Consider the following 115343-nt stretch of genomic DNA (forward strand, 5'->3'; position numbering starts at 1 on the left):
CGCTGCGCCGATGGGTGCCGTTGCAGGACGACAATGCGTCGTCGAGCTATATGGGCATCGAGAGCATCGCCCCCGATCCGGTCGATCCCGATGTCGTATACATGGCGGCCGGCATGAATGCCGGACAGCCGGCGGCGATCCTGCGATCGGGCGATCGTGGCGCGACATGGCGGATCGTGCCGGTGCCGTTCGCCATGGGCGGGAACGAGCCGGGAAGAGGTCTGGGTGAACGGCTGACGGTCGATCCAAACGATCCGCGCCGGCTGTTCTTCGGCTCGCGGCACGACGGATTATGGCAAAGCGGCGATGCCGGGGCGACGTGGGCGAAGGTCGCCGCCTTCCCGCACGCGGGTCTGGGTCGCCCGGCGCGCGGGAAAAGCCATGGCGGCGTCGCCTTCGTCGCGATCGATCCGACCAGCGGCAGCGCTGGCAAGGCGTCGCGGCGGATATGGGCGGGGATCGCCGATCCCGGCGTTTCCGCACTCTACCGGTCCGAAGACGGCGGCGCGACATGGACGACGGTGGCGGCGCCCGAACTGTTCGCGGCAAAGGGCGCGATCGATGCGCGCGGGGTGCTGTGGGTCGGCTTTTCGAGCGGTATCGGTCCCAGCGACGCACGGACCGGCGCGGTGTGGCGCTATACCCCCGACGGCCGGGATCGCGACGTCACGCCGCCGTCATGGACGGCATCGGGTGCCGAAGGCGGATTTCTTGGCGTCGCCGCTGCGCGATCCATGCCCGGAACCGTCGCCGTGACCACGATCGATCGCTATCGCGCGGGCGATTCACTGTGGATCACCCGCGACGACGGTCGCACGTGGGACGATGTCGGACCGCGCAGCGCCCGCGACGTATCCGCCACGCCGTTCCTTGCCCATGAAGGCCGCGGGGCCGACTTCGGCCACTGGATATCCGGCCTTGCGATCGATCCGTTCGATCCGGCGCGGGTCGCGTACACGACCGGCGCGACCGTGTATGCGACGACGAAACTGGGTTCGACCGGCCCGGTTCGCTGGACCCCGTGGACCGCCGGTATCGAACAGACCGCGATCATCACGCTGGTTTCCCCGACGAACGGCGCGCCGCTGGTATCGGGTTTCGGCGATCTGGCGGGTTTCGTCCACGACGATCTCGACACGTCGCCGCCGCCGAGCTTCGTCGATCCCTATCTGTCGAACACCAACACGCTGGACTATGCGGGCAAAGCGCCGAACGTGATCGTGCGCAGCGGCAGCATCTATGCCGAACGCTCCAGGGACGCGACGCTGGGCCTGTCGGGGGATGGCGGCCGAAGCTGGACGCCGTTGCGGGTGCCGCCGGTCGGCACGCCGCCGGTTCGGGACGATCTGATCGGTGAAGCCGCCGTCACGGTGTCCGCCGATGGCAAGACCGTGGTGGCGTCGACCATCGTCCCGCAAGTCACGCGGGATCATGGCGCGACGTGGCGCGCGGTGCAGGGTCTGCCCGGACGCGTCCGCGCGGTGGCGGACAAGGTCGATCCGCGCACCTTCTATGCCGTCGACGTCGCGAACGGTCGCCTGCTCGTCTCGCGGGACGCCGCCGCCAGCTTCGCGCCCGTCGCGGGCACCGGCCTGCCGACCGACCTGAAGCCCGCCGGACGACAGGGACGGGAAGCCCAGAGCGCGCTGCTGGCCGCGCCCGACCGCGCCGGCGAACTATGGCTACAGGCGGGAAGCGACCTGTTCCACAGCACGGATCGCGGCCGGTCGTTCGTCCGGGTCAACGGTGGACTGACGGTCGAACTGTTCGGCCTTGGCAAGGGCGCGCTGTTCGCGGTGGGGACGTTGGGCGGAACGCGCGGGATCTGGCGATCGGTCGACGGGGGGCGCGGATGGGCGCGGATCGATGATGATGCGCATCGCTGGGGCGGGCGCTATCGCGTTATTTCGGGCGATCCCCGCCGTGCCGGTCGCGTGTATCTGGGGACGGACGGCCGGGGGCTGTTCTACGGCGACCCGCGATAGCCGGACCGATGATGCGGCCATCGGCGGCCGTAAGTCACGCCATCGAAAGAAAAATCGATGGAACGGTTCGCCGGGGCGGATCGTCGGGCACGGTACAGCAAGCCGAGCCGATGCGGTGCCGCCGTGGATGGCTCCCGACCAACAAGGACCCGACCATGAGCAATGGGGAAACCTCCCGCCGCAGCATCCTCGGCGGCGCCGCCATCGGCCTTGCGGCAGCGGCCGCGCCGGGCGCCGCGCTCGCGCAGTCTGCGCCCGCCGCCGGTACGGGCGCCGCCCCCGGCCTGCGCGATCCACGCACCAAATACACGCGCACCCCCTTCCCCGAACAGCGCCAGCCATGGCCCGCGCTCGCCAGCAAGATGACGCCGCGACCCGATCATGGCGAAACCAGCTATCGCGGTGCCGAAAAGCTGGTCGGCCGCAAGGCGCTGCTGACCGGCGGCGACAGCGGAATCGGTCGCGCCGCCGCCATCGCCTTCGCCCGCGAGGGGGCGGACGTGGCGATCAACTATCACCCGAGCGAAGAACCGGACGCGCGCGAGGTCGCCGACCTGATCCGGCAGGCGGGACGCAAGGCGGTGCTGTTGCCCGCCGATATCCGTACCCAGAAGGCTTGCGAGGATACCGTCCGCAAGGCGATCGCGCAACTCGGCGGCCTCGATATCCTCGTCAACAACGCGGCGTACCAGCAGTCGAAGGCGGATATCATGGAGATCACCGACGAACAGTTCGTCCGTACCTACGAAACCAACGTCTTCCACGTGTTCCGTTTTTGCAAGGCGGCGATCCCGTCGATGCCGCCCGGCTCGGTCATCCTCAACACCATCTCGCAAAACTCCTATGATCCGTCCGACGACCTGATCGACTATGCATCGACCAAGGCGGCGATCCAGAACCTGACGCGCGGCATGGCGAAGCAGCTTGCCAAGAAGGGCATTCGCGTCAACGCGGTCTCGCCCGGACCGATCTGGACGCCGCTTCAGGTCGCGGGCGGTCAGTTGCCGGGCAAGATGCACGAATTCGGACAGGATACCCCACTTGGCCGCGCCGGACAGCCGGCCGAACTCGCCTCGCTGTTCGTGATGCTGGCTTCGGACGAGGCCAGCTATTCGACGGGGACGGCGGTCGGCGCGCATGGGGGGAATGGATTCCCCTGACCGTCCGGTCGCACACGTCGCGGGCGGTCATACGGGTCGGATGCCCCTGCCCCGCCGCCGCCAGTGCAGGATGCCGGTCACGAACAGCAGCGTGGGCACGAAGCCGGTCAGCACCGCAAGTATGCGCGTCGCCATCCCGCCGACGGTGCCGTCGTGCAACGTGCGTATCCAGCTTGCGATGGCGGTTCCGACACCGGCGCGCCGGACGTTGTGTACCGCCAGCACCCGGCCCGAAGACCGGTCGACGAACACATAGCTGCCGGGAAAGCGCGGGTGCGGGTCGCCCGCCACCCGCACCCGGACCCGGATCGCGCCGTCGCAGCGTTCCGGCACGTCGACGAACACGACGTGACCGTCGGGCAACGCCCGCTGCGCCACCGCCAGCGCCCGGACGATCGTGATCTGCCGTCCGCCGCACGCAAGCGATCGCGGGGCCGGTATCGCCGCAGGCGACAACAGCGCCTGCGTGACCGTCGGCAGCGCGAGCAGCACGCCGCTCGCCACCAGCACCAGTAACAGCGCGACGCTCCACAGGCCGGACAGCTTGTGCAGATCATGCAGGCGGCGGATCGACGAGGCGTCGCGCTTGAAGGCCAGCGCCTTGCGCCAGCTCCCGCGCGGCCACCACGCGACGACCCCGCTGAACAGCAGCAACAGCATCGCCACGCCCGACCACCCGACCAGCTGGTTGCCGATGTCGCCCGCCAGCAATTGCATGTGAAGCTGGTAGATCCAGCTCATCAGATAGCCGCCCCATGGCTCGGCGCGAACGATGCGCGTCCCATCGGCCGAGAACCAGATCATCGTTCGATCCGCGTGGTGGCCGGGGGCCGGATAATAGCGGGCGGGAATGGCACCGCCCTTCCCCGTCACCTCGAACGTCCATTTGCCCTGTGGATCGTGCCACTGCGCCCGTCCGGTCGCCAGCGCACGATCCCACACCGGCGAGTCCATCGTCGGAGCCGGACTTTCCTGTCCTGCCCGGATAGCGGGGTGCAGCGCGGCGTCGATGCCGGTGTAGAATATCAGCGCCGACCCGGTGAGGCCGAGCAGCGCGAACAGCAGCCCCACGCTCAACCCCAGCCACAAATGAACCCGGCGCACGAGGATGCGGATGCGCGATCCCGCCGATCGGCCATGCCCCGTCATGGTCAGAACCGCGTCGCCAGCGCGACCTCGAACGATCGCGGCGCGCCGATATAGACGTTGGTGGCCGGATAGCCGGAATATTCGCCATAGAAGGCGTCGGTCAGGTTGCGTCCGCGCAGCGTCAGCGTCGCTTGTGTGGCGACGGGGAACGACAGGCTGGCATCCAGCACGGTATGACCGGCCACCCGGATCGTGTTGGCGGTATCGGTATGGAACGCGCCGGCATGCCGCACGAATCCGCCCAACGTGACCGTGCCGGCGACCGTATAGAGCATCGCGGCGTTCAGCGTGGTCGCGGGGACGTTGACGGGCCGGTTGCCGCTCCGGTCGACCCGCACGCCCCCGATCAGTTCGGACAGTTCGTCATAGCGCGCATCGGTCCAAGAAACGCCGCCCGACAGCCGCAGCGCCGGGACGGGCGCGACGGCCCCGGACAGTTCGACACCCTGCGACGATTGCCGACCGCCCTGTACCGCCAATGCGGGATCGACCGGGTCGCGTGTCAGGATATCGCGCTGTTCAATGCGATAGACCGCGCCGGTGACGCTGGCCCGTCCGCCCCATCCGTCCGCCTTGAACCCGGCTTCATAGGCGACGCCGGTGGTAAGCCGGAAGCGGCTGTTGGCGATCGAGGCCAGCAGGATCGAGGACACCGGCGACACTGCGGTCGTATATTGCGCGTACAGCGTCAGGCCCGGCGTCACGTTCACGGTCGTCCCCGCCCGCCACGATATCGGATCGAAGGTCGGGCGGTTGCGATCGACCGCGCCGGTCGCGTTCTGGATCGTCGTCCGGTCCAGCGCCATATGGTCCCAGCGCACGCCACCGACCAGCAACCACCCTGGCGTCAGGTTCAGCGCATCCTCCGCGAACACCGACGTCTGCCGCAACACGGAATCGAACGTGACGTTGCCCGCGGTGAAGATCGCCGTTCCCATCGGCAAAGGCAGGATGGCCGGGTTGCGGACATCCACCGTCGCAAGCGCGGAGACGGGTGCCGTCCGGCGCAGGCTGACGAAATCGGTGTCGTTATGCTCGATGCCGACGCTGAAGCGATTGCGCATTCCGGCGATGCGGCCGTCATTGCCGATCCCGGCGCGTGCGTTCCAGAATTGGTGATCGTGGCGGAAGTCCTGATAGGTCTGCCGAAAGCCGCCACCGGGAAATGCTGCATCGGGCGCGACGAAGCTCTGATTGTCCGCCAGCAGGAAGGCACGATCGGCGGTGTAGCCGGTCAGGTCGAGCGCAAACGTCCATCCGCCGCCGATCGTCCAGTCGAACCGCGAACGCACCGTCGTTTCGTCCGCGCCGGAATAGGCGCCCTTCGGATTATAGTTGCGCCGACGCAGCGCGCGATCGGCGACCAGACCGTTCGCGCTCGTCACCGCATCGGTCGGGCGCAACGCATACTGGCCGAGGATCAGCGGCAGGCCCTGATAGGTCGTGTCGTAGCGATCCTCGAAATGATCCACCGCGATCAACAACGACACCCGCTCGCTCGGCCGCCACAGCGCGCTTGCGGTCAATCCGGCGGAAAAGGTGTCGTTGTCGTCCACGTCGTACAGGCTGTCCGACCGCTGGTAGCTGGCATCCGCGCGCACCGCGATCGTGGACGACACCGGCAGGTTGACCCCGCCCGCCGCGAACAGCGTGGCGAAGCTTCCGATCGACAACAGGCTGTCGACATGGCGTTCGCCGATGACGGGCCGGCGCGTCACCTTGTTGATGACGCCGGCCAGCGCGCCTTCGCCGTACAGGACGGAGGCCGGTCCCTTCAGCACCTCGACCCGGTCATAATGCCAGTTGCTGCCGTCCCGCTGGACGACGGTCGATGCCGATACGCGGACGCCGTCCTGAAGGATCGATACGGTGTTGCCCGCAAAGCCGCGCAGGCTGACGACCGCCGGGTTGCCCGGCACGTTGCCGGCGATGGCTCCGACGACGCCGTTGAACGTCTCGCGCGCGGTGCGCAGGCCGCGTAGCTGCAGATCGTCCTGCGTCAGCACTTCGACGCTTGCCGGCGTCTCGCGGATCGACAGGGCCAACCGACTGGCTGCCTGTGCCTGATCGTCCAGTTTCAGGGGATCGCGTCGGCCGGTGACGACGATCGTCGCATCGGTGCGGTCGCGGGTGCCGTCGGCGTCGCGCGTCTGTGCGCCGACCGGGGCGGCCGACAGCAGGCACGGCATGGCGACGCCTGCCAAAAATAGTGTTCGGAACATGGGAATACCTTCGACCGGCCCGACGCCGATGGCGCGTGCCGCAGTGCATGGCCGCGTCCGCCGGAGCGACGCAGGAGGACAGGTCAAAGCTGGGCCGGTGGTCCGCGCAGGGGAGGACGGAGATAGGCTGGCGCCAACGGGGCCGGCAGGACGACGGCGATCAGGCCCAGCGCCAGAATGAAGGCGACCAACGCGACGAACTGGACGGGATCGATCGCGCCCAACGACGCGGCCGACAATATCGTGAAGGCGCAGGGCGACGGCGCCGTGTCGTGATCCTTCGATCCGTCGTGGCCCGCCATGTCACCGTGCATTCCCGGCATCGCCATGGTCGTCGTGACCGGAGCCGCCCCCGGACAGAGGGTGATGGAAACGCCGCCGGACGTGCTGGCGATCATATAGCCGGTCGGCACCATCAGCTTCAGCAGCAGCGTCGCCGCGCAGATCAGCACGGCCAGATGGCGTTGCGCCAGAAGATGCCGGATCGCCTGCACGACCGCCGACTATCGCCGGTGGCGGACAGTGTCACTTGGACATTCCGTCCCGGCGGAAAAAAGTCGTTTTCGGTCAAAAGCGTAGGCGCGCGTGGCGGATGGACGAACCTGCCGCGCTGACGGAGCTACTGATCGACGGGCACGGTGCCGATGTACCGCACTATGCCTGCGATCTGCGCGTCCAGTCCTCCGCGAGTTTCGCAAGGTCGACGACGTGTGACTGTTCTTGGCGGTGCGGGCCACGACGTGATCCTGTCCGGTCGACAGAGGACAGTCAGCACGTCGTCGCCAACCGCGCCGTCCTTTCGCCGCCAGACGGGATCACCGCCCCGAACGCTTCCGCGATGCGACGTGTCGCCTCACGACCGCGCGTGGCGTCCATCCCATGGACTTTGAACGAGAAACGCCGCTAGCGTGACCGCGCGTCCATCGACCCGGCAACAGCACCGTCGGCGGCGAGGATGCCAACCGTGAGGACAGGGGTCAGGATGAGATTTCGTATTGCCCGATTTGCCGGATGCGCCGTGGCCCTTCCGCTCCTGCTGGGCGCGGCCGGACCGGGACCGGGGGAAAGGCGCATCGAAGTGGACGTTGCGACCGCCGTCACGCCGGTCGATCGCTTCTACGATCTGTCGATCGGATCGGACTTTCCCGGGACGCTGATCCGCGACGACAGTCAGGCGCAGCTCGGTACGGCGGTGAACGAACTCGGCTTTCGCTACATTCGCTTCCACGACATCTTCCACGACGTGCTGGGCACCGTCCGGGTGGTGGACGGGCGGACGACCTATGACTGGCGCGGGATCGACCGGCTGTACGACGCGATGCTGGCAAAGGGTATCCGGCCGTTCGTGGAGCTGGGCTTCACGCCCGGCGCGCTGAAGACGTCCGAACAGACGATCTTCTACTGGAAGGGCAACACATCGCATCCGCGCTTCGACGGGTGGCGCGATCTGATCGACGCATTCGTCCGGCACTGCCGCGATCGATATGGTGCCGCCGAAGTGCGCCAATGGTATTTCGAGGTCTGGAACGAGCCCAATCTGAAGGACTTCTGGGAAGGCGCGGACCAGAAAGCCTATTTCGATCTCTACGACGCGTCCGCCAGGACGATCAAGGCGATCGACCCCGCGCTGCGGGTCGGCGGACCGGCGACGGCGGGTGCCGACTGGGTTCCGGCGTTCCTCGATCACGCCGCCCGCAATCGGGTGCCGGTCGATTTCGTCACCACGCATACCTACGGCGTAGACGGCGGATTCCTCGACGAGGATGGCAAGCAGGACACGAAGCTCTCGCCGTCCCCCGATGCGATCGTCGGCGACGTGCGCAAGGTGCGCGCGCAGATAAAGGCATCGCCCTTTCCCGACCTGCCGCTCTTTTTCACCGAATGGAGCACCAGCTACACCCCACGCGACTTCGTCCACGACAGCTATATCAGCGCCCCATACATCCTCTCAAAACTAAAACGCAGCGAGGGAATGCTTCAGGGCATGAGCTACTGGACCTATTCCGACCTGTTCGAGGAACCGGGGCCACCCCCGACGCCGTTCCACGGCGGTTTTGGGCTGATGAACCGCGAAGGCATCCGCAAGCCCGCATGGTTTGCCTATAAGTATCTGCATGCATTGCGCGGCAAACGCGTACCTACCGCAGACGATAACGCGATGGTTAGTGTCGATGGCGGCTACGCTGCGGCGCTGGTGTGGGACTGGCATCAACCGGTTCAGTCGGTCAGCAACAAGCCGTTCTATACGCGGCTCGTGCCGGCGACGGTCAGTGCGCCCGTCAGCTTGTCGTTCGCCCGTGTCGCACCGGGTCGCTATCGCATCCGGGTGTATCGCACTGGTTTCCGCCGCAATGATCCGCTGTCCGCCTATATCGACATGAAGCTGCCCGCGCAGCTCGACGCCGGTCAGCTTGCCCGTATGCGCACGCTGACCGCCGATGCGGCCGAGGTCGACCGGGTCGCACGTGTCGGTGCGGACGGCCGGCTGTCGGTACGCGTGGCGATGAAGACCAACGACGTCGCACTGGTCACGCTGGAGCCGGTGATCGCGGCGAAGCGGTAACCCCTCAAAACCGCGGCCTGCTTCCGCATATTATGCGGGCAGGCCACGGCAGTCCGGCAACGTCGCCGCGACCCTCGGCAATCAGTCCGCTGCGTTCGACGTAAAACGTTCCGCCACCACGGCGGTGATGACCGTTTGCAGGACGTGGATCGCCCAACGCTCGGTTGCCTTGCGCGGCCCGGCTTCGATCTCGCCTTCGGTGATGCCGAGGACCGGCGCGATGCCGGCGATGTTCACGGCATACAGGGCAGTGCCGTACAGCACGCCGGCCATGGCGGGGGACAGCGACGGAACCGCCTGCCGGATCACGGGTAGAACCGCGCCGAACACCGCCGAAGCCCCGAGATGGTTGGCGAACTCCACGACGCTGGTGCCTGCATCCCCGATGACCTTGCGCGACCCGGTAAGATCGTCGATCCAGTCGACGGCATCGCGGTCCAAGGTCTTGGTCCGCAGGCCGGTCTTGCGACCCGCCACCATCACCGCCGTCGTGACCAATCCGGCCACCAGTCCGCCCGCGATCGCTGCCTGATACGGTTTCATTTTCATCTGATGCTCCCGAGGATCGGGCGTCAACGACCGCACCGCGCCGAAATGTCCCGAACCGTGCAAAAGTCGAACTGGAATGCGATCGGGAGCGCCGAGCGCGCGGATATTACTACTGCGGCTGGACGCAGGTCGCGGAAATGGACGCACCGCCCGGAGCGTGAAAGCCGCGACGCAGCGGCGATCTTCCGCCCCGCACCACGGGCGGTTCACGGCAGCTTCGCGTCAGCTTGCCGCGCTATCACCGAGCAACGGCCTGCCCGTGGATCGGAGAAGTAATGCTGTTTCCCACGATGCTGATCGCGTTCGCCGTTGCGGGTCCGCAGGCGGCGGCGGTCGAGCCGATCACCCTCGACTCCCAGATGCGTCCGATGATCGCGGTGAGCATCGACGGCAATCCACCCGTCGACATGCTGATGGACACCGCTGCGCAGTCGAGCGTGCTGACCACAGCGCTTGCCGAGACGATGGGATTGCCGCCGACCGATGAGCCGGTCACCGTCAACGGGGTGGCGGGCAGCATGACGGCGCGCGCGCATGGCGTCCGGCGGATGTCGAGCGCGCTGTTCGACGTGCGCGATACCGCGGTCGTCGCGCTGCCGCGAATTGGCGTCACGCGGGCGCGCGGGATATTGGGCATCGACCTGTTCGCCGGGCGCAAGCTGGTGTTCGACCTGACCGGGCGGCGGCTGTCGGTCGACGCATCGGGACCGGCCGCCGCCGATCATGTCGCGCTCCGGGGAAGCATCGATGCCAAGGGATTGCTGCACGTGCCCGTCGCGATCGATGGCGTGGTCATCGACGCGCTGGTCGATACCGGGGCGGAAGGCAGCGTGGCCAACGGCGCGGTGCTGCGCGCGCTGGGATGGCGCGACGACGACCCGCGACTGAAGGCGAACGGCACGATCACCGGCGCGACGATCGGCGGCACGATCGTGCGACGCGGCACGGTCGGCCGGGTCGCGCTGGGACCGGTCGGCTTTCGCGGCGTGCCGCTGACCTTCACGGGGTCGACCGACGGCGCGCCTCGCCTGATCCTCGGGATGGACATGCTCGGGCTGTTGCAGCGTTTCGCGCTCGACCTGCCGCGTGCCGAATTGCAGCTTTACATTCCGCCCGCCGCTACGCCGCCGGCGCCTCCCCCTCCGGCACGAACCGGATCGTGAAGCAGGTGCCGGGCGGCGTGGTATCGACGTCGATCGTCGCATGATGCGCGTCGGCGATCGCCCGGACGATCGCCAGCCCCAGCCCGTGCCCCTTGTGCCGATCGGACAGCCGCACGAACGGTTCGAAGATTTCGGATACCCGGTCCGGCGCGATGCCCGGTCCTTCGTCGCGGACGCGCAACTCGCCCGCATTCGACACCGATACGGTGACAGTTCCCCCCGGCGGCGTGACGGCGATGGCATTGCCGATCAGATTGGCGGCGGCGGTTTCGATCAGGGTGGCGTCGCCTAGTACGACCGCGCCGGTCGCGCCGCGCAGCCGCAACGTCACGCCCTGTCCCATCGCCACCGGGTCCAGCGCATCGATCGCGGCGCGGCAGGTCGCGAACAGCCGCGTCGGGACCAGCACCGGCGGACGCTCGCCGATGCGGGTCAGCGTGAGCAGATCGTTGACCAGCCGTGACAGCCGCCGGACGTCGCCGATCAGCTTCGTCCGGTCCTCGCTCTCGTCCAGCATTTCCAGCCGGGTGCGCAGGATCGTCAACGGCGTGCGCATTTCGTGCGCCGCTGCCGACAGGAAGAAACGGCGGCGGCGTTCCCCGGCGGCGCTGTCGGCGATCACCCGGTTGATCGCACGGATCAGCGGCGACAATTCGGTCGGCAATCCGTGTTCGGAAAGCTCGCGTGCGCGTTCGTCGTCGTCGACCCGCCCGGCAAGCCGTGCGATCCGACGGATGCGCACGCTATGGCACAGCAGGATGCCGATGCAGATCGCGAACACCCCCATGGCCGGAAACACGAACCCGCGGGCGTGTCCCCATGCCCGGGCGGCATAGACCCGCACCGCGCCGGGCCGGGCGATGTCGATCGGCGTCGCGATCCCGCGTACCTCGTAATAGCGCGGCGTGCCGCAATCGTGGAAACCGACATGGTCGATCCCGGCGGATTGGCGGAAGGATCGTTCCCACTCAGCGCACATTCCTGACGCGCCGGCCGAACGCCGCGCGGCGATCATTCCCGCGACCCCGGTTCCGGTCAGGTAGCGCGGCGCGGACGTGCCGACCCGGACATCGCCATGCAGCGCGAAATAGCGGAAACCGGGATTACGCTCCTGCACCTGCTGCATCACCGGATCGCGTTCGATCCGGGCCGACAGGGCGGCAGCGTCCCCGCCCCGCGCCACCGCGTCCGCCATCGTCGCTCGGACCGCCGACAGTGTGGATGCATGCGGATCGATCCGGTCGAGCCGGGGCATGTCGAGCAGCGGCCGGACCGCGAGCAGATAGACCCCGCCGCCGACGAACAGCGCCGACAGCAGGATCATCTGTCCCAGCATCGACCGGCCAAAGCGCAGGAGCCATGCCATCGTCCTATCCCCCGCTACGACGCCGGAACCAGCGGCGGCAGCGCGCCGGGCACGTCGTCCTGCGGCATGATCGCCCGCTCGCGATCGATCCGGGCGGCCAGCGCGGCATGCGCCGCTGCCGCTGCGGACTGGTCCGGCCAGAGCCTCAGCGCCTCCACCACGGTATCGAACGTCGCCAGCCGGGCACCACCGGCCAGTTCGGCGACATCGATGTACAGTATCTGCATCACCGCCGCCTCCAGCCACCGCTGCGCTGCCGCCGTATCGCCGCTGCGCGCGAACAGTTGCGACCACAGGATGCGTTGCCGCGCACTCATCGCGGGAATGCGATCGGTCGCCGTTCGCACCGCCGCGAGTTGCGCGGGCAGCAGCACCCGTCCGCTGCGCACGGCAAGCGTCGCAAGCAGTTGCAGATCATGCGCGCCGATCGTGCCGCCGTCCAGCGCCGCGAGCAGCGCGTCGATCCGCGCATCTGCCGTCCGCTGACGCAACGCGCCCGCCGCGATCAGGTCGTAGAACGGCTGTTGCTGCTGGCGGACCACCGGATCGAGCAGCTTCGCTTCCAACTCCAGTTCGGCGACGATCGCGGGAGTGCCGGTCAGCGCGGCGGTGACCGCGTCGCCATCGGGCTTGCCCGGCGGGGTCGCGGACCCACCGATGTCAGTCATCCGGTCGAGCAGCATCGTGCGATTCACCGCCGCGGTGTCATCGGGGGCTTCGGGATCGGCGGCGCTGCGCCGCCATACGCCGCGCATCGTGGCGGGCACGCCGGCCGGATCGGCCGCCGCGCGCACCATCGGGTCCAGCACGTCGGCGCTCGCCTGCTGCGCTACCGTCCGGTCCTGCTGCCGCCGCGTCTCCACCGCCGCGATGCCGGGCAGCGTCGGCTTTTCCTGGCGTGCCGCGGCATAGACATGGTCGAACAGCGTAAGGAAAGTCGGCGGACCGCCCCCGGCCCCGCTTGCCGCCTGGACCCGCGCCAGCAGTTCGATCAGCGTATCGGGATCGTCGACGTCGATCCGCGTGCGGCCTGCGACAGCGGCGGCGGCATCGGCCTGTCCCGCCAGCGCCTGCGCGAGTTGCAGCGCCGCCGCCGCGTCGCGTTCGTCGGGATGCGCCGCGACGAACGCCGCCAGGCGGGTGACGAAGCCGGCCCGATCATTGTCGCTCCACAATCGGTTGAGCAGCGCGGCGAGATAGACGGCATTGTCGGGATCGAGCGCGGTCAGCCGTTCGAGATAGCGGCGCAGATCCGCGTCGGTGCCGCCGAACGCGGACGGCGTGACACGGACGTAGCGGCGATAGAATTGCGCCAGCGCCTGTGCATCGGGGTTCGCGACGCCAAGGAACGCTGCCCCGGCGCGGCGATAGTCGTCGGCAAGGAAACGGGCGATGATCCCGGGCGCATAATCGTTGCCGCCCGGCGTCTCGCCGATCCGCAGCAACGCTTCGAGTGCGGCCGGACGATCGCCGCGCAGATACGCCGCCAGCGCGTCGGCGACACCGCGATCTTCGGGCGATCGTGCCGCCAGCGCCTGCGCCCCCGCGATCACGATCGGGCGGTTGACCACCGGCACGTCGGTCAGTGCGAACAGCCGCTGCACGCGCGGTGCGACCAGCGCCTCCCTGCCCATCACCTCGCGGAACGCCGCCGTCATCCGCGCCTGCTGTGCCTCCGACAGCGCCTGGTGCAGGATCCGCTGTTCCAGCGGCGCGAGCAGCACCGGGTCGTTGCCAGTCCGCTGCGCATCCTCGGCAAGGCCGGCATACAGCGTGACCTGTTCGTCGAGCGAGAAGCGCGCGATCATATCGGCAAAGACGTCCGGCGGTCGCCCGCTACGCCGCCGCAACGTCACGCGGCGGGGCGTCGGATCGTTGAACCGGGTACGGATCAGCGCGATCAGCCGATCGTTCGACAGCAACGGCGCGCCTGCCGTGCGCTCCATCGATGCCAGCCGGGCCGGTGCGGTACGATACAGGTCGAACAGCGCCGTTTCGCGATTGCCCGCGCGGTCGAGCGGGGCCAGCACCACCGCGCGCTGCCGGTCGGCGGAAAGCTGACCCGCCACCATCGTCAGCATCGCGTTTAGCGCCGATTGGTACACGAAGTCGCTCGGCCCCAGCGCCGCGCGTGTCGCAACTTCGACCCGCGCCGCTGCATCGAACAGCCCCGCCAGTTCGGTATCGTCGCCGCGTTCAAGCGCGAGCGCGAGGCGCAGTTCGGCGTTCGTGCCGTCGCGCGCCTGCGTGCGCAGCGCCGTTTCGATCGGGTCCGCGTCGCTGCCGCCGGGCGTGGGGACAGGCAGCTCGCCGGTCAGGTCGCGGAACATGGCACGGTCGCGCGCATAGTCGGCATCGTCGTTGAAACGGGCGCCGATCAACGGTTCGATCGCAGCGAGCGGCGCACGATCGCGACCGCCCGCGGCCAGCCGCCGCGCGATCATCAGCAGGCGACGCGCGCGATCCGCCCGGTCCCACCTGGACGGCGTCGTAGCCGCGCCCGGCACCGCCAACGCCTCGCGCGTCATCGTTTCGATCGCGGTGGTGATGGCGCCGCGTGTCGTCGGGTCGGTGGGCCATGTGAACAACAGCCCCTCGACCATGCTCTCCTCAAACGGGGAAGGTTCACCGGCTGGACCCGCCACGACGGTGACCGGCACGCGCAGCACCGCGTCGCGCAGCGACTGCCAGTACAGGTCGCGGGCCGACGCCGGATCGCCCACCTGTTCCTGCAGGATCGCGGTCTTCAGGATCAGCCCGTCGTCGCCGCGATCGCGCAACAGCGCGCGGCTGTATCCCGCCAGCGCGCGGGGCAGATAGCCCGACGCCAGATACGCATCGGCGCGCAACGCATCGACGTTCACCAGTCCGGGAATATCCTCGATCAGCCCGAAGGCGCGCTCCGCCCCGGCGAGATCGCGTTGCGTCAGCATCGCCGCCGCCAGTTCGGCGTAGACGTCCGCCGGATATGGTTGGCGCAGCGCGGTCAGCCGACGACCGTACCGCGCCTTCGCATCATTGTCGCCGACCGAGGCACCCGCGCCGCCGTTCGCGCCGCCCGACGACAGCGCGATCAATTGTCGCAGGGTGGCGGCGCGCTGCGTGCCTTCCACCGCCAGCGACGCTTCACGCGCGCGGCGCTGTGTCCGGGTATCGCCGATCTGTTCGGACAGGTCGGCCAACTGGTCGTACAGCGCGGCCGTATCGTCACCCCGCGCCATCCGCCAATAGAGCCAGCGCCGCGCCCATAACAGCCGCACCGCGGCATAATTGGGCGACTGTTCGGCCTCCGCACCGCCCGACGCAGCCGCCAGCACGCCGGCCAGCGCCTCCAGCGCCTGCGCCTGATCGGCAGGGGTCGCGGCGAATTCCGCGCGATATTGCAGCAATGCGATCGCCTGTGCCCGCCCGCCCGCCCCGTTCAACAGGTTGACGAGGCCGAGCGTCGCGTCCCGATCGGTCCGGGACGACGCCGCCGCCTGACGGTACAGCGCGATCGCGCGGTCGGTTTGCCCCGCGGCGGCGTAGACGCCCGCCGCGAAACGCCGCGCTTCCGCCGGATCGGACCGGCGCGCGGCGTTCAGCTTTGCCAGCAACGCGTCCAGTTCGGCCGGCGGCACCGGCACCGCTTCGCCCCGGCGCGGCGGGATCGCGATCTCCCGCACCAACTGTTGCAGATAGTTCGCGGCATTGGCCGGATCGGCGCCGGCAAGACGCATCAGCGTCGCGCGATAGCGTGCCCGGTCGCCCAACTGGCGATACAGTGCGGCCAGTCGCCGCAGCCGCGCCGACGACGCGCCGGCCGTGCCCGCGAACCCATTCACGGCGGTCGCGGCCCCCGCCGGATCGTTGCGCGCGATGCGCAGGACCACCAGCAGTTCGACACCGCGATCGTCCCCGGCGGCGATGCGCGCGCGGACCTGATCGGACACGGCATCGACGCGGTCGAGCCGACGCGCAGTCGCCACGATCTGCGTCTCGACGAAACCGCGCTGCGCGGGCAGATCGGTAACGAACCACAGCGCCAGCAACCGGTCGAGCGCCGCCGCATCGCGTCCCTGTTCCCGTTCCAGCCGCGCGACGTGAAGCTGTTCGTCGAAGCCGAACCGGTGACCCGCCTGTTCCAGCGCGGTCAGGACGCGCATCGCGTCGCCGCCGCGCCCCAGCCGCTCATAGCCATCGGCCACCGCGATCCGTTGCGCGTCGCGCGGGGGCAGACGGCGGTCCAGATCGGCCAGCACGGCGGCGGCGGCTTCGGTACGGCCCTGCGCCGCATCGCTTTCGAACTGGAAGATGCGGATCGCGGTCGTGCGCCCCACACCGCTTTCGCCCAGCAACGTCAGCCCGGCGTCGGTCAGCCCCATCGCGATCATCCGCCGCGCGGCATCGGTCAGCAGCGTCAGATTTGCGGGATTGGCGGCGAACAGGCGACGAAAGACCGCGATCGCCCGGTCGCGATCGCCGGTGCTCAGGTGCAGCACGGCCAGTGCGTCGTACCAGCGCAGCGCGGCGGGATCGCGTGCGATCAACCGCTCATATTCGGCGACCAGCGCCTCGCGCCGTCCCGCCAGATCAAGGACGCCGGGCAATTGCGCGCGCAGCCCCGGGTCCACGCTGTCGCGCAACAGCGCCAGCGCATCGTCCATCCGCCCCAGTTCGACCAGCGTGTCGACGCGCAACTGGGTCACGTCCGAACTGGCGGGCTTGCCCTGAAGGAAGGTCAGCAGCGCGGGCAGGTCGCGCGCGTTGCGGAACGCCTCCGCCAGCAGGGCGAGTGCGTAGCGCCGGTCGGCGGGCGTCGCCGCCGCGCGGAACGCGGCCCATGCGGCGACGGTCGCGGCATCGCGGTCGCCCGCCGCGACGGCCCATTGCGCCATGCGCAGCTGCGCGGAAAACGCGGGCACGCCGGCTGCGACGGGACGATAGGTCGCAAGCGCCCCCGCCGGATCGCCCAATATGCCCAGCAGATCCGCGATGCCGCGCCGGGACTGTCCCTCCGCCTGTCCGGCCAGCGGCGCGATCGCCTTCGGATCGCTATCGTCCCCGGCGGCGATGGCGGCGCGCAACCGCAGACCCGCCGCGTCTTCGGCACCGGCGGATGCGGCAGCGGCATAGAGCGGCGCGGCCAGCGCCGGGCGGCCGGTCGCATCGAACAGCCGCGCGCGCAGCAGTCGCGCATCGACCCCGGCGTCGAGCGCCAGCGCCGCATCGGCCGATGCGGTCGCGGCGTCGATCCGCCCGTCCTGCCACGCCAGCAGCGCGCCGATCAGCAACGTCCGTGCCCGCGCGGCGGGCGGCGTATCGGACCGCCGGGCGGCGGCGGCGACCTGCGCTTCCAGCGCCGGAAGCGCATTCTGAAGCACAGCCTGCCGATAGAGTCCGTCCACGCCGCGCACGTCCAGCCGCGGCGCCGCCAGCAGCCGGGGCAGCGACGGCATCGTCGTCCCCACCGTCGCGCCGCCCTGCGCATGCGCGGTCGGCCCGGTCGCGGCGATCGCTGCCGCCAGTGCCGTGATGGCGATGCCGGTCCGTATCATATCCGTATCTCCCGCGCCGATGCAGCCCGGCGCGACGGCCAGCGACGCCACGCGATTTCCGTCAGGTAGAACAACAATGCGAGCAACGCCGCCCAGCCCCATAATGCGACCGCGATCCGCTCGCCCACGCCGCCCGACGGGGGGGCGGCGCGATCGGCATCCGCATCGGACGCGATCCCGCCGGTGACGCGCGACAATGCGGCCAGCGGCAAGGCGTGCAGCGCAGAGAACGGACGCCCGCCCGCGCCGTCCGACCACGCCCGATCGGCGGCGCGGACCAGCAGGTCGCCGTCGCGCACGCTGACCAGTGCGGCGCGATCCGCCGGCACGGCGACCGTCCCGACGAACAGGCCGGGCGCGCGCTGTGTCAGCGCGATGCGCGGCCCCTGTTCCAGCCGGGCTTCCGGCGTCCGGCCAGCCGCACCGTCAGTGCGCTGGATGGTCAGCGTCACGTCGCCGCCGTCACGGTCCAACGCCACGGTCAGCGGAACGTCCGGCGCGGCGGTACGCGCGACGACCCGCGCCAGCCATTCGCCATAGCGCGGCCAGCCGGCCCAGCCGCGCGTACCCTGCCCCAGCGGTTCGGTCATCATCGCGGTCACCCGCCCCCGGCCATAGAGCCAGCTGGCGAGCAGCGGCGTGCCCGCGGCGACGATCGTGTCCGCTTCCGGCCGCACGTCGACGCGCACCAGCCCCGCGACCGGCGGCGGCACCGGCGATCCGATATCGCGCCACCAGTCCTGCCCCACCGTCGTACGCGGCGGCGCGGCGGCGGGACGATAGTTCGGCAGCGCGGTCGTACCGGGCACCGACAGGTCGAGCTGCACGAGACTGGAATCATCGGGCACGTAATAGAAGCGTCCCAGCCCCCAGCGCGCCCATTGCGCCATATTGTCGATACCGCGCTCTCCCGCGACCGGGACGACGGTCGACACATTGACCCCGTCCGCCGCCATGTGGCGGATCAACTGTTCGAACGCGCCGTTGCTGACGTCCCCGTCGGAGATGACCAATACATGCTTGTACCGGGTGGGCGCGCCCTTCACCCCGTAATAGGCTTCCTGCAACGCCGGGAACAGCACGCTGCTGCCCTGCGCCTGCATCCGGCCGATCGCGCGTTCGATCGCGGGGGCGTCGCGCACCGGCTGCATCGGCACCGCCCATTGTTTCGCGCCATAGAATTCGACCACGCCGAACTGGTCCTGCGGCGTCAGGTTCCGCACCGCCAGCCGGGCGATATATTTGGAAATCTCCAGCGGCTGGCCGGACATCGATCCCGAACTGTCGATCACGACCGCGACCGCGACACTGGGCTTTTCGGCGCGCTCCTCCTGCCGGAACGTGACTGGCAGCGCGGCCGCCAGCGGCGCGCGCTGATACCCGCCGTCGCCGAACGCCGCCTCGCCGCCGGCATGGATCAGTCCCGTGCCGCCCTGCGCCACCGCGCGCAGCAACTGGCGCTGCGCCCCGTCGGACAGGCGCGCGGCGGGCAGGTCGTCGATCATGACCAGCGGCCATGCGCCGAAATCCCGGACCGTCGCCGCATCGGTCGGCGCGTCGATCCGTATGCCGGGGCCCAGAAGCTGTTGCAGCCGCACCGCCGCACCACGTTGTCGTTCGCCCAGATACAGCATGCGCAGCGGCGGCTGGATCGCCGCCACCGCGTCGAACCCCGCCGCGTCGCTCCGCCCGCCGCCGCGCAGCACCGCCCGCAACGGCAGGAACGCGGTATCGCCCGCCGTGAACCGCAACGCCACCCGCGCCACGCCGTCGACGGCGAATGCGGGCGACGTCGCGAGCAGCCGTCCACCGGTATAGAGCGCGACCACGACGTCGTCGCCATTCCCCTCCACCGTCGCCACCGCTTCCATCGCTTCGCCGGTCCGCGCCGGGGCGGCGCGCAGATCGCTGATGAACGGTGCGCGGCGCGCCGGTCGCAGCGCCACCGTATCGACCGCGATCCCCCGGCGGACCAGCGCGGCAACGCTTCGCCCCCAATGACGGTCGTTCGACAGGCCGTCGCTGATGAGCGTGACGCGCGCGCCCGTGCCCGGCGGCACTGCCGCCACCGCCTGCGCCAGCGCGGCGGACAGCGACGCGGGTTCGCCGAGCAGGATATGGCGATCGGCCTGGACGGGCACGGAACGGCCGCCGACCTGCACCACCGTCACCGTATCCCCGGCCGGCAACCGCGCGATCCGCTGGTTCAGGATCGTGCGGGCGCTGGCGCGGGCCGCCTCGGTCAGGGCAGCCTTCTGGTCGAGCACGAATACATGCGACTGCCGACCGGTCGCAACCAGCAGGCTGGGCAGCATCAGCGCGATCACGATGGCTGCGAGCGCCGCCGCCCGCAACGCGATCTGGATGCGGCCGACCCCCGGACGTACCCGCCAGATCAGCAACGGAAGCGCCAGCAGCAGCCATGCCCAGTGCGGATGGACGAATGCGACCGTCATGGCATCCATCCGCGCTGGAACAGTCGCCATTCAAAGGCAAGCAGTGTGAAGGCCACCAGCAGCAGCGCGGGAAACAACAGGTCGATCAGACTACCGCTCGACACGTCCGCCACCGGCGACGCTGCGGCGGGACGTGCCGCCGCCAACCGGCTGGTTTCGCGATCGGCCAGCGCCACGCGCACCTCGCGCCCGGCAATCACCGTCCGGCCCGCTTCCGGCAGGTACACGCCGTCGCCCAGGCCCTGTTCGCGCAGGGCGGGATCGTCGGCAAGGCCGTCGAGCGCCGATTGATCGACCAGCGGTTCGCCCGCCTTCGCATAGGGAACCCACGGGGTCGGCCGTGCAAGCCAGCGCAACGTCTGCGACACGAACAGGGGCAAGGTGGACGACCGGGCGAACGCCGTCCGCCCATCGAACAGCGATCGCCACGCACTGACCGATCGTACCGTCGTCGGCGTGCCTTCGCGCAAGGCGACCGACCGTCCGAGATCGTCGGCCAGCACCCCCGCGTCGATCCCGCGCAACCCCAGCGAGTCCATCCGGTCGGCAAGGGCGACGTCGCCGTCGCCCGCCGGGCTGGTCACGACGAAGGTTGCCGGCTCCGCCACGGGATCGGTCAGGATCAGCGACGGCAACCGGTCGCCGGGCGTCCCGGCAAGGCGGACGACGACCTGCGCCGCGTCGGCCGTGACGATGCGGAAAGCCGGATCGAGCCGCAATACCCGCTCGATCGTCGCAGGCACGCCCGCGCCGATCGCGACGCGTACCGGGCGGAGATCGGGGATCAGGATGCTCGCCCGATCGTCCGCCGTGAAATCGTCGCCCCGTTGCAATGCTACCTCCAGCGCTTTCCCGGTCGCGGGCACGTCACGCACGACGAACCGTCCATCGCCCGCCGCCTCGATCCGCGCGGGCGACAGGGCGGCGTCGCCCAGCCGCAGCCGCAGGTCGTCCGGTCGTGGCGCGCGCGCGGCACTGTCCGTGATGGCGACGAAGACATCGGCGCGGTCCCACGCGCCCGACGCGGCGGGCGACACGCCCAGTTCGACGATGCCGCGATTGGCCGCGACCGGATCGGCAAGGAAGCCGGGGACCAGCCGCACGCGGCCATTGGCGCGCCGCGCCGCGTCGAACACCGCGCGATGGCCGAAATAATGGATCGTCACCGGCGTGGCCGGATCGCGCTGCGCCAGCCAGCGCGCGAAGGCGGAAGGGTAGAGGCCGGGCCGCACGCCATCCAGCCGCGCGGGCAGCAACGCACCGTCCTCGCCTGCCGCCAGCAGCGTGGTCGCGGACGGATCGCCCAGAACGACGCGCCGTGCGCGGGGCGGCACTGCCGAAGCCTGACGGACAAGATCCGTGCGTGCCCGCGCGAACGCGCCGTCGCCCGTCATCAGCGCCGATGCATCGAGATAGAACAGGTGCACACCACCCGCAGGCGGTGCGGTGGATTCGGGACGCGATGCCGCAAGCCACAGCGCCAGCGCGATTGCGAGCGCGAGAACGAAAGACAGCGGCCGTCGAAACCGTCCGCCCAGCACGCGCGGCGGCGCGGCGCGCGCGGCCTGCGACCACAGGGGCGCGGCGGCCAGCGCGACGCGGCGGCGCTGCACGCGCAGCCGCTGCAACACGAACAGCAGCGCGGCGATCACCAGCGCGCCCGACGCGACCACGGCGGCCGACCATGATGCAAAGTTCACCATGGGAGTTGTCCCCGCGCGAAGAACGCCGTCATCTGTTCCAGCACGTCGCCATCACTATCGATCCGCAACAGGCCCACCGATCCGCCGTCGGCGAAATCCGTCAATTGCCGGTTGAAGGCACGCCATTCGCGCAGATACGCCTCCGTCAGCGCCGGCGTGATCGTCAACGGAACGCCCGCCTCTGCCTCGCCATCGTCCAGCGTGACGTCACCGACCAGCGCGGGAGCGATCGTCGGATCGGCGTCATGTGCCTTCGTCATCTGGACCAGCAGCAACCGGTGCCGCAGCCCGCGCATCGCCGCCACCGTCGCCTCGATCCCGTCATCGTCGAAAAAATCCGACATGATTACCAGCAACCCGCGCCGGATCCGCATCGCACCGATCTGTCGGATAGCCGCCGTCAAACCGGTGCGCCCCTCTGCACGCAGCGTCGCGAGCGCCTGCGCCACCCTCGCGATATTGGACTTTCCACTTACCGCTCGCTGCGCAACCGCTGCGCCGTCCGAAAAAGGTAGCAGCGTCACCGCGTCGTGCTGGCGCAACGCCACTGCGGCTAGCCCGAGTGCGACCTGCCGTGCGGCGTGAAGACGCGGCGGCGTTTCGACCACCATGCTGCGCGACACGTCGATCAGCAGATAGACGGGCAAGTCCTGCCGTTCCTCGAACACGCGCACGAACAGCTTGCCCAACCGGCGATACAGGTTCCAGTCGATCGTGCGCAGGTCGTCGCCCGCCGTGTAGGACCGGAAATCGGCAAAGTCCGCACCCTGCCCACGCGCGGGCGTCCGCTGGTCGGCCAGCCGACCACCCTTCTGCGCGTCGGCGATGCGCAGGCTGAAACGCTCCAGTCCGGCAAGGAAAGCGGGATCGAACCAGCTATCGTCCGCGTCCGCGTCGCCGGCTATCGGCATCGGCACAGCCATCGCCACCCCCCGCCGCCGGAACCACCGCGCGATCATCGCCGGCCCTGCCCGGCGTCGCCGCGCGCGAAATAGTCGCGCACCAGCCGCGCGTCATGCGGGTTGGCGGGGCGATGCGTGCCGACCCCGGCGTCGCCGCCCTGGCTGCCGCGTGCGCCCGCAACGACCGCCCCCGCGTCGCGCGATTGCGGCGGCACGCGGCGGATGGTCGAGCGCGACACGCCCGCGCCCGGCGTGCCGGCCAGTCGGTCGACCGTCGGCACCGCCAGCAACAGCGACGACAGCCCGCGCGAACGCTTCAGCGCATCCTGCGCCGATCCGGGGGTGTTGCTGCCCTGTCCCGGCGTGTTGCCCTGCGCCTGTTCCTCGCGTTCGCCATTCTCGCTTGGGCGCGATGGCGCGGGTTTGGCACCGTCGCCCGATTGCGGTCGCGGCGGGGTGGCGGACTGCCGCGCCGCCGCCGGATTGGCACTGCCCGGTGCGTTCGCCGATGCCTGTCCCGCTTCCGTCGCTGCCTGTTGCCGTTCCTGCGCGCGCCGGGCCGCCTCCGGGGAACGCGGCGTCGCACGCGCCGGATCGCCCCCCGGCGAAGACGGCGTGCCGGGGGTCGATCCCGCGCGGTCCCCGCGCGCGTCCGGGTCGCCCCCGGCACCGGCACCGCCAGCCTCGCCGGTTTCGCGTCCCGCCATGCCCTCGCCCGCACCGGCCACGCCGCCACCGCGTCCGGCCGCACCCTGTCCACCGCCGGCCGATGCGATTGCGCCCGCCGTGGCGGTCCCGGCGCCGGCACCCGCGTGCGCTGCCTCCGCCCGCCGCGTCCCGTCGATCGCACCGCCGGTCGGCAGGGCTGCCTCGTCCCGATCCGATTGTCCGCGCGCGGCATCGGTCAGCCCCAACCGCTGGCCGAGCATCGCGACGAACGATGACGCCAGCGTCGCGCGCGGCGCGTCCGGCACCAATGACGCATTGCCACCGGCCGCACCATTCGCAACGCCAGTGGTTGCGGTATCGTCGATCGGGCGATCCGACGCCGCTCCGATCGGTCGCCCGAGCAGCAACGCCAGCGACAGCAGCAGTCCTGCGGCGACCAGATACAGCCGGTGCGACCGGACGACCCGTGCCACCGCCGGGCGCACTGCCGGTCGATCGAGCGGTATTTCGAGCGCGCGGACCAGCCATGGCGCGGCCTCCGCCACCGCCGCGTCGTGGAACCCGCCCCGGACCGGGCCGGCTAGAAATTCATCGCTGACCGCCACGCGATCCTTGAAGCCCGGACGGCGATCGAACAGCGCCAGCGCCGCTTCACGGTCGATCACGGTCCGCCGGCGCAGCGCGTGGGCAATCACTGCCGCCAGCAGCGGCACAAGGATCGATCCGGCCACCAGCAGTACGATCGGTACGGGGCGCACGAACGCAAGTACGAACCCCAGCAACGGCACGATCACGCCGGCACGAACGGCGACGGACGTGGCGCGGACCAGCGAATCGCGCCGGTCACAGGCGTCGAGATGCGACCGTCCCCGCGCTTCCAGCACGTCCAGCCGACCGCGCAATGCCGCACCGGATTCGATGTTCATACGCAGTGGCCGTTCGTCATCATATCTGCCTAAACATGCTGGCTTGCACCAACCTGACGTCGACCGTTCGCAAGGCTGGTGCAAGCTTCCCGTGATTGATCGTCCGGACGCGCCCCAAGCCCCATTGCGCGACGGAGACCGATCGTGCCGCTGTACCGTCATGGCCTTGCCCTGCTGCTCGCCACCGCCGCCCCGTCGCCCGCCATCGCACAGGTCGCCACGTCGGTGCCGGCCCCGATCCGCTTCGACGTCGAACGCTTCACCCTGCCCAACGGGCTGACCGTCCTCGTCCACAGCAACCGCCGCAATCCCGACGTGTTCGTAGGCGTCTATTACAAGGTCGGGTCGAAGGACGAACCGCGCGGGCGCAGCGGCTTCGCGCACCTGTTCGAACATCTGATGTTCCAGCCGACCGCGCATCGCGGCGGCGACTATCTGACCCCGCTGCTGTTGGCCGGCGCGCGCGACGCGAATGCCAGCACGCTGGCAGACTATACCGAGTATCACCAGACGGTGCCGACCAATGCACTCGACCTCGCGTTATGGCTCGAATCGGACCGGATGGCGTATCTGGCGGGCGGGCTGACGCAGGCGTCGCTCGACGAACAGCGCGCCGTGGTCCGCAACGAAGCGCTCCAGTCGCCATCGGGCGCATCGCTGTCGGAACGGCGGTTCCAGCGCGACTTCTATCCGGCCGGGCACCCCTATACCCGCCCGGTCATCGGCACGATGGCGGATATCGACGCCGCCACGCTGGCCGAGGTGAAAGCGTGGTATCGGACGTGGTACGGCGCGGGGAACGCCATCCTCGTGCTGTCGGGCGACATAGACGTCGCCACGGCGCGGGCGAAGGTAGCGCGATATTTCGCCGATGTGCCGCGCGGCCCCGCGCTTCCCCGCCCCGTAGCGTTGCGCCCGGAGATGCCGGGGATCCGGCGCGTCGTCTTCGAGGATGCCGTCCCCGCCCCCGTCATCACCCGCGTCTGGCCGGTCGATCCCGCCGCCGCGCGCGACATGACGCTGTTGCAGATGGTCGAACAGACGATGAAGGTGCCCGGCCCCGCATCGTTGCAGTCAGTCCTCGTCGGCGAAGGACTGCCCGCGTCCAGCCTGACTACCGCGATGGATCAGCAACAGCTTTCCACCACCTTCTCGTTGTCGATCGCGGTGCGGCCGGACGTCCCCGTCGCAAAAGCCGAAGCCGCACTGGACGCCGCGCTCGCGCGCTATATCGCGCTCGGGCCGGATCAGGCGCGGCTCTCCGCCATCGCCGCGATGACCGATCAGATGCTGCTGCGCCAGATGCAGGACAACGCCGCCGTCGGACAGCAGATGGGGCTGGGCGAACTGTATCTGGGCGACCCCGCGTCGCTGCTGCGCCAGCGCGGCTGGACGGCGGGGGCGACCAGCGCGCAGTTGCGACAGGTCGCCGCGCGCTGGCTGTCCCGCCCCTTTTACCAGCAGACCATCCTGCCCGGCACGCCCACGCCGCTACCGCCCGCCGCGGCCTCCACCGCCCCCGACCCGGTCGTCACGGCTCGCCCGCCGGCATCTGCGGCCGTGTCCGCGCCGATGGTCGACCGCAGCCGGTTGCCGCAGCCCGGCCCGTTCAAGGATGCGGTGCAGTTTCCTCCGCTTACGAAGACGACCCTCGCCAACGGGCTGACGCTGATCGTCGCGGAACGGCACGACGTGCCGATCGTCGATGCCTATCTGCAATTTCCTACAGGCACGCTCGCCGATCTGCGCTACGCCCCCGGCACGGTCGGTCAGGCGCTGGCACTGATGACGGCGGGAACGACCGAAACCGGCGAGGCAGCGTTATCGGCGGCGCGCGAACGTGCCGGAATGGTCGTCGGCGGCGGCCGGAGCGCCCGCACGAGCAGCTTCAGCTGGTCGACGCTGACCCGCAACGCGCCGGCCGGGTTCGCATTGGCCGCCGACATGCTGCGCCACCCCGCCTATCCGCAGGCGAGGATCGATGCGTACAATGCTGCGGCGGCGGGCCGCAATGCCGCCTATGCCGCCGCGCCGCAGAACGCGGCGCAGGCGGTCCTCCTGAACGCGCTGTGGGGCGATCACCCCAATGGACGGCTGTTCGGTCGCGACACGACGCAGCCGCTGACCCACGCCATGCTGACCGATTTCCATCGCCGCGAACTGGGCGCGGATGGCGCTACGCTGGTGATGATGGGCGATATCACCCCGGCGGAAGCGCGGCGGCTTGCCGAGCGCCACTTCGCCGACTGGCGGCGCACCGGTCCCGCGCACGCCGTCAACGATGCGCCAATCGCCCCGGCTGGCGCCCGGGTGATCCTGATCGACGTACCGGGGGCGGCGCAAACTCTGGTGACGGTCGGCCAGTTGGTCCCGCCCTATGCTCCCGATCGCCGCGCGGCGGAGGTCGTCGCCGACATGGCACTGGCGGGCGATTTCGATAGCCGCATCAACATGAACCTGCGCGGCGACAAGCGCTGGACCTATGGCTTCCAGGGCGGGATCGCCGACGCGCCCGCAGGACCACGCCTGTTCAGCGCCAGCGGGGCGATCGAAGCGATCCACACCGCCGCCGCGATGCGCGAAATACGGGACGAGGTGGCCGCGATCGTGACGACCCGTCCGATCGATGCCGTCGAACTGGACGGACGCCGCACGGCCGCGATCCGTGCCATCCCCGTCACGCTGGGCAGCGACGCGGCGGTGATGCAGGCGATCGTGCGCGCCAATGATCGCGGGCGCCCACTGGACGACGCGCGTCGGGCCGGCGAGCGGCTGGCGGCGGTCACGCAGGAACAGGTCAACCGCGTCGCGCGCGAAACCTATCGCCCGGCGGAACTGACATGGGTCGTGGTCGGCGATCTGGCAACGATCGAACGCAACGTGCGCGCACTGAACCTCGGCCCGGTCGAGGTCCGCGACGTCTATGGCAAACGGCTGCGCTGAAGCGTTTCCGACCGGCTTGCATCATGGCCATTGCCCGTGGGACGAGACCATATGTTCACCCTGCCGCAGCGTTGCCCGGTAGTCGTCATGCGGTGCAACGTCCGCGACAACCGGGCGATCACCGTCGATCGTGTCAGCCGTCGGTCGGTCGCTCGACGGCGGCCAGCACCTCTTCGACCAGTGTATCTGCGGTGACGCTGCCCGCCTGCGCGTGGAAGTTGGTGACGATGCGGTGACGCAATGCCGGCAGCGCGACCGCCGCAATATCGTCGGTGCTGACCGCGAACCGCCCGTCGAGCAGCGCCTGTACCTTCGCCGCCAGCATCAGCGCCTGCACCCCGCGCGGCGACGCGCCCAGTGCGACGTTGCGCGTGACGATATCGGGCGCATAGTCGCTGCCCGGCTGCGTCGCCATCACCAGCCGGATCGCATAGCTTTTGGCGACCTGTGCCACCGGCACCGCGCGCACCACGGCGCGCATCCGGACCAGCGTGGCCGCGTCGCTGACCGCCGCGATCCGCACCGTCTGGGCACTGGTCGTCCGGTCGATGATCGCGTGATATTCGCTCTCGTCGGGATAGCCGACCAGCAGCTTGAACAGGAACCGGTCGAGTTGTGCCTCGGGCAGCGGATAGGTGCCTTCCTGATCGACCGGATTCTGCGTCGCCATGACGCAGAACGGATCGGGCATGCGAATCGTGCGCCGCCCGACCGTGACCTGCTTTTCCTGCATCGCCTCCAGCAGCGCCGACTGCGTGCGCGGGGTGGCGCGGTTGATCTCGTCGGCAAGGACGAGGTTCGACACGATCGGTCCTTCCTCGAACGTCAGTTCGTGGCGACCGCCTTCTCCCTCGGTCAGCATCGACGTGCCGATGATGTCGGCGGGCATCATATCGGGCGTGAACTGGATACGAGAGAAGGGAACCGACACCGCTTCGCTGACCGCCGATACCAGCGCGGTCTTGCCCAGTCCCGGCACGCCTTCCAACAGGACGTGCCCGCCCGCCATCAGCGCGGTCAGCACGCCGTCGATGACCGCGTGCTGGCCGACGATCATGCGCCCCACCTCGTCCCGTATGCGGCGGAAGGTGGCGGTGAACTCCGCGGCGCTTGCGCGGGCATCGGCAATGTCGTCAGTCGGTTGCATCGGATCTCGATCGAAAGGGGGAACGGGCCACAGGTTCGGGGTCAGCATCGCACCGCTGGCTTGCACCAGGCTGGCATCACGTCTCGCTCAGGCGATAGCCGACGCCGCGCACCGCCTGAATCCGTACCCGGTCGGTCCGCGCCGCGAGCTGTCGACGGAGGCGCGATATCTGCGATTCCAGTGAGTTGGCGTTGACGAACTGGTCATAGCCATAGACGCGGGCTTCCATCGTCTCACGCTGGACCATCGCGCCGGGGCGGGCGATCAGCGCAGCGAGGATCAGCGCCTCGGTCCGCCGCAGGACGAGTGGATCATCGTCGATCGTGAAGCCGTTGGTCTCGACGTCGTAGCTGAGCGGGCCGAAACGTTTCAGCGCCTGCGGTTCGGTCAGTTCGCGCCGCAGGGCGTTGCGGATGCGGGCCAGCAACTCGCGCGGTTCGAACGGCTTGACGACGTAATCGATCGCACCCGCCTCCAGCGCGGCAACGGTGTCCTCCACCCCGCTCATCGCGGTGAGCATCAGAAAACGTTGCGGCCGACCGCGCTCTGCCGCGCCGACGACAAGTTCCATGCCGTCGCCATCGGGCAGCGTGCGATCGACGATGACAAGGTCGAACCGGTTGGACGCCAGCGCCTCGCGCGCCATGTCGAGCGTCCCCGCAGCATCGACGACATACCCCTGACGGCGAAGATAGGTGGCCAGCGTCTCCGTGACCCCCGCGTCGTCCTCGACCATCAGCAAGCGCATGCACGTCTCCTGCCAGCGCCGCCCGGGCGGCGCAACGCCCTTCGTCCCGCTTGCGGACAAAGGGCGTTGCGGTCGTATCGGATCAGAAGTTGTACTCCACCTGCACCATCGCGGTGCGTCCGTTGGCGTTGTACCGGGCGGTGTCATAGGGCCGGTTCTGCACCAGCGCGAACGGTGGCTTGGGATTGAACAGGTTGCGCACCGCGAAGTTGAACCGGAACCGCTGGTTCGTGTTCCACGATCCGGTCAGGTCGAACGTCGTATAGCTGTCGACCGTCCGACGCGTTTCGGTCGCGGTTTCCAGTCCTGCCTCAAGGCTGGTGTCGTAATCGTTGACGTAGGAGGGGGTGTGATACGCCCACAGCGTCAGCGCGACATGGTCCCGGAAATATCCCAACGATCCGACCACACGATAATCGTCCGGCCCCTGGATCTTGCCGAGCGTCGAGACGGTCCGGCTGTCCGGCAACGCACGACGCTCGGATTTCAGGTTGTCGATCACGATAACCCGGGGCTCGAAATTGCCGATGCCGGTCATGAAGTTGTAGCTGGCTTCATAGGTCATCGACGAATATTCGGAACCCGTGATGTTGAACACGCTGGCATTGACCTGCGTGATCTTGTTGTTCGCACCGCGGGGATAGAACTGGCTCAGGCCGTAGATTTCCTGTCGGGTCAACAGATTGTTCAAATCGTCGAGCCGGGCGAACTCATTGCGGATCACCGTGCGGTTGAAGGTCGCATCGAGCGTGAGGCTGGTTAGGAAACCGGTCGGCCGCCATGATGCGGTGAAGCTTTCCTGCCGCGACGTCTGCGGACGAAGATCGACGTTGGGCGCGACGATCAGCGGCACCAGATACCCGCGCGCCGGCTGGTTGCGGACGCAGTCGCGGTTCGCCGCGCAGTCGTAGAACGGATCGCCGATGATGCTGGCGAACGATTCCTGCGTGCCCGCCGGCGTGAACAACTGCGTATAAGGGGGCGGCTGGAACCCGCGTCCCCATTTCGCGAGGAACGTCAACTGTTCGACCGGCTGGTAGCGGACGCCGAACGACGGGGTGACGCGGCTGAACGAGTTCTTGCCGAACAACAGCTCGCCGCCCTGCGCGACCGGCAGGTCGTCGACGGTGCCGATCGGTCCTTCGGAATCGAAGGTGTCGCGCCGGGCCGCAAGGTTGAAGGTAAGCGTGCGCATCAGGGGCAGGTCATAGCCCCGGCCGAGAATGGGCAGGTTGAGTTCGACGAAACCGGCATAGCGGTCGCGGCTGCCCATCGCACCGGTGACGTCACGGACTTCCCGGCTGTCGACACCGTCATCGATATATTCGCCGCCGATCGCATAGGTCAGCTTGCCGGCAGGCAGCGTCAGCAGCGATCCGCTGAGGCGCGCCTCATATTGCTGCAACCGCGACTGGCGATTTTCCGTGGGATCATTGTACAGGAAATCGGTGATGCTGCCGCCACCCGTACCGAACGGGTTGAAAGCTACCGCGGGATCCGGGCTGGTGAGCGCGCGACACTGGACGTCGAACGCTGCCTGCAATGCGGCGCGGCGTTCGGCGCTGATCCGGTTCTGGGCCAGTTCGAAATTGTAGCAACCCCGGGTTCCGTTGGCGAGCGTGGTGATGTTGGCGACTGATCCCAGCGCCACCCCGTCCCCGTTGCTGGTGGAACGCGACGTCGTATAAATCAGATTCAGCCGGGTATCGTCGTTGAACTGATAGGTCAGACCGGCATTCACCGACCATTGGGTTGCGGTATTGTTGAATTCACGCGGCTGGATCAGTCCTGCGGCGACCTCGGCCGCGGGAAAATAATAGACATCGGTTTCGGGGCGAAAGGAATTGGTGCCGAAGGCGGGAAATGGATTGTACGCCTGACCAGGCGCCAGCGTCAGTTGGAGGCCCTGTCCCAGATCGGCCTGCTGCCGGTTCTTCGCCCGCGAATACATGCCTTGCGCGTAGAAGGACAGGCGATCGGTGATCTTCTGATCGAGGTTACCGGTAACGCTGATCGTTTCGGACTCGGGACCCGCGTACTTCGGAATGAAGTCGCGCAGCGATTCGTTTCCGATCCGGACGAAGTCTGCAATGGTCGCCGGACGATTCAGCCCGGGACGTACCGTCAGCCCTTCGGAGACAAACGTCGTCGTACCCGTTACAGGATCGAAGCGGGAACCGGACTGGTCGATGACCCCCGGCTGCAATCCCGTGGTGAACCGCCGGTAATCGAATTGCGGGTCACCGTTGAAATAGGACGAATAATCGTCGGTGACATAGCCCGACTTCCGGTTGTTGACCGGCTTGCGCATCTGATAGTCGGCGGTGCCGGAGATGCGCCCGCTTCCCCACGAAAACGCGCCGAACGCGTTGAACCGTGCGCTGTCGGCATCGGTGCTGGACGCCAGCGCCTGACTACCCAGGGTCAGGCCCTTGCCATCCTTGCGCAGGATGAAGTTGATGACGCCGCTCAACGCATCCGCGCCATAGATCGCCGCCGATCCGCTGGGGATGATCTCGACCCGTTCGATCGCGCTGAGCGGAATGCCGTTCAGATTGACGAACCCGTCCTCGATCCCCGCCGCACCCGCCATCCGCCGGCCATTGACCAGCACCAGCGTGTTCGACGCACCGGTGCCACCCAGATTGGCGGCGGACACGCCGAGGCTGCCGATTTGCGACACGTCCGATCCGCGCGCCCGCTGCGACAACGGTCCGCGTCCGCGTTCGTTGGTAATCGCACCGATCGTATTGACGCTCTGCGGCAGGGTGCGGATCAGATCCTCGACCGAGGTCACGCCGCGCGCCTTGATCTGTTCGCGTGTGATGATGATCTTCTGCGACGTGACGTCACCGTCCGACAGGCGGCTGCCCGTCACTTCGATATCGGCCTGTGCATCGGACCCGGCGGCATCGCGCGCTTCACGGCGCTCTTCGGCGATCTGTTCCGGCTGGCCCGAAATGACGGTCTGCGTTCCTTCGTCCGGCGCGGCGTCGCGCGGAACCTCCGTCGGCTGCTTCGGATCGGACGTCGGCGCGTCCTGCGCCATCGCCGTACCTGGAAACACCGCAGCCGCGAGCAGTAATGCCCTGAATGAAAGACGCATCATCAATTCCCCCCAACTAGGCCGATAGTATCGGCAACGTCGCTCCTCCTGCTGCAAGCCGACGCGCTCTCATCTTTACGACGGGCCGTTCATGCTGGCTGATAGGAACGCTATGGCAGGAAGCTTACCCGAACCTGTTCCGTCAGCGGCGGGACATGACGGTAGTCGAAGTGACGCGGCGTGTTCTTGATATGACCGCCTGCACCCGTATGGCGACTGCCACAGCGCATCGATATTCTGCGCTGGTGCCCGAACGACCGGCACCGTGTGCAGGCGGCTATCGCTGGTCCCGACGAAGTTCCGCCGTCACCCGCCACCTCGACGGTACGCGCCGCTTTCAGAACTGCCGGCGCAGCGATCGGATCGCGGTTACGTTGTCGCGCCGCGTCCGTTCCGACGGCGTTTTTGCTTCGGATGGGGCAGGCAGATCCGGCCGGGAGTCTTGCGCCACGGCAACCGGGACGGCCACGGGTGCCCGATCCCCGGTTTCGGAAGGTCGCGGCGACGATGGGGCGACGGCGACGTCCTGCGGGGCGAACGCCCGTACCGGACGGTCGACGGGCGTGGAACGCGGCACCGGCGCCGTTCTTCCGGCCGGCCGGACGGCGCGGGCCGATCGTATCGCCGGACGGGTTTCGGGCGGCGGAACCGCCTCTCGATCGCGTTCCGGCGCAGGTGCCGCATCCTGCACGTCGATCGCGGCCATGGGTGCGGGAGCAGGAACGGGAGCCGACACCGGTGCGTCGCGACCGGCCGGCCGGGTTGCCGGAGCAGTGGCTGGCACTTCGGTCACGGGCGGCAACGGCGCGGTCGGCCGAACGAAATACACCGCAGCGCATACCGCGGCGATCGTGCCCAGCGCCGGCAGCGCCGATACCAGCAGCTTCGCCTGATCGCGATATCGCGGCAGGTCCGGGACGAAGGCGAAGCGTTGCACACGCTTCGCTGCCGGCCGGTCCGCCCCCAGCCCCAATATCGCTGCAAGGTCGGCGTCGAGCGCCGCATCGCCGAATGCAACGAACGCGTCGAGCGCAGGCATCATGATTTCCCCGCGTCGTGAAGCTGACTGCGACCCAGCGCCCGTGCGACGCCGTTCTCGTAATAGGTCCGGTAGATCGCCTCGTCGCGCGCAGAGGTCGGCGCGGCATCGGGCGTGGTGTGCAACGTCCACGTCCGGTCGTCCTCGATCCCCAGCGCGGTCAGCCGGTCGGTGCGATAGGCGCCGGTGTCGATCCCGATGCGGTTCGACCGGATCACCGGCCCGCTTTCGGCGACCGTATGGCCGTGAACGACCGTAACGCCGTGATCCACGGTCGAATCGAGAAATTCGTCGGCGATCCACAACAGATCTTCCGGGTCCTGCTTGCGGAGGGGAACGCCCGGCCGGATGCCGGCATGCGCGAACAGATACCGGCCATGGTCGTGCGTCAGCGGAAGTTGGGCAAGCCACCGAAGCGTATCGTCGCCCACCGCTTCGGCGGCGATACGGATATTCCCGGCGCTGGCGGCACCGTCGGCGACCGTCGCGTCCACGTCCCAGCTCGCCAGCGTCGCCGTACCGCCCGCACGCAGCCAATGGGCATATACCGCCGGATTGCCGCGCAGCGCCTCGACCATCATATCCTCGTGATTGCCCTTCAGCACGATGAACCGGTCGCTGGCCGCCGACAGCGCCATGCATCCCCGGACCATCCGCGCCGAATCCGGCCCCCGGTCGATGATGTTGCCGAGCAGGACGATCGCGGTCGGCACGGGCGGAAGTCGCGCCTGATCGCGCGCGATGAGGTGCATCAGCCGGCGGAACAGGTCGAACCGGCCGTTGACGTCCCCGATCGCATATACCCGCTCCACCGCCGCCGCGGCGCGTCGGCGACGCGGGGTCATGCTAGCGTCCCCGATCGGTCGACGGATCGGTCATCGTGCGTCACGGTTGAACAGGCCCATCGAAACCGCCAGCCCGGCGGACAGGTCCGCCGCGCCACGCGACAGCCCCGCCGTGGCGAATCCCGTCAGGCGAAGCGGGGACCGGGCGATGCGCGTCGATGCCCCCGCGAACAGTTCATGCGCGTCGTCGACCAGCGCCGTCGCGGACCGCGCATAATGGTAGGATGCGAGTACGAAGGTATCGCTGCTGACCGCATAGGACGCGCCACCCGACATCGCCGACCCGTTGCGCAGCGTGTACGCTTCGGTATCGCCCAAGAAGCGATAGGTGAACGACGCGAACGGCGTGATCCGTCCCAACGGAACCGACCAGTCAACGCCGACCGCATAGTCGTTCTTTCCGCTCGACAGGCCGCTGCTTTGTGTCGCGGTATTGATCTTGGCCCGCCCCGACAGTTCCACTTCGACCGGCGATGCCGACGATGCGAACGTGTACGACGCGCCGACGGTCAGATCGCCGAGACCCTGCGCGGTCCGACGGTCGGGCGACGTGTCGGTGTCGACCAAGACCGGTGTCGCATCGATGCCGGTGAAGATCGTCGACCGGCTTTCGATCCGCATCCACGGCAGCGACGCGGATAGCGTCAGATCGCCCGCGCGCACCCGCGCGCCGATGGCGGTACTCCAGATCGTCGATTTCGACCCGGTGCCAAAGTCACCCTGCGCATAGATCGCTCCCAGCGACAGGTCGGCGCGCGTGTCGGTGTCGTTCATCCGTTCCATCGCCTGTGGAACGCTGCTGGGGGAAACGGTCGACGTACCGCTGGACGGAGAAACCGGGCCGGGGAGACCTTCGCTCAGATCGCGAAACGCCGTGTCGGGTTCGACGAGCGGCGTCCGGTCCTGTCCCATGGCGGGACAGGCATACAGCATGATCGCGATCGCCCCGCCCGTGATTGCGGCTTCGGTTGTCATTCGCCTCTCCTCTTTACAATTAGTTACCACATCCGGGCGACGTTGGGCAGTCGTACTGCGTCCGGCCATGGGCGGACCGCCGACACGGCTCCCCGCCTTGGGACGATCAGCCGGTCCGTTCGAGGAGGTGGTCGCGATCGAGTTGACCGGGCGTTAGCCACAATAGCCGCGTGTTCCAGTCGGCCCACTTGCCGATGCGAACGGACATCGCACCACGCGGGGCGCGGGACCACCGTTGCGAAGCAGGACGGTGACGCTCAGCGTCGCGGCGGGGAGCCAAGCCCTTCAACGCCGGACCGCGACGTCCAACCAGCAGGGACGCGAGACCGACCTCCGGCCTACACGCGCATGCCTCCGGCACGACCATCATCGGGGCAGGCGGACGGCGCTGGCAATGACGTCGACAAGCCACGCCAGCGCGCCGCCAAATACCGGTGCGCGCCCGGGACGGATAGGCATTCGGTGAACAATCGGTCGAATGCCGTCACCCCGGACTAGCCCGGTTCCACCTGACCGCGAACGAAGCGAAAAGCCGCGACCGCCAACGATTACCGCACGATGGATCCCGGACCAAGCCCCGGGGTGGCGGCCTTGGAGGCCGTAGCGGCACCCTCGCGCCGAATATCGATCCGCCCTAGATGCCCGACGCGAAGCTCAGTTCCAGCTTCTTCGAGCTGGCGGGTACGTCCAGCGCGGCGCTGTTGAACGCGAGGCTGCCGCTCGGGCCGATCGCGCGCGTCTGCGGCTTAATGGTCCAGCTATAGACCATACGGCCCTGACTGTCCTTCAGCACAGCGCGGATATCGGGGATGCGGTGGCGGGCACCGGTTGGATTGAGCACGCGTCCCGATACTGCGAACAATTCGTTGCCGCTGGACAACAGCCGCCGTTCCGGCGTGCCGATCGACAGTTCCAGCGGAGTTTCGCCCGGCCCGATCGGCAGGCCGAATTGCTGCGCGATGCCCGGCGTGCCCGAATTGAGGATCGCGCCGGTCGCGGCGAGCATCGCCACCCCCGCCGCGATGGCGACGGCGGTGCGACGGCGCGCCGGATTGCGGCGGGGCGCGAACGGCGCCTGATGCGCGAACGGATCGACCTGGCCCGACGCGATCCGCTCCGCGCGATCCGCTTCCGGGTCGACATAGCGACGCGGCGGATCGATCGGCACGCTGCGCGCGCGCAGCGGCGCCGGGCGGGGCGCCTCGTCACGCAACGGGGACGGGTTCGACGGCTCGTCGCGCGGACGGGGGGCATAGCCGCCCGTATCCTCCGCCGCGCCCGCCATGGCGGGTTGCGCGACCGGGGCGGGCGGCGGGGTGACCGCGGCCGCCTCGCCAAGGTCCAGCATCGCCGGGGCCTGGAACCAGCTGTGCCGGCATCCCGCACAGCGCACCGTGCGTCCCGCCGGACCGATCGCCGAATCGGCGACCAGATAGCGCATGTGGCATTGCGTGCATTCGAGGATCATTGCGTCCCCAGTCCCCCATCGCGCCCGCTCCGCGCCCTGTCGCCAGGCGGATGCGTGCAAGCCAAGTATCTTAAACGTCGAAACTACGGCGACGGCAGGGTCCGTGGCAAGGCCGATTGCACCGCGCTTGAGACGAACGTCCCCATGTGCGATTGGCGATCACCGGCGGGATCAGGGACGCACGTGGTCAACATCGTTCAGTTCGAGAATGTCGGCTTGCGCTATGGCCAGGGGTCGGAGACGTTGAGCGACCTTAGCTTTGCGCTTAGTGCGGGGACATTCCACTTTTTGCTGGGGCCGTCGGGTGCTGGCAAGACGTCGCTGCTCAAGCTTCTGTACCTGTCGCAGCGGCCCAGCCGGGGCGTCATCCGCCTGTTCGGCGAGGACATGGTGCTGTCGCCGCGCAGCCGCCTGCCCGGATTCCGCCGCCGGATCGGGGTGGTGTTCCAGGATTTCCGGCTGGTCCCGCATCTGACGACGCGCGACAACATCGCGTTGCCGCTGCGCGTGGCGGGCATCGCCGAGGAAGATATCGCCGACCCGGTCGACGAAATGCTGGCATGGGTCGGGCTGACCGATCGCGCCGATGCGCGTCCGCCGACGCTGTCGGGCGGGGAGCAGCAGCGCGTGGCGATCGCGCGCGCGGTCATCAACCGGCCCGATATCCTCGTCGCCGACGAACCGACCGGCAACGTCGATCCCGACATGGCCGACCGGTTGCTGATGCTGTTCGAATCGCTGAACCGGCTGGGGACGACCGTAGTGATGGCGACGCACGACTATCACCTGCTGCACCGCGTGCCGCAGGCGCGGATGCTACGGCTGGATCGCGGCCGGCTGTCCGATCCGACCGGCGAATTGCGCAACCCCCCGCCGCCGGACGGCGGACGCTGATGGCGCGGATGCGGCCGGGGCAGCAACTGCTCGACGATCGGCAGGGGCGGCGGGCGATGATCTGGATCATGGCGATCATGATCTTCCTCACCACGCTGGCCACCGCACTGGGCCTGTCGGCGCAGTCGGCCGGGCGCGCGCTCGACCGGCAACTGGCGGCGCGGCTGACGGTGCAGGTGATCGAGGGCAATGCGACGCGCCGCGATGCGGTGGTCGCGCAGCTGCTGTCGCGGCTGCGCGCATCGCGCGACGTGGCCCGCGCCGCCGAGGTCGATCGTGCGCGGATGGCCGAACTGCTCGAACCATGGCTGGGGGAAGCCGGGCTGGACGCCGACGTGCCGATGCCGGCGATGATCGACGTCGATCTGGCGCAGGGCGACGATGCCGCGACGGCGCGCGTCGAGGCGCTGGCCCGCACCGGTTCGGACAATATCCGCGTCGATCGCCATGCGACGTGGCTGGCCCCGGTGCGCGGATTCATCGGCGTGCTCGGCTGGACGGCACTGGGGCTGGTGGTGGTGATGGCCAGCGCGACCGCCGCCGTCGTGCTGCTGGCGACTCGATCGGGGCTTGATACCCATCGCGGCACGATCGACATTCTGCACATGCTGGGTTCGACCGACCTTCAGATCGCGCGCCTGTTCCAACGGCGGATCGCGTGGGACACGCTGACCGGCGGGCTGATCGGCGTGTTGAGCGGCGGGCTGGTCGCGGCGTTCCTCGGCTTCCGGCTGGGAACGCTGGGATCGCAGCTGGTCGATGGCGTGCGGTTGCAGGCGACTGACTGGGCGATCGTCGCCGCCCTGCCCTTCGCCTTCGTCGCGCTGGCGACGCTGGCCGCGCGGATCGCGGTACTGCGCCGACTGGCGCGCGTGCTGTGATCGGACGCATCGCTTCGGTCGCGCTGCTGCTCTATGCGCTGGGCTTCGCGCTGTTCGCGGTGACCCTGCCGCAACCGGTCACCAACCGTACCGTGACCGACGGCGTCGTCGTGCCGACCGGCGCGCCCGGCCGGATCGAACGCGGCCTCGCGATCGTCCAGCGCGGCGAGGCGAAGCGGATGCTGGTCACCGGCGTCGATCCCGACGTCCGGCCCGGCGAACTGGCGGCGGCGATTGATGCGCCGCGCCGGCTGTTCCGCTGCTGCGTCGATCTGGGCAAGGAAGCGGTCGATACCCGGTCGAACGCCGACGAGACGGCACAGTGGGTCCGTCGCCATCGTTATCGGTCGGTGCGGCTGGTGACGTCGAACTGGCACATGGCGCGCGCCGCGATGGAATTGCGCAACGCGCTGGGCAATTCGGTCACGGTCGTACGCGATCCGGTGGCCGGGTCGCCGGGCTTCGGGCTGCTGTTCGGCGAATATAACAAATATCTGGTGCGCGGCATCGTACTCAGGACGGGAATCGACCTTTGATCGCATGGATCCGCACCATCGTGTTCCGCATCGTCTTCTATACGGTGTCGGTGCCGATCGTCGTTTCCGCACCGCTGTCGGCGCGGTTCGGGCAGGCGGCGATGCATCGCCATGCCCATGTATGGATCGCGACGCACCGGTTCCTCGCCCGCTGGCTGCTGGGCGTCCGCGTCCGGGTGGAAGGGGAGCGGCCACCGGGCACGTTCCTGTTCGCGGTCAAGCATCAGGCGATGTTCGAGACGCTGGAAATGACGCAGCGCATCCACGGACCGCTGATCGTCTTGAAGCGCGAACTGGCCGACATGGCGTTCTGGGGCCGCGCGGCGCGGGCCTATGGCGCGATTCCGGTCGACCGCGATGCATCGTCGAAGGCGCTGCGTTCGATGCTGAAGGAAGCGGCGGTGGCGCGGAAACAGAACCGGTCGGTGCTGATCTTTCCCGAAGGAACGCGCGTCGCGCCCGGCGAAACGCCGCCGCTGCGATCAGGCTTCGCCGGGTTGTACAAGGCGCTGGACATGCCGGTCGTCCCGGTCGCGCTGAACAGCGGGCTGTGCATGCGGCGACGCGGGGCGCAGCGCAGCGGCGTCATCACCATCCGGTTCCTGCCGCCCATCCCCGCCGGGTTGCCGCGCGAGGAGATCGAGGCACGCGTCCATGCGGCGATCAACCAGCTGGAGACGACCGCCCCGGCTTGACACCCCCGCACCATCGGCGCAGCATCGTATCAAATGATACCAAAAGAAGAGGATGCCGCGATGGAGCATATGGACGTCAATCCGCTGGGTCTCGACGGGTTCGAGTTCTGCGAATTCACCGCGCCCGACGTCGACCGCATGGCAGAGCAGCTCGAACAGTTCGGGTTCGTCGCCGCGCATCGCCATCGCACGCGGGATATCGTCCGGTACAAGCAGGGGCGGATCAACCTGTTGCTCAACCGCACGACCGACGGCCATGCCGCCGCGTTCGCCGCCGCGCACGGGCCATCGGCCGCCGGCATGGCGTTCCGCGTGGCCGATGCGAAGGCGACGTTCGATGCCGCCGTCGCGCGCGGCGCGAAGCCTGCCGACGCATCGCGCGGCGCGCTGGGCGAAGGCTATGTGCTGGAGGGGATCGGCGGGTCGCTGCTGTATCTGGTCGACCGGCACGGTGCCGCCGGATCGATGTACGACGATTGGGACGCGGTGCCCGCCGCGGACGCGGCGGAGGCACAGAACAATGTCGGTCTCGACCTGCTCGACCACCTGACCCACAACGTCAAGCGCGGCCAGATGCGGACATGGGCGACGTTCTACAACCAGATTTTCGGGTTCGAGGAACAGAAGTATTTCGACATCAAGGGCAAGGCGACTGGCCTGTTCAGCCAGGCGATGATCGCGCCGGACAAGGCGATCCGCATCCCGTTGAACGAAAGCCAGGACGACAAGAGCCAGATCGAGGAGTTCATCCGCGACTATAACGGCGAAGGAATCCAGCATCTCGCCTTCACCACAGACGATATCTACGGCACGGTCGAAAAGCTGCGCGCGCGCGGCGTCCGGTTGCAGGACACGATCGAAACCTATTACGAGCTGGTCGACAAGCGCGTGCCGAACCATGGCGAGGACCTTGCCCGGTTGAAGGCGAACCGCATCCTGATCGACGGTGATACCGGCGAGGAAGGATTGTTGTTGCAGATCTTCACCGAACCGATGTTCGGGCCGATCTTTTTCGAGATCATCCAGCGCAAGGGGAATGAGGGGTTCGGCAACGGCAATTTCCAGGCGCTGTACGAAAGCATCGAACTGGACCAGATCCGGCGCGGGGTCATCACGGTCGACGCATAAGCGTCGCCGGATGCGCGTACCACGGTGCGCGGCCACGCCCGGCCAGCGCGAACGGAGCCGGGCCGCAAGGCGCGGCTTCGCCGCGACTGACGGCCATGCGGGCAACGGACCACGATCAGTAAAGCGAGAGACGGCGGACAGCCGCAAGGACGGAGAGGATCATGACCTATCACCCCGGTTTCGCGAACCATGTCGCGACCGAAGCCGTCCCCGGCGCGCTGCCGATCGGACGCAACAGCCCGCAGCATGTCCCCTTCGGCCTGTATGCCGAACAGCTTTCCGGCACCGCGTTCACCGCGCCGCGCAGCGAGAACCGGCGCAGTTGGCTGTATCGGCTGCGACCCACGGCGCAACATGGGGCGTTCCGCCCCTATGACGGCGCGCCGCATCTGAAGACCGCGCCGTTTATCGACGTGCCGCCCAGCCCGAACCGGTTGCGGTGGGACCCGTTGCCGATGCCCGACGTGCCGACCAACTGGGTCGACGGCCTGATCACCTATGGCGGAACGGGTAATGTTGCGCAGCATAATGGGGTCGGCATCCATTTGTACGCCGCGACCGCCGATATGGATCGTGTGTTCTTTTCGGCGGACGGCGAACTGCTGATCGTGCCGCAGGAAGGGCGGTTGGCGATCGATACCGAGTTGGGACGGATCGACGTCGCGCCGCTTCAGGTCGTGGTGATCCCGCGCGGCGTGCGGTTCCGCGTCGCGCTGCCCGATGGCCATGCCCGCGGCTATGTGTGCGAGAATTATGGCGCGTTGCTGCGCCTGCCCGATCTGGGGCCGATCGGCGCCAACGGCCTTGCCAATCCGCGCGATTTCGAAACGCCGTCCGCGTGGTTCGAGGATCGCGACGAACCATGCGAGGTGATCCAGAAGTTTCAGGGCGCGCTGTGGACGGTGACGCTCGACCATTCGCCGTTCGACGTGGTGGCGTGGCACGGCAACCTTGCGCCGTACCGGTACGACCTGACGCGCTTCAACACGATCAATACCGTGTCGTTCGACCATCCCGATCCGTCGATCTTCACCGTGCTGACGTCGCCCAGCGAGACGCCGGGCACCGCCAATGTCGACTTCGTGATCTTTCCCCCGCGCTGGATGGTGGCGGAGGACAGTTTTCGTCCGCCATGGTTCCATCGCAACGTGATGAGCGAGTTCATGGGCCTCATCACCGGCGCGTACGACGCGAAGGAAGGCGGATTCGCGCCGGGCGGGGCGTCGCTTCATAACCAGATGAACGGCCACGGCCCCGATCGGGCGAGCTATGACAAGGCGGTCGCGGCCACGCTGGTCCCGCATCAAATCGTCGACACCATGGCGTTCATGTTCGAAACGCACCACGTCGTCCGCCCGACCCGCTGGGCGAGCGAGACGCCGACGATGCAGCTCGATTACGACGATGTCTGGACCGGCTTCGCCAAGGCGCGGCTGCCCGGATGAGCGACGACGCGCGCGTGTTCGCCACCCCGGCGGGAGTCGCGCTGGGACCGATCGACGATATCGCCGACGGGGCGGCACGCAATTACGTGCTGCAACTGCGCGCCGGACGGTTTCACGGGTTCGTCGTGCGGCAAGGGAACGCGGTGGTCGGCTATGTCGACCGGTGTCCGCATGCCGGGGTGTCGCTGGCACGGCGGCTGGACGAATATCTGACGCCCGACGGCGGGTTGATCGCGTGCAGTTGGCACTCCGCGCTGTTCGATATCGCCAGCGGCGCATGCGTGGGTGGCCCCTGCATGGGCCAGTCGCTGACGCCATGGCCCGTCGCGATACGGGACGGGATCGTTACGACCGCGTGACGAAAGGCGCGACCCGGGGGTTTCCTCGACCGGTCCGTGCCGATATTGGGCGTATACGAACAGGGAGGATCGCATGACACCAGTGCCGCCGGCCGCGCCGGCATCCACCAACAGCCGCCTGAAATCGATCATCGGCGGATCGACCGGCAACCTGGTCGAATGGTTCGACTGGTACGTCTATGCGGCGTTCACGCTGTATTTCGCACCGGTGTTCTTTCCCAGCGGCGATCGCACCGCGCAGTTGCTGAGCGCGGCGGCGGTGTTCGCCGTCGGATTCGTCATGCGTCCGATCGGTGCATGGGTGATGGGCGTCTATGCCGACCGGCACGGACGCAAGGCGGGACTGACCGTGTCGGTGACGCTGATGTGCGTCGGATCGCTCATCATCGCCTGCACCCCCGGATTCGCGACGATCGGTGTCGCGGCCCCGGTCCTGCTGGTGTTCGCGCGGATGCTGCAGGGGCTGTCGGTCGGTGGCGAATATGGGGCCAGCGCGACCTATCTGTCCGAAATGGCGGGCAAGGACCGGCGCGGTTTCTTTTCGTCGTTCCAGTATGTCACGCTGATTTCGGGCCAGTTGCTCGCGATCCTGCTGCTCGTGGGGCTGCAGGCGGTGATGACGCAGGAAACGCTGGAAAGCTGGGGCTGGCGCATTCCGTTCGTGATCGGCGCGGTGCTGGCGATCGTGGTGTTCCGCATCCGGCGCGGGCTTGCCGAAACCGAAAGCTACAAGAACACCAAGGGGCAGACGCAGCCGAAATCGGGGTTCCTCGTCCTGCTGCGCAACCATCCGAAGGAAACCGCGCTGGTCATGCTGCTGACGGCGGGGGGTACGCTCGCCTTCTATGCATATTCGATCTACATGCAGAAGTTCCTCGTCAACACCAGCGGGTTCAGCCGCGAAACCGCCAGCCAGATCAACGCGGTGACGCTGTTCGTCTTCATGCTGCTGCAACCGGTCGCCGGTGCGCTGAGCGACCGGATCGGGCGCAAGCCGCTGATGATCGGGTTCGGCGTCGCGGGCGTGCTGTTCACCTATCCGATCTTCAGCGCGCTGGAACATACCCGCGATCCGCTGACCGCCGGGTTGCTGGTGATGGCGGCGCTCATCATCGTGACCGGCTATACGTCGATCAATGCGGTGGTGAAGGCCGAACTGTTCCCGGCGCATATCCGGGCGCTGGGCGTCGCGCTGCCCTATGCGCTGGCCAACACCATCTTCGGCGGTACGGCCGAATATGTCGCGCTGCGGTTCAAGGGCGCGGGCTGGGAACAGGGTTTCTACTGGTATGTGACCGCGATGATCGGCGTATCGCTGGTGATCTATCTGCGGATGCGCGACACCAGCCGGAACAGCTTGATCGCGGAGGATTGACGATCGCGGGTTGCATCGCCGCCCCGGCCCGGCTCTAGCGCGGCGATGCTCGAACCTGTTTCCCTTGCGCTGGCCGCCGCCGCCGGCATGGCCGGCGGTGCGATGAACGCACTGGCCGGCGGCGGCACCTTTGCCACCATGCCGGCGCTGATCGCGCTGGGCCTGCCCGGATCGATCGCGAACGCGACGTCGAACGTCGCGCTGCAACCCGGCGCGATCGCCAGCGCATGGGCGTATCGCGCCGGACTGGGACCGCTGGGCGGCCTGTCGATCCGGTTACTGACGGCGATCACCTTCGTCGCGGGACTGGCGGGCAGCGCGTTGCTGGTGCTGACGCCCAGCGACCTGTTCGACGTGATCGTGCCGTGGTTGCTGCTGCTCGCATTCCTTGCCATCGCATTCGGCGGTCGCGCGGCGGCGTGGCTGCACGACCGGGTTGCGATCGGTGGCAAGACGCTGGTCGTCGCGCAGGTGCTGCTGGGCGTCTATGGCGGCTATTTCGGCGGCGGCGTGGGCATGATGGTCACCGCGACCTATGGGCTGCTCGCCGGGGCCAGTCCCAAGACGATGGCGGCGCCGCGCACGCTGATGCTGGCGACCGCCAACAGCGCGGCGGCGATCGTGTTCATCGCGCTCGGCTTCGTCGCATGGGCGGCGTGCCTGCCGATGATCGCGGGCGGGATCGTCGGCGGATGGCTGGGCGCGAAGCTCGGCCGGCGGCTGTCCGCCGGGGCGATCCGGGCATGGACGCTGGTGGTGACGGCCAGCGTGACGTGCGTGTTCTTCTGGCGCGCCTATGCGTGACGGTCAGCGCGGACGCGGCATCACGAAGCGGGCATCCTCGCCGATCTCGAAATAGTCGCCCGGCCCGCCGCCGCGCGTGATCGGCCGGGCGCGGGCGGTACGATAGATGCCGTCGTCCAGCAGCGCACGGTCGATATGCACGCCGACGACCTGTCCCAGCACCAGCCACGTATCGACCGCACTGCCCTCGATCGTCTCCAGCCGCACGATCTGCGTCACGCGACATTCGAACTGGACCGGCGATCCGGCGACGCGCGGCGGCGCGACCCGCGTCGATGGCAGCGTATCCAGCCCCGCCAGCGCGAATTCGTCGCCGACGACCGTTGCCGAGGTCGCGTTCATCGCATCCGCCTGTCCCCGCGTCGCGAGGTTCCACACGAATTCGCCGGTCGCGCGCGCATTGGACAGCGTGTCCTTCGCCCCCGTCGATGCGAAGCCGACGATCGGCGGCGTATAGTTGAACGCGTTGAAGAAGCTGTACGGTGCCAGATTGCGCACGCCGTCGGCCGACACCGACGATATCCAGCCGATCGGACGCGGCGCGACGATCGCGTTGAACGGATCGTGCGGCAGCCCATGGCCGTTGGCGGGATCGTAGAAGTGAAAGTCGGTCATGGCCCGGCCCCCTAGAGCGTTACCGGACCAGATTGAACCACCGTCATCGCCCTGCGGGCGACCGCTGCGCGGCGGGGCGCTTTTGCCGTGATGCTGCGTTGTTGGTCGGTCACGATGCTTCGGCATTGCTCCCTCCTCACGCCTTGCACCACGCCAAAATCATCTCCGTGCCGATCGTCCAACCTGGTCCGGTAACGCTCTAGCATGACGCCATCGGTGCGTATTGTCCCTTCGCCCCGGCGCGGATCGGCGGTAGGATCGGATGTGACCAGCCGTACCATCTATCGCCATCGCCTCGCGACCCGTCTGTGGCACTGGGTCAATGCGGTCGCGATCGTGATCCTGATCGGCAGCGGGCTGATGATCCTGAACGCGCATCCCCGGCTCTATTGGGGCCGCTATGGCGCGAATTTCGACACGCCGTGGATCACGTTCGACCGGTTTCCCGGATGGGTGACGATCCCGCAAAACTATAATCTGGCGCTGGCGCGCAACTGGCACCTGTCGTTCGCGCTGGTGCTCGCGTTCGGGCTGCTGGCCTATATGATCGTCAGCCTGTTCAACCGCCATTTCCGGCGCGACCTGACGATCCGGCGGCGCGACCTGACCCGCGCGCACCTTGCCGACGATGTCCGCGCGCATCTGGCGTTCCGGTTTCACGATCCCGAAGCGCCGGGAGAATATAATGTGTTGCAAAAGCTCAGCTATGTGCTGGTGATCTTCGGACTGTTGCCGCTGGTGATCGTGACCGGCAGCGCGCTGTCGCCCGCGCTCAATGCCGGGTTTCCGTGGGTCCTCGACCTGCTGGGCGGGCGGCAGTCAGCGCGGTCGATCCACTTCCTTGCCGCGGCGGGCATCACGCTGTTCGTCATCGTCCATCTTGTGCTGGTGATCCTTGCCGGCGCGGTGAACGAGATGCGGTCGATGGTAACCGGCCGCTGGCGGGTGCCCGAATGAGCCGGTTGCTGTCCCGTCGATCCGCGCTGGCGGTGGGTGCCGGCGGGCTGGTCGCGGCCTGCGATACCGTCGCGCAGCTTCCCGCCGCGCAGACGCTGCTGGGCGGCGCCGAACGGGCGCACCGCACGCTGCAACACACGATCGTCGCACGCGATGCGCTGGCAGTGGAGTATCGCGCCGACCAGCGATCGCCCGTGTTCCGGTCGAACGGTACTGCCAACCCGAACACACCCGATTACAACGCCCATGCCGCCGCGCGCTTCGCCGACTGGCGCGTGACGATCGACGGGCTGGTCGCGCGCCCGCTGTCGCTGCGCATCGACCAGTTGCGCACCATGCCGTCACGCAACCAGATCACGCGGCACGACTGTGTCGAGGGATGGAGCGCGATCGGCAAATGGACCGGCCCGCGCCTGTCGCGATTGCTGGACGCGGCGGGATTGCGGCGCGACGCACGATATCTGGTGTTCCACTGCGCCGACGCGCTGAACGGGCGACCCTATTACGAATCGATCGATCTGATCGACGCGTTCCACCCGCAGACGATCCTGGCATGGGCGCTCAACGACCGGCTGCTCGACGTCCCGCACGGCGCCCCGGTCCGGCTGCGCGTCGAGCGTCAACTGGGCTACAAGCACGCGAAATATGTCCAGCGGATCGAGGCGGTCGCATCGCTGGACGGCATCGCGGGGGGCAAGGGCGGCTTCTGGGAAGATGTCGCGGGCTACGACTGGTACGCGGGAATCTAAGCACGCAGCCTGTCGTCCGACGATCGCGATGCCGCCATGCGTCCGGCGGGAAGCTTTGACACGGGACGCGTCGCCGCCGGTCCGACCCGCAGCGGCGCGCTGAGGGATCGCGGCGCGGACGACGCCCGCGCCCCGCGATCCTTGCGCGCGGCACGCCGGTCGCCTAGTCGCGCGCCGACACCCCGTTCCATGCAAGGAGCCACCATGGCCGACTCCATCAACCGCGTCGTGCTCGCCTATTCCGGCGGACTCGACACCAGCGTCATCCTGAAATGGCTCCAGCAGAATTACGGGTGCGAGGTCGTGACCTTCACCGCCGATCTGGGCCAGGGCGAGGAACTGGAGCCGGCCCGGAAAAAGGCCGAGATGATGGGCGTGAAGCCCGAGCATATCTTCATCGACGACCTGCGCGAGGAATTCGTCGGCGACTTCGTGTTCCCCATGATGCGCGCCAACGCGCTGTACGAAGGGCTGTATCTGCTCGGCACGTCGATCGCCCGCCCGCTGATCGCCAAGCGCCAGATCGAGATCGCGCGTCAGGTGAATGCCGATGCGGTCAGCCATGGCGCCACCGGCAAGGGTAACGATCAGGTCCGGTTCGAACTGGGCTATTACGCGCTCGACCCCGATATCAAGGTGATCGCGCCGTGGCGCGAATGGGACCTGACCAGCCGCACCGCGCTGATCGCCTTTGCCGAGGCGCACCAGATCCCGGTGCCCAAGGACAAGCGCGGCGAATCGCCGTTTTCGACCGACGCGAACCTGTTGCACACCTCGTCCGAGGGCAAGGTGCTGGAAGACCCGTGGGACGAAGTGCCCGAATATGTCTTCTCGCGCACCGTCAGCCCCGAAGACGCCCCCGACACGCCGCAGATCGTGACGATCGCGTTCGAACGCGGCGATGCGGTGGCGGTAGACGGCGAAGGCATGTCACCCGCGACGCTGCTCGCGAAGCTCAACGACCTTGGCCGTGCGCACGGTATCGGCCGGCTCGATCTGGTCGAGAACCGTTTCGTGGGCATGAAGTCGCGCGGGATGTACGAGACGCCCGGCGGCACGATCCTGCACGTCGCGCATCGCGCGATCGAACAGATCACGCTCGATCGCGGTGCCGCGCATCTGAAGGACGAACTGGCCCCGCGTTATGCCGAGCTGCTGTACAATGGTTTCTGGTTCAGCCCCGAGCGCGAGATGTTGCAGGCCGCGATCGATCACAGCCAGCACAAGGTGTCGGGCGAAGTCCGGCTGAAGCTGTACAAGGGTGGCGCCCACGTCATCGGCCGCCGGTCGCCCAATTCGCTGTACAGCGAAAAGGTCGTGACGTTCGAGGACGATCAGGGCGCATACGACCAGCGCGACGCGGCGGGTTTCATCAAGCTGAACGCGCTGCGCCTGCGCCTGCTGGGCCGGCGCGACCGGTAATCCTGCCGCTGAAGGGGCCAGGTTAGCTTAACCGCATCTTAGCCACCCGCATGATAACGCCCCGACGACAGATACGGGGGACATGCGGGTGGCGAGCGAAAACGTGGATGTGGCGATCGTGGGTGCCGGACCGGCCGGTCTCACCGCCGCCTATCTGCTGACGAAGGCCGGGCTGAGCGTCACGGTGATCGAACAGGACCCGCGCTATGTCGGCGGGATCAGCCGTACCGTCGAACATGACGGTTTCCGCTTCGACATCGGTGGCCACCGCTTCTTTTCGAAATCGCAGGAAGTCGTCGCGTTGTGGAACGAGATCCTGCCCGACGACTTCATCGACCGTCCGCGGATGAGCCGCATCTTCTACGGCGGGCGGTTCTACAGCTATCCGCTGCGCGCGTTCGAGGCGCTCGGCAATCTTGGTATCGTGACCTCCGCCCTGTGCATGGCAAGCTATGCCAAGGCGAAGCTGTTGCCGCGTCGCAAGGTCGTGTCGTTCGAGGACTGGGTCGTCAACCAGTTCGGGCACAAGCTGTATTCGATCTTCTTCAAGACCTATACCGAAAAGGTGTGGGGCATGCCGTGCGACACCATGTCGGCGGACTGGGCGGCGCAGCGGATCAAGGGGCTTAGCCTTGGCGCGGCAGTGCTCGACGGACTGAAGCGGTCGCTGGGCCTGAACCGCAAGCCGAACGATGGCATGGCGGCCAAGACGCTGCTCGAAAGCTTCCGCTATCCGCGCAAGGGGCCGGGAATGATGTGGGAAGCGGCGCGCGACCATGTCGTGGCGGGCGGCAACCACGTACTGATGGGCCATGCCCTGCGCACGCTCGAACATGACGCGGCATCGGATCGCTGGCGGATGGCCGCGACCGACCGCGCCGACGGATCGACGCGCATCATCGCCGCACGGCATGTGATCTCGTCGGCGCCGCTGCGCGAACTTGCTTCGCGCATCCATCCGCTACCCGCGACGCTGCCCGAAGCCGGCGGCCTGCGCTATCGCGATTTCCTGACGGTCGCGCTGATGATCCGGTCGACCGACCTGTTTCCCGACAACTGGATCTACATCCACGACAACCGGGTGAAGGTCGGGCGCGTCCAGAATTTCCGCAGTTGGTCGCCCGAAATGGTCCCCGACCCCGACATTGCCTGTGTCGGCCTAGAATATTTCTGTTTCGAAGGCGACGGGCTGTGGGCAAGCAGCGACGACGATCTCGTCGCGCTGGCAACCCGCGAACTGGCGGTGCTGGGGCTGGTCGATGCTGCTGACGTCGTCGGCGGTGCGGTGGTGCGCCAGCCCAAGGCGTACCCGGTCTATGACGAAGGCTATGCCGAACGCGTCGATGCGCTGCGCACCGAACTCGAAACGCGTTTTCCGACGCTGCACATGGTCGGGCGCAACGGCATGCACCGCTACAACAACCAGGATCACGCGATGATGACGGCGATGCTGACCGTCCGCAACATCCTCGCCGGCGCGCGCATCCACGACGTTTGGCAGGTCAACGAGGACGCCGAATATCACGAATCGGGCCGCGAGGGCGAACAGGCCGCGTTGGCCAGCATGCGTGCGGTGCCGACGGCGATCCGGGCCGCGGCGTGATCGCCCCGGCGCGGCGGGACGCGCCGGACGCCGGGTTGACGCGCCCGCTGCTGGTGTCATGGGCGCTGGCGGCGTGCGTTCTGACGCTAATGGCGGCGGACCGGATCGCCCGGCTGCAGATGCCCGACCCCGACGATACGCTGCGCCTGCTCGAAGTACGTGCGTGGCTGGCGGGGCAAAGCTGGTGGGACGTCGGCCAGCATGGTTTTTCCGGCGCGGGACAGGTGATGCACTGGTCCCGCCTCGTCGATATTCCGCTTGCTGCCGCCATGCTGCCGCTCCGGCCGCTGCTCGGCGCGGTCGCGGCCGAACGGATCGCGGTGGTGCTGGTGCCGCTGCTCACGCTGCTGGCGGTGATGGCGCTGGTCGGCACGATCACGCGGCACGTCTCGGACCGCGCGACCGCCGGGCTGGCGATGCTGATGGTGCCGCTGACCGCGCCGCTGATCGCACAGATCCAGCCGTTGCGCATCGACCATCACGGGTGGCAGGTCGTCGCGGCCCTGTGCGCCGCATGGGCGCTGACCTGCCTGCGCGGCGCGGCGGCCGGCGCGGTCGCGGGCATCGCGGCGGCGGTGCTGGTCTCGATCTCGTTCGAAGGATTTCCGTTCGCCCTGCTGACGCTCGCCGCCGGCGGCCTGTTGTGGGTCGCCGCGCCTGCGGCCCGCCGGGCGCTGCGGGTACAGGCGGCGACGCTGGTCACCGGGCTGGCGCTGCTCCACGTCGCGACGCGCGGACCGGCGATGTTCGCGCCCGCCTGCGACGCGGTGTCGCCCGCGTGGCTGGGCGTCGTCGCGACCGCGTCGTGCGGTATCCTTGCCGCCACGCTGCTCCCCGCGCGGGTTCCGCTGCACCGGTTCACATGGCTGGCGGTGGCGGGGATGGCCACGCTGGTGGCGATGGTCGTGCTGGTGCGCGACTGCGCGGGCGGACCGTTCGGCGACCTCGACCCGCTCACCCGCCGCGTGTGGTTCGACAATGTCGCCGAAGGGCTGCCGGTGTGGCGGCAAAGTCCACCGGTCGCGATCGCGACCTTCGCGCTGCCCGTGCTGTCGATCTTCGCGACGATCCGCGAATGGCGCAGCGCGAGCAACGGCCCGACCGGCACCCGCCGGGCGGTCCTGTTCGGCCTGCTCGTCGGGGCAACCCTGTGCGCGGCGCTAGTGTTGCGGGCCGGCGCGCTGGCGAACGCGCTGGCGATCCCGGCAATGGCGACGTTCATCGAACGCCGGTTGCGCATCGCCCGCACGATCGCCCCCCCCGTGCGGCGGACGGCGGCGCTCGCCGCGCTGCTTGCGCTGGCGGCGGTCGGAGCGCTCGGTTCCGAACTGGTACTGGCGTTAGGCATCCCAGGCGGCGCGCAGGCGACGATCCCCGCCCGCTACCGCGACGGCCGCCATCCCTATTGCCTGAAACGGCCCGATTACCGCGCGTTGCGTGTCCTGACGGCGGGGTCGGTAGTGCTGGCACCGCTCGACATCAGCCCCGACATCGTCCTGTTCACCGACCTGCGCCCGATCGCGAGCGGCCATCACCGCAACCTCGCGCGGATGCGGTTCGTCCTTGCCAGCCTGATGGCGTCACCGGAACGCGCGCAGGGGGCGATCCGCAGCTATGGCGTGGATTACATCATCGGCTGCCCCGGCAATCCCGACAATGTGAACCTGGCGACCGAAGCCCCGCACGGATTATGGGCACGGCTGGAAAGCGGAGAACGGTTCGACTGGCTGCGCCCCGTGCCTATCCCCGGCTCACCACTATTGGCATGGCGGGTTACGCCCCCTCTTGCGAGCGCGCGGGAATAGACCCTAAGGACAGGGGATATGGACCATTCCACGCAGCAACGGCTTCATTGGTGGCAGACGCGGTGGTTCGTTGCGATCGTGGCGTTGCTGTCGGCCGTGCCGCTGTTGTGGCCGGATATTCCGCCGCTGCTCGACCTGCCCGGCCATATGGGCCGGTATCGCGTGCAGCAGATGGCGGGCACCGGACAGGCGCCGTGGTTCGCCGACTGGTATAATTTCGACTGGAGCCTGATCGGCAATCTGGGCGTCGACCTGTTGGTATGGCTATTCGAGCCGCTGTTCGGTCTCGAACCCACGGTCAAGCTGATCGCGCTGGCGATCCCGCCGCTGACTGCCGTGGGGTTGCTGTGGATCGCGCGCGAGGTGCATGGGCGCATTCCGGCCACCGCGCTGTTCGCGCTGCCGATCGTCTATAGTTTCCCGCTGCATTTCGGCTTCGCCAATTTCGCGCTGTCGATGGCGTTGGCGCTCAACGCGTTCGCGCTGTGGCTGCGGCTGGGGCGGCAGGAGCGGTTCGTGCTGCGCGGCGTGCTGTTCGTGCCGATCGGGGCGCTGATCTGGCTGACGCATACGTTCGGCTGGGGCACGCTGGGCGTGCTGGCGGCATCGGCGGAACTGATCCGCGAGCATGACCGGCGCAAGAACTGGTTCGCCGCCGCCGTCCATGCCGGCCTCCACTGTCTGGTCCTTGCCCCGCCCGCGATCCTGATGCTGCTGTGGCGGTCGGGCGGGCATGTCGGGGGGCAGACCGCCGACTGGTTCAACTGGCGCGCGAAGATGCTGTGGCTGACCATGACGCTGCGCGACCGGTGGCAGCTATATGATCTAGGGTCGGTCGCGGTCTTCTACCTCGTGCTGTTCAAGGGCGTGCGCGATCCCAACATCGGCTATTCGCGCAATCTGGGGCTGTCGGCGCTGTTCCTGATCGCGGTCTATATCTTTCTGCCGCGCATCGTGTTCGGGTCCGCCTATGCCGACATGCGGCTGGTGCCGTATCTGTTCGGCATCTGCCTGATCGCGCTGCGTCCCAAGCCCGGCGTATCGATGCGCCACGCGGCGACGCTGGCGGCGATCGGGATGGCGATCTTCGTCGGACGGATCGGTGCCACCACCGCCAGCTTCCTGCTGTACGACCGCGATTACGACCGCGAGTTGCAGGCGCTGGACCATCTGCCGATCGGGGCGCGGCTGATCACGTTCGTCGGCGAAACCTGTTACAACGAATGGAAGATGACGCGATTGCAGCATCTGCCCGGCATCGCGCTCGAACGGCGGCTGGCCTATGCCAACGATCAATGGTCGATGGCGGGCGGCCAGTTGCTGACGGTCCGCTATACCGCGGCAAAGGGGTTCGCGCACGATCCGTCCGAAATCGTGACCGACGTCAAATGCCCGCGCGAGTATTGGCGGCCGATCGCGGGCGCGCTGTACAAATTCCCGCGCGAGGCGTTCGATTACGTCTGGCTGATCCGCCCGCCCGCCTATGACCGGCGGCTGGAACAGGGGTTGATCCCGGTATGGCGCAATGGCCGCAGCGCGCTGTTCCGCATCGACCACCGCGTGCCGCGTCCGTCGCTGACATGGTCCGACCTTGGCAACCGTCCGTTCGCGCGGCCGAAGCGGCGACCGGCGATCCTGCGCCGGACCTGACCCCTATCCCCGGCGGAAGGGGGCCAGTTCGCCCAGATATTCCTGCTCGTGCGCCACCGCCTCACGCTCGCGCGTCAGGAATTCCGCTACCGCCGCGCGAAAGCCCGGATCGGGCAGGTAATGCGCCGACCATGTCGTGACCGGCACATAGCCGCGCGCCAGCTTGTGCTCGCCCTGCGCGCCCGCCTCCACCCGTTGCAGCCCACGCGCGATGGCGGCATCGATCGCCTGATAATAGCACAGCTCGAAATGGAGGAACGGCACCTCCTCCACCGATCCCCAGTAGCGCCCGTACAACGCATCGTCGCCGATCAGGTTGAGCGCACCCGCGATCGGCCGCCCGTCACGTTCCGCGAGGATCAGCAGGACGTCGTCGCCCAGCGCGTCGGACAGCATCGGAAAGAAGCTGCGTGTCAGATACGGCCGGCCCCATTTGCGGCTGCCGGTATCCTGATAGAATTGCCAGAACGCATCCCAATGCTCCGCCCGGATTTCGCGTCCGGTCAGATGGCGGACGGTCAGCCCGTCGAGCGCGGCGGCGCGTTCCTTGCGGATCGCCTTGCGCTTGCGGCTGGCGAGATCGCCCAGAAACGCGTCGAAATCGGCATAGCCGCGATTGGCCCAGTGGAACTGCGTCCCCGACCGCATCAGCCAGCCGGCCGCCTCGAACGCCGGCAACTGCGCGTCGGGCAGGAAGGTCGCGTGCGCCGACGACAGGCCGCTTTGCACCACGACCGCCTCGATCGCCGCGATCAGCGCGGGAGCGTGTGCCGCATCGCGCAGCAACAGCCGGGGACCGGGCACCGGGGTGAACGGCACCGCGATCTGAAGCTTGGGATAATAATCGCCGCCCGCCTGTTGCCACGCATCGGCCCATGCATGGTCGAAGACATATTCGCCCTGGCTGTGCGCCTTGGCATAAGCGGGGGCGATCGCAGCGGGAATGCCGGCATCGTCGTCGACGATGATCGGCAGCGATTGCCAACCCGAGCGCCCGCCGACACTGCCCGATTCTTCCAGCGCCGCCAGAAAGGCATGGCGCAGGAACGGATTGCCGGTGCCGGCGCACGCATCCCAATGGTCGGCGGGAACGGCGCGGACGCCCTGGGCGATGCGGGCGGTCATGGTCACGACCGGCAACATAGGAGGTAGTCGCCCCGTCCGCTACCTCATGCCAGCGCGCGGAACCGCGCCAGCCCGGCGTCGAGGTCCGCGATCAGGTCGTCGGCATCCTCCAACCCGATCTGCAACCGGATCAGCGGCCCTTCCGCCTGCCAGCGGGTGGCGGTGCGATAGCGTTGCGGATCGATCGGCACGGCAAGGCTTTCGAACCCGCCCCAGCTATAGCCGATGCCGAACAGCGCCAGCCCATCGATCAGTGCGCTGCGCGCCGCATCGCTGCCGCCGTCGAGCACGAAGGCGAACAGCCCGGCACTGCCGCGAAAGTCGCGCACGAACAGGTCGTGGCCGGGGCAGCCGGGCAAGGCGGGGTGCAGCACGCGGGCGACGCCCGGCTGCTGTTCCAGCCAGCGTGCGATACGGATCGAACTCTCGCCATGTTGTTTCAGGCGGACGGCCATGGTGCGCAAACCGCGCGCGCCCAGTGCGGCATCGTCGGGACCGACGTGCAGCCCCAGTTGATAGGTCGCGTCGCGCAATCGGCCCCAATGCGATTCGACCGCCGTCGCCGACCCCAGCATCGCGTCGGAATGGCCGACGACATATTTGGTGCACGCCATGATCGTCACATCGACCCCGTGCGCCATCGCGGGGAACAGCAGCGGCGTGGCCCATGTATTGTCGAGCAGCGTGGTGATGCCGCGCGCACGCGCAACGGCGGTCATCGTCGGCACGTCCTGCACCTCGAACGTCAGGCTGCCGGGGCTTTCCATGAACAGCACCCGCGTCTGCGGCGTCATCAGATCGGCGATGCCCGCCCCGATCGTCGGATCGTAGAAGGTCGTGGCGATCCCCATCCGCGCCAGCATGCCGGTGGCGAAGTGGCGCGTCGGATCGTATGCGCTGTCGGGCAGCAGCAGGTGATCGCCGGGCGACAGATACGCCAGCAGCGCGGTGGTCACTGCCGACACGCCCGATGGATAGAGCAGCGTCGCGAACGCCCCCGGTTCCAACTGTGTCAGCGCATCGGCCAGCGACCATTGGGTGGGCGTGCCGCGCCGTCCGTAGAACAGCGTGTGATGCGTGTCCGCCGCCCCGGTCGCGCGCAGATGCGCGACCGAATCGTACAGGATCGTCGAAGCGCGCCACACCGGCACGTTGACGACGCCGCCGGTCCATTCGGCGCGGCGACCGCCGGTGACGACGCGCGTGGCGGGCGATTGCGGCTGGTCGGATTCGGTCATGGCAATACTTTCGGCGTGGCGGGATCGGCGGCCCATTCGGTCCAGCTGCCGTCGTACAGCGCGGGGCTGCGACCCAGCAGATGGAGCGCGAAAGCGGGCACGGCGGCGGTGATGCCCGACCCGCAGGTGGCGGCGACCGGACGGTCGAGATCGATCCCGGCGCCGGCGAACAGTCCGGCGAGCTTGTCGCGCGGCTGCCACGTGCCGTCGTCGCGGAAGAAACGGGCATAGGGGAGGTTGACGCTGCCGGGGATGTGGCCGGACGGCAGGCCGCGCGGATCGGGTTCGGTCCCCGAAAAGCGGGCGGGCGAACGCGCGTCGACCAGCTGTTCGGTGCCGATCGTCAGGTTCGCCTGCACCATCGCCTTGGTCCGCACCGCCGACAGGTCGGGGTCGGCTTCGAACCGCGTCGGCGCGACGGGCGCGTCGCCTGCGTCGACCGGCAGGCCGTCCGCGCGCCATTTCGCCAGTCCGCCATCGAGGATCGCCACCGGCTGATCGGGCGCGAACAGCCGGAACAGCCACCACGCCCGCGCCGCCGTGCGATGCGGGGAATTGTCGTAGAGAATGATGGCGTCGTCCGTGCCGATGCCCAGCGCCCCGATCCGCGCGGCAAAGGTCACGCCATCGGGCAAGGACGTCGCCTGACCCGACGACAGCGCGCGCAGATCGAGGAAGCGTGCGCCGGGGATATGCGCGGCTGCGAATTCGGCCGCCTCGTCGCGTGGCGGATCGGGCTGGACCGCGACATAGGTCGCGTCGAGGACGACGAGGCCGGTACGACCGAGCCGGTCGGCGAGCCATGCGGTGGAGACGAGCGATTCCATGCCTGCGGACTTAGGCCGGATCGCCGGACGGCTCCAGAGGCGTGATGCGCCCCGCGCTACTCGTCGTCGTAGCGCGGCATCGCGTCCAGTCGGGCAAGGAACCCCGCCGCCTGTCCGCGCAACGTGGTCTGCACCTCCGCCGTCATCTTGTCCCATGTCCGGTACGGCATGCCCATGCGGTGGATGCCGCCCAGCTTGTCGCGGTTGCGGATCAGGAAGTCCCAGTACAGCGCGTTGAACGGACAGGCGTCCGGCCCGGTACGCTGTTTCACGTCATAGCGGCACGACCCGCAATAATCCGACATGCGATCGATATAGGCGCCCGACGACGCATAGGGCTTCGACCCCAGCAGCCCGCCATCGCCGAACTGGCTCATCCCCAGCGTATTGGGCAGCTCGACCCATTCATAGGCGTCGGCATAGACTTCGAGATACCAGCGATGGACCTGTTGCGGTTCCGCCCCGATCAACAGCGCGAAATTGCCGGTGACCATCAACCGCTGGATATGATGGGCATAGGCATGGTCCAGCGTCTGGCCGATCGCTTGGCCCAGGCAATGCATGTCGGTGTCGCCGGTCCAGTAGAAGCCGGGCAGATCGCGCTTCGCATCCAGATAGTTGCGGGTGACATAGTCTGGCCCTTCGCGCCAATAGATGCCACGGACGAATTCGCGCCACCCGATGATCTGGCGAATGAAGCCTTCCGCCGCGTTGATCGGCACCTTGCCCGCGACATAGCGGGCCTCGACCGCGCGGCACAGGTCGAGCGGGTCGAGCAGCCCGGCGTTGATGTAGGGCGACAGGACGGCGTGCCACAGATAGGGTTCGCCGGTCAGCATCGCGTCCTGATTGTCGCCGAACCCCGCCAGCGCATATTTCAGGAACGCTTCCTGCTGACGCAGCGCGTCGTCGCGCGTGACGGCGAAGTCGAACCCGTCGAGCGACCCGGCATGCCCGCCGAACCGGTCGGCGACCAGTGCGATCACGTCGCGCGTCGCCGCATCGGGGGCGAAGGACAGCGGGCGCGGCATCATCAGGTCGCGCTTCGCGGGCTTGCGGTTCTCGCGGTCGAAATTCCATTGGCCGCCGACCGGCTTGTCGCCGTCCATCAGCAGCCGCGTCTTGCGCCGCATTTCACGATAGAAGAACTCCATGCGCAACTCGCGGCGGTTCGATGCCCATGCCTCGAACTCCGCATGGCCGCACAGGAACCGGGTGTCGGCACGGATCTCGACCGGCACGCCGAAGATCGTTTCCCATGATTCGAGCATCCCGCGCACGCGCCATTCGCCCGCTTCGGTCACGACGATCCGTGCCGGATCGTGCCGCCCGATCGCACGCGCGATCTCGCCGGTAAAGCTGCCTGCATTGTCGGGATCGTCGAGCGCGACGTAATCGACCTGCCACCCGGCATCGCGCAACGCGGCGGCATGATGGCGCATCGCCGCGAACAGGAACGCGATCTTGCGCGGATGATGCCGGACATAGGTCGCCTCCTCGACCACCTCCATCATCAGGATCGTCGTCTCGGCCGGATCGGCGTCGTCCAGCGACGACAGCCCCATCGACAACTGGTCGCCCAGCACCGGGATCAGCACCCGTTCCATTCGCGTGCCGCCTTCCCTAAATAGTCCGCATGGACCCGAAATATCTTGGCCAGCACAGCGCGCTGCCCGCCGACCCGCAAACCGCCGAACTGGATTATGTTCCCAATCCGCGTTCGTCGCCCTATCTGGTGCGCTTCACCGCGCCCGAATTCACGTCGTTGTGCCCGGTGACCGGCCAGCCCGATTTCGCGCATCTGGTGATCGATTACGTGCCCGCCGCGACGATCGTGGAATCGAAGTCGCTGAAACTGTTCCTCGGCAGCTTCCGCAACCATGCCGCGTTCCACGAGGATTGTACGGTCGGCATCGCCGAAAGGCTGGTGGCGGAAATGCAGCCGGTCTGGTTGCGCATCGGCGGATACTGGTATCCGCGCGGCGGCATTCCGATCGACGTGTTCTGGCAGTCGGGCGTCGCACCCGCCGGGGTGTGGGTGCCCGATCAGGGCGTGCCGGGATATCGCGGGCGGGGGTGATCCCCAAAGGTTCCCCGCCGCGCCGCACAAAAGTGCAACTTTTTGGGACATCAGGTGTTTATCTTGCAGCGGGCTAGCCAGTCCGGCCGCATTGCTGCATCGCAGAGGGAAATACATGGATCGTACCGTCGCTCTGGAACGTCTTGATCGCATTGCGCTGATCGGCAATTTCCTCCCCCGCAAATGTGGGTTGGCGACGTTTACGACCGATACCTATTATGCGTTGCAGGATCGGTATCCCGATCTTGCCGTCGACGTCTATGCGATGGACGATCGGCCCGGGTCGTACGAATATCCGCCCGAAGTCACCCATTCGATCCCGCAGGACGACCGCATCGCCTATCTCGATGCCGCCCGCCGGATCGAGGCCAGCGGCGCGCAGGCGGTGTGGGTACAGCATGAATACGGCATCTATGGCGGGTCGGCGGGCGAACATCTGCTCGCGCTGCTCGACCGGGTGAACGTGCCGCTGCTCATCACGCTGCACACCATTCTCGAAACGCCGAACAGCGACCAGCGTCGCGTTCTCGAAGCGCTGCTGCGCCGTGCGACGAAGGTGATCGTGATGGCGGACAAGGGTCGCGAGATCCTGATGCGCGTCCATGGCACCGATGCACGCAAGATCGTGACGATCCCCCACGGCGTTCCCGACCGCCCGTTCGCCGATCCGGCGTCGATGAAACCCGCCTTCGGCTGGGCGGATCGCGAGGTCATCCTGACGTTCGGTCTGCTTGCACCGAACAAGGGTATCGAGACGATGATCGAGGCGATGCCCGCCGTCGCCGCCGCCCATCCCCGCGCGCTGTACGTCGTGCTGGGCGCGACGCACCCGCATCTGGTGGCGCATGAAGGCGAGGCGTATCGCGACCGGTTGAAGGCACAGGCCGCTCGGCTGGGTGTCGCCGACAATGTCCGCTTCATCGACGGCTTCGTCGAACAGGCCGAACTGCTCGACTATCTTCAGGCGGCCGACCTGTACGTCACGCCGTACAGCAATCCGGCGCAGATCACGTCGGGCACGCTGTCCTATGCCGTCGGTGTGGGCAAGGTGGTGGTATCGACCCCGTACGTCCATGCGACCGAGATCCTTGCCGACGATCACGGCGTGCTGGTCGACTTCGGCGATTCGGCCGGTTTCGCCCGCGAGCTGGTCGACCTGCTCGGCAACGACGACCGGCGCAATCGGCTGGCCCGGCGCGCCTATGCCCGTGGCCGTACGATGTTGTGGCCGTGCCTTGCCGAGGCCGCGTTGACGGAGGTGGCTGGCGCGATCGATGCCCGACCCCGCCGCATGCGTGCGCAGCACGACCTGACCGCGCTGACCCCCGATTTCGCGGCGGTCGAGCGGATGAGCGATGCCACCGGCATGTTGCAGCATTCGATCTATTCGGTGCCCGACCGGCGTCACGGCTATTGCATCGACGACAACGCCCGCGCGCTGATCCTGATGGCGAAGATCGACCCGCTGGACGAGGTGCTGCGCGACAAATGGACGACGATCTATGCGTCGTTCCTTCAGTTCGCGTGGAATCCCGACCGGCGCCGGTTCCGGAATTTCATGAATTTCGACCGGACATGGTGCGAGGACGAAGGGTCGGAGGATTCGAACGGTCGCACGCTGTGGGCGCTGGCGATCACCGCGCGCGATGCGCGGTCGCGCAAGCATCGCGACTGGGCGATCTCGATGTACGAGATGACGGCGTCGATCGCGCTCGATCTGGGCAGCCCGCGTGCGCGCGCCTTTGCGATGCTGGGCGCGGTCACATTTCTCGACGTCGCGCCGGGTCATACCTTGTCGATGGAGATCGCGACGCGGTTCGGCACCGAACTGGTCGCGCTGCTCGATGCGTCGCGCCGGCCGGAATGGCGCTGGTTCGAAATCGTGCTCGCCTATGACAATGCGCGCCTGCCCGAAGCGATGATCCGTGCCGGTGTGGCATTGAAGCGGGACGACTTCCTTCGCATCGGGCTGGACACGCTCGACTGGATCGTCGGTCGCCAGACGTCCCCGGAAGGTCGCTTTCGCGCGGTCGGCACCGAGAGCTTTGGTCGCCCCTATGCCGAACCGTTGCCGTTCGACCAGCAGCCGCTGGAAGCGCAAGCGACCGTCGAAGCCTGTGTCGCGGCATTCGAGGCAACCCGCGATTCGCGTTGGAGCGACGAGGCGAGCAAGGCGTATAACTGGTATCTGGGTGCGAACGATCTCGACCTGCCGCTCGCGACGATTGCCGATGGCGGGTGTTTCGACGGGCTGATGCCCACCGGACTGAACCGCAATCAGGGCGCAGAGTCGATTCTGGCGCTGCAACTGGCATCCTGTGCCATTTCCGCTCTTTCAAAGAAGCGCGCTTCCGTGGCAGACCCGCGCCGCGCCGTGGCCTGATCGGGCTTCGGCGACTGGCCGGGACTATTGGACGCGTGAATGCTGGATATCCATAACCACCCAATGCGGCTCTACGCCGATCCTTCGCGCGTGGTGGTGCGCCCGTTTCATATCGCATGGCAGCGCAACGGCACGACGCCCAGCCGGACCGAGCGGCTGGTGAACGAGGTGCTGTCGATGTCGGCCGCCGACACCCGTCAGCAGCTTGAAACCGTGCTCAAGGATTTCGAGGCGCGCCATTGGCAGACGCGGCGCGTGTTCATGACGCGCTATGACGAGATCGAAACCGTGCTCGGCCTCGACGGCAGTGAGATCGGCGACGAGAAGCGGCAGTTGATCGGCGCGTATTTCTGTCACGAATACAGCTATGCTGCCGCCGCGCTGATGAACCCCAGCGCGGTGCCGCATTTCGATCAAACCGGCATGCCCGACGGATCGCTGCGCATCCTGATGTCGCTGCGCGCCGTCGGCGAAGGTCATATCTCGTCGGTGGCATTCCGCGAGGGGATCATTTCGGACGACAACGAACTGGTGCTGGCCCCCGAGCCGCCCTTCGCCACCGCGGCGGATGCGATCGGCGAGGAGGACGAAGCGCCCGAGGGCGAGGTGACGGTATTCCGCCATCGCGATTCGACGCTGTCGGGCACGGTGATCTTCCCGATCACGCAGGCGCAGTCGAAGGGGCTGGAGGACATGCGCCTCGTCCACTTCACGCATGACGATGGCACGTCCGAATGGCTGGGCACGTACACCGCGTATAACGGATCGATGATCCAGTCCGAATTGTTGCGGACGCGCGATTTCCGGGCGTTCGACCTTGTCCCGATGACCGGCAGTGCCGCCCGCAACAAGGGTATGGGCCTGTTCCCGCGCAAGATCGGCGGGCAGTATATGATGATCGGACGACAGGACGGCGAGAATCTGTTCCTGATCAAATCCGACACGCTGACGCACTGGGACGAGGGCGAGATGCTCCTTCGCCCCGAATATCCGTGGGAATTGGTGCAGATCGGCAATTGCGGCCCGCCGATCGAACTCGACGAAGGCTGGCTGTTGCTGACGCACGGCGTCGGGGCGATGCGCAAATATGCGATCGGCGCAGTGCTGCTCGACAAGGACGATCCGTCGAAGGTGCTGGGCCGGACGCCCGAACCGATCCTTGCTGCGGCGAACGAGGACCGCGAGGGCTATGTCCCGAACGTCGTCTATTCCTGCGGCGCGATCCGGCATGGCGACCGGATCTTCATCCCGTACGGTGTGGCGGACAGTTCGGTCGCGTTCGCGTTCGTGACGATCAAGTCGCTGCTCGACGTGATGTAGGGCGGCGCGGGGCGGGCGCTCCGCGACCGTTACAGCCGGTGCAGCGCCTGCGTCGCGCTGCCGAGCACCGCCGCGCGGGCGCGCAGGCTGGCGACCAGAAATTCGATCTGGCCATGCCGGAACCGGCGCGGGGTGGTGCCCAGCACCGCCTGCGCATCGCGCAGGAAGTGCGACGCGCTGACATAGCCGGGGTCGATCCCCCGATAGTCGATCGGCCCTTCGGCCTCGATCAGCGGAACCAGCGACCGCAGGAACCGCGATCGGATCATCAACGCCTTCGGCAAAAATCCGAAATGGCGGTTGCACAGCCGGCGCAGGACATCCTGCGACATGCCCCAGGCCGCCGACGCCGTCGCCACGCCGCCCGACGTATCGTCGGCGATATGGCGCGCGATCTGGCGGATCAGCGCTTCGTCGGGCGACGGCGGACCCATCTCGGCCAACAGGAACTGGTCAAGTGCAGCCTTTACGCCATGTTCGTCCGTTACCGCCCCCAGCATGGTGACCAGCCGGGCCGCGAAGCCTGTGCGCGCAGCATCGGACAGCGGCACGATGCGGTTGCGATACCGCCCCGCCGGTCCCCCGAAAAAGCGGGACCAGCCAAGCGCGCTGACGCCGAACCCGATCATGATGCCGCCATTGGTCACGGTGTGGATCGCGTGGTTGGTCGGTCCGAACAGGCTGGCCTGCGGCAGCGGATCGAACAGGTTGCGACCGATCGTCACCGCGATCGGGCCGGCATCCAGCGCGACACGGACGTTGGCCGTGCCGGGCAGGAACCAGTTTTCCTGCCCCTGCGCCGCCGGGCCGGTGGCGGCATAGAGGTGATAGCCAGTGATATAGTCGGCCAACGCCGGATCGGGCTGGTCGTACCGGATCGCCATGCCGGCGGGCATTGCGAACAGGGAATCGGGAATGCCGGGCGTCTCCGTGCCGCCCGCGATGGTACGCATCGGGTAACGTTTCCTTGGAATCTGACGGCCAATGCGTTGCACGCACACGCACGTCCGATCCACCGATCATCCCGGACGGTTCTGCTGGAATCGCTCCCTTTTTGGGGCAGGAGGTACAGGTGCGGAGCCGTTATCCGCGAAACAGTCCACCCAGCACGCCGCGCAACAGCCCGCCGACCATGCCGCCGCCCTTTGCCCGGCCGCCGCGCGTCGTGCCGAACACCTGCTTGCCGATTTCGTTGACGACGATCCGTCCGACCGCCGATCCGGCGGAACGGGTCGCCGATTGCGTCGCCCGCTGCCAAGGATCGTTCGCCGCCTCGCGCGCCTGTAGCCGTGCCGCGCGATCCGCTTCACGGTCGCGGGCGATCCGTTCGCGTTCGGCATCGCGTGCGGCACGGGCATCCTGCCGCGCCTGTAACGCCGCAGCCTTCTCATCCTCGGCCTGCGCGCGGGTGGCAGCGGCCGCGGCTGCGGCCTCGCCCGCCTTCGCGCCCAGCAGTTCCTCGGCAGATTCGCGATCGATCGCCACGTCGTAGCGGTCGCCGACCATGTCGGTGTCGATCAGCACGCCGCGTTCGGCCGGGGTTACCGGTCCGACGCGCGACCGTGGCGGTCGGATCAGCACGCGTTCGACCGGGCTGGGCGATCCGTCCGCCTGCAACACCGATACCAGTGCTTCGCCGGTCTTCAGTTCGGTGATGACCTGCGCCACGTCGATCGCCGGGTTGGGGCGGAACGTCTCGGCGGCGGCGCGGACGGCGCGCGCTTCCTTGGGCGTGAACGCACGCAAGGCATGCTGGACCCGGTTGCCGAGCTGCGCCGCGATCGCATCGGGAATATCGATCGGGTTCTGGGTCACGAAATAGATGCCGACCCCCTTCGACCGGATCAGCCGTACGACCTGTTCGACCTTGTCGACCAGCGCGCCCGACGCATCGTCGAACAGCAGATGCGCTTCGTCGAAGAAGAAGACGAGGCGTGGTTTGTCGGGATCGCCGATCTCCGGCATCGTTTCGAACATTTCGGACAACAGCCACAGCAGGAAGGTGGCGTAGAGCCGTGGCGACGCCATCAGCTTGTCCGCCGCCAGCACCGACACCACGCCGCGACCATCGTCGGCCACGCGCATCAGGTCGGACAGGTCCAGCGCGGGTTCGCCGAAGAACCGGTCGCCGCCCTGCGTCCGCAGTTGCAGCAGCGCGCGCTGGATCGCGCCGACCGACTGTTTCGACACGTTGCCATAGCGGGTGGTCAGGTCCGCCGCGCGTTCGGCGCAATGCGCCAGCATCGCCTGAAGATCGTCGAGGTCGAGCAGCAGCAGGCCGTCTTCGTCCGCGACGTGGAAGGCGATCGTCAGCACGCCTTCCTGAACCTCGTTCAGATCGAGCATCCGCGCCAGCAGCAGCGGCCCCATTTCCGACACCGTGGCGCGGACGGGATGCCCCTGTTCGCCGAACAAATCCCAAAATACCGTCGGCGTATCACGATAGCGCCAGTCGCTGTCGCCGATCGCGGCGGCCCGTTCAGCAAAGGCGGCGTGCGGCTTGGCCAACGCACTGCCGGCCATGGCGATACCCGACAGGTCGCCTTTGACGTCGGCGACGAACACCGGCACGCCGGCATCCGAAAATGCCTCGGCCAGCCCCTGCAACGTCACGGTCTTTCCGGTGCCGGTCGCTCCCGCGATCAGTCCGTGGCGATTGGCGCGGGCAAGAACCAGCGACTGGCGGACGCCGCCGGCGGTGCCGCCCAGAAACAGCTCGCTCGTATCGGTCATGCCGCCCTCCCCGCTTCGTTGGAGGCCAGCCTAGCCGGGCGACGGCCGGTTTGCCAGCCGCCGCCCGTACTCGTCACTCGCCGATATCGACCGCGATAAAGGCAGGAACGCCACGCGGTGCCTGTGCGAACAACAGCACCTGCTTGCGTCCGGCGGCACGTGCGGCCTGCACCTGCCGCGTTAGGTCGGCGGCAGTGGCCACCGGCTGACGATTGACCGACAGGATGATGACCCCGCGCCGGATGCCCTTGGTGGCGGCATCGGACGACGGATCGACCGCCGCGACGACCACGCCGCGCGTCGTCGCCTCGACGCCGAGGCTGCGGGCGATCGCCGGGGTCAGCGGCTGAACCGCGAGGCCCAGCGACGCACCGGTCTGTGCCGGGGCGTCGCCGCCCGTGGGCGGTGCATCGGCATCGGGATCGAAGCGTTCGTTGCGCGCTTCCAGTTCTTCCTGGCTCGGCCGCGTGCCGACGGTGACCGGCAACTGCAACTTCTTGCCGTCGCGGACCAGATCCAGCGTGATCCGGCTGCCCGGCTTCTCGCGCCCGATCAGGTACGTCAGCGACTGTTCGGTCGTAATTTCCTTGCCGTTGATGGCGGTGATCACGTCGCCCGGACGGATGCCGGCCTTCGCCGCCGGCTGATCGGGCACGACGTCGCGCACGATCTCGCCCCGGTCCTTCGGCAGGCCCAGCGCGCCCGCGATCGATTCATCGACCGGCTGCGGCCCCAGACCCAGATAGCCGCGCGTGACCGTCTGACCCTTCATCAGCGTATCGACGATCGGCTTGGCCTGTTCCGCCGGAATCGCGAAGCCGATGCCGATGTTGCCTCCGGTCGGCGACAGGATCTGCGAATTGATGCCGATCACATTGCCCTGAAGATCGAACATCGGCCCGCCCGAATTGCCGCGGTTGATCGCGGCGTCGGTCTGGATGAAGCGATCATATGGACCCTGCCCGACGCGGTTGAGCGCGGAAATGATGCCGGCGGTCACCGTGCCGGACTGACCCAGCGGATTGCCGATCGTCAGAATCCAGTCGCCGACGCGCGCCTGACGCGAATCGCCGAACCGGACGAAGGGAAAGGACGGACCGTCGATCTTGAGCACCGCCAGATCGGACAGGACGTCCCGTCCGATCAGCCGTGCCTTGAACTCACGCTGATCCGCCAGCGTCACGGTGATCGATTCCACGGTCGCGCCCTGTGCGCCCGCCGAAACCACGTGATTGTTGGTGACGATATAGCCGTCGTTGGAGATCAGGAACCCCGATCCCAGCGACTGCGCTTCCTGTGTACGGCCGTTGCCGCCACCGCCGCGCTGACCGAAAAACTGTTCTAGGGGCGTGCCCTGGAACGGATTCGCCTGTTGCGGCACGGTGATGCGCTGCGTGGTCGAGATGTTGACGACGGCGGGCGACAGTTTCGCGACCATGTCGGCGAAGCTCATCGGCGCCCCGGGGCGCGGCGCGCTGGCGGTGATCGACCCCGGTTCGTTCTGCGCAGTCTGCGCGTCGGACGGGTTGAGCGTCAACGTCGCGGCAGCGCCGCCCAGCAGCAGTGCGGAAGTGATGGCGTAGGCGTAACGCACGATGGGATAGTCCTTCCAGTTTACTCGCAACCCCTTTGGGGGTCGGGAATGCTATTCGCTTGCTGAACGCGGTTTGAATGCCGGGCGCGATCTAGCGCTCCCGGCCCCCGAATTCGCGCAGATATCCGTTTTCAGGCGACAGGATGATCGACGTGTTGCCGCTTTCGCCGCGCTGTCCGGCGAAGGTCGTACGATACGACTGCATCGCGCGCCAGAAGGCGTAGAAATCGGCATCCTTGCCGAAGCTTTGCGCATAGATCTGGGCGGCGCGGGCGTTCGCCTCGGCTCCCACGACCTGTGCGTCGCGCTGGCCCTGTGCCTTGATCGTCGCCGCTTCCTGCTCCCGCGCCGACCGCATCCGCGCCAGCGCGGAATCGAGCGGGCTGCCGGTCGGCAGATCGGCGTGCTTGATCCGCACGTCGACGATTTCCGCGCCATATTGCCGCGCAGTACGCTGCAACGCGTTCTGGATATTGTCCATCACCTGCCCCCGTTCGGGGCTGAGCAACGCCGCGAACGGACGCTTGCCCAGTTCGCCGCGCAACGCCGACGACAGCAACGGTTCCAGCTGCTGCGCCACACGCTCTTCGGTACTCGACGTCGAGCCGGTCGAGATTACCGCCTGAAGGGGATCGACGATGCGGAAGCGGGCAAAGGCATCGACCTCAAGCCGCAACTGGTCGGTCGACAGGACCGGCTGGTTGTCGAGTTCGATGTCCAGCACCCGCTTGTCGATCCACACCACGCGGTCGAGGAACGGGATCTTCGCGACCAGTCCGGCACCCGTCCGTCCGAATGGCTGATCGGGGCGATAGGGATTGAGCGTGCCGACCGGCTGCTGGAACCGCAGGATCACCGCCTGCCGCGTTTCGGGCACGATCACGATGGTGCTGGCAAGGAGGATCGCCAGTAGCAGCAGGGCGATGCCGATCGCGACGGGGTTGCGCAGGACGCGGTTCATCGTGCGGTTCCCGTCGACTGGACCGGGGCCGGGGCCTGTGCGGCCGGCGGCGCGGTCACTTCCGGCGTCGCCTGCTGGCGGCGCACTTCGGGCAGCGGCAGATATGCCTGTACGCCGGGCTGGACGATCGTCTTGTCGGCGCGATTCAACACCTGCTCCATGGTCTCGTAATATAGCCGCCGCCGGGTGACGTCGGGCGACAGGCGATATTGTTCGTAGATCTTGTCGAATTCGGTCGCATCACCCTGTGCACGGGCGATCACCTGTTGCGCATAGGCCCGCGAGCGGTTGAGGTTCGACTGCGCTTCCTGCTGCGCCGCCGTCACCGCCTTGAACGCGTCATCGACCTCGGATGGCGCTGCCGCCTTCTGGATGCTGACGCCCAGTACGCGCACGCCCGACTGATATTCGTCGAGCAGCGCCTGCATCCGCGTCTGCACCTCTGCCTCGATCGCGCCGCGGCCCGATCCGATCGCGTCGGTCAGGTTCACGCCCGCCACCGCGGCGCGCATCGCGCTCTCGGCGACCGCACGGACCGTTTCCTTGGGATTCTTGATCTCGAAGACATAATCTTCGGGACTCTTGATGTTCCAGCGGACGGAATAGGCGAGGTCGGCGATGTTCTGGTCCCCGGTCAGCATCAGGTTGGCCTGGGTGCCCGTCGCGGGGAACGGTTCGATCCGGGTGTTCTGTACGTCCTCGACCTGCACCGCCATGAACGGCGCGGGCAGGGTGAACTGGATGCCGGGGTTCAGCGTGCCGGTATACCGGCCGAACATGGTCACGACGCCACGTTCCGACGGCGCGATCGAATGGACGCTGGTGAATGCGATCCATATCAGCACCAGCGCAGCCACCGCCGCCAGCCAGAGCCGGCCCATATTGGCCGGAAGTGACGGTCCGCCGCCAGGGCCGCCGGTCCGCGCCCGTTTCAGGAATTCGTCGAGCGACGCCGATCCGCCGATCTTGCCGCGCCGGCCAGCGGGCGGCAACGACCACGGATTGCGGGGACCGTCGTCGCCCCCGCCACCGTTCCCGCCGCCGGAACCATCGCCCGAACCGCCGCCGCCCCATGGGCCTTTGTCACTCATTCCCAGCACTTGCGCGCGTGCGCGCCGCCCCATGATCCATCGCATCTATCCTTTATAGGGGGGGACGCGCCGTTTTACAGTGGTAACGCGCCGCGCGACCGCTACATCGCCCGGCATGGCCATAGTATCAGACGCCGCCGCGCTCACCGCCCTGCTCGCCCCGGTCGCGGCGGGCCGCGCCACCGCACGCGTTCAGGGCGATCAGGCGAGCATCATCCTCGACGTCACCGGACTGCCTCCCGCCGCGCGCGACGCGCTGGAAGCCGATGTGCGCCGGGTCGCGCTGACGGCACCCGGGATTGCCGACGTACGCGTGGCACAAACCAGCGAACGCACGACGCAGGCGATCATCGCGGTCGCCAGCGGCAAGGGCGGCGTCGGCAAATCGACGCTGGCCGCCAACCTTGCGGTGGCACTGCATCGTGGCGGACGGCGCGTCGGAATCGTCGATGCCGACATTTACGGCCCGTCGCAGCCGCAGCTGCTGGGCGTCGTCGGCGTCAAGGCGCAGGCGCATGACAAGAAACTGGTGCCGGTGGCCACCCCGGTCGGCGTGCCGTTGATGTCGATGGGGCATCTGGTCCCGGACGGACAAGCGATCGCATGGCGTGGTCCGATGGCGGCGGGCGCGCTGACCCAATTGGTCGACGCGCACTGGGACATGGTCGACACGCTGGTGGTCGACATGCCGCCGGGCACCGGCGACGTCCAGTTGACAATGATCCAGAAGCATCGCCCGGCAGGCGCGGTCATCGTGTCCACGCCGCAGGATCTGGCGCTGATCGACGCCGCGCGCGCGATCGACCTGTTCCGCAAGGCGGAAGTGCCGATCATCGGGCTGGTCGAAAACATGGCGGGCTATGCCTGCCCGCACTGCGGCGAGGTGTCCGATCCGTTCGGTGCGGGCGGCGCGGAGGCGCGGGCCGAGGCGTTGGGCATCCCGTTTCTGGGGCGCGTGCCGCTGACGATCGGCATCCGTACCGCATCGGATGCCGGCGCACCGCCCGCCGCCGGGAACGGGGCGGACGGCGATCCGTTCACGACGATCGCCGGAAAGGTCGGCGGGTGGCTGACGGAGCATGGGCATGCTGGACGATGACGGTATCCGCGAACTGCTGACGACCGCACGGACGATCGCGCTGTTGGGCGCGTCCGACCGGCCGGATCGCGCGTCGTACGGCGTGATGGCGTATCTCCAGCGGCAGGGGTATCGCGTGATCCCGGTGAACCCCCAAATCACCGGCGAGCATCTGCACGGCGAATTCGTGTTCCGCGACCTTGCCCAGATCGGCGAGCCCATCGATATCGTCGATATCTTTCGCAACTCGGCAGCGGCGGGCGAAGCGGTGGACGCTGCGATCGCCGCCGGGGCGAAGGCGGTATGGATGCAATTGGGCGTGATCGACGTCATTGCCGCAGGCCGGGCGGAAGCGGCCGGGTTGCAGGTCGTGATGGACCGGTGTCCCAAGATCGAGATCCCCCGATTGGGCGTGGCGCCGGTCGCATAAAAAATGGACCGGAACGGGTTTCCCCGCTCCGGTCCGAATAGGCCGCGATCTTCAGCCGTATCGCGGCCCTGCCATTCCGTTTTAGCGGAACAGCGACGTGATGGTCTGCGGCGCCTGATTGGCGATCGACAAAGCCTGCACGCCCAGCTGCTGCTTGACCTGCAGGGCCTGGAGCTTTGCGGACTCCTTGGCCAGATCGGCATCGACGAGATTGCCGATGCCTGCTTCGACCGTATCCGACAGACGGCTGGTGAAGCTGATCTGCGCGTCGATCTTACGCGCAGCCGAACCCAGCGAGCTGACCTTGGTGGCCAGTCCCGTTCCGAACGTGTTCAGCGTATCCACCATCTTGGCCGCATCGGCCGCGGTGGCGATCTCGGACGTCTTGCCGAGCGTACCGGTGCCTGGACCGGTCGACGCGGCAGCCGTGCCGAGGTCGAGTTCGAGATTCTCGACCTTCAGCGAGTCGGGCGTATAGCTGCCTGAGCTGGCCGAGCTGCCCAGCGACTGGAGGGCGCTGACTTCGCCGCCACCGGTCTTCAGCAGGTTCGTCCCGTTGAATTCGGACGAATTGATGATCGTGGTGATCTGGTCCCGCAACGCCTTGAAGTCGTTGTTGAACACGGTCAGCGCTTCGTCGGTTTGACCCGTATCCGACGCCTTGCGTGCCAGAACCTTCATCTCGTTGACGACGTCGGTGATCTGTTCCGCGCCGGCGACTGCCACGTCGGTCACGCTCTTCGCCCGGCTGAGCGACGAGGAAACCGCCTTCAGACCACCCAGATCGCCACGGAGCGCCTGAGCGATCGCGTAGGTTGCCGAGTCATCCTTGGTCGAGCTGACGTTCAGGCCGGTGTTAATGCGGTTCTGAACCGTTCCAAGGCCTTCCGTAGTCACCTTGAGCGACTGGAGAGCGGCCATGGCGCCGGAGTTGGTGTTGATCGAAAATGCCATCGTAAAATTCCTTCTGGATCACAGCGGCCGCTTCTGCGCCCACGGACCGGATCGCCGGTCCTGCGGCCGGTCACTGCTGTGGCCGACAATACATCATGGGAAGGAATACCGGGTGACGGTCGGCCCGGGCGAAATTATCGTGCTTAACAGGGCGTTTACCATCAGAAGGGGAACAGCGCGTCGTAGATTTGCTGGCCCCAGCGTGCCTGTTGCGCCTGAGTCAGTTGCCCGCGTCCGCCATAGCTGATCCGGGCCTCCGCGATCTGGGTATGGCGGATCGAATTGTCGCGTCCGATATCCTGCGGCCGGACGATCCCGGTCATGATGAGTTCGCGCAATTCGTAATTGACGCGGATTTCCTGACGGCCCCGGATGATGAGATTGCCGTTGGGCAGCACGCCGGTGACGATCGCCGACATGGTCATGTTGATCGTCTCGCTGCGGCTGATCGTGCCGCTGCCGTTATAGTCGGACTTGCTGTCCGTTGCCGCCAGCTTCGAAGGATCGAGGCTGCCGGGCAACAGCTTTTCCAGCCCGAGCAGCGCGGAGACGCCGGCCGCTTCCGACCCGCCCCGGCTGCGCGCGGTCGAATTGCCGACCTCCGCCTTGTCGGCGACGTTGATGCGTACGGTCAGGATATCCCCGGTCCGCGCGGCACGCTGATCGCCCAGAAACGCCCCCGCCCCGCTGCGGAACAGCGACGCGGTTGCCGGAGCGGCGGCGGGCGGAGCCAGCGCGACGGACAGATCGGCCGGATTGGCGGGCGCATCCCGCCGTGGGCCGCCGCGACGTCCCAGCGACTCCTCGATCCATGGTGCATCGCTCGAATCGACCGCACTCAGTGCGGGTGCGCGTCCGACCTGTTTGAGCCGGCCGACCGCGCCGCAGCCCGACAGCAGCAGCGCGCCCGATACGACCACCGCGACGTCCCGCCGGATCATGGCAGCGACAGGCGGACCGCGCCCGCCTTCTCGACCACGGTATCGAACGTCCGGTTGGTCGCGGTGGCGACGACGCGCACCAGATCGCCCCGCCCGCCCGACGTCATCGCCCGTCCGGCGGTGGCGATCACCAGCCCGTCGGCCCGCAGGTTGATCGTCACCGGTTCGCCGCGCCGCACCAGCCGCGGGCTGGTCACGTCGCCCGCGCGGATCACCGCACCCGCCGGCATGTTGCGGACCAGTTCGCGCCCCGATGCGCCTTCGACCGGCAGCACGCCGATCGCGGCACCCGGCGCGCGCGGCTGCGGTTCGAAATCGGCGGGCGACAAGATCTCGCCCCGCTCGACGGCGCGCGCCAGCACCGGAACCGGAACGGTCGAGGGCACCGGTCCGGCAAGCGCCGCGACGAGGAACAGCAGCGGATCGATCATCGCAGCTGGCTCGTCGTCGACAGCATTTCGTCGGCGGTTTTCACGACGCGGCTGTTCATCTCATATGCCCGTTGCGCGGTGATGAGCGCGGTGATTTCGGACACCGGATTGACGTTCGACGATTCGACGAAGCCCTGCATCGTCGTGCCGAACCCCGGATCGCCGGGCGATGCGACATTGGCGACACCCGACGCCGCCGTTTCGACGAGGAGGTTGCCGCCGCGCGCCTCCAGTCCCGCTTCGTTGACGAAGGTCGCGAGCTGCAACTGTCCGATCGTCTGCATATCGGGCTGTCCGGCCAGCTTGATCTGGACCTGTCCGGTCTTGGAGATGGAAACGTCGACGGCCTCCGCCGGAACGGTGATGCCCGGCTGGACCGGAAAACCGTCCGCCGTCACCAGTTCGCCCTGATCGGACAGCTGGAACGATCCGTCGCGGGTGAAGGCGGTTTCGCCGTCGGGCAGCGTCAGCTGGAAATAGCCGCGCCCCTGCACCGCGATGTCATAGCGATTGCCGGTCGGGTTCGGCGGCCCCTGTTCGGTGATGCGATAGATGCCGCCGGTCTTGACGCCCGCGCCTATCTGGATGCCGGTCGGCACACGCGCGGTATCGCCGCCCGCCGAAGCACCCGCACGCGATTCCTGCTGGTACAGCAGATCCTGGAACGCGGCGCGCTGGCGCTTGAACCCGGTCGTGTTCATGTTGGCGATGTTGTTGGAGATGACGTCGACATTGGTCTGCTGGGCCAGCATTCCGGTGCTGGCGATCGATAGCGTGCGCATGGCTGCGGTCCTTCTACGAGTGCGTTATGGGATGGGTCAGCTCGACCGGCCGAGCCGGTCGATGGCGCGACGGCGCAGGTCGTCCATGTCCTGCGTCATCTTCATGCTGGTCTGATAGGCGCGCAGGATGTCGACCATCTGCGTGGTTTCCACGATCGGTTCGACGTTCGATCCCTCGATCCCGCCCGATTTGAGTCTGGTATCGGCGGCGGCCAGTTCGCGTCCGCCATTGCCGGTCATCATGCCGTCGCCGCGCGGAATCAGCCCGCGTTCGTCGTCGAACACCGTCACGGTCAGCCGCCCCAGCGCGCCGTCGCGTCCCATGACGCTGCCGTCCGGGCCGATGGTCAGCGTCTCAAGCTGGTCGGGCGGCACCACGACCGGACGACCGCCCTCGCCCAGCAGCGTCTGTCCGCCGGCAGTGGTCAGTTCGCCCGCCTGGTTCAGCCGGACGAAGCCCGCGCGGGTATAGGCGGTCCCGCCGCCCGGCGCCTGTACCGACAGATAGCCCGGACCGTCGATCATCACGTCCAGCGGATTGCCGGTCGACTGGAACGCGCCCGCCGTCGTGTCGTGCGTCGCCCCCATGTCGAGCACGAACGCGGTGTTGCGCGCCGCTTCGATCGGTCCGCTTTCGCTGCGTTCGACATATTCGCGGAATACCGGACGTTCGCGCTTGAACCCCGCCGTGTTCATGTTCGCCATATTGTTCGCGGTCACGTCCATCCGGCGTCGCAACGCCTGTTCGTGACTGAGCAAGACATAGGAGGAGATATCCATCGCGTCGCGTCCGTCCAATTTTTCCGCATCGGCATGACCACCAGGCAAATATTGCCCATCGGCTTTCCTATAATAGCATCACGAGGCCACCGCCGGACGGCAGGCCACGCGAATTCACGGAGAAGCCAGCGTGTCGACCAGCAAGGACGAAAAGCCCACGGACGCCGCCGCCGATGGCACGGCTGCCGCGAAGAAAAAGAAGAAGCTCGTCCTGATCGGGGCCGCTGCGGCGGTAGTGGTGCTGGGCGGCGGCGGCGGCGCGTTCATGATGATGGGCGGCGAGGCCAAGGCGAAGACCGAAGCGGGCGCGGACCATGACGCCCCGTCCGCCGAAGACCATGGCGAGGCGGCCGAAGGTGAAGGCGAAGGTGCCGAAGCGGCCAAGCCGCTGGACGTACCCCCGCTGATCGTCAACCTGCGCTCGCCCGACGGCGCGCCACGGTTTCTGAAGGTCCATGTCATGCTGATGCCGGGCAAGGGCGTCACGTCCGAAGCACTGGAGGCACAGCTTCCGCGCCTGCTCGATGCGTTCCAGCCGTTCCTGCGCGAACTGCGCCCCGAAGACCTGTCGGGGTCGGCCGCGCTGTTCCGGATCAAGGAGGAATTGCTGGTCCGCGCCCGTGAAACCATCGGCGCGGGCAAGGTGCAGGACGTACTCATCCAGGACCTGATCCAACAATGAGCGACGATTTCGACGATTTCCTGCTGCCCGATCCGCCGATGGCGGATCTTCCCGAAGGCGACCTGAACCAGGCGGGCATCGACGCGCTGTTCGGCGATGTCGGCGGTCCGGCCCGCCCGCGTGTCGGGTTGAAGGCCGTGATCGAATCCGACGTCACCAGCTATGAACGGCTGCCGATGCTGGAGGTGGTGTACGACCGGATGGTCCGCACCTTTGCCACGTCGATGCGCAACCTGACGTCCGACGCGATCGACGTGAGCATCGACGAGGTCAGCTCGATCCGGTTCGGCGACTTCATCAACCGCGTGGCGCTGCCCGCGATGATCGGTGTGTTCCGGGTCGATGAATGGCGCAATTACGGCCTGATCACGGTCGATTCCGCGCTGATCTATTCGGTGGTCGACGCCCTGCTGGGCGGTCGCCGCAGCCAGTCGCGCACGATGATCGACGGCCGCGCCTTCACTGGGATCGAGGTCGGGCTGGTATCGCGCATGATCGAACTGGCGCTGGCCGATCTGGGCGCGGCGATGCAGCCGATCGCCCCGGCGACGATGCAGCTGGAGCGGATCGAAACCAGCCCGCGGTTCGCATCGATCGCGGGTTCGACCAATATCTGCGCTGTCGCGACGTTGCGGGTCGACATGGACGGGCGCGGCGGAACGTTCAGCGTGCTGCTGCCCTATGCCACGATCGAACCAGTCCGCTATCTGCTGGCACAGCGTTTCATGGGCGAAAAACAAGGCCCCGAAAACCTGTGGGGCGCGCATTTGGCGGCCGAGATCCACAAGACCGAGGTGTCGGCCGACGTCGTGCTCGGCGAAACTTCCCTGACGCTGGGCGCGACGCGCGCGCTGAGCGTCGGACAGACCATCACGCTGGGCCGGCGTCCCGAAACGCCGGTCGAGATTCACGTCGGCGGCATACCGCTGGCACGCGCGCATATCGGACAGCGTGGCGGCAACGTCGCGGTACGGCTGTCCGGTGACATCGCACGGGGACCGATCGCATGACCTTCGCAGTGATGACCAATCTCGTCACCATCCTGTTCTGTGCCGCCGTGCTGGTACAGAGCATGCGGATGATGCGTTCGCTGAAAGTGGTGCGACGCGAGGGGCTTGCCGAAGTCGCGGCGGTCGTCGACCGCGTGACCGGCGAGGCGCGGATGGTGTTGCAGGAATTGAAGGGTGCGCTCGCCGATTGCGAGGCGAGCGTACGCCAGATGGCCGATGGCAAGGCGATGGTCGACGAGCTGACGGTGATGATCGGCATCGCCAACGCCTCCGCCGATCATATGACCGATGCCGCCAATGCTGCCCGGCGCGCACGGATGGAGGACATTCGCTGATGGCCGGCCGGATATCGCTATTGATGCTGACCGCCGGTGCGGCGGGTGCCGCGCTGATCGGCAATGCCATGGGACTCGCCGCCGCCGAACCGGCCGCGCCGGCCGGCGGGGCGCCGTCCGCGCCGCGCAGCCGGCTGGGCGTGGCGATCGCCGACGATCTTGGCGAACGCGACAAGGCCGCGGTACGCCGCGCCCGCGCGCTGGAACTGCGCGAGCAGGCGGTGCGCGCCGCGAACGCGATCGCCAGGTTGCCAAGCGCGCGACGGCCGCGATCACCGAACTGACGCAGCGCAGCCCGCGATTCGCGGCGGCACGCGCGACCGCCAAATCGCGTACCTGCACCCCTGCCTGATACGATTAACGAAAGATTTCCGTTTACGCCCGATTCTGTCTGAATCCTTCCTATAGTGGATCAGGACAAGGAGGATCGGATGATGTTGGACTTGGTGGTGCACCGCGATCGGTTGTTGCCGGATATCGCGATGGCGGTCGGCGATCTCGCAATCCTCGCCGATGGCGTGTTGATGGGCACCGATGCACCGCTGATGACGATCGCGCTGGACCCGGCGCGTTGCTGGCCCGTGTCGTTGTGGAACGACCGGCTGTCGGCTTGCGCGCATCGCACCGCCACGATGCATGCCGCACCGATGTTCGCGCCGGCACTGGCCGCGCTTCGTGCCGCCGCGATCGATCTGACCGATAGCCTGACGGTGCATGGCACCGAGGTCGCCCGTTCGGTCATCACCGACGGCACCGGGCTGGTGCTGATCGACGGTCCGGTCGGCAACGATCCGTCATGGCTGATCGATGTCGCGTCCGATGCCGGGACCACCGTACTCCTGCGGTTCGCGCCCGGTTCGGTGCTGGCGCAGCTGTTCGATCCGGCTCCGTAAACTGCGCACGTTACAACGACGTCATTTTTCGATAAGGTTTTGAATGGATCGCGGCCTTCGGCTAGGTCGTCGCCGTGCAGTCTCTAGCCGATCAGGAACCCGAATTGTCGAAGACGACGTGGCGGCGAAAGGCCCGTAGCGCTCCCGACACGCCACAGCCCGCCGGGACGGACCGGAGAACGGTCGTCGCGGATCGCTATCGCACGATCCTGTTTCCCAACCGGATTCGCGAACAGCGGATCCGGCATGCCCAGCCGACGCTGCTTTCCTTCGCCGCGGCGATGCCCGACATTCCCTATATCCGGTTGTCGAAGATCGAACGCGGCGAAGTCTTCGCGCGCGCGGATGAACTGGCGCGGATCGCCGCTGCGATCGGAGTGACGCCGGCCGACCTGCTGATCGATGTCGACGCGCCCGATTTCGATATCGCGCAATGGTTCGCACCGTTCGCCGACGGCGTCATGCTGGATGACGACGACGAAGCGCGCATGGCGGTGCTGCTGGCGGCAGCGACGCGGCAGCTTCGCGCCACCGACCCGACGCTGCGTCCCGCGACGATCGAGGCGGACTATGGCATCGCACCGGTGGTGCTGTCGCGGATCGAGAATGCGCAGAAAGGGCTGCTGCGCTGGAACGCGCAGACGATGGAGGCGATCGTCCGGCTGTTCGGGGTCGACAGCGAAGCCGCATTGCGCACCAAGCTGGAAACAATGGCGCAGGATGGCACGCTGGCGCCGTTCCTCGACGGTATCGCCAGCGCGGAAGACCGGGCGGATCGCACACGCCGCCGGATCGCGGCGTTGCGGATCGAACTAGCAGGCGACATGCCGCGCCGAGTACCGCCGGGACCGCGTGCGACACCCGACGATTCGCCGCGCGGCGATGCCGTCGGCGGACGGCTGGTGCCGCTGTACGGCCTGCCGCTGGCCGATGGGCTGCTGTCGATGGTGCCGGTCGGCGGGCGGGTCGAGGCACCGGCGATCGCCGGCCCCCGCGCCTTCGCGTTGCGGGTGTGCCGTCAGGCGATCGGCCCCGGCCTGCCCGGACAGGCGACCGTCATCGTCGATCCCGACCGGTATCCGCAAGCGGGAGGACTGGCGTTGGTCCGCGACGGGGAAGGACACCGCATCATGGCGGTCGTCACCGAACGGGACGGGACGATGAAGGGATTCACCCTGACCCCGGCGCGGGAAATCGACCTTGGCCCCCTGCCCCCGGCCGATCTCGCCGCGATCGTCGCCGCCCTGTATCTCTAGCGCGATCCGCCGCGACAAGTTGCGACAGTTTTAGGACTGGACGCGAGGCAAGACTACACATATCGTTTATCGATGATCCGTCGATCCCTTCCGATCGCCCTCGTTCTGTTCACGGGCGCGTGTACCACCGGTCCCGCCTATCGCGCGCCGGTGGCGGTGCAACTGGGCGTGCCAGACGGCTGGTCGGTGGGAACGCCGGGGGCGACGCGCGCGGACCTGTCGCGCTGGTGGGCACGGTTCGACGATCCGATGCTGACCCGTCTGATCGACGAAGGCGCGGGCACGAACCTCGACGTGGGACAGGCGGTCGCACGGCTTCGGCAGGCCCGCGAACAACTGGTGCAGAGCCGCGCCGCGCTGTTCCCGCAGCTGTCGGCGTCGGGCAGCTATTCGCGGCTGGAGGTACTGCGCGGCGGCGGAGGGACCACCACCCTGCCCGACGGGACGATCGTCCAGCGCAGCGTCGGTGCGTCGAACAGCTTTTCGGTCGGCGGCGACGCCAGTTACCAGACCGACCTGTTCGGCGGTGTCCGCAGTAGCATCGCCGCGTCGCGCGCGACACTGGAGGCGACGCAGTACGATTACGCCACCGTGCTGTTGAGCGTGCAGTCGGAAATCGCGCGTAATTACCTGACCGCGCGGCTGGCGCAGGCGCAACTGGCCAATGCTCGCGCGTCGATCGCGTTGCAGGACGACAATCTGGAAATAGCCGGGTTCCGGGTACAGGCGGGCCTCGTATCGTCTCTGGACGTCGAGCAGGCGCGCACCGCGCGCGCCCAGACCGCCGCGCAGTTGCCGCAGATCGAACAGACCTATGCCGCCGCCGTCGCGCGGCTGGGCGTGCTGACCGGACGTGCGCCGGGCGCGCTGCGTGCCGACATGGCGGCGAACGGCGCGATACCGCAGGGCGATACGCGGATCGGCACCGGCATTCCCGCCGACACATTGCGGTCGCGCCCCGACATCCTGTCGGCGGAACGACAGCTCGCGGCGGCCACGGCGCAGATCGGCGTGGCGACGGCACAGCTATATCCCGCGCTGGCGCTAGGCGGATCGATCGATACCAACGCCACGTCGTTCGCGGCGCTGACCGATATCGTCAACGGCCGGCTGTTCGCACAGGTCGCACAGACGATCTTCGACGGCGGGCGGTTGCGGGCGCAGGTGCGCAGCCAGCGCGCCGCCGCCGATGCCGCATTCCTGAATTACCGGCAAACGGTGCTGACCGCGCTGGAGGATGTGGAGAACGCGATCATCGCGATGGATACCGCGACGGCGCGCGAGCGTGAGTTCGGGATTGCAGCGGAGGCGGCGCGCAACTTCGCGTTGCTGTCGCGGCTGCAATACCGGTCGGGCCTGACCGACTTCACCACGTTGAACCAGGCGGAGGCATCGCTGTTGTCGGCGCAGAACGGCGTAGTGCAGGCGCGCGCCGACCGGGCGTCCGCGCTGGTGCAGTTGATGACCGCACTGGGCGGTGGCTGGGACGCGACCACGCTTCCCGATCCCGCCACCGCCCCCGTTCCCGACCGATCCGTTTACGCCAAGGACCGCTGATGGCCGAGCCGACCACCCCCGATCTCGACCAGTTTCTGGGCGTCAAACAGCGTCCGCGCTGGCGGCGCTGGCTGAAATGGGCGCTGATCGCGCTGGGCGTGGTCTTGCTGGCGCTGGCGCTGCGCAGTTGCGTCAAGGGAGACGCAGCGGTGCAATATGCGTCCGAACCGGTGCGGCAGGGGCCGTTGACCGTCACCGTGTCCGCCACCGGCAAGCTGGCACCGACCAATCAGGTCGAGGTCGGGTCGCAATTGTCAGGGCTGGTCACGCAGGTCGTGGCCGACGTCAACGACCGGGTGGTCAAGGGCCAGCCGCTGGCGCTGATCGATCCCGAACAGCTCGACGACGCGATCCGTTCGGGACAGGCGCAGGTGAATGCCAATCAGGCACAGATCGCGACCGCACAGGCGACGCTCAGCGAAGCGCGCGCGCAGTTGCAGCGGCTGGAGGAAGTCCGCCGCCTGTCGGGCGGGCGGGTGCCGTCGGCGACCGAGTTGCAGACGCAACAGGCGGCGGTGCAGCGCGCGGTTGCGGGCGTCCGCGCGGCGCAGGCCAATGTCGAGGCGTCGCGCGCGCAGCTGAACAGCAGCCAGACGCAACGCTATCGCGCGATCATCCGGTCGCCGGTCAACGGCGTGGTGCTGGCGCGGCAGGTCGAGCCGGGACAGACGGTCGCGGCATCGTTCAACACCCCGACGCTGTTCGTCATCGCCGAAGACCTGTCGGCGATGAAACTGGAAGTCGCGATCGACGAAGCCGATGTCGGGCAGGTCCAGAACGGCCAGCGCGCCGACTTCACCGTCGATGCGTTTCCGGGCGAGACGTTTCCGGCGAAGATCACGCGGGTCGATCTGGGATCGAACCTGTCGTCGCAGACGTCGTCGACCACTACGACCACCACGACGACCGGGCAGGTCGTATCCTATGCCGCGACATTGTCGGTGCAGAACCCGCAGTTGAAGCTGCGCCCGGGCATGACCGCGACCGCCGAGATCGTCACGCTGGAACGGCCGAGCGCGCTGCTGATCCCCAATGCCGCGCTGCGGTTCCGTCCGCCCGCCGATACGACGGCATCGGGCGGCGGTATCGCCGGGGCGTTCGGTCCCCCACGCCGCAACCGTGGCGCGGGCAAGAGCGCGACGATCGCGCGCGGCGCGCAACAGACGGTGTATATCGTCGGGGCGGACGGCAAGCCCAGCCCGGTGCAGGTTACCACCGGCAACAGCAACGGATCGTTGACCGAAGTCACCGGCGGCGGGCTGAAGGCCGGAATGAAGATCATCACCGCGCAACTGGCGAACGAGAACAGCAAGGCCGGCGCGACCAAGGCCGGCGGCGGCGGGCCACGTGGCAACTGACGCCGCCCTGATCGAACTGCGCGGCGTCACCAAGACCTATGGGGCCGGGGCGACGCAGTTTCAGGCGCTGAAAGGCGTCGACCTCGATATCGCGGCGGGCGATTTCGTCGCGGTGATGGGGCCGTCGGGATCGGGCAAGTCGACGACGATGAACATCCTCGGCTGTCTGGACGTGCCGTCGGCGGGCACGTTCCTGTTCCGGGGGCATCATGTGGAACGGCTCGACCGCGACCAGCGGGCGCTGTTGCGACGCAACTATCTCGGCTTCGTGTTCCAGGGGTTCAACCTGCTCAGCCGCACCAGCGCGCTGGAGAATGTCGAGCTGCCGCTGCTGTATCGCGGCGATGCCAAGGCGGAGCGGCGGCGAACCGCGATGGCGGCGCTGGAAAAGGTCGGGCTGGACCGGTGGTGGGACCACACCCCCGCCGAACTGTCGGGCGGGCAGCAGCAGCGCGTCGCGATCGCCCGCGCGATCGTCACCAGCCCCGACGTGCTGCTGGCCGACGAACCGACCGGCAACCTCGATTCGGAACGTTCGGTCGAGATCATGGAATTGCTGACCGACCTGAACCGCACCAGCGGCATCACCGTGCTGATGGTCACGCACGAGGCCGACATGGCGGCGTTCGCGCGGACGGTCATCCATTTCAAGGACGGGCTGGTCGAACGGATCGAAGCGCAGCATCGCCCGGGGCAGGCGGTGGAATCGTGAGGCTGTTGCCGGTCCGCCAACTCCGTTCGGTTCGAGCAGCTTCGAGCGCAGTCGAGAAGCGTCCGTCGAGAACGCCCGCCCGGTGGAACGCCGTTCTCGATACGCGCTCTCGACTACGCTCGATCGCTACTCGAACCGAACGGACATGGTTTGGCGGGAAAACAAGGGCGGTTTCATGCTAGGCACCACCTTCCTTCTCGCGATCCGGTCGATCCTGCGGCACAAGCTGCGGTCGTTCCTGACCACGCTGGGCATCATCATCGGCGTGGCGTCGGTAGTGGCGATCAGCACGCTGGGACAGGCGACGACCAGCGCGGTGCAATCGAACATCGCCAGTCTTGGCAGCAACATCCTGCAGGTGCGGCCCGGGCAGGGTTTCGGTCGAGGCGGCGGCGGGCCGCGTCCGCCCGATTTCGACGAAAGCGACGTCGATGCGATCCGCGGCCAGATCGCGGGCGTCACGGCGGTCGCGCCACAGGCACAGGCGGCGGCGACCGCGATCTTCAACGGTGCCAACTGGTCGACGACGATCAACGGCACCACCAACGCCTATTTCACCGTCCAGCCATGGCCGCTGGTGTCAGGCCGCACCTTCACCCCGGCGGAAGAAGCGGCGGGCAAGTCGGTGTGCATCATCGGCAACACGGTGCGCACCAACCTGTTCGGCGGGGGCGACGCGGTGGGCGAACGGTTCCGCATAGGCAACGTCAGTTGCGACGTGATCGGCATCCTGAGCACGCGCGGACAGGCGGGGTTCGGCGGCGATCAGGACGACGTCGTCATCATGCCGATGAAGACGGTGCAACGCCGGTTCAGCGGCACGCGCGACATCAAGCTGATGCTGGTCGGGGTGAACCCGGCCTATGACGGGGCGGCGGTGCAGGCGTCGCTGAGCCAGTTGCTGCGCGAACGGCGCGGCATCGCCGGCGGCAAGGAAGACGACTTCAACATCTTCGACACCGCGCAGATCACCGCGACGATCACCAATACCACCACCCTGCTGACCACGATCGTGTCGGCGGTGGCGGCTATCAGCCTGCTGGTCGGCGGGATCGGCATCATGAACATCATGCTGGTATCGGTGACCGAACGCACGCGCGAGATCGGCATCCGGCTGGCGATCGGCGCAGTCGCGTCCGAAGTGCTGATGCAATTCCTGGTCGAGGCGGTGGCGCTATCGTGCCTTGGCGGGCTGATCGGCCTGCTGATCGCGCAGGCGGCGGTGTTCGGACTGGCGAAGGCGAGCGACCTGCCGTTCCTGTTCCTGCCGCAGGTCAATCTGATGGCGTTCGGGGTGTCCGCGTTGATCGGGGTCGTGTTCGGATATTTCCCGGCGCGGCGTGCCGCGTCGCTCAATCCGATCGATGCGCTGCGCCACGAATAGCGCCAAAGGTCACAAAAGTCACACTCGCACACTGTTGCGCGCCACACGCTATCCGGTCCGGCGCACCATGAACGGACGGGCGGAATCCCGGACGGAATGGACGATGGAAAGAGCGTGATCCCCGCATACGCGCTGGCCCGGATGTAGGAAAGTTCAGCCCGCCGTGGGCGCCCACCATGGCTCGGCGCGCGGCCGGGTGATGGCGTCGTGCGTTTCGGGCGACGCGGCGATGGCGCGCAGTTGCTCCAGATCCTCCGGCGTATCGATGTCGATCAGTTCGGCGGGGGCGGTGACGACATGGCGACCGGCGCGCACCAGATCGCGCGCGCCCGCGTCCCCTTCGAGCGATTCCAGAAAGTCGAAGCGGTTGCGCCCGAAGATCGCGGGCGGGCATGGCTTTATGCCGTCGCTGGACGCGACCACGGCGTCGTCGTCGCGCGCCGCGTCGAGCAGGCGATAGATATGCGCGGCGGTGATGCGCGGCATGTCGGCCAGCGCGAACAGCACCGCGCGTGTGCCCGCCGCCCGTGCCGCCCGCAGCCCCAGCTTCACCGACAGCGACATGCCCGCCGCCGGGTCTTCGTTGACGATCACGTCGAAGCCGCGCGACGCGAAATCCAGTTTCGTGCCATCGATCACCGCGATGCGGTGGCGGAACGGTACGTCCTCCAATGCGGTCACGACATGATAGGCGACCGGCTTGTGCAGAAATTCCTGCGCCAGCTTGTCCGCATCACCGAAGCGACGCGAACGGCCCGCCGCCAGCAGGATCAGGGTGGTTTCTTCAGCGAGCATGGAACGTCCTTACCATCGCCGCCGCGATCGACAGCGCGATTTCGGACGGACCGATCGCGCCGATATCCAGTCCGACCGGCCCGTCGATCCGGTCGAGGTCATCATCGGCCACGCCCGCCGCCGACAGCCGTTCGCGGCGGGCCGCGTGGCTGCGCCGCGACCCCAGCGCGCCGACATAGGCGGTCGGCGCGGCGAGCGCGGCGATCAGCGCAGGATCGTCGATTTTCGTATCGTGGCTGAGCGTCACGACGGCGGTCGCGGCATCGGGGCGCAACGCCGCGATCGCTTCGTCCGGCCAGCGATCGTCGAGCGTGACGCCGGGAAAGCGTTCCGACGTCAGGAAACGGGCGCGCGGATCGATCACCGTCGTCGCGATGCCCAGCGTCGCCGCCATCGCCGCCAGACCCTGCGCGATCTGGACCGCGCCGACGATCAGCAACCGGCGCGGCGGATCGTAGCGGTTGAGGAACACGCGCGCCGCCGCATCCTGCGTTCCCGCGTCCGACGGCGCGCTGATGCCGGTATCCAGATCGGTCGCGACGGTGAGCGGGTCGCCGCGATCCGCCGCGGCGGCGATGCGATCGAACAGTTCGGGGTCGAAGCCGTCGGCGGCGACCGGTTGCACCATCACCTCGATCTCGCCGCCGCATGGCAGGCCGACTTCCCACGCCGCCGCGTCGGCGATGCCATAGCGCCGCACCGCGAACGGTGCGCCGGCAAGGATGTCGGCGGCGGTGGCGAGAATGTCGCTTTCGACGCAGCCGCCCGACACCGATCCTTCGAACCGGCCATCGGCGTGGATCAGCATATGGCTGCCGCGCGGTCGCGGGGCCGATCCCCATGTCGACGTGACGGTGGCGATGGCTAGCGGCTCGCCCGCCCAGGCACGGGCGGCGGCGAGCACGGAATCATTGTCGGCCATGGGGTTCCGATCGTGGCGTGACCGGCAGTAACGCACCACCGGCCCGCCCGATCCTCCGGTCAGATGACGTCGAGGACAAGCCCGCGCGCCTTGGCTTCCTCCGCTTCGATATACCAGTTGGATGGTGCCTTTTCGACCAGCTCCTCGAACGGCACGTCCGATCCGGCGACGATGTCCCGGAACCCTTCTTCCTCGATGCGGATCGAATGCTCGATTTCGTGCAGCTTGGCACGAAGCGTATAGCCCAGCGTCTTGAGCGGGCCGGACAGTTCGATGCTGCTCGACATCAAGCGTTCGTGCAGCATCAGCCGCGTGCCCTTCGTCAGGAACCGCTTGGTCGTCGGGAACGCCGCCATGAACGTGGCACCCGCCGAATAGACCGCGACCTTGCCGAGGAACAGCGCTTCACGCCCGGTATAGTCGCGCAGCAGCCGGATATCGTCACCCATCGCGCGGGCGACTTCGGGATCGCCGCCGAGCGTCGAGATCGAGATGACCAGCGGCCCGTCGGCGGGCGCGTTCGCCATCTGCGTACGGAAAGACTGGTACATGTCGTGATCGACCGGTCCCGCGAGGTGGACGTGCGGCAGGGCGAGCATCGGATAATCGTTGACGCTGGTATCGGGCATGGCGTGGGTTCCCCCTTGGGATGGCGCATGGCGACGCCACCGGGGGATACGGCGGCGCAGGCATGGCGATGGAGTGGACGCCCCGTTCTGTAGCGGGGCCTGCGGCGATACCGGACGACGGCGAAGAAGGTTCCGCTTTTTCTTCCCCTGTTCTTGCGCGCGGCGAAGTATCGGCCGGCGCGTGGGCCGGCGGCACGCTAGTCCCGGGCGTCGATCAGCCCCAGCACGTCGCCGATGATGGCCCGCATCGCGATCCGCGCGGCATCGTCGTCGCCGCGCGCGATCGCGTCGGCCACCGCCGCATGTTGTTCGACGCTGGCGGACCGGCCGACGATGGTGTTGGTGAAGCGGATCGACGTGCGCAACGCGGTCGACACCATGTCGCGGAACTGCGCATAGAACGGGTTCTTCGCCGCCAGCAGCACCGCGACGTGAAATGCGATGTCGGCGTCGAGCGGGTCGTCCTCGCCCCGTTCCGCCGCCGCCATCCGCGCCAGCCCGGCGGCGATGCGCGCATGATCGTCGTCATCGGCGAACCGCGCCGCCAGCGCCGCCGCCTCCGGCTCGATCGCGACGCGCAACTGGTTGAAATGGCGTAGTAATTCGACCGAGAACTGCCGGTCCAGCATCCAGTGCAGCACGTCGGGGTCGAGCAGGTTCCACGTCGCCGCCGGACGCACCACCGTGCCCTTGCGTGGACGGGCGCTGACCAGTCCCTTTGCGGTCAGCATCTTGACCGCCTCGCGCGTCACCGATCGGCTGATGCCATGCACCCGCGCGATATCGGCTTCGGTCGGGAAGGGACGCGTGTCGTATTCGCCGGTGACGATCGCGCGGCCCAGAATGTCGAGCGTCGCCTGTGTCAGATTCCTGCCCGTTCCCCCGGTCGTACGCGCCGCCATCACCCCTCCGTTACCGTCCGCCCGGTGCTTCGCACTGGACACTTTCTATTCGTCGTATAATTGTCGCGATCCAAGCGCGCCAGCGCGTCGGAGAGGAAAACTATGGGCCTGTCGACGATCGACCTCATCGTGGTCATCATCTATGCGATCGGGATATTCGGTCTCGCGCAATGGGTGAGCCGCGACAAGGGGGGCAAGGAAAAGGATTCGTCCGATTACTTCCTTGCGTCAAAGTCGCTGCCATGGTGGGCGATCGGCGCATCGCTGATCGCGGCCAACATCTCCGCCGAACAAATCGTCGGCATGGCCGGATCGGGCTATCAGATCGGGCTGGCGATCGCGTCCTATGAATGGATGGCGGCGCTCACGCTGCTGATCGTCGGCAAATACTTCCTGCCGATCTTCCTGCGCAACGAGATCTATACGATGCCGCAGTTCCTGCAGGAACGGTACGGCCCGTCGATCCGCACGCTGATGGCCGTATTCTGGCTGGCGCTGTACGTGTTCGTGAACCTGACCAGCATCATCTGGCTGGGATCGATCGCGGTGACCAAGGTCGCGGGCGTCGACCAGACGGTGGCGCTGGCCGGGCTGGGCCTGTTCGCGCTGTTGTATCAGTTGCGCGGCGGGTTGAAGGCGGTGGCGCTGACCGACATCGTGCAGGTCGCGTTGCTGGTCTTCGGCGGGCTGACCATTTCCTATCTGACGCTGAACGAGATCGGCGGCGATGCGGGCGTCATGGGCGGCTTTGCCGAGTTGACCCGGCGTGCACCCGAAAAGTTCGACATGATCCTGACGCGCGACAATCCGTTCTACAAGGATCTGCCCGGACTGTCGGTCCTGATCGGCGGCATGTGGATCGCGAACCTCAGCTATTGGGGGTTCAACCAGTATATCATCCAGCGCGCGCTGGCCGCCAAGTCGCTGCCGGAAGCGCAGAAGGGCATCGTCTTCGCCGCCTATCTCAAGCTGCTGATGCCGCTGGTGATCGTGGTGCCGGGCATCGCCGCCGTCGTGCTGGCCCCCGATCTGGCCAAGCCGGACGAAGCCTATCCGACGATGATGCGGCTGTTGCCGCCGGGGCTGCTCGGCCTTGTCTTCGCGGCGCTGATCGCGGCGATCATCGCGTCGACCGCATCCAAGATCAATTCGATCGCGACGATCTTCACGCTCGACCTGTATGCCAAGCGCAAGGGCATCCGCACCCATGCCGAGGATGCGGCGGGCGACCGGTTGCACGAACGCAAGCTGGTGCTGGTCGGGCGGATCGCGGCGACGGTCGCGATCCTGATCGCGATCCTGACCGCGCGGCCGCTGCTGGGCGGGGCGGATCAGGCGTTCCAGTTCATCCAGGAGTTTTCGGGCTTCTTCACGCCGGGCATCACGGTCATCTTCCTGCTGGGCCTGTTCTGGAAACGTGCGACGGAAGCCGGTGCGATCGGCGCGGCCATCGCGTCCGTGCTGCTGTCGTATCTGTTCCGCACCTTCGCACCCGACATTCCGTTCATGGACCGGATGGGGCTGGTGTTCCTGCTCAGCCTCGCGCTCGCCATCGGACTGTCGCTGGCGATCAGGGGGCGCGGCGATGCCAACCGCATCACGATGGAGGGCGTGCGCTTCGACACGTCGAACAGCTTCAACGTCGCCGGGCTGGGCGTCGTCCTGATCCTGATCGCGCTGTACGCGACATGGTGGTAAGCCCGTTCATAGCCGTCGACTGGGGCACGACCAACCGCCGCGCCTATCGGATCGAGGACAGGCGGATCGCGGCGGTCGAACGCAGCGCACTGGGCGTATCGTCCATGGCGAAGGACGCGTATCCGGCGGAGATCGCCGGCCTGCGCGAGCGGATGGGCGACCTGCCCGTGTTGATGGCGGGGATGGTCGGATCAACGATCGGCTGGACGGTCGCGCCCTATGCGACGACGCCGGCGGGCATCGGCGATCTGGCCGCCGGGCTGACGCGGATCGACGATCGCACCGCCATCGTGCCGGGGCTGTCGTTCCGCGACGGTGCGCGCGGCGACGTGATGCGCGGCGAGGAAGTGCAATTGCTGGGCGCGGCGCTGATCGGGCAGGTGCCGGGCGACGCGCTGCTGTGCCAGCCGGGTACGCACTGCAAATGGGTCGAACTGACCGGCGGGCGCGTCGCGCGCTTCACTACGGCGATGACGGGCGAATTGTTCGCGCTGGTCCGCGCGCACGGCGTGCTGGCGCCGCAACTGGCCGCGCCGGTCATAGCGGGCGATGCGTTCCGCGACGGGGTGCGCGAAGGGGCGCGGCGCGACCTGACCGCCAGCCTGTTCGGCATCCGTGCCGCCAGCGTGCTGGGGCTGCGCGACGACGCACAGGCCGCATCCTTTGCCAGCGGCGTCGTGATCGGCAGCGACGTCGCCGCGCGGATCGCCCCCGGACAGGTCGTGCAACTGGTCGCCGACGGCGATCTCGCGACGCTCTATGCCATGGCGATCGAGACACTGGACGGCCGCGCAGTCGTCACCCCGTGCGAGGACGCGTTCGTCGCCGGCATCACCCATATCCGGGAGCTTTCCGCATGACCCATATCGAGGCGTTCGACGCCGCCTTCGCCCGTTGCCCACTGGTCGCGATCCTGCGCGGCGTCCGCCCCGACGAGGTCGAGGATATCGGCGACGCGCTGGTCGATGCGGGGTTCACCATCCTCGAAGTGCCGCTCAACTCGCCCGATCCCTATGACAGCGTCGCCCGGCTGGCGGCACGGTTGAAGGACTATGCCGTGGTCGGCGCGGGCACGGTGCTGAACGTCGACGCGGTCGAGCGGGTCGAGGCGGCGGGCGGCACGATCATCATCTCCCCCAATGCCGACACGCGCGTGATCGCCGCCGCCGCCACGCGCGGGCTGGTGTCCATGCCCGGCATCGCCACCCCGACCGAAGCGTTCGCCGCGCTGGAAGCAGGCGCCGCCGCGCTGAAGCTGTTCCCCGCCGAAGCCGCCAGCCCGGCGGTAATGAAGGCGATGCGCGCGGTGCTGCCCAAGGGCGTGCGGATGCTGCCGGTCGGCGGGATCGTGCCCTCGAAGCTGGACGAATGGCATCAGGCGGGGGCGGCGGGCTATGGTCTCGGCTCGGCGCTGTACGTGCCGGGCATGGACGCCGCGACGGTCGGCGAACGCGCGCGAGCGTTCGTCGCTGCGTGGGCTGCGCTGGAGAAATAGGGGCCGCGTCACAAAGACGCAGGCGATCATCGCGGTGAACGCCTTCGATCGTCCCACCGCGCAGGCGAAGTATCTGCTCGCGTACCATGGCGGTACGGGACGGAAACCCGATCCGTTCCGACCGTTTACCCCGCTCCCCCTGCCCGGAGCCGTCCATGTCGCATCCCCGCCCCGTCCTTGGCCTGTTCGCCGGCATCGCCGCCGGCCTGATCGCTTCCGTCGCGATGGCCGCGTTCCAGTCGGTCGCCGCGAAACCGCTGGGACTGGATCAGAGCGACGACGATCCGGCCACGGTCAAGGCCGCCGACAAGGTGGCGCTCGCCACGACCGGGCGGCAGGTTCCCGAAGACTATCGCCCGCAGGCGGGTCAGGCGGTCCACTATCTGACCGGCGCCGCGCTGGGCGGCCTGTACGGCGTCCTTACCGAATATCGCCCCGGTGCCGCCGCCGGTTTCGGTAGCCTCTATGGCGCTGCGACCTCGCTGTTACTAGACGAGGCCGCCGTTCCCGCAGCCGGCCTCGGCAGCGCACCATGGGAAACCGGTGCCGCGACCCATGCCTATGGCGCCGCCGCGCATCTCGTGTTCGGCGTGGCACTGGAAGGGGCACGGTCGGTGCTCGGCGGGAGGCAGGGGTAAGATCAACGGTTCGTACCGAGCAGGGGCTGCGCTGGTCGAAGACCGGTATCGAAGCAGCGGGCCGAGGCGATCCTTCGATACGGCGCTTCGACAAGCGCAGCGGCTACGCAGTACGGGCGGGACGATCGCGACTGCTCGGCGATTATTCGGACGTTACCAGTTCGACCGCCCCGACCTCGATCACCGGCACCTCCCACGGATGTGCCGCGATGATCGCCGCAAGCGCGGTATCGATAGCTGCCCCCGTTGCCGCATAGGTCTTGACCACCACCGTGGCCACCACCTCCGCCGTGCCGGCGCGCCCGGTCGTCGGCACGGCATCCGCCCCCGGCACGAAACTTTCCAGCCCGAACCCGAGTTCGAACACGCCGCGATACGGGCCGATCGCACCCAGCACGTCGCCGCCCCGGATGATCGCGACGATCGCCGCCAGCACCGGATCGTCGTGCAGTGCCGCCACCTCGCCCGCCTGCAACCGCGCCAGCACGTCCCCCGATACCGGGCAGTGCACCCGCACCACCTGCATCAAGGTCCGCAGCACGCTCAAAGCAGCAGCCAGTCGTTGCGGTTGCGCTTGACCTCTCCGCCGCCCTGCCGCCGCGCCAGTTCGGTCTGCGCGGTGAAGCGCACGTCCTCGTCGCGGTCGCCCAGAAAACCGTCGAGCGAATCGTCGTCGATCTCGCTCCATTCGCGCCCGCGATCGGGACCGTAGCGGACGCGCGGCAACAGGCCCGGCTGGTTCGACCATTCGATCAGCTGCGCGATCGACGCTTCGTTCAGCATATCGCGCAGATGGAACGCGGTGACATAGGCATCGGGAAAGGCGCGATGCGCGGGCAACCCGCGTTCATGCTCCATGCCGCCGGGCTTGCGCCAATAGCGCAGCATCTGGTTCGAAAAGCCCGGCGAATCCGGCCACAGCCGCAGCGCGCATTTCCACGTGCAGATCCAGTCGGCCCCGTGCGTCAGTTGCGCGGTGCAGAATTTCTGTTCGAAATCCGCACGGTGCGCCGCCAGCGCCAACCGGCGGGGATAGGGATCGAGCACGCGCCGCGCGATATCCTGCCACCACGGCGCGTCCGCGACCTGTTCGTCGAGGATATGATGCACCGCCTGTGTCACCGGGGGGATCGGCCGGCCGGGATTGACGAAATGCTGCCCGCCTTCGCCGCTCAGTTCCCAGCGGCCGTCCTCCCCCAGCGCCACGTCCTGCCAGCCCACTTCGCACACGCCATGCGCGGGCGGAGCCTGCCCCGTGGTTTCGAGGTCGACGACACGGATGATCTGCGGAGGAGCCATGCCGTGCAAATGGGCGCGCGCGCGTCGAAATGCCACCCCGGACAGATAGGCCGGGGTCCGGCGGTCATCGCATCAATGGCCCGCCTGCACCCCGCGTTCCAGCCCCGACAGCGCCAGTTGCGCGTCGATCTGCGCGAGCAGCGCGGCCAGCCCCGTCGCGTCCTTCGCCTCCGCGCGGGCGACCAGCACGTCCTGCGTGTTCGACGCGCGCAACAGCCACCAGCCATCGGCGGTGTTCACCCGTGCGCCATCGGTACGGTCCACCGTGGCCCCCGATGCTTCCAGCCGGGCGAGGACTTCGTCGATCACCGCGAATTTGCGGGTCTCGTCGACCTGAAAGCGCAGTTCGGGGGTGTTGACCATAGCGGGCATCGCCCCGCGAAGCTCGGTCATCGACTTGCCGCTCATGTGGATCGCGCGGATCAGCCGCACCGCCGCATAGGGCGCATCGTCGAACCCGTAATATTCGTGCGCGAAAAAGATATGCCCCGACATCTCGCCTGCCAGCGGCGAGTCCGTTTCGCGCATCTTGGTCTTGATGAGGCTGTGACCGGTCTTCCACATCAGCGGCGTGCCGCCCAGTTCGGCAATCCGGTCGTACAGCGCCTGGCTGGCCTTCACATCGGCGATGATCGTCGCGCCGGGCAGTTCGCGGAGCACCGGTTCGGCAAGGATCGCGAGCAACTGGTCGCCCCATACCACCCGCCCGGTGCCGTCGACCGCGCCGATCCGGTCGCCGTCGCCGTCGAAAGCCAGTCCGAAATCGAGCTGCTTGTCCGCGACGAGCGCCTTGAGATCGGCAAGGTTGGCTTCTTCGGTAGGATCGGGATGATGATTGGGAAAATTGCCGTCCACATCGGTGTAGAGCAGGTGATGCTCACCCGGCAGGAGCTTGACCAGCTTCTCGATCACCGGGCCGGCGGCGCCGTTGCCCGCGTCCCAGCCGATGCGATAGGCGCCGCCGGCATAGCCGACGATCAACCGGTTCACATAATCGTCCTCGATGAAATAGTCGGTCGCGGTCCCGGCGCCTTCTTCCCAGTCGGCCTCCGCCGCCATCCGGCCGAGCAACTGGATATCCTCGCCAAAGAACGGACGGTGCTGCAACACCATCTTGAACCCGTTATACTCGGCGGGATTATGGCTGCCGGTTATCTGGATGCCGCCGTCCACCTCCAGCGTTGCCTCGGCATAATATAGCATCGGCGTGGGGCCGAGGCCGATGCGCACGACGTCGACGCCGCTCTGCGTCAGTCCGGCGACCAGCGCCTGTTCCAGTTCGACCGACGACAGCCGACCGTCGCGCCCCACCGCCACGCGCGTGCCGCCGGCGCGACGCACAACGCTGCTGAACCCACGCCCGATCGCATGGGCGTCGGCGGTGCCCAGCGTCTTCCCCACGATACCGCGAATGTCGTATTCGCGCAGCGAGCTGGGGTCGAAACGATGCGTCATGCCGGTCTCCTGATTGGTCCGCAACGGAGCGTCCGACGCCCGGAAAGGTTCAATGACGCAACCGCCCGATCAGCACGTCGCGCGCCGAGTTGATGCGCCGGGCAAGGTCGGCCGATCCGCCGCGATCGGGATGCACCGCCTGCATCAGGCGGCGATGCGCGGCGCGAATCTCGCCGACATCGGCATTTTTGCCGACGCCGAGGATCGCGCGAGCCTCCGCCTCGCCGCCGACCACGCGCGGCTTGGCGCGCAGCCACAGCCAGAAGGCGACGATCGCCGCGACGATCAGGACCAGCTTGACCATCGAACGATCAGATCGCCGGGGCGTGCGCCGGTTCGGGCAGTTGCAACCCGCCCAGCATTTCGCGCAGTTCCTGACGCGCGGCGACATGCGCCAGCCCCATTTCGCCCAGATCGTTGCGGTCGAGCATCGTCAGGCCGGACGGGAACAGTTCGCGATAGATCACGCGTTCGGACAGTCCGGGGATGACGCGGAACCCGACCCGCTTCGACAATTGGGTGATCGCTTCGGACACGCGACGCATGTTGCGTGCTTCGATATGCTGCAACCGGTTGCGCAGCACGACCCAGTCGATCGTCGCGCCATCGGCCTTGGCGCGGTGCTTGCGCGTTTCCCAGATCAGTTCGGAATAGAAGCTGGGCCGCGTCACCTTGAACGTATCCGGGTCGACATGGCCGATCAGATCGAAATCGACGAAACTGTCGTTCATCGGCGTGACCAGCGTATCGGCGTTGGTCACCGCGATCCGCGCGAAGCGATCGTCGCGGCCCGGCGTGTCGATCACGAGGAAATCGGCCTTCTCGCTCAGTTCGCCCAGCAGATCGTTGAACCGCGTCAGGCTTTCGCCGTCATGCGTTTCGTACACCGGCATGACCAGATTGCGCCCGGTACGCTGGATCGTGGCCGCGCGGTTGTCCAGATACCGGCCCAGCGTCCGCTGCCGATGGTCGAGATCGAGGCACGCGACCCGCGCCCCTTTCGCCGCCAGCGCGATGGCGACGTGTACCGCCGTGGTCGATTTGCCGGTGCCGCCCTTCTCGTTGGCGAACACGATGACGTGCAACCGATCCGAATCCTCGTCCAATGTCGCACCCGTCCTTGTTGATCGTGGCGGCTTTGCCCCATAGAAGCCGCTCCCCACCCATATCGAAGGGCCATCGGCCGTGCAAATTATCCGTCGGTTGGAAGCGCTGCGCGCCATGCTGACCGAATATTCCCTTGCGGGCGAACCCGTTGCGCTGGTCCCAACGATGGGCGCGCTGCACGCCGGGCACATGGCGCTGGTCGATGCCGCCCGCCGCCGGGCGGCGCGGGTGGTCGTGTCGATCTTCGTCAACCCGATGCAGTTCGCGCCGGGCGAGGATCTGGCCCGTTATCCGCGGCGCGAGGCCGCCGATGCGCAGATGCTCAGCGACGCCGGGATCGATATCCTGTGGGCGCCGCCGGTCGAGGAAATCTATCCCGCCGGGTTCGCGACGTCGGTATCGGTGGCGGGTCCGATCAGTTCCGTCCTCGACGGTGCGCATCGCCCCGGCCATTTCGATGGGGTCGCGACGGTGGTCGCCAAGCTGTTCGCGCAGGTCCGGCCACAGGTCGCGATGTTCGGCGAAAAGGATTTCCAGCAACTGGCGGTGGTCCGGCGCATGGCCATCGATCTGGATACCGGCGTCGAAGTGGTCGGCGTGCCGACGCAGCGCGACGACGACGGCCTCGCGCTGTCGTCCCGCAACATCTATCTCGATACCGACGAGCGCGCGCGCGCCGTGGCGCTGCCGCGTGCGCTGGGCGAGGCGGCGCGGGGAATCGCACGTGGCGACGATCCGGCGACGGCGATCGCTACTGCACAAGCGATGCTGACGCGCGCAGGGTTCGCGATCGATTACGTCGCGCTGGTCGATGCGGACAGCTTCGGCGATCCGGTGCGCGGCCGCCCGGCGCGGCTGCTGGCGGCGGCGCGGATCGGCACGACGCGGTTGATCGACAATATCGCGGTGCCCTTCGACTGAACCGGGGCGTACGCCGGATCGACATTACTACGATGGTGCCGCTGCGCCTTGCATGACCGTTACCCCCGACCTGTTGCGGGTCCACCGTGCGGCAATCGTTGGCGGCCGACCGTCTTTCCGCATCGCTTGCGGTCGGGTGGCCCCCGGAACAGGTTCGGGGTGACGATATGAGGCCGGATTTGGCCGAATGTCGATCGGGCTAGGCGACGCGCACGCCGCCGATCCACACGCCCTGCACGCGCAGGTCGCGGTCGAGCTGGACGATGTCCGCGCGCATCCCCGTCGCCAGCGCACCATGGCGCGGCAGGCGCAGGAACGCGGCGGGTGCAGTGGCCGCCATCGTCGCGGCCTGTACCATGTCGACGTCGAGCCACGCGACCGCGTTGCGGAACGCGGTCGCCATGTCGAGGTCGGAGCCGGCCAGCGTGCCGTCCGGGCCGACGCATACCCCGTCGCGCACCACGATGTCCCGGTCGCCCAGCCGAAAGCGCTTGTCGTCCGACCCCACCGTCGGCATCGCGTCGCTGACCAGCATGAAGCGATCGACCGGTTTTGCCCGCAATGCGATGCGCAGCGCGGCGGGATCGACATGCGCGCCATCGACGATGATGCCGCAGAAACTGTCCCGGTGGTCCAGCGCCGCGCCGACCACGCCGGGCGCGCGGTGGACCAGCGGCGACATGGCATTGTACAGATGCGTGAACCCGGTCACGCCGCCCGCCAGCGCGGCCATCGCGGTCGCATAGTCGGCATCGCTGTGCCCGATTGCCACGACGACCCCGGCATCGGCCAGCGCCGCGACATGCTTCGGATCGTTGCATTCGGGGGCCAGCGTGACCAGCGTCGCACCGTGGCGCAAGCCGGACAGCAACGCGACCGCGTCCGCGTCCAGCGCGCGGAACTTGCTGGCGTCATGAATGCCCTTGCGCGCGACGTTCAGGAACGGCCCTTCGACATGAATGCCCAGCACGCCGGGCACGCCCGCCGCGATCGCCGCCTCCACCGCGCGCATCCCGCGATCGACCACGTCCAGATCGTCGCTGATGAGCGTCGGCAGGAACCCGGCGGTGCCGTATCGCGCATGCGCCGCGCCGATCGCAGCGATCGTATCGACTGTGGGCGCATCGTTGAACAGCACGCCGCCGCCGCCATTGACCTGCGTATCCAGAAAGCCCGGCAGCAGCCAGTCGCCGTCGCAATCGATCCCGCCCGATCCGGCATCGATCGCGGCGATGGTGTCGCCATCGACGGACAGCCCGCCCGAATGGATGCCGCCCGGCGTGACGATCCGGGCGTTATGGAATGCGAGCGTCATGAACCTGCGATCTCCTGCGCCAGCAACAGCGCGCCTTCGGTAGCGTCCTGCGCGGGGGAATCCAGCCGGTCGTGCGATGTCGCGTCGAGCCACGGCAGGATCGCCGCCGCCATGCCGCCGACCAGCGCCACGCGCGGCGCGCCGACCGCGACCATATGCGCGATCATTGCATCCACCTGCCGCGCGGTTCGCGCGATCAACGTCGCCGCCACCGGGTCGTCGCGATGCGCGAACGCCAGCGGCGCCAGCGCGCCATAGTCGGCAGGGCGCGCGGTGCCGAGCCACGTCACGATCGCCCCGGCACCATCACCGATCCGGGCGCGGATCGCGGTGATGAAGGGTGTGTCCGGGCCGATCCCGTCGATCGCGTCGAGCGCCGCGCGCACCGCCATCCGGCCCAGCGCCGCACCCGATCCGCGATCGTCGATCTCGAACCCCCATCCGAACAGGGCGCGCGCGTGTCCGCCGGTGACCACCTGTGCCGCGCTGCCGGTGCCGACGATCAGCACGCCGCCGTCACCGCCGCCGAACGCGCCGACACAGGCGATATGCCCGTCCGATACGATCCGTGCCCGGCCGAACCCCGGCCCGGCCGCCAGCATCGCGTTCGCGCCGGCATCATCGACGATCCCCGCCAGCCCCAGCACGATCGCGGCATCGGGCAATGCCGCACGGTCGATCCCCGTCGCGTCGATCGCCGACAGGATATTGGCCCATGCCAACCCGTGGCCCAGCCGGACATTGGCCGGTCCGCCGCGCCCTTCGCCCAGCAGCCTGCCGTCAGGCGCGCGCACCCGCGCACGGCATCCGGTCCCGCCGCCATCGACGCCGATCAGTATCGCGACATTGTCCATCGCACCGGATCGTAGCGCATCGCAGCCCCACGGGTCGAGAACGGTACGCACGACTTCGTCTTGCCACGATCCAAGCAAAGCTGCCCGTCCGGGTGCCGGACCGGATCAGCCGCTGTTGCGCAACGCCGTCGCGATCGCGTTGATCGACAACAGGATGCCTTCGCCGATCCGCGCATCGTCCTCCCCCGCGCGATGGCGCTTGAGCAGTTCGATCTGCAGCAGGTTGAGCGGTTCGATATAGGGCGTGCGCAACCGGATCGACGCTTCGAGCGCGGGGTTTTTTTCGAGCAGTCGCGTCTGGCGGGTGATCGACAGCAACCCGTCATGCGTCTGACGCCATCCATCGCGGATACGACTGAAGATGCCGTCGCCCAGCGTGCGGTCCTCGACCAGTTCGGCATAGCGCGCGGCTACGCCCATGTCGGATTTGGCCAGCACCATTTCCATGTTCGCCAGCGTCGCCCCGAACAGTGGCCACGCGCTGGCCATTTCGCGCAACAGTCCCTTGTCCTCGAACGTGCGGAGCGCGTCGCCCACGCCGTACCAGCCCGGCAGCATGATCCGCGCCTGCGCCCAGCTGAACACCCACGGGATCGCGCGCAGATCCTCGATCGCGTCGGATTTCTTGCGGCTGGCAGGACGCGATCCGATCTTTAGACCAGCGATCTCGGCGATCGGCGTCGCCTGCCGGAAGAACGTCGTGAAGCCGTCGGTGCCGTAGACGAGGTCGCGATAGGCGTGGAACGCCGTGTCGGACAACCGGTCCATCGCCGCCGCGAAGCGCGCCGCATCGGCCTTCGGCAACTGATCGGGTTCGAGGCTGGCGAGCAGCGTCGCCGACGTCATCGCCTCAAGGTTCGTCACCGCACTTTCGCGCGTGCCGTATTTGGCCGCGATGACCTCGCCCTGTTCGGTGATGCGGATGCGGCCCTGCACCGTATCGTGCGGCTGTGCCCGGATCGCGGCGAACGACGACCCGCCACCGCGCCCGACCGCCCCACCGCGCCCGTGGAACAACTGCATGCCCAGCCCCGCCTGTTCGAACACCGGAGCCAGCGCCGTCGACCCCTTCGACAACTGCCATGTCGACGTCAGATAGCCGCCATCCTTGTTCGAGTCCGAATAGCCGATCATGACTTCCTGATGCCCGCGCGACCGTGCGATCGTCGCGACTTCGGGCAGCGCCAGCCATTTGGCCATGATATCGGGCGCGGCTTCCAGATCGGCGACGGTTTCGAACAGCGGGATCGCCATGACATGCGCCTGCGGCGTGTCGCCCGGCACGTACAGCCCGGCTTCCTTGAGCAGCAGGTGCACTTCGAGCAGGTCGGACACCGACTGCGCCATCGATACGATGTAGTGGCGGATACAGTCGCGGCCGTACCGCGCATGCGCATCGGCGGCGGCCTTCAGGATCGCCAGTTCGGACGCGGTCTGGTCCGAATAGGTCGCATACGGGCTGGTCAACGGGCGCAGGCTGTGCAGCTCGCGGGTCAGCAGCGCCACACGCGCATCCTCGTCCAGCGCCGTATAATCCGCCTCGACCCCCGCGGATTTCAGCAGTTCGGCGACGACGCTTTCGTGGATCACGCTGTTTTGCCGCATGTCGAGCGTGGCGAGGTGGAAGCCGAACGTCTCGACCGCGCGGATCAACCGCCCCAGCGCGCCGCCGGTCGACAGCGGGCCGTTGCCTTCCTGCACCAACCCCCGCGCCAATACCGCCAGATCGGCGCGGAATGCCGCCGGATCGGGATAGGGTTCGCCGGTCAGCGGCCCCGGACGCGGTCCGGGCTTGCCGGTCAGCGCCAGATGCGTCGCCGCCAGCCGGGCATAGATGCCGCTGATCGCTCGGCGATACGGCTCGTCCGCACGGCTGGCGGCATTGTCGCCGCTTCGGTCGGCCAGCGCGGCGATCGCTTCGTCGACCGCGACATGTTCGGTCGAGATCGACAGTTCGGCACCCAGATGGTGAAGCTGGTCGAGATAATAGCCCAGCACCGCTTCGGATGCCTTGGCCAGCGCCAGTTTCAATGCGGCGGCATCGACGAACGGATTGCCGTCGCGGTCGCCGCCGATCCAGCTGCCGGGTTTCAGGAACGATGGCGGTCGTTCGCCCAGCACGCGTTCCCACCGCGCATACAGCGCGGGCAGCGTCGGCAGGAACACGTCGCGCAGATAGCTGAGCGCGGTATCGACCTCGTCGGCGACGTACAGCCTTTCGCGGCGCAGCACCCGCGTCTGCCACAACAGCGCGATCTGGCGCAGGATCGCCTCATCCACCCGGTCGCCTTCGGGCGTTTCCTCGGCACCGCCATCCTTGAGCAGCATCAGGTCGGCGATGCGGTTCTTGTGGTCGATCATGCTCTTGCGCCGCACCTCGGTCGGGTGCGCGGTCAGCACCGGGGCGACCAGCGCATGGTCGAGCAGCGCCATCACCGCCTGTCGGTCGATACCCTCCCCGGCCAGCCGGGCGACGGCGGTGGCGACATCGGCCCCCGGCTCCGCCGCAATCCCCTGCCGATCCTCGGCCAGATTGGCGAGCATCGAAAACAGCATGAACCCGCGGACGAACGCGATCGTGTCGTCGAGGCTGAGGCTGTCCAGCCCCAGATCGATCGCATCGGCCCCCGCCACCCCGCGATGCCGATCGACCGAGGTCGAGCGGATATGCTCGATCCGTTTGAACAGCGCCTCTCCACCATAAGTGCGAATGACGTCGCCGAGCAGCCGGCCCAGAAAGCGGATGTCGGGATTGTTCGTGATCGGAGGCAGAGTCGTCATGCGCATGTGCTGCAATGCGGCAGGGACGGGGTCAAGGCACGACCGCCTGTGCTGTCCAAACTTATCCTCCGGTGATAGGAAGATGGCGTGCCCGCGACGGCGCGATAGCAGAGGAAGCGGCGATGACGGACCCGATGCTCGCATGGTGGCGGATGTGGACCGACGGCGCGCAGACCGCCGTGAAATTCTGGGAAACACTGGCCGCGTCGGCGGTGGTGATCGATCGGCGGATGCCGATGATCGATGCCGGCCTGCGCGACCCATGGAACGCCGATCATGGCGAACTGACCGGCATGGTGACCGAAAAAATGCAGGCGTTCACGCAGGCGGGCACCGCGTTCGCGACCGATATGGCCAGGATGCAGGGTCTGTGGATGCAGGTGATGCAGGATGCAATGACGCTTGGCACCGCGCGTCGGCTTCCTTCCGCCGCCCGGATCGCGGCGAGCGGCGGGCGGGCGGTCCGGCTGACCGAAGGAACGCTGGCTGCCGGCGGACGCGCGCTGAAGCCGATCCATGCGAAGGCGATCGCGAACGCGAAGCGGCTGGGGAAGCGCTGAGAACGGTTGCCGGCGGGCACCGTACCACGGTTCGCAGGCCAGCGACGCGAAAGTCGATCGGATGCCGGTCCGGCACCCGCGCGGACATTCCCGAGGACCGTGCGGGTCGGCGAACCGTGCGGGCGGAGGGTGCGCCGACGACTGCCCGGGGGCCACCGCTGGCGATCGACGCCTGACGCCGACGCCACGATATGCGCTCCCCCGCGACGCCCTCCCCGATCCGAAAGCCGATGCCCGATGCCGTTGTCCCGCCGCCTTGCTGCCCTGTCGATCGTATTTCTGGCCTGCGCCGCGCAGACCGCACCGGTCGTCGACCCCGCGCCGACGATCGGCATGCCGCCGTCGTCGTTGACGCTCGACCCCTTTTATCAGCGGCATGTCGATGCCGCCGGCATTCCGATCGTGTCGTCGACGCGCGTGCCCGATGCGGCGCTGCTCGCCGCGCGCGGCATCGCGGTGGCGATGCTGCGCGAACGACCCGACCTGCGCGACACGCTGGTCGAACAGAAGATCCGCGTCGCGATCATGGCGGTCGACGAAGGAACCGTCGACCTGCCCGAACAGCGCGACTGGAAAAAGCCGACGATCGACGACCCCCGCCTGACGTACTGCGAGCGCAAACAATATGCCGTCCGTATCGGCAGCCTGACCGATCGCGATTACTGGAACAACCGCGCGCGCGGCATGGGCGGGCTGTTGACCAGCGCCGCGACCGAGAACCTGCTCGGAACGCCGGGAACACGCTATTATGGCGAGAACATCTTCGTGCACGAATTCTCGCACGCCATCCTGAACGCGATCCGCGTGCGTGATCCCGCGCTGTTCGCGCGGGTCGAGCACGCTTATGCTACCGCGATGTCGCGCGGCATGTGGAAGGGCGAATATGCGTCGGTGAGCATCGACGAATATTGGGCGGAAGGCACGCAGACGTGGTTCAATTCCAACAAGCTGGCGGTGGTCGATGGCCGGCGCATCCTATCCGATGCGGATCTGGCCGCCTATGACGGCGCGCTCCATGGCGTGCTGTCCGAAGTCTATGGCACGCAGCACCGGCTGCCCGGCGACGTCTATTACGATCACCCCGCACGGTCGCCCGATGGCCCGATGCCGGCGTCGACGGCCGAAGTCTGCTGATGGCGGGCGGGGTATGGCGACATGCCGGTGGCAAACACCATGACACCTGCTATCCCTCTGTCATGACACGTCCCGCAATATTGATGCCTGCACCGATGCCCGCCAGCGTGATTGCCGCGCTGGCGGCACGGTTCGACCTGCACCGCCTGTGGGAGCAGCCCGACGCTGACGCCTTTCTGCGGACGGTCGGCCCGCATATTCGCGGTCTGGCCGCCAACACGCTGGCCGGACGCATCGACGGCAGCCTGTTCGACCGGCTGCCCGCGCTGGAGATCGTCGCCAATTTCGGTGTCGGCTACGACAATGTCGACGCGGCGGACGCTGCCGCGCGGGGGATCGTCGTCACCAACACGCCCGGCGTGCTGGACGAAGAGGTCGCCGATCTCGCTGTGGGGCTGCTGCTCGCCACGGTGCGGCAGATTCCGCAGGCCGACCGGCACCTGCGCGAGGGTCGCTGGCCTGCCGGCCCCTTCCCGCTGTCGCCCACGCTGCGCGGTCGCCGGATCGGGATCGTCGGCCTGGGCGCGATCGGCAAGGCCGTGGCGCGACGGCTGGAGGGGTTCGACGTGCCGATCGCCTATCACGGCCGCTCGCGCCAGCCCGACGTCCGCTACGACTATCATGAGAACGTGGTCGCGTTGGCGGCGGCGTGCGACGTGTTGATCGCGGTCGTGCCGGGCGGCGCGGCGACACGCCACATGATCGATGCGGACGTGCTTGCCGCGTTGGGACCGGACGGCATCCTCATCAACGTCGCGCGCGGCAGCGTGGTGGACGAAACCGCGTTGATCGCCGCGTTGCAGGCGGGAACGATCCTCGGTGCCGGTCTGGACGTGTTCGAACACGAACCGGACGTACCCGCAGCGTTGCTGCCGCTGCCCAATGTCGTGCTGTTGCCGCATATCGGATCGGCATCGCAGCGGACGCGGGAAGCGATGGGGCAACTGGTCGTCGACAATCTGGCCGCGTGGTTCAACGACGGCCGTGCAATCACGCCCGTCCCGGAAAGCGCGAACATCCCGGCACGATCAACGGGTTGACGCCCTGCCCGACCCGCAGGCAGACCATCGTGCAAACGCTGGCGGAACAGGGATCGGCGACATGAAGAGGATTTCGTTCACGGCGCTGCTGCTGGCGGGAGCGTGCACCGCGCCCTCCCCGCCGACGGTTCCGTCCGGTACGGCCGTTCCGGCAACGGCGACGGCGGTGGCGCCCGCCTCGCTCGGCGCGAACAACTACCGCGTCGATGTGCCGATGGCCGCGCCTGCGCGAACGCCCGGCTTTGCCGACGAATTTGACGGCCCGGCGATCGATACCGCCGCATGGCGGTTCGACACCGCGCGCAACAAACAGGGCTGGGCCAACAACGAACTGCAATATTACGCCGCCGACCGGGCCGACAACGCCCGGATCGTCGATGGCATATTGACGATCGAGGCGCGGCACGAAGCATTGAAGGACCGGGCCGACTGGGGCGGACAGGGCTATTCGTCGGCCAAACTCGTCACGCGCCGTTCGCTAGGCTACGGTTTCTACGAAATCCGCGCGCAATTGCCGTGCGGTCGCGGCATCTGGCCCGCGATCTGGATGCTGCCGCAGGGCGGGACGTGGCCCGATCAGGGCGAGATCGACATCATGGAAATGGTCGGATGGAACCCGGGGGTGGTGCTGGGCACGCTTCATACCGGCGCGTTCAATCACGCCCGGGGAACGCAGCGCGGCGCGGAGATCGGCGTCCCCGAAGCATGCCGCCGCATGCACCGCTATCAACTCGACTGGCAGCCCGACGTCATCACGGTGGGCGTCGACGGGCGAGGTTTCATGCAGGTGCGGAACGATCAACCGGGCGGAGCGGCGGCATGGCCGTTCACGCGGCCGTTCGACCTGATCCTGAACGTCGCGGTCGGCGGCGACTGGGGCGGACAGCGCGGCATCGACGACACGGCGTTCCCGCAGGCGATGACCGTCGATTACGTGCGCCACTGGCCGAAGTAACCGACCGGGCAGTTGCGTTTCATCGCCGGCGGGCGACGGCTCGTCTACCCCGACGGCCCATATGCGTTCCCGTGTCGGAAGCCGCATCGCTGCCCGCACCTGGCCGGCCGGTTGCGCCGACGACATTGCGCGCCGGCATCGGCAACATTCCCAGAGAATCCATTGCGGGCGCATCGCGCCTGCCATCCGCTGTGGCCGCGCTACATCATGGAATGATAATGTTCACATTTACATTTCCCGCTGCTTGACAGCGCCCGGAGCGACCGTCAGGTGAACGTTATCAAAAATGCGCCGCGATAGAATGGCGCGTATAACGGGAGGATCTGAATGCGCGGATATACCGGTCGCACCGTCTCGCGCCTCGTACTCGGGGCATCGACCATCGCACTGGCCAGCGTGCCCGGCATCGTACAGGCACAGGATGCCGCAGCGACGCTGGGCGCACCCGGCCCGGCCGAAACGCAGGACACTGCGCCCGAGGAAGACGGCGGCGACATCGTGGTCACCGGTATCCGCGCCAGCCTGCGCGACGCGCTGAACACCAAACGCAACGCACAAGGTGTCGTCGACGCCATTTCGGCCGAGGATATCGGCAAGTTCCCCGACACGAACCTCGCCGAATCGCTGCAGCGGATCACCGGCGTGTCGATCGACCGGCAGAACGGCGAAGGCTCGACCGTCACGGTGCGCGGCTTCGGCCCCGAATATAATCTCGTCGTCCTGAACGGACGGCAGTTGCCGACCTCGTCGCTGGGTGACGGCGCCAGCCCGCCCGCGTCGCGTTCGTTCGATTTCGCCAACCTCGCGTCCGAAGGGATCGCCGGGGTCGAGGTGTACAAGACCGGCCGCGCCGCCGTGCCGTCGGGCGGCATCGGGTCGACGATCAATATCAAGACGCCGCGTCCACTCGACCGGCCCGGCCTGCGCGGATCCCTCGCCGCGCGCGGCGTGCTCGATTCGTCGCAGAACGGCAAGGACCAGATCACGCCGGAAGTGTCGGGCGTGTTCAGCGCGACCTTCGGCGACGACGACCAGTTCGGCTTCCTCGTTTCCGGCGTGTACCAGAAGCGCAACGCCAGCGTGAACACCGGTTCGGTCGGGTTCGGCAACGCGTTCCTCGGCACCGAGAACGACTGGGGCACGCTGGGACCGGAGGGTCCGAACGTCGTCAACCGCCCCGGCCCGACCGACGTGTACGAAGTCCCGCAAAGCGCGGCATACAACCTGACCGATATCGAGCGCGAGCGAATCAACGGACAGGTCGTGTTGCAGTATCGCCCGATCGATTCGCTGACCGCGACGGTCGATTTCACCTATTCGCGCAACAAGGTGGAAGCACGCGACAGCAGCGTCGGCATCTGGTTCAACTTCGGCGACACGTCGACCGAATGGACCGACGGTCCCGCGGCCGGCCCGGTTTTCTACACGGAGCGTTTCGGCCCCGGCAAGGATCTGTCGTACAGCGGATCGCTGACCGCCAATGTCAGCGAGAACAAGTCGTTGGGCGGCAACCTGACCTGGGACGCGCCGGGCGGCGTCCGGGTATCGCTCGACGCGCATCATTCGACCGCAGAATCGCGGCCATCGAACCGCTTCGGGACCAGCACGTCGGTCGGATCGGCGATCTTCGGCGTGGCGTCGCAAACGGTGAATTTCACCCGCGACCTGCCGATCCTGTCCTATGTCATGCAGCCGGGCGTCGACGCGCTGAACCCCGCGCTGATCAACGCGACCGGCAACTCGTTCCGCAACGCGTATTTCCGCGACGAAATCAACCAGGTGCAGCTGACCGGTCGCTACGATCATGACGGCAGCTTCCTCGATTCGATCGACGTCGGCTTCTCGTACGTCCACAACAAGGTGCGGTCGGCCTACGGCTTCCTTCAGAACGATACGTGGGGCGGCCTCGGCACGCCGGGCGACCTGCCCGACGACCTGTTCGAAATGGTATCGCTGCCCGACAAGTTCGAAGGGGTGAAGGGCGCGCAGGACGGCATCATCCCGTCCTATTACCGCTTCAATTTCGAACGGATGGTCGACATTCTCGACCAGCGTTTCGGCATTTGCGGCGGCGACGGCAATTGCCTGGCATCGTTCGACACCGATCGGCGCATCACCGAACAGACGATTTCACCGTTCATCCAGGTCAACAACAGTTTCGACCTACTGGGCCGCCGGTCGCACCTGATCGCGGGCGTCCGGTACGACCAGACCACCGTCACCTCCGCATCGCTGACGCCGATCCCCGTCGGCGCGGCATGGGTCGCGACCGGCGAGTTCAACATCATCTATTCGGCTGAAAGCGATTTCCTGCCGAACAAGGGAAGTTACGACAACTGGTTGCCCGCGATCGATTTCGACATCGAAGTGATCGACAATGTGAAGCTGCGCGCATCGTACAGCCACACGATCACCCGCGCGGACTATAACAGCCTTCAGGGCGGGCTGACGCTCAACCGTCAGTTCGGTATCGCGGGCGGCGGCGGGTTGCAGGGCAATCCGAACCTGATCCCGTTCCTGTCGAAGAATATCGATCTGTCGGCGGAATGGTATTACAGCCCGACCAGCTATGTCTCCGCCGGTTATTTCCGCAAGAAGGTCGGCAACTTCATCAATTCGCAGGAGGTCGAACGCTCCGCCTTCGATCTGCGCAATCCGGCCGATGGTCCGCGTTTCCGCGCGGCGCAGGCGGCGCTGGGCGGGACGATCGATACCGCGCGCATCCGCGATTACATCCTGCGCAACTTCACCAATGGCGTCGAGGTGGCGCGCAATGCGCAGGGTCAGCCGATCCTCGACACCAACGGCTATTACACCGGGCGCGTCATCGGCCTGCCGGAAGACGGGCTGGTCGACTTCCGCGTCGGCACGCCGTTCAATTCGGACCAGACCGCGACGATCGACGGCTTCGAATTCGCGATCCAGCACAGCTTCTGGAACACCGGGTTCGGCGCGACCCTGAATTACACGATCGTCCGGGGCGACGCGACGTTCGACAATGCGCTCGATCCCAATGTCGGCCAGTTCGCGCTGGCGGGGCTGAGCGACAGTGCGAACGCCGTGCTGTTCTATGACAAGTTCGGGTTGCAGGGGCGCGTCGCGTACAACTGGCGCGACGAATTCTATGCCGGCGGCAATCCAAACCCGCTCTACGTCGAAGCCTATGGCCAGGTCGACGCCAGCATCAGCTACGAATTCCGCAAGGGGCTGAGCGTGTTCGGCGAAGGCATCAACCTGACCGGCGAAGGGCGGCGCGGACACCGGCGGAACGATAATTTCGTGACCTTCTCGCAACCCGGGTTCGCGCGCTACATGGGCGGGGTCCGGTTCAGCTTCTGAACCGGCGAAACGGGGAAACGGACCGGCGGTGGCGGAACGGACGGAACGGATCGTGGTGGTCGGCGGCGGGACCGCCGGGTGGCTGGCGGCGTGCCGGATCGCCGCCGCCGCGCCGTCGCTGTCGGTCACGCTGATCGAATCGCCCGACGTGCCCGTCATCGGCGTCGGTGAGGGGACATGGCCGACGATGCGCGCCACGCTGTCACGCATCGGCATCGGCGAGGCCGAGTTCCTGACCGCGTGCGACGCCAGCTTCAAACAGGGGTCGCGCTTCGACGGATGGCGGACCGGCGCACCTGCCGACCGGTATTACCATCCCTTCACCGCCCCGGCGGACGTCGCGCCGACGGATCTGGCGCGGTTGTGGAACCCGCGACAGGGGGCGTTTGCCGAGCGGGTGGGTGTGCAGCCGCACGTCTGCGCCGACGACCTTGCACCGCGTCAGCCGGCGATGGGCGACTATGCCGGCGTGCTCAACTACGCCTACCACCTCGACGCGACGAAGCTGGCCGCGCTGCTGCGCCGGACCGCGACCGACCGGCTGGGCGTCGTCCACCTTTGCGACCATGTGACCGGCGTGGAGGCGGCAGACAATGGCGACATCGCGGCGGTCGTCACCCGCGCATCGGGCCGGATCGCGGGCGACCTGTTCCTCGATTGCACCGGCCATGCCGCGCTGCTGATCGGCGGCCATTACGACGTGGCCGTCATCGACCGCACCGACATCCTGTTCAACGACCGCGCGCTGGCGGTGCAGGTGCCGGTCGCACCAGACAGCCCGATCGCGTCGCAGACCAACGCCACCGCGCACGATGCCGGATGGATCTGGGACATCGGCCTGCCGCATCGCCGTGGCATCGGCTGCGTCTATGCCAGCGCGTTCGCGAGCGAGGATGAGGCGGCGGCGACGCTGACCGGCTATCTGCGCCGCACCGCGCCGGACGTCGACGCGGCATCGCTCCGGTTTCGCCCGCTGCGCTTTCGATCCGCGCATCGCGAGCGGTTCTGGCAGGGCAACTGCCTCGCGATCGGTCTGTCGGCCGGATTCCTCGAACCGCTGGAGGCATCGGCGATCGTGCTGATCGAGATGTCGATCGATGCGCTGCTCGACGGGTTCCCTGCGGATCGCGGCGCGATGGACCTGCACGCCCGGCGGTTCAATACGCTGTTCCGGTATCGATGGGACCGGATCGTCGATTTCCTGAAGCTTCATTATGTCCCGAGCCGGCGCGACCAGCCCTATTGGCGGGCGCATCGCGCTCCGGCATCGATTCCCGACCGGTTGCGCGAGTTGCTGGCGTTGTGGCGGAAGCAGGCGCCCTCCCCCGCAGACCTGAACCATGCGCACGAGATTTTCCCTGCCGCCAGCTACCAATATGTTCTGTACGGCATGGGGGTCGCGCCGCCCCCGCCGGGAGTGGTACGCAGCGGCAGGCAGGACGCCGGCCTTGCCGCGCTGCATCAGGTGGCGCAGCGCGCGCGGGTGCTGACGGCGAGCCTGCCGACCAACCGTGCCTGTCTGAACGCCATGCGCGTTCCCGATCCCGTTGTGCAAAAGGCCCTTCATGTCTGACCATGTGCTGCTGAACGTCGAGGCGCATCGCGACCTGCGCATCCGGCGCGAACGCTCCGTCGCGATGGGCGACGGCGTGATGACCGCGCTGATCGTCCCCGACGAGTTCCGCCGGGTGCAGGGCGACTATCCGATCCTGTTCCGTCAGAACCGCGAACGCGACGGCTTCGTCGCGCTGGCGCTGTTCGGGTTCGACGCGGGCGAGAACCTGTTCCTTGCCGACGATCGCTGGGACGCGACCTGTCTGCCACTGTCGATCGATATCCAGCCGTTCCTGATGAGCGGCGCGGCCGATGCCAACACCGCGCGCAAGGCGGTGGTCGACATGGCCAGCCCGCGCATCGCCGGCGACGACGGCGTGCGCGTGTTCGATCGCGACGGTCGCCCGACCCCCTATCTGGAAACGATCCTCGAACGGCTGGGCGCGCTCGACACCGGCTATCGCGCGGCGGCGGGCTTCTTCGCCGCGCTGGAGCGATACGCGCTGATCGAACCGTTCACGCTGGAAGTCACGCTGGACGACGGATCGACCAACCGTCTGGTCGGATTCCATACGATCGCCGAGGATCGGTTGCGCGAACTGGACGCCGCGACGCTGGGAATGTTGCACCGTGACGGACACCTGCTGCCGATCTTCATGGCGGTCGCGTCGCTGGCCAACCTGCCTGCGCTGATCGCGCGCAAGAACCGGCTGCGTCGTGGCTGACGCCGATCCCGGCATCTTCGGGACGATGGCACGGGTGCCGGAAGTGCGCGTCACCGACGCCGCCGATCTCGACCGTCATCTGAGCGAAGCCGACGGGCCGTTCGTTGTCCGGGGCCTGATCGCCGACTGGCCGCTGGTACAGGCGGGCCGGCGCGGTGCGAAGGACGCGCGCGCGTATCTGGCGGGGGTCGCGCACGACGTGCCGTTCGCCGTTTCCGTCGGCAATCCCGGCACCGGCGGGCGGCTGTTCTACGACGATGCGATGCGGATGAACTTTGCGATGGCGCGCGCGAAGCTGCCCGAAATCTTCGCACAGATCGATCGCGAGGAAGACACGGACGATCCGCGTCCGATCTATCTGGCATCGATCGACGTGCGCGGCTTTTTTGACGGATTGCACGAAGCGAACAACGTCGATCTGACCGGTCGCGACGCGCTGGCCAGCATCTGGATTGGCACGCGCACCCGCATCGCCGCACATAACGACCAGCCCGACAATCTGGCGTGCGTCGCGGCGGGGCGACGGCGCTTCACGCTGTTTCCGCCCGACCAGTTCCGCAACCTGTATCTGGGACCGGTCGACAACACCCCGGCGGGGCGCGCGGTGTCGATGGTGGATTTCCATGCGCCCGACCTTGCGCGCCATCCCCGCTTCGCCGACGCGCTGGACCATGGGCTGGTCGCCGAACTGGACGCGGGGGACGCGATCCACATTCCCGCGCTGTGGTGGCACCATGTCGAGGGGCTGGCGGCGTTCAACGTGCTGGTGAATTACTGGTGGCGCACGACGCCGCGCTGGCTGGGCCAGCCGCAGGACGCGCTGAACCACGCGATCCTTGCCGTGCGCGACCTGCCCGCCGATCAGAAACGATACTGGCGGCAATTGTTCGATCATTACGTGTTCGACGAAGGCGACGCGGTGACCGCGCATCTGGCGGAGGGTGGACGCGGCGTGCTCGACCCGCTGACGCCCGACACCGCCGACCGCCTGCGCGGCTATCTGTTGCGGCAGTTGAGCCGATGACCCCGACATCCCCGTACCGCGTGGTCGTGGCCGGCGGCGGCACCGCAGGCTGGATGGCGGCGGCGGCGATCGCGCGGACCATGGGCCGCACCGTCGACGTGGTACTGGTCGAATCCGAAGCGATCGGCACGGTCGGCGTCGGCGAATCGACCATTCCGCCGCTGGCGACGTACAACCGGCTGCTCGGCATCGACGAGGCCGAGTTCATGCGCGCGACCTCCGCCACGTTCAAGCTCGGCATCCTGTTCGACGGATGGCGCGATGTCGGTTCGCGCTATTTCCATTCGTTCGGCACGACGGGCAAGGATCACTGGTCGGCGGGGTTCCAGCATTTCTGGCTGCACGGGCGTACGCGCGGACACGCCCAGCCGTACGACGCCTATTGCACCGAACTGGTCGCGGCGATGCAGGAGCGGTTCGCGCACCTGCCGAACGACGGCACCAATTACGCCTATCAGCTCGATTCCACCCGCTATGCCCGGTTCCTGCGGACGATGGCGGAAAAGGACGGCGTCATCCGCGTCGAAGGGCGGATCGCGCAGGTCGAGATGGACGGCGAACGCGGCGATATCGCGGCGCTGGTGCTCGACGGCGGCAACCGGGTCGAAGGCGACCTGTTCCTCGACTGTACCGGGTTCCGCGCGCTGCTGATCGAAGGGGCGCTGCACGCCGGGTATGACGACTGGACCCACTGGCTGCCGTGCGACGCGGCGATCGCGGTCCAGACCGAAAGCGTCGCGCCGCCCGTCCCCTATACCCGCGCGATGGCGCATGATGCCGGATGGCAATGGCGCATCCCGTTGCAGCACCGCGTCGGCAACGGCATCGTGTATTGCAGCCGGTATCTGACACAGGACGCCGCGCTCGAACGGTTGCTCGGCAATGTCGAGGGGCGGGTACTGACCGAACCCAACCGGTTGCGCTTCACCACCGGGGCACGGCGGCGGCAATGGCATCGCAACTGCGTGGCGATCGGCCTGTCGGGCGGGTTCATGGAACCGCTGGAATCGACCAGCATCCACCTGATCCAGCGCGCGATCCTGCGATTGTTGCGGCTGTTCCCGCAAGGACGCATCAGCCCGGCGGACGTCGCGGAGTTCAACGACCAGCAGCATCAGGACATGGAGCAGATCCGCGATTTCCTGATCCTGCATTACAAGGTCACCGACCGGCGCGATGCGCCATTCTGGCGACAATGCGCCGCGATGGACGTGCCCGACACGCTGGCGCAGAAGATCGCACTGTTCCGCGAAACCGGGCGGGTGTTTCGCCGCAACGACGAACTGTTCGGCGAGAACAGCTGGGTACAGGTGATGATGGGCCAGGGAATCCTGCCCGAACGTCATCACCCGATCGCCGAAAAGCTGGGCGACGACGAACTGGACCGGCTGTTGTCGATGCTGCGCCGGAACGTGGCCGACGCCGCCGCGACGATGCCGCCGCACGCCGAATATGTCGCGCGCTATTGCCCGGCGGAAGACCGGCCCGCCGCCGCGATCGAGACCGGTTGAATGGCGCGTCGCCGTCCGGGGGTCACCATCAAGCATGTCGCGGCCGATGCCGGGGTCTCGCTGCAAACGGTCAGCCGCGTCATCAACAAGGAACCGTCGGTCCGTCCGCAGACGATCGAGCGGGTACAGGCGTCGATCGACAAGCTGGGCTATGTCCCGTCGATCGCCGCGCAGCGGATGGGCGGATCGCGTTCGCGCCTCATCATGGCGCTGAACGACCGCGATCGCACGATATCGGGCTGGCAATCACACGAAGGAACCGACTGGGTCGACCAGATGCTGCTGGGCGGCATGCTGACCTGCGCCGAACATGGCTATCGCCTCATCATCGAACTGGTCGACACGCATGGCGACCATATCCGCCGCGAACTGCCCGCCGCGCTGGCCGCGTTGCAGCCCGACGGCGTGATCCTGACCCCGCCGCATTCGCAGGACCCGGTGATCCTCGACCTGCTGGCCAAACAGGGCATCGGTATCGCGCGGATCGGATCGCTGACGCCCGGCCCCGGTTTCTCGCTGACGATGGACGACGAAAACGCGGCGCGGCTGGCGACCGAACATCTGCTGACGCGCGGGCACCGGCGGATCGGCTTCATCGCAGGGTCCGACGAATATGAACTGAGCGCGTGGCGCGTGACCGGCTGGCGGGGGGCGATGGCGACCGCGGGCGCGCGCGCCGACCTGCTGGCGCAGGGCGATTTCAGCTATGCGTCGGGGCGCCGCGCGGCGGAAACGCTGTTGGCGATGGACGATCCGCCCACCGCGATCATCGGCGGCAACGACCAGATGACGATCGCGACGCTGGACCTTGCGCGCGAACGTGGCCTGTCGGTGCCCGACGACCTGTCGCTCATCAGTTTCGACGACACGCCGATCATCCGCTTCGCCCACCCGTCGCTGACCGCCGTGGTCCAGCCGGTCGCGGCGGTGACGGCGCGCGCGGTGGAACTCATCATCGCCGATCAGGGCGAACCCACGGTGCAGCGCGATCCGGTGTCGATTCCCGCCACGCTGGCGCTGCGTGATTCGGTGACATCGGTGCGTTAGCGTCCGGGACGGTCGGTTGGATCGTCCGGCGTCTCGTGGATGTCGGGAACGCTGTAGCGGGACGGTTCGTCGTCGAACGTGCCGCGCGCGAACACCGCCGTGTCGCCGTCGACGACCTCCATCCGCGCCCATCGGTCCCAGCCGATATGGATGAAGTCGGGCGGACCGAAGACGCGCAGCGCCCGGACATATTCGTCGCCGCGAAAGCCGACGAAATGCAGTGCGGGTCGCCGATGCGGATCGTCGGGGTCCATGGCGACCGGTCGCACGGTCGTCCGATCCCCGCAAGAAGAACGGCCGCCCGGACGGGGCGGCCGCAAGGTTGACGCAGCGGGGAGAACCTCTGCGCGGAATCAGAAGGCGTAGCGCGCGCCCAGCAGGAACTGCCGTCCGCTGTGCGTACGGACGTTCAGACGGTTGCTGTCGTCCACGAACTGGTCGTTGAACGTGTCGATGATGTTGATCGCTTCGAGGCTCAGCTTGAACGCGTCCGTGACGTTGTACGAAACCTGCGCATCCAAATTCGTCGTCGCGCTGGTGCCGTTGTACGAATTGCCCTCGGTCCCCGGCACGGCGGTCAGGTAGCGCGAGCGATAGGCGACCGATCCGCGCACCGAAAAGCGCGGTGTTTCGTAATAGACCGTGCCGTTGGCGGCGTGCTTGGACAGGCCGATCAGCGGCTGGGTCACGCTGCCGGTGCCGGTCAGGTAGCTGATGTTCGAATCGACATAGGTATAGTTGGCCAGCACGCCCAGATTCTGGAGAAAGCCCGGCAGGAAGGTCAGCGGCTGCTGCACGTTGACCTCGAACCCCTTCAACTTGCCGCCGTCCGAATTGACCGGGCGGCTGACGATGAACACGTCGGTCGGCAGCGCGGACGTGCCAGTCAGGATCGATGTCGGCAGCCCCAGTTCGGTGAACGGCACGTCGACGCTCAACGTCTGGACGAACGTACTGATGTCCTTGTGGAAGAACGATACGGCATAGAGCGCGCCACGCGTCGGATACCATTCCAGCGCGACGTCGACATTGGTCGATTCGGTCGGCTTCAGATCGGGGTTCCCGCTGCTGAACCCGCGATTGCCGCCCGAGATGGACACGTTGCCACCCGGTGAGAGCGATCCGATGCCTGCGCGCGCGATCGTCTTTGCCGCGCCCAGCCGGAACAGCAGCTTGTCGGTGACGTCCCACACGATGTTGCCCGACGGCAGCCAGTTTTCGTAATCGCGATCGGCCGCGACGAGGTCGAACGCAGTCCCGCGGCTGGCATAGCCGGTCGATTGCTGGCTGGTGCGGACATAGCGTACGCCCACATCGCCGCGCACCGGCAGTCCGGCGTCGGCAAGGTTGAATTCCCCCATCGCCCACAGGCCCGTGTCTTCCTCGCGCACCGTGGTGTACGAGCCGCGCGCCGACGTCGCCTCTACCCCGCCGGTGGCGTAAAGTGGGTTGGAATACAGGCCATAGAGCTGCTCGAATGCACCGAGGTCGGGCACGACCCAGCCGCCCGGCGTCCCGGTCGGCACGTCGATCCCCTTGCCGAACCCGCCGAACAGCCGGGTGCCCGCCGCGATCTGCGCCGGGGTCAGCGTCTGGACGACGCTTTCCCCCGAGGTGCGGCGGCGTTCGGTCGAGTCATAGTCGAATCGCCGCCAGTCGGCACCGAGCTTCAGCTTGATCGCGTCGGTCGCGGTCCATTCCACGAAGCCCTTGGCGTTCAGGAAGCTGTTGGTGACCGTCTGCGGACGGATGCGGATCTCGGAGGTGCCGTTGGTGAAGGCGAAGGTCGCAGGGTTGGCGATATCGACCCCCGGGCGGATGGTCGGGAACCGCGTCGAGAAATCGTAGAAGAACCCTTGCGTGTTCGCGGCGTCCAGCGTGACCGTCGTCTGCAACGGATTGCGGAAGTCGGACAGTGCATAGCCGACCACGCCGCCCAGCTTCACCCGGTCGCCCAGATCCTGCGCCAGCGTGCCGGTGACCTGATAGAAATCGGTGGTGAGCTTGTCGAAGCGCGCCTGCGTGCGCAGATCGACATTGTCGAACGTGCCGGACACGATCGTGTTGTTGTCGTCGACCACGCCCGAACGGATGATCGTCTGCGGCTTGCCGGTGCCCGACCGGCTGAACCCGATCGCCTGGAACTGCGCTTCGCTGCGCGTGCCGTCC

96 protein-coding genes (2 of these 96 cut by a window edge) are annotated in these 115343 nt (G+C 67.6%); 50 read left to right on the top strand and 46 right to left on the bottom strand.

Annotated elements, in window-relative coordinates; translation table 11 throughout:
- Both IFT55_RS07950 and IFT55_RS07955 read left to right on the top strand, forming a co-directional pair.
- On the top strand, positions 1-1985 hold the 3' portion of the coding sequence (locus IFT55_RS07950) for a WD40/YVTN/BNR-like repeat-containing protein (RefSeq protein WP_249403699.1). Its footprint begins 259 nt before the window's first position; only the last 1985 of its 2244 coding nucleotides appear in the window; its start codon lies off the left edge, out of view; its stop codon occupies positions 1983-1985.
- Positions 1986-2140: 155 nt separating this feature from the next.
- A complete protein-coding gene (locus IFT55_RS07955) occupies positions 2141-3145 on the top strand; it encodes an SDR family oxidoreductase (RefSeq protein WP_249403700.1) in 1005 nt (334 codons plus the stop codon).
- A 27-nt stretch (positions 3146-3172) separates the two neighbouring features.
- On the opposite strand, the gene IFT55_RS07960 is transcribed toward IFT55_RS07955, so the two are convergent.
- From IFT55_RS07960 to IFT55_RS07970, 3 genes are all read right to left on the bottom strand, one after another.
- Entirely contained in the window at positions 3173-4294 is a 1122-nt protein-coding gene (locus tag IFT55_RS07960) for a PepSY-associated TM helix domain-containing protein (protein ID WP_192090870.1), read from the bottom strand.
- Between the two features lie 2 nt (positions 4295-4296).
- Positions 4297-6516, bottom strand: a complete 2220-nt coding sequence (locus IFT55_RS07965) for a TonB-dependent receptor (protein WP_249403701.1) — start codon at positions 6514-6516, stop codon at positions 4297-4299.
- A gap of 83 nt (positions 6517-6599) precedes the next feature.
- Positions 6600-7010, bottom strand: coding sequence for a DUF2946 family protein (locus IFT55_RS07970; RefSeq protein WP_192090872.1), 411 nt, complete (start codon positions 7008-7010; stop codon positions 6600-6602).
- A 524-nt stretch (positions 7011-7534) separates the two neighbouring features.
- Between IFT55_RS07970 and IFT55_RS07975 the strand changes: the two genes are divergently transcribed.
- Positions 7535-9079, top strand: coding sequence for a GH39 family glycosyl hydrolase (locus IFT55_RS07975; RefSeq protein WP_446740710.1), 1545 nt, complete (start codon positions 7535-7537; stop codon positions 9077-9079).
- Between the two features lie 81 nt (positions 9080-9160).
- Here IFT55_RS07975 and IFT55_RS07980 read toward each other — a convergent pair whose 3' ends face one another.
- A complete protein-coding gene (locus tag IFT55_RS07980; RefSeq protein WP_249403702.1) occupies positions 9161-9628 on the bottom strand; it encodes a hypothetical protein in 468 nt (155 codons plus the stop codon).
- Positions 9629-9903: 275 nt separating this feature from the next.
- On the opposite strand from IFT55_RS07980, the gene IFT55_RS07985 reads away from it, so the two are divergent.
- Positions 9904-10791, top strand: coding sequence for an aspartyl protease family protein (locus IFT55_RS07985; protein WP_192090876.1), 888 nt, complete (start codon positions 9904-9906; stop codon positions 10789-10791).
- Here IFT55_RS07985 and IFT55_RS07990 read toward each other — a convergent pair.
- The 6 genes from IFT55_RS07990 to IFT55_RS08015 are packed head-to-tail and all read right to left on the bottom strand — an operon-like array spanning position 10748 to position 24350.
- The gene (locus tag IFT55_RS07990; protein ID WP_192090878.1) at positions 10748-12157 is read right to left on the bottom strand and encodes a sensor histidine kinase; all 1410 of its coding nucleotides are present in this window, start codon (positions 12155-12157) and stop codon (positions 10748-10750) included. The two genes, IFT55_RS07985 and IFT55_RS07990, sit on opposite strands and share 44 nt — an antisense overlap.
- 14 nt (positions 12158-12171) lie before the next feature.
- Complete coding sequence (locus IFT55_RS07995; RefSeq protein ID WP_192090880.1) at positions 12172-17745, bottom strand: hypothetical protein; 5574 nt, start codon at positions 17743-17745, stop codon at positions 12172-12174.
- Positions 17691-20150, bottom strand: coding sequence for a VWA domain-containing protein (locus IFT55_RS08000; protein ID WP_192090882.1), 2460 nt, complete (start codon positions 20148-20150; stop codon positions 17691-17693). The genes IFT55_RS07995 and IFT55_RS08000 overlap by 55 nt, the downstream gene beginning before the upstream one ends.
- On the bottom strand, positions 20147-21853 hold the full coding sequence (locus tag IFT55_RS08005) for a hypothetical protein (protein ID WP_192090884.1): 1707 nt from the start codon (positions 21851-21853) through the stop codon (positions 20147-20149). Before IFT55_RS08005 ends, IFT55_RS08000 begins: the two co-directional genes overlap by 4 nt.
- Entirely contained in the window at positions 21847-22812 is a 966-nt protein-coding gene (locus tag IFT55_RS08010) for a DUF58 domain-containing protein (protein ID WP_192090886.1), read from the bottom strand. The genes IFT55_RS08005 and IFT55_RS08010 overlap by 7 nt, the downstream gene beginning before the upstream one ends.
- Positions 22809-24350, bottom strand: a complete 1542-nt coding sequence (locus IFT55_RS08015) for a hypothetical protein (protein WP_192090888.1) — start codon at positions 24348-24350, stop codon at positions 22809-22811. The genes IFT55_RS08010 and IFT55_RS08015 overlap by 4 nt, the downstream gene beginning before the upstream one ends.
- A gap of 144 nt (positions 24351-24494) precedes the next feature.
- On the opposite strand from IFT55_RS08015, the gene IFT55_RS08020 reads away from it, so the two are divergent.
- A complete protein-coding gene (locus tag IFT55_RS08020; RefSeq protein ID WP_192090890.1) occupies positions 24495-27293 on the top strand; it encodes an insulinase family protein in 2799 nt (932 codons plus the stop codon).
- Positions 27294-27426: 133 nt separating this feature from the next.
- Here the strand turns inward: IFT55_RS08020 and IFT55_RS08025 are convergent, their stop codons facing one another.
- From IFT55_RS08025 to IFT55_RS08055, 7 genes are all read right to left on the bottom strand, one after another.
- A complete protein-coding gene (locus IFT55_RS08025) occupies positions 27427-28440 on the bottom strand; it encodes an AAA family ATPase (protein ID WP_192090892.1) in 1014 nt (337 codons plus the stop codon).
- Positions 28441-28516: 76 nt separating this feature from the next.
- Positions 28517-29188 carry a response regulator transcription factor gene (locus IFT55_RS08030; RefSeq protein ID WP_192090894.1) on the bottom strand — a complete coding sequence of 224 codons (672 nt, stop codon included), beginning with the start codon at positions 29186-29188 and terminating at the stop codon, positions 28517-28519.
- Positions 29189-29270: 82 nt separating this feature from the next.
- A complete protein-coding gene (locus IFT55_RS08035) occupies positions 29271-32297 on the bottom strand; it encodes a TonB-dependent receptor domain-containing protein (RefSeq protein WP_197976375.1) in 3027 nt (1008 codons plus the stop codon).
- Between the two features lie 334 nt (positions 32298-32631).
- Positions 32632-33336 carry a hypothetical protein gene (locus IFT55_RS08040; protein WP_192090896.1) on the bottom strand — a complete coding sequence of 235 codons (705 nt, stop codon included), beginning with the start codon at positions 33334-33336 and terminating at the stop codon, positions 32632-32634.
- Positions 33333-34178 (bottom strand): metallophosphoesterase family protein, encoded by an 846-nt coding sequence (locus tag IFT55_RS08045; protein ID WP_192090898.1) that lies wholly within the window; start codon positions 34176-34178, stop codon positions 33333-33335. The genes IFT55_RS08040 and IFT55_RS08045 overlap by 4 nt, the downstream gene beginning before the upstream one ends.
- A 30-nt stretch (positions 34179-34208) precedes the next feature.
- Complete coding sequence (locus IFT55_RS08050) at positions 34209-35153, bottom strand: hypothetical protein (protein WP_192090900.1); 945 nt, start codon at positions 35151-35153, stop codon at positions 34209-34211.
- Positions 35154-35787: 634 nt separating this feature from the next.
- Positions 35788-36621 (bottom strand): zinc-ribbon domain-containing protein, encoded by an 834-nt coding sequence (locus tag IFT55_RS08055; RefSeq protein ID WP_192090902.1) that lies wholly within the window; start codon positions 36619-36621, stop codon positions 35788-35790.
- Between the two features lie 183 nt (positions 36622-36804).
- Between IFT55_RS08055 and ftsE the strand changes: the two genes are divergently transcribed.
- The 9 genes from ftsE (at position 36805) to IFT55_RS08100 (ending at position 44738) form a co-directional block, all read left to right on the top strand.
- Positions 36805-37515 (top strand): cell division ATP-binding protein FtsE, encoded by a 711-nt coding sequence (gene ftsE / locus IFT55_RS08060; protein WP_192090904.1) that lies wholly within the window; start codon positions 36805-36807, stop codon positions 37513-37515.
- Positions 37515-38396, top strand: coding sequence for a cell division protein FtsX (locus IFT55_RS08065; RefSeq protein WP_192090906.1), 882 nt, complete (start codon positions 37515-37517; stop codon positions 38394-38396). Before ftsE ends, IFT55_RS08065 begins: the two co-directional genes overlap by 1 nt.
- The gene (locus IFT55_RS08070; protein ID WP_192090908.1) at positions 38393-38932 is read left to right on the top strand and encodes an ElyC/SanA/YdcF family protein; all 540 of its coding nucleotides are present in this window, start codon (positions 38393-38395) and stop codon (positions 38930-38932) included. Before IFT55_RS08065 ends, IFT55_RS08070 begins: the two co-directional genes overlap by 4 nt.
- Positions 38929-39627, top strand: coding sequence for a lysophospholipid acyltransferase family protein (locus IFT55_RS08075; RefSeq protein WP_197976377.1), 699 nt, complete (start codon positions 38929-38931; stop codon positions 39625-39627). Before IFT55_RS08070 ends, IFT55_RS08075 begins: the two co-directional genes overlap by 4 nt.
- Positions 39628-39687: 60 nt before the next feature.
- The gene (gene hppD, locus IFT55_RS08080; RefSeq protein ID WP_192091485.1) at positions 39688-40755 is read left to right on the top strand and encodes a 4-hydroxyphenylpyruvate dioxygenase; all 1068 of its coding nucleotides are present in this window, start codon (positions 39688-39690) and stop codon (positions 40753-40755) included.
- Between the two features lie 161 nt (positions 40756-40916).
- Complete coding sequence (gene hmgA, locus IFT55_RS08085) at positions 40917-42200, top strand: homogentisate 1,2-dioxygenase (RefSeq protein WP_192090911.1); 1284 nt, start codon at positions 40917-40919, stop codon at positions 42198-42200.
- Positions 42197-42559 (top strand): Rieske (2Fe-2S) protein, encoded by a 363-nt coding sequence (locus tag IFT55_RS08090; RefSeq protein ID WP_192090914.1) that lies wholly within the window; start codon positions 42197-42199, stop codon positions 42557-42559. The genes hmgA and IFT55_RS08090 overlap by 4 nt, the downstream gene beginning before the upstream one ends.
- Before the next feature lie 73 nt (positions 42560-42632).
- A complete protein-coding gene (locus IFT55_RS08095; RefSeq protein ID WP_192090916.1) occupies positions 42633-43934 on the top strand; it encodes an MFS transporter in 1302 nt (433 codons plus the stop codon).
- 45 nt (positions 43935-43979) lie between these two features.
- Positions 43980-44738, top strand: a complete 759-nt coding sequence (locus IFT55_RS08100; RefSeq protein ID WP_192090918.1) for a sulfite exporter TauE/SafE family protein — start codon at positions 43980-43982, stop codon at positions 44736-44738.
- A gap of 3 nt (positions 44739-44741) precedes the next feature.
- Here the strand turns inward: IFT55_RS08100 and IFT55_RS08105 are convergent, their stop codons facing one another.
- Entirely contained in the window at positions 44742-45353 is a 612-nt protein-coding gene (locus IFT55_RS08105) for a flavin reductase family protein (protein ID WP_192090920.1), read from the bottom strand.
- A gap of 204 nt (positions 45354-45557) precedes the next feature.
- On the opposite strand from IFT55_RS08105, the gene IFT55_RS08110 reads away from it, so the two are divergent.
- The 6 genes from IFT55_RS08110 (at position 45558) to IFT55_RS08135 (ending at position 53539) form a co-directional block, all read left to right on the top strand.
- On the top strand, positions 45558-46310 hold the full coding sequence (locus tag IFT55_RS08110) for a cytochrome b/b6 domain-containing protein (RefSeq protein WP_192090922.1): 753 nt from the start codon (positions 45558-45560) through the stop codon (positions 46308-46310).
- Complete coding sequence (locus IFT55_RS08115) at positions 46307-47059, top strand: molybdopterin-dependent oxidoreductase (protein ID WP_192090924.1); 753 nt, start codon at positions 46307-46309, stop codon at positions 47057-47059. Before IFT55_RS08110 ends, IFT55_RS08115 begins: the two co-directional genes overlap by 4 nt.
- Positions 47060-47263: 204 nt before the next feature.
- Entirely contained in the window at positions 47264-48481 is a 1218-nt protein-coding gene (locus IFT55_RS08120; RefSeq protein ID WP_192090926.1) for an argininosuccinate synthase, read from the top strand.
- 82 nt (positions 48482-48563) lie between these two features.
- A complete protein-coding gene (locus IFT55_RS08125) occupies positions 48564-50084 on the top strand; it encodes an NAD(P)/FAD-dependent oxidoreductase (RefSeq protein ID WP_192090928.1) in 1521 nt (506 codons plus the stop codon).
- Positions 50081-51889 (top strand): hypothetical protein, encoded by a 1809-nt coding sequence (locus IFT55_RS08130; RefSeq protein WP_192090930.1) that lies wholly within the window; start codon positions 50081-50083, stop codon positions 51887-51889. Before IFT55_RS08125 ends, IFT55_RS08130 begins: the two co-directional genes overlap by 4 nt.
- A gap of 18 nt (positions 51890-51907) precedes the next feature.
- Positions 51908-53539 (top strand): hypothetical protein, encoded by a 1632-nt coding sequence (locus tag IFT55_RS08135; RefSeq protein WP_249403703.1) that lies wholly within the window; start codon positions 51908-51910, stop codon positions 53537-53539.
- A 3-nt stretch (positions 53540-53542) separates the two neighbouring features.
- On the opposite strand, the gene IFT55_RS08140 is transcribed toward IFT55_RS08135, so the two are convergent.
- Genes IFT55_RS08140 through IFT55_RS08155 form a run of 4 tightly spaced genes read right to left on the bottom strand, consistent with a single transcriptional unit; the run spans position 53543 to position 58336 of the window.
- Positions 53543-54664 carry a GNAT family N-acetyltransferase gene (locus IFT55_RS08140; RefSeq protein WP_249403731.1) on the bottom strand — a complete coding sequence of 374 codons (1122 nt, stop codon included), beginning with the start codon at positions 54662-54664 and terminating at the stop codon, positions 53543-53545.
- Positions 54665-54708: 44 nt separating this feature from the next.
- Positions 54709-55902, bottom strand: a complete 1194-nt coding sequence (metC, locus tag IFT55_RS08145) for a cystathionine beta-lyase (protein ID WP_192090933.1) — start codon at positions 55900-55902, stop codon at positions 54709-54711.
- Entirely contained in the window at positions 55899-56729 is an 831-nt protein-coding gene (locus IFT55_RS08150; RefSeq protein ID WP_192090935.1) for a sulfurtransferase, read from the bottom strand. Before IFT55_RS08150 ends, metC begins: the two co-directional genes overlap by 4 nt.
- A gap of 56 nt (positions 56730-56785) precedes the next feature.
- Positions 56786-58336: a cryptochrome/photolyase family protein gene (locus tag IFT55_RS08155; RefSeq protein ID WP_192090937.1), complete on the bottom strand. Its 1551-nt coding sequence runs from the start codon at positions 58334-58336 to the stop codon at positions 56786-56788.
- A 29-nt stretch (positions 58337-58365) separates the two neighbouring features.
- Between IFT55_RS08155 and queF the strand changes: the two genes are divergently transcribed.
- The 3 genes from queF to IFT55_RS08170 all read left to right on the top strand — a co-directional run bounded on the left by queF (position 58366) and on the right by IFT55_RS08170 (position 62512).
- The gene (queF, locus tag IFT55_RS08160; RefSeq protein WP_192090939.1) at positions 58366-58809 is read left to right on the top strand and encodes a preQ(1) synthase; all 444 of its coding nucleotides are present in this window, start codon (positions 58366-58368) and stop codon (positions 58807-58809) included.
- A 115-nt stretch (positions 58810-58924) separates the two neighbouring features.
- Positions 58925-61192: a glycosyltransferase family 4 protein gene (locus tag IFT55_RS08165; RefSeq protein ID WP_192090941.1), complete on the top strand. Its 2268-nt coding sequence runs from the start codon at positions 58925-58927 to the stop codon at positions 61190-61192.
- 39 nt (positions 61193-61231) lie between these two features.
- Complete coding sequence (locus IFT55_RS08170) at positions 61232-62512, top strand: glycoside hydrolase family 130 protein (protein WP_192090943.1); 1281 nt, start codon at positions 61232-61234, stop codon at positions 62510-62512.
- A gap of 29 nt (positions 62513-62541) precedes the next feature.
- Here IFT55_RS08170 and IFT55_RS08175 read toward each other — a convergent pair whose 3' ends face one another.
- The 5 genes from IFT55_RS08175 to hflK all read right to left on the bottom strand — a co-directional run bounded on the left by IFT55_RS08175 (position 62542) and on the right by hflK (position 68891).
- On the bottom strand, positions 62542-63465 hold the full coding sequence (locus IFT55_RS08175; RefSeq protein WP_192090945.1) for a helix-turn-helix domain-containing protein: 924 nt from the start codon (positions 63463-63465) through the stop codon (positions 62542-62544).
- Positions 63466-63595: 130 nt separating this feature from the next.
- Complete coding sequence (locus IFT55_RS08180) at positions 63596-65245, bottom strand: helicase HerA-like domain-containing protein (RefSeq protein WP_192090947.1); 1650 nt, start codon at positions 65243-65245, stop codon at positions 63596-63598.
- A 73-nt stretch (positions 65246-65318) separates the two neighbouring features.
- Positions 65319-66839 (bottom strand): Do family serine endopeptidase, encoded by a 1521-nt coding sequence (locus tag IFT55_RS08185; protein WP_192090949.1) that lies wholly within the window; start codon positions 66837-66839, stop codon positions 65319-65321.
- 91 nt (positions 66840-66930) lie between these two features.
- A complete protein-coding gene (gene hflC, locus IFT55_RS08190) occupies positions 66931-67800 on the bottom strand; it encodes a protease modulator HflC (RefSeq protein ID WP_192090951.1) in 870 nt (289 codons plus the stop codon).
- Positions 67797-68891 carry a protease modulator HflK gene (gene hflK, locus IFT55_RS08195; protein ID WP_192090953.1) on the bottom strand — a complete coding sequence of 365 codons (1095 nt, stop codon included), beginning with the start codon at positions 68889-68891 and terminating at the stop codon, positions 67797-67799. The genes hflC and hflK overlap by 4 nt, the downstream gene beginning before the upstream one ends.
- 115 nt (positions 68892-69006) lie before the next feature.
- On the opposite strand from hflK, the gene IFT55_RS08200 reads away from it, so the two are divergent.
- On the top strand, positions 69007-69990 hold the full coding sequence (locus IFT55_RS08200) for an Mrp/NBP35 family ATP-binding protein (RefSeq protein WP_192090955.1): 984 nt from the start codon (positions 69007-69009) through the stop codon (positions 69988-69990).
- On the top strand, positions 69971-70399 hold the full coding sequence (locus tag IFT55_RS08205) for a CoA-binding protein (protein ID WP_192090957.1): 429 nt from the start codon (positions 69971-69973) through the stop codon (positions 70397-70399). Before IFT55_RS08200 ends, IFT55_RS08205 begins: the two co-directional genes overlap by 20 nt.
- Before the next feature lie 81 nt (positions 70400-70480).
- Here IFT55_RS08205 and IFT55_RS08210 read toward each other — a convergent pair whose 3' ends face one another.
- The 5 genes from IFT55_RS08210 to IFT55_RS08230 form a co-directional block, all read right to left on the bottom strand.
- Positions 70481-71353 (bottom strand): flagellin, encoded by an 873-nt coding sequence (locus IFT55_RS08210; protein ID WP_192090959.1) that lies wholly within the window; start codon positions 71351-71353, stop codon positions 70481-70483.
- 161 nt (positions 71354-71514) lie between these two features.
- Positions 71515-72294: a flagellar basal body L-ring protein FlgH gene (gene flgH, locus IFT55_RS08215; RefSeq protein WP_192090961.1), complete on the bottom strand. Its 780-nt coding sequence runs from the start codon at positions 72292-72294 to the stop codon at positions 71515-71517.
- Positions 72291-72725 (bottom strand): flagellar basal body P-ring formation chaperone FlgA, encoded by a 435-nt coding sequence (flgA, locus tag IFT55_RS08220; RefSeq protein WP_192090963.1) that lies wholly within the window; start codon positions 72723-72725, stop codon positions 72291-72293. The genes flgH and flgA overlap by 4 nt, the downstream gene beginning before the upstream one ends.
- A complete protein-coding gene (gene flgG / locus IFT55_RS08225; protein WP_192090965.1) occupies positions 72722-73507 on the bottom strand; it encodes a flagellar basal-body rod protein FlgG in 786 nt (261 codons plus the stop codon). The genes flgA and flgG overlap by 4 nt, the downstream gene beginning before the upstream one ends.
- Positions 73508-73543: 36 nt before the next feature.
- Complete coding sequence (locus IFT55_RS08230; RefSeq protein WP_192091487.1) at positions 73544-74287, bottom strand: flagellar hook-basal body complex protein; 744 nt, start codon at positions 74285-74287, stop codon at positions 73544-73546.
- Between the two features lie 130 nt (positions 74288-74417).
- On the opposite strand from IFT55_RS08230, the gene IFT55_RS08235 reads away from it, so the two are divergent.
- The 10 genes from IFT55_RS08235 (at position 74418) to IFT55_RS08280 (ending at position 83474) form a co-directional block, all read left to right on the top strand.
- Positions 74418-74969: a flagellar basal body-associated FliL family protein gene (locus tag IFT55_RS08235; RefSeq protein WP_342029262.1), complete on the top strand. Its 552-nt coding sequence runs from the start codon at positions 74418-74420 to the stop codon at positions 74967-74969.
- The gene (gene fliM / locus IFT55_RS08240) at positions 74966-75979 is read left to right on the top strand and encodes a flagellar motor switch protein FliM (RefSeq protein ID WP_192090967.1); all 1014 of its coding nucleotides are present in this window, start codon (positions 74966-74968) and stop codon (positions 75977-75979) included. The genes IFT55_RS08235 and fliM overlap by 4 nt, the downstream gene beginning before the upstream one ends.
- Positions 75976-76314 (top strand): hypothetical protein, encoded by a 339-nt coding sequence (locus IFT55_RS08245; protein WP_192090968.1) that lies wholly within the window; start codon positions 75976-75978, stop codon positions 76312-76314. Before fliM ends, IFT55_RS08245 begins: the two co-directional genes overlap by 4 nt.
- On the top strand, positions 76314-76598 hold the full coding sequence (locus IFT55_RS08250) for a hypothetical protein (protein ID WP_192090970.1): 285 nt from the start codon (positions 76314-76316) through the stop codon (positions 76596-76598). Before IFT55_RS08245 ends, IFT55_RS08250 begins: the two co-directional genes overlap by 1 nt.
- A gap of 147 nt (positions 76599-76745) precedes the next feature.
- Positions 76746-77207: a hypothetical protein gene (locus tag IFT55_RS08255; RefSeq protein ID WP_192090971.1), complete on the top strand. Its 462-nt coding sequence runs from the start codon at positions 76746-76748 to the stop codon at positions 77205-77207.
- Positions 77208-77281: 74 nt separating this feature from the next.
- Positions 77282-78463 (top strand): helix-turn-helix domain-containing protein, encoded by a 1182-nt coding sequence (locus IFT55_RS08260; protein ID WP_342029263.1) that lies wholly within the window; start codon positions 77282-77284, stop codon positions 78461-78463.
- 72 nt (positions 78464-78535) lie between these two features.
- A complete protein-coding gene (locus tag IFT55_RS08265; RefSeq protein ID WP_192090973.1) occupies positions 78536-80020 on the top strand; it encodes an efflux transporter outer membrane subunit in 1485 nt (494 codons plus the stop codon).
- Positions 80020-81378, top strand: coding sequence for an efflux RND transporter periplasmic adaptor subunit (locus IFT55_RS08270; RefSeq protein ID WP_192090975.1), 1359 nt, complete (start codon positions 80020-80022; stop codon positions 81376-81378). The genes IFT55_RS08265 and IFT55_RS08270 overlap by 1 nt, the downstream gene beginning before the upstream one ends.
- The gene (locus IFT55_RS08275) at positions 81368-82090 is read left to right on the top strand and encodes an ATP-binding cassette domain-containing protein (protein ID WP_192090979.1); all 723 of its coding nucleotides are present in this window, start codon (positions 81368-81370) and stop codon (positions 82088-82090) included. The genes IFT55_RS08270 and IFT55_RS08275 overlap by 11 nt, the downstream gene beginning before the upstream one ends.
- Before the next feature lie 175 nt (positions 82091-82265).
- Entirely contained in the window at positions 82266-83474 is a 1209-nt protein-coding gene (locus tag IFT55_RS08280) for an ABC transporter permease (protein WP_192090981.1), read from the top strand.
- Positions 83475-83627: 153 nt separating this feature from the next.
- Here IFT55_RS08280 and IFT55_RS08285 read toward each other — a convergent pair whose 3' ends face one another.
- The 4 genes from IFT55_RS08285 to IFT55_RS08300 form a co-directional block, all read right to left on the bottom strand.
- Complete coding sequence (locus IFT55_RS08285) at positions 83628-84269, bottom strand: nucleotidyltransferase family protein (protein WP_192090983.1); 642 nt, start codon at positions 84267-84269, stop codon at positions 83628-83630.
- Entirely contained in the window at positions 84259-85191 is a 933-nt protein-coding gene (locus IFT55_RS08290; protein ID WP_192090985.1) for an XdhC family protein, read from the bottom strand. Before IFT55_RS08290 ends, IFT55_RS08285 begins: the two co-directional genes overlap by 11 nt.
- 59 nt (positions 85192-85250) lie before the next feature.
- Positions 85251-85820: an ATP-dependent Clp protease proteolytic subunit gene (locus IFT55_RS08295; RefSeq protein ID WP_192090987.1), complete on the bottom strand. Its 570-nt coding sequence runs from the start codon at positions 85818-85820 to the stop codon at positions 85251-85253.
- A gap of 197 nt (positions 85821-86017) precedes the next feature.
- Entirely contained in the window at positions 86018-86722 is a 705-nt protein-coding gene (locus IFT55_RS08300; RefSeq protein ID WP_192090989.1) for a FadR/GntR family transcriptional regulator, read from the bottom strand.
- Positions 86723-86824: 102 nt separating this feature from the next.
- Here IFT55_RS08300 and IFT55_RS08305 point away from each other — a divergent pair, with 102 nt between their 5' ends.
- The 4 genes from IFT55_RS08305 to IFT55_RS08320 all read left to right on the top strand — a co-directional run bounded on the left by IFT55_RS08305 (position 86825) and on the right by IFT55_RS08320 (position 90553).
- Complete coding sequence (locus IFT55_RS08305) at positions 86825-88420, top strand: sodium/sugar symporter (RefSeq protein ID WP_192090992.1); 1596 nt, start codon at positions 86825-86827, stop codon at positions 88418-88420.
- On the top strand, positions 88411-89280 hold the full coding sequence (locus IFT55_RS08310) for a 2-dehydro-3-deoxygalactonokinase (RefSeq protein ID WP_192090994.1): 870 nt from the start codon (positions 88411-88413) through the stop codon (positions 89278-89280). The genes IFT55_RS08305 and IFT55_RS08310 overlap by 10 nt, the downstream gene beginning before the upstream one ends.
- On the top strand, positions 89277-89915 hold the full coding sequence (locus IFT55_RS08315; protein WP_192090996.1) for a 2-dehydro-3-deoxy-6-phosphogalactonate aldolase: 639 nt from the start codon (positions 89277-89279) through the stop codon (positions 89913-89915). The genes IFT55_RS08310 and IFT55_RS08315 overlap by 4 nt, the downstream gene beginning before the upstream one ends.
- Positions 89916-90070: 155 nt before the next feature.
- Entirely contained in the window at positions 90071-90553 is a 483-nt protein-coding gene (locus IFT55_RS08320; RefSeq protein WP_192090998.1) for a DUF1440 domain-containing protein, read from the top strand.
- A 142-nt stretch (positions 90554-90695) separates the two neighbouring features.
- On the opposite strand, the gene IFT55_RS08325 is transcribed toward IFT55_RS08320, so the two are convergent.
- The 5 genes from IFT55_RS08325 to IFT55_RS08345 all read right to left on the bottom strand — a co-directional run bounded on the left by IFT55_RS08325 (position 90696) and on the right by IFT55_RS08345 (position 94413).
- Entirely contained in the window at positions 90696-91094 is a 399-nt protein-coding gene (locus IFT55_RS08325; RefSeq protein WP_342029274.1) for a hypothetical protein, read from the bottom strand.
- Between the two features lie 2 nt (positions 91095-91096).
- Positions 91097-91852: an exonuclease domain-containing protein gene (locus IFT55_RS08330; protein WP_192090999.1), complete on the bottom strand. Its 756-nt coding sequence runs from the start codon at positions 91850-91852 to the stop codon at positions 91097-91099.
- Positions 91853-91924: 72 nt separating this feature from the next.
- Complete coding sequence (gene pgmG / locus IFT55_RS08335) at positions 91925-93307, bottom strand: phosphoglucomutase/phosphomannomutase PgmG (protein ID WP_192091001.1); 1383 nt, start codon at positions 93305-93307, stop codon at positions 91925-91927.
- Positions 93308-93356: 49 nt separating this feature from the next.
- Positions 93357-93611 (bottom strand): J domain-containing protein, encoded by a 255-nt coding sequence (locus IFT55_RS08340; RefSeq protein WP_192091003.1) that lies wholly within the window; start codon positions 93609-93611, stop codon positions 93357-93359.
- 7 nt (positions 93612-93618) lie between these two features.
- On the bottom strand, positions 93619-94413 hold the full coding sequence (locus IFT55_RS08345) for a division plane positioning ATPase MipZ (protein WP_249403705.1): 795 nt from the start codon (positions 94411-94413) through the stop codon (positions 93619-93621).
- Positions 94414-94492: 79 nt separating this feature from the next.
- On the opposite strand from IFT55_RS08345, the gene panC reads away from it, so the two are divergent.
- Positions 94493-95335 carry a pantoate--beta-alanine ligase gene (gene panC, locus IFT55_RS08350; protein ID WP_192091007.1) on the top strand — a complete coding sequence of 281 codons (843 nt, stop codon included), beginning with the start codon at positions 94493-94495 and terminating at the stop codon, positions 95333-95335.
- 199 nt (positions 95336-95534) lie between these two features.
- On the opposite strand, the gene nagA is transcribed toward panC, so the two are convergent.
- The 3 genes from nagA to ppc are packed head-to-tail and all read right to left on the bottom strand — an operon-like array spanning position 95535 to position 100285.
- Positions 95535-96650 carry an N-acetylglucosamine-6-phosphate deacetylase gene (gene nagA / locus IFT55_RS08355; protein WP_192091009.1) on the bottom strand — a complete coding sequence of 372 codons (1116 nt, stop codon included), beginning with the start codon at positions 96648-96650 and terminating at the stop codon, positions 95535-95537.
- Positions 96647-97555 carry a BadF/BadG/BcrA/BcrD ATPase family protein gene (locus tag IFT55_RS08360; RefSeq protein WP_197976379.1) on the bottom strand — a complete coding sequence of 303 codons (909 nt, stop codon included), beginning with the start codon at positions 97553-97555 and terminating at the stop codon, positions 96647-96649. The genes nagA and IFT55_RS08360 overlap by 4 nt, the downstream gene beginning before the upstream one ends.
- A gap of 54 nt (positions 97556-97609) precedes the next feature.
- On the bottom strand, positions 97610-100285 hold the full coding sequence (ppc, locus tag IFT55_RS08365) for a phosphoenolpyruvate carboxylase (protein WP_192091011.1): 2676 nt from the start codon (positions 100283-100285) through the stop codon (positions 97610-97612).
- Positions 100286-100407: 122 nt separating this feature from the next.
- Here ppc and IFT55_RS08370 point away from each other — a divergent pair, with 122 nt between their 5' ends.
- The 10 genes from IFT55_RS08370 to IFT55_RS08415 all read left to right on the top strand — a co-directional run bounded on the left by IFT55_RS08370 (position 100408) and on the right by IFT55_RS08415 (position 113174).
- Entirely contained in the window at positions 100408-100845 is a 438-nt protein-coding gene (locus IFT55_RS08370) for a hypothetical protein (RefSeq protein ID WP_192091013.1), read from the top strand.
- Positions 100846-101082: 237 nt separating this feature from the next.
- Positions 101083-101979 (top strand): glycoside hydrolase, encoded by an 897-nt coding sequence (locus tag IFT55_RS08375; protein WP_249403706.1) that lies wholly within the window; start codon positions 101083-101085, stop codon positions 101977-101979.
- An 83-nt stretch (positions 101980-102062) separates the two neighbouring features.
- On the top strand, positions 102063-103019 hold the full coding sequence (locus IFT55_RS08380; protein WP_249403707.1) for a 2-hydroxyacid dehydrogenase: 957 nt from the start codon (positions 102063-102065) through the stop codon (positions 103017-103019).
- A gap of 61 nt (positions 103020-103080) precedes the next feature.
- Complete coding sequence (locus IFT55_RS08385; protein ID WP_192091017.1) at positions 103081-103974, top strand: glycoside hydrolase family 16 protein; 894 nt, start codon at positions 103081-103083, stop codon at positions 103972-103974.
- Positions 103975-104301: 327 nt separating this feature from the next.
- Positions 104302-107313: a TonB-dependent receptor gene (locus IFT55_RS08390; protein ID WP_192091019.1), complete on the top strand. Its 3012-nt coding sequence runs from the start codon at positions 104302-104304 to the stop codon at positions 107311-107313.
- A 28-nt stretch (positions 107314-107341) separates the two neighbouring features.
- A complete protein-coding gene (locus tag IFT55_RS08395) occupies positions 107342-108886 on the top strand; it encodes a tryptophan halogenase family protein (RefSeq protein WP_342029264.1) in 1545 nt (514 codons plus the stop codon).
- Positions 108879-109592 (top strand): SapC family protein, encoded by a 714-nt coding sequence (locus IFT55_RS08400; protein WP_192091021.1) that lies wholly within the window; start codon positions 108879-108881, stop codon positions 109590-109592. Before IFT55_RS08395 ends, IFT55_RS08400 begins: the two co-directional genes overlap by 8 nt.
- Positions 109585-110616 (top strand): cupin-like domain-containing protein, encoded by a 1032-nt coding sequence (locus IFT55_RS08405; RefSeq protein WP_192091023.1) that lies wholly within the window; start codon positions 109585-109587, stop codon positions 110614-110616. Before IFT55_RS08400 ends, IFT55_RS08405 begins: the two co-directional genes overlap by 8 nt.
- Positions 110613-112127 (top strand): tryptophan halogenase family protein, encoded by a 1515-nt coding sequence (locus tag IFT55_RS08410; protein ID WP_192091025.1) that lies wholly within the window; start codon positions 110613-110615, stop codon positions 112125-112127. Before IFT55_RS08405 ends, IFT55_RS08410 begins: the two co-directional genes overlap by 4 nt.
- Entirely contained in the window at positions 112128-113174 is a 1047-nt protein-coding gene (locus tag IFT55_RS08415; protein WP_192091027.1) for a LacI family DNA-binding transcriptional regulator, read from the top strand. It abuts the gene before it with no gap.
- Here the strand turns inward: IFT55_RS08415 and IFT55_RS08420 are convergent.
- Both IFT55_RS08420 and IFT55_RS08425 read right to left on the bottom strand, forming a co-directional pair.
- Complete coding sequence (locus IFT55_RS08420) at positions 113171-113443, bottom strand: hypothetical protein (protein WP_249403708.1); 273 nt, start codon at positions 113441-113443, stop codon at positions 113171-113173. The genes IFT55_RS08415 and IFT55_RS08420 overlap by 4 nt on opposite strands.
- An 84-nt stretch (positions 113444-113527) precedes the next feature.
- Positions 113528-115343, bottom strand: partial view of a TonB-dependent receptor gene (locus IFT55_RS08425; RefSeq protein ID WP_249403709.1) — the 3' portion only. It continues 1034 nt past the right edge of the window; only the last 1816 of its 2850 coding nucleotides appear in the window; the start codon falls outside the window, past its right edge — the gene reads right to left on this strand; its stop codon occupies positions 113528-113530.

The organism is Sphingomonas sp. CFBP 13720, from assembly GCF_014842075.1.
GTDB lineage: Bacteria > Pseudomonadota > Alphaproteobacteria > Sphingomonadales > Sphingomonadaceae > Sphingomonas.

Bases quoted from the DNA above. Each gene is read 5' to 3' on its own strand.
- IFT55_RS07955 (WP_249403700.1), top strand. From the start codon at position 2,141: ATGAGCAATGGGGAAACCTCCCGCCGCAGCATCCTCGGCGGCGCCGCC.
- IFT55_RS07960 (WP_192090870.1), bottom strand. From the start codon at position 4,294: ATGACGGGGCATGGCCGATCGGCGGGATCGCGCATCCGCATCCTCGTG.
- IFT55_RS07965 (WP_249403701.1), bottom strand. From the start codon at position 6,516: ATGTTCCGAACACTATTTTTGGCAGGCGTCGCCATGCCGTGCCTGCTG.
- IFT55_RS07980 (WP_249403702.1), bottom strand. From the start codon at position 9,628: ATGAAAATGAAACCGTATCAGGCAGCGATCGCGGGCGGACTGGTGGCC.
- IFT55_RS07985 (WP_192090876.1), top strand. From the start codon at position 9,904: ATGCTGTTTCCCACGATGCTGATCGCGTTCGCCGTTGCGGGTCCGCAG.
- IFT55_RS07990 (WP_192090878.1), bottom strand. From the start codon at position 12,157: ATGGCATGGCTCCTGCGCTTTGGCCGGTCGATGCTGGGACAGATGATC.
- IFT55_RS08000 (WP_192090882.1), bottom strand. From the start codon at position 20,150: ATGACGGTCGCATTCGTCCATCCGCACTGGGCATGGCTGCTGCTGGCG.
- IFT55_RS08005 (WP_192090884.1), bottom strand. From the start codon at position 21,853: ATGGTGAACTTTGCATCATGGTCGGCCGCCGTGGTCGCGTCGGGCGCG.
- IFT55_RS08010 (WP_192090886.1), bottom strand. From the start codon at position 22,812: ATGATCGCGCGGTGGTTCCGGCGGCGGGGGGTGGCGATGGCTGTGCCG.
- IFT55_RS08015 (WP_192090888.1), bottom strand. From the start codon at position 24,350: ATGAACATCGAATCCGGTGCGGCATTGCGCGGTCGGCTGGACGTGCTG.
- IFT55_RS08025 (WP_192090892.1), bottom strand. From the start codon at position 28,440: ATGCAACCGACTGACGACATTGCCGATGCCCGCGCAAGCGCCGCGGAG.
- IFT55_RS08030 (WP_192090894.1), bottom strand. From the start codon at position 29,188: ATGCGCTTGCTGATGGTCGAGGACGACGCGGGGGTCACGGAGACGCTG.
- IFT55_RS08035 (WP_197976375.1), bottom strand. From the start codon at position 32,297: ATGATGCGTCTTTCATTCAGGGCATTACTGCTCGCGGCTGCGGTGTTT.
- IFT55_RS08040 (WP_192090896.1), bottom strand. From the start codon at position 33,336: ATGATGCCTGCGCTCGACGCGTTCGTTGCATTCGGCGATGCGGCGCTC.
- IFT55_RS08045 (WP_192090898.1), bottom strand. From the start codon at position 34,178: ATGACCCCGCGTCGCCGACGCGCCGCGGCGGCGGTGGAGCGGGTATAT.
- IFT55_RS08050 (WP_192090900.1), bottom strand. From the start codon at position 35,153: ATGACAACCGAAGCCGCAATCACGGGCGGGGCGATCGCGATCATGCTG.
- IFT55_RS08055 (WP_192090902.1), bottom strand. From the start codon at position 36,621: ATGATCCTCGAATGCACGCAATGCCACATGCGCTATCTGGTCGCCGAT.
- IFT55_RS08065 (WP_192090906.1), top strand. From the start codon at position 37,515: ATGGCGCGGATGCGGCCGGGGCAGCAACTGCTCGACGATCGGCAGGGG.
- hppD (WP_192091485.1), top strand. From the start codon at position 39,688: ATGGAGCATATGGACGTCAATCCGCTGGGTCTCGACGGGTTCGAGTTC.
- hmgA (WP_192090911.1), top strand. From the start codon at position 40,917: ATGACCTATCACCCCGGTTTCGCGAACCATGTCGCGACCGAAGCCGTC.
- IFT55_RS08090 (WP_192090914.1), top strand. From the start codon at position 42,197: ATGAGCGACGACGCGCGCGTGTTCGCCACCCCGGCGGGAGTCGCGCTG.
- IFT55_RS08095 (WP_192090916.1), top strand. From the start codon at position 42,633: ATGACACCAGTGCCGCCGGCCGCGCCGGCATCCACCAACAGCCGCCTG.
- IFT55_RS08100 (WP_192090918.1), top strand. From the start codon at position 43,980: ATGCTCGAACCTGTTTCCCTTGCGCTGGCCGCCGCCGCCGGCATGGCC.
- IFT55_RS08105 (WP_192090920.1), bottom strand. From the start codon at position 45,353: ATGACCGACTTTCACTTCTACGATCCCGCCAACGGCCATGGGCTGCCG.
- IFT55_RS08110 (WP_192090922.1), top strand. From the start codon at position 45,558: ATGACGCCATCGGTGCGTATTGTCCCTTCGCCCCGGCGCGGATCGGCG.
- IFT55_RS08115 (WP_192090924.1), top strand. From the start codon at position 46,307: ATGAGCCGGTTGCTGTCCCGTCGATCCGCGCTGGCGGTGGGTGCCGGC.
- IFT55_RS08120 (WP_192090926.1), top strand. From the start codon at position 47,264: ATGGCCGACTCCATCAACCGCGTCGTGCTCGCCTATTCCGGCGGACTC.
- IFT55_RS08125 (WP_192090928.1), top strand. From the start codon at position 48,564: ATGCGGGTGGCGAGCGAAAACGTGGATGTGGCGATCGTGGGTGCCGGA.
- IFT55_RS08135 (WP_249403703.1), top strand. From the start codon at position 51,908: ATGGACCATTCCACGCAGCAACGGCTTCATTGGTGGCAGACGCGGTGG.
- IFT55_RS08140 (WP_249403731.1), bottom strand. From the start codon at position 54,664: ATGACCGCCCGCATCGCCCAGGGCGTCCGCGCCGTTCCCGCCGACCAT.
- metC (WP_192090933.1), bottom strand. From the start codon at position 55,902: ATGACCGAATCCGACCAGCCGCAATCGCCCGCCACGCGCGTCGTCACC.
- IFT55_RS08150 (WP_192090935.1), bottom strand. From the start codon at position 56,729: ATGGAATCGCTCGTCTCCACCGCATGGCTCGCCGACCGGCTCGGTCGT.
- IFT55_RS08155 (WP_192090937.1), bottom strand. From the start codon at position 58,336: ATGGAACGGGTGCTGATCCCGGTGCTGGGCGACCAGTTGTCGATGGGG.
- queF (WP_192090939.1), top strand. From the start codon at position 58,366: ATGGACCCGAAATATCTTGGCCAGCACAGCGCGCTGCCCGCCGACCCG.
- IFT55_RS08165 (WP_192090941.1), top strand. From the start codon at position 58,925: ATGGATCGTACCGTCGCTCTGGAACGTCTTGATCGCATTGCGCTGATC.
- IFT55_RS08170 (WP_192090943.1), top strand. From the start codon at position 61,232: ATGCTGGATATCCATAACCACCCAATGCGGCTCTACGCCGATCCTTCG.
- IFT55_RS08175 (WP_192090945.1), bottom strand. From the start codon at position 63,465: ATGCGTACCATCGCGGGCGGCACGGAGACGCCCGGCATTCCCGATTCC.
- IFT55_RS08180 (WP_192090947.1), bottom strand. From the start codon at position 65,245: ATGACCGATACGAGCGAGCTGTTTCTGGGCGGCACCGCCGGCGGCGTC.
- hflC (WP_192090951.1), bottom strand. From the start codon at position 67,800: ATGAACCGCGTCCTGCGCAACCCCGTCGCGATCGGCATCGCCCTGCTG.
- hflK (WP_192090953.1), bottom strand. From the start codon at position 68,891: ATGAGTGACAAAGGCCCATGGGGCGGCGGCGGTTCGGGCGATGGTTCC.
- IFT55_RS08200 (WP_192090955.1), top strand. From the start codon at position 69,007: ATGGCCATAGTATCAGACGCCGCCGCGCTCACCGCCCTGCTCGCCCCG.
- IFT55_RS08205 (WP_192090957.1), top strand. From the start codon at position 69,971: ATGGGCATGCTGGACGATGACGGTATCCGCGAACTGCTGACGACCGCA.
- IFT55_RS08210 (WP_192090959.1), bottom strand. From the start codon at position 71,353: ATGGCATTTTCGATCAACACCAACTCCGGCGCCATGGCCGCTCTCCAG.
- flgH (WP_192090961.1), bottom strand. From the start codon at position 72,294: ATGATCCGGCGGGACGTCGCGGTGGTCGTATCGGGCGCGCTGCTGCTG.
- flgA (WP_192090963.1), bottom strand. From the start codon at position 72,725: ATGATCGATCCGCTGCTGTTCCTCGTCGCGGCGCTTGCCGGACCGGTG.
- flgG (WP_192090965.1), bottom strand. From the start codon at position 73,507: ATGCGCACGCTATCGATCGCCAGCACCGGAATGCTGGCCCAGCAGACC.
- IFT55_RS08230 (WP_192091487.1), bottom strand. From the start codon at position 74,287: ATGGATATCTCCTCCTATGTCTTGCTCAGTCACGAACAGGCGTTGCGA.
- fliM (WP_192090967.1), top strand. From the start codon at position 74,966: ATGAGCGACGATTTCGACGATTTCCTGCTGCCCGATCCGCCGATGGCG.
- IFT55_RS08245 (WP_192090968.1), top strand. From the start codon at position 75,976: ATGACCTTCGCAGTGATGACCAATCTCGTCACCATCCTGTTCTGTGCC.
- IFT55_RS08250 (WP_192090970.1), top strand. From the start codon at position 76,314: ATGGCCGGCCGGATATCGCTATTGATGCTGACCGCCGGTGCGGCGGGT.
- IFT55_RS08255 (WP_192090971.1), top strand. From the start codon at position 76,746: ATGATGTTGGACTTGGTGGTGCACCGCGATCGGTTGTTGCCGGATATC.
- IFT55_RS08265 (WP_192090973.1), top strand. From the start codon at position 78,536: ATGATCCGTCGATCCCTTCCGATCGCCCTCGTTCTGTTCACGGGCGCG.
- IFT55_RS08270 (WP_192090975.1), top strand. From the start codon at position 80,020: ATGGCCGAGCCGACCACCCCCGATCTCGACCAGTTTCTGGGCGTCAAA.
- IFT55_RS08280 (WP_192090981.1), top strand. From the start codon at position 82,266: ATGCTAGGCACCACCTTCCTTCTCGCGATCCGGTCGATCCTGCGGCAC.
- IFT55_RS08285 (WP_192090983.1), bottom strand. From the start codon at position 84,269: ATGCTCGCTGAAGAAACCACCCTGATCCTGCTGGCGGCGGGCCGTTCG.
- IFT55_RS08290 (WP_192090985.1), bottom strand. From the start codon at position 85,191: ATGGCCGACAATGATTCCGTGCTCGCCGCCGCCCGTGCCTGGGCGGGC.
- IFT55_RS08295 (WP_192090987.1), bottom strand. From the start codon at position 85,820: ATGCCCGATACCAGCGTCAACGATTATCCGATGCTCGCCCTGCCGCAC.
- IFT55_RS08300 (WP_192090989.1), bottom strand. From the start codon at position 86,722: ATGGCGGCGCGTACGACCGGGGGAACGGGCAGGAATCTGACACAGGCG.
- IFT55_RS08305 (WP_192090992.1), top strand. From the start codon at position 86,825: ATGGGCCTGTCGACGATCGACCTCATCGTGGTCATCATCTATGCGATC.
- IFT55_RS08310 (WP_192090994.1), top strand. From the start codon at position 88,411: ATGGTGGTAAGCCCGTTCATAGCCGTCGACTGGGGCACGACCAACCGC.
- IFT55_RS08315 (WP_192090996.1), top strand. From the start codon at position 89,277: ATGACCCATATCGAGGCGTTCGACGCCGCCTTCGCCCGTTGCCCACTG.
- IFT55_RS08320 (WP_192090998.1), top strand. From the start codon at position 90,071: ATGTCGCATCCCCGCCCCGTCCTTGGCCTGTTCGCCGGCATCGCCGCC.
- IFT55_RS08330 (WP_192090999.1), bottom strand. From the start codon at position 91,852: ATGGCTCCTCCGCAGATCATCCGTGTCGTCGACCTCGAAACCACGGGG.
- pgmG (WP_192091001.1), bottom strand. From the start codon at position 93,307: ATGACGCATCGTTTCGACCCCAGCTCGCTGCGCGAATACGACATTCGC.
- IFT55_RS08340 (WP_192091003.1), bottom strand. From the start codon at position 93,611: ATGGTCAAGCTGGTCCTGATCGTCGCGGCGATCGTCGCCTTCTGGCTG.
- nagA (WP_192091009.1), bottom strand. From the start codon at position 96,650: ATGACGCTCGCATTCCATAACGCCCGGATCGTCACGCCGGGCGGCATC.
- ppc (WP_192091011.1), bottom strand. From the start codon at position 100,285: ATGACGACTCTGCCTCCGATCACGAACAATCCCGACATCCGCTTTCTG.
- IFT55_RS08370 (WP_192091013.1), top strand. From the start codon at position 100,408: ATGACGGACCCGATGCTCGCATGGTGGCGGATGTGGACCGACGGCGCG.
- IFT55_RS08375 (WP_249403706.1), top strand. From the start codon at position 101,083: ATGCCGTTGTCCCGCCGCCTTGCTGCCCTGTCGATCGTATTTCTGGCC.
- IFT55_RS08380 (WP_249403707.1), top strand. From the start codon at position 102,063: ATGCCTGCACCGATGCCCGCCAGCGTGATTGCCGCGCTGGCGGCACGG.
- IFT55_RS08385 (WP_192091017.1), top strand. From the start codon at position 103,081: ATGAAGAGGATTTCGTTCACGGCGCTGCTGCTGGCGGGAGCGTGCACC.
- IFT55_RS08390 (WP_192091019.1), top strand. From the start codon at position 104,302: ATGCGCGGATATACCGGTCGCACCGTCTCGCGCCTCGTACTCGGGGCA.
- IFT55_RS08400 (WP_192091021.1), top strand. From the start codon at position 108,879: ATGTCTGACCATGTGCTGCTGAACGTCGAGGCGCATCGCGACCTGCGC.
- IFT55_RS08410 (WP_192091025.1), top strand. From the start codon at position 110,613: ATGACCCCGACATCCCCGTACCGCGTGGTCGTGGCCGGCGGCGGCACC.
- IFT55_RS08415 (WP_192091027.1), top strand. From the start codon at position 112,128: ATGGCGCGTCGCCGTCCGGGGGTCACCATCAAGCATGTCGCGGCCGAT.